This is a genomic window from Nocardia uniformis NBRC 13702 (assembly GCF_001613345.1).
GTDB classification, from domain to species: Bacteria; Actinomycetota; Actinomycetes; order Mycobacteriales; family Mycobacteriaceae; genus Nocardia; species Nocardia uniformis.
This window is the reverse complement of record NZ_BDCE01000036.1, coordinates 1-86,687: the sequence shown is the minus strand read 5'-3', so window position 1 is coordinate 86,687 and position 86,687 is coordinate 1. Positions and strand designations below refer to the sequence as shown.

Sequence of the window (86,687 nt, the reverse complement as noted above, 5' to 3'; positions counted from 1 at the left end):
ACGCCGGAATGACGACGGTCGCCAGTTGTCTGTGGGAGCGGGTGGCCTCCCCGGACTTGTTGGGCGCAGGCGTTATGCGGGCGGTCGGCGACCCCGGATCCTTTGGGCCGGGGCCGCTTCTCGTCGGCGTCCACTATTCAGCGCTGTTGCGGTATGTGTGCTGCGTCATAGCCGCCTCAGAAGATTGTGTGCAACTGTCGGTAACAGCTAGTCTTCCTCTACGGGTACACCGATCGGTCTAATGAGGAGGTGTCGGATGACGGTCTCAATGGCGAGCCGCAGGTCCGGAGAGGCATCGGGACTATCGCAGCGGGCGAAGATCGCGGCGTTGGTCGCGATCAGCCTGGCTGAGCTGCTGGTGGTGCTGGACAACACGCTGGTGAATGTGGCGCTGCCGTCGATGGCTGTGCAGTTGCAGGCGGATATGGCCGGGCTGCAGTGGATTGTGGACGCGTTCACCCTGGCGTTCGCCGGACTGCTGCTGGCGATGGGGCATCTGGGCGACCGGTACGGGCGCCGCCGATTCCTGCTGTGGGGTCTGGTCGGTGTGGCCGTCATGTCGGCGGCCGGAGCGCTGTCGAGCGGGCTCGGGCAGGTGATCGCGGCGCGTGCGGGTATGGGCATCTTCGCGGCCATGGTGTTCCCGGCGACGCTGGCGCTGCTGACCAATATCTTCACCACGGCGCGGGAGCGCGCCGCCGCCATCGCGGTGTGGACGGCCATGGCGGGCATAGCGATTGCCATCGGGCCGACGGTGGGTGGCTGGCTACTGGAGCACTTCTCCTGGCATTCGGTGTTCTGGATCAATGTGCCGGTGGCGTTGGTCGCCATTGTCGCCGTGTGGTGGACCGCTCCGGAATCGCGTGCTTCACATGTGAATCGGCTGGACCGCATCGGCATTGTGCTGTCGCTGCTCGGTGTGACCCTGCTGGTGTGGTCCATTATCGAAGCGCCGAAACACGGCTGGCTGTCCACGGAAAGCCTGCTGGGATACCTGATTTCGATTGTGGCGCTGGCCGCCTTCGTGGCCTGGGAGCTCCGCGTCGCGACGCCGGTATTGAATATGCGACTGTTCCGGATCCGTCGATTCGCGGTGCCCGCCATGGCGATTACCGTGTCCTACTTCTGTGCCTTCGGATTCCTGTTCCTGATCACCCAGTACTTCCAGGGTGTCAAGGAGTTGAGCCCGCTCGAATTCGGCATCCACTCACTGCCTTTCGCGCTGGCGGTGGGTATCGGAGCCCCGGCGGCGACGCTGCTGGCGCAGCGGGTCGGTGCGACTGCGGTAATTGTGAGCGGTGTGCTGATTCTGGCGGTCGCTATGTACATCGCCGGGCAGACGACGGTCGAAACCCCTTATCTGGGACCGGTAGTCATCTCCATGGTGCTCATGGGCATCGGCTTCGCGGTGGTGCAGGGTCCGGCGACGGAATCCATTATGGGATCGGTACCGCTGGAGGAGGCGGGCGCGGGTTCGGCGGTCAACGACACCACCCGCGAGGTCGGCGGCGCGCTCGGGGTGGCGCTGCTCGGCTCGATTATGAGCTCCATCTACAGCGATCGGGTGCGTGACAGGATCGCCGCCGTTCCGGACGCGATTATGAACGCGCGGCAGAAGGATCTGGCGGGCAATACGCCGATCAGCGTGCTGGAAATCATGAAGGCCCCGATCAATCCGATCCTGGAGCCGTCCCGCGACAGCCTGGTCCACGCCATGAAGGTCGCGGCCCTGGAGGGTTCCCACTCCGCGTCCATGGTTGCCGTCGGCACCCTGCTGGTGTGCGCGGTGGTGGTGGCTGTGGCCCTGCCGTGGCGGCCGGAACCCGGCCAGTCCCTACTACTCGGCTGGCGCAAGAGCGAGGATGAAAACGACTCCGACCAACCCTGATTCGGAGCTCAACCAGCTCCGGCGCCCGCGCAATAGCGGGCGCCGGAGTGCTCGTCATCATCGGCAATACGGGGCCCGTGTGTGGGGCCCTTACCCGCTGGGGCGTTCGGCCATTGCCTGCCCGAGCCCTACCTGCTCATGCCTCTGTGTGCGTGCCATGTCTGCCCAGGCGTCCGGTTGTGTCTCTCCGGGAGTTCGGCCGTTGCCTGCCGGTGTGGGCCCCTGCCTGCTCGCGCTGTGCGTGTCTGGCCGGCCCAGACGTCCGGTCGTTGCCTGCCCCGAGTCTGCGAGCCATGCTGGCTCAGGCATTCGGTCGTTGCCTGCCCGAACCGTGTGGGCTTTGCCATCTCGGGCACTCTGTCGTCGCCTGCCAGGTGCGGGCCCGTTGCTCGTGCCCGGGTGTGCGGGCCTCGTTGCTCGTGCGCGGGTGTGCGAGTCGTGTCTGCCCGGGCGTTCGGTCGTTGCCTGCCCGAACGTGTGGGCTTTGCCCGCTCGGGCGTTCGGTCGTCGTCTGCCCGGGCCCCGTTGCTCGTGTGGGAGTGTGCGAGCCGTGTCTACCCGGGCATTCGGCCATTGCCTGCCCGGGCGTGTGAGCCCCGCTACCCAGGGGTTTCAGGGGCGGAGCCCCTGAGAGTCCCGAGAGTTGGGCCCTCCCCTCAGAGGGGGGCTTCCTTCTCCGAATCCGCATCGGGCGGCAGTACGCCGGTGACGAGGAAGACGACCCGGCGGCCGATTTCGACGGCGTGGTCGGCGAACCGCTCGTAGTAGCGGCCCAGCAGCGCGACATCGACGGCGGACGGGACGCCGTAGTTCCAGTCCCGGTCCATGATCAGCGTGAACAGGTGCTTGCGCAGGTCGTCCATCGCTTCGTCGTCATCATTGAGCTTGGCGGCGCGCTCGGGATCGCGGGTCTCGAGCACCTCCTTGGCCGCCGCGCCCATCTTGACCGCGATACGGCCCATTTCGGCGAAGTAGGTGTTGACCGCCTCCGGCACCGCGTGGTTCGGGAAGCGCCGCCGGGTCATCCGGGCGACGTGCAACGCGAGCACACCCATCCGGTTGACGTCGGAGACGATCTGAATGGCGCTCACCACCTGCCGGAGATCACCGGCGACCGGCGCCTGCAGCGCGAGCAGCGCGAACGCCTTCTCCTCGGCCAGCGCGATCATCTCTGCGATTCGGTCGTATTCGGTGATCACCCGCTCCGCCAGCTCGAGGTCGGCGTCGAGCAGCGATTTGGTCGCCTGCTCCATCGCGTCGCCCGCGAGGCCGGCCATGCCACCGAGCAGGTCGGCCAGCTCGGCCATTTGTTCGTTGTAGATGACACGCATGAAACGCAACAGTAGTGGTCGCCGCTGACCAAGTCACCAACGGTTGGTGAACCGTCGGTGTTGGTCGGCCTCGCAGTGGTTGTCGCAGGTGGTGTGGGCCACTACTCGCAGGTGGCGTCCGCGGCGTTGATGTGTTCCAGGTCCGACGGAAGTGTGACCGGCGTCGCGGAAGCGGAGGTACTGACAGGGGCGTCGGGCAGCGTCTCACCGAAATCGGTCGGGGCCGTGACGGTACCGCTGAAGTTCGTGCCCAGGACGACCTCGACAATGCTGCCGAGACCGGAGGTCTCCTCGAGACTCGCGCCGGGGATGGCGCTGGCGACCGTGGCGGCGGCGGCTTCGTATCCGCTGGAGTAGCGGACTGTGGTGGCGGTCGAGGTGCCCTCGGAGAAATTGCCGGTGCTGTAGATCTGGAAGCCCTGGTACGACAGTTTGGTCGCGGCGCTCGCGGCGATGCCGGACATGCCGGAACCATTGGATACCTGTAGCGACACCATGTTCGGATCGACCGCGGTCAGCTTAGGTTTGGTCGGCGGGGCCTGTGTGGTGCTGGTGGGGTCATCGGTGGTCGGCTTTTTCTCACCGGGCAGCGGCTGATCGTCGATGACCGCCTGGAACAACGCCTTGATGTCGGATTGGCGCGGGATCTCATTGCCGTAGGAGGTGGTGCCCGCGGTGGGGATGGTCAGGAAGGTGATGGCGCCGGCATCCACCTTCTGAAGTGAGCGACCCAGCGTCAGCAGGTCTTTGGTGTTCACATTGTCCATGAAGGAGTGCTGTGCGAAGGCATTGATGAAGCCGTTGAGCTTGCCCAGGTCGAACAGCACCTTGTTGGACAGCGCGCCGCGGAGCAATGAGGCCAGGAAGCGCTGCTGCCGATTGATGCGGTCGTAGTCGCTGCGCAGGTCGCCGACCACATGGCGGGCGCGCACATAGTCCAGGGCCGTGGAGCCGTTGACCATCTGCTTACCCGACTCGGTGAGGATGGTGCCCAGGACTTCGTCCACGAGCGGTTTGGTGGTGCACACCTCAACGCCGCCAATGGTGTCCACCATGGTCTCGAATCCCGCGAAATCGATGCCGACGAAGTGATTGACCTTGAGGCCCGTCATCTTCTGAATCACCTTGGTCAGACACCTGGGCCCGCCGAGGGCGTACACGGCATTGAGCTTGTCGCCGATCGCGGACTGGAAGGTCCCGGCACTGTAGTCGGCCTTCTCGTTGTCCCAGCCTTCGCACACCGGTCGGGTCACATCGAGATCGCGGGGGAAGGAGACCGCGACGACTCGATCCCGGCTGGCGGGGATATTGACCAGCATGACGGTATCGGCACGCGCGCCCTCGGCATCCTCGGTGGTGCCCGCGCCGAGGTCGCCGTTCGCACCCGCACGGGTGTCGGTGCCGACAATGAGGAAGTTCTCGTCACCGTATTGGGCATTGGCGTCGATGATGTCGGTGGAGTTCGGGTCCAGCGCGGTTACCTGGTTGAAGCCATTGTCCTTGACCTTCAGGTAACTCCAGCCGACACCGGTGATGAGGAGCGCGATGACCGCGACGATGGTCGCGGTGCTGCGGCCCGCCATCCGTATTCGCTTGCTGCGGCGGCTGCGATTGGCGGCCAGGCGCGACAGGGGCTTGGCCCCAACGGATTTGGGCAGTGCCGTGGTCGGGTAGTCGGCCGGGGACGCGACGCCCGGAATGGCGCGGGGTTCCTCATCGAGATTGGGTTCGGCGACAGCGGGTGCGAGTACGGGCAGCTCTTCGGTGACCGGATCACCGCCCGGGCCGAACGGCGCGGCGCGGCGCCCGACGGCGGGTAATTCCGGGGCGCTATTGCGTTTGGCGCCCGGGGCGGGCCGTTGCGCCTTGGCTGTCGGGGGGACGGCGGGTACCGCCCGACGCGCACCTGTCGAATCCGCGGGGGCGGTGCGACCGGAGCCGGTGACCTCCGGTGCGGGCACGGCCTGGCGGGCGCCGGTGGTCTCCGGTGGTACTGCCCGGCGCGCACCGGTGGAGTCCGCGGGTACGGCGCGGCGAGCCCCCGTGGACTCGGCCCCGGGGGTTCGGTTGGTGGCCCCGGCTTCCGGCGGCGGGCGTCGAATCTGCCCGGACCCCATCGCATCCGGTGTCGGTGGCGGGGTACGGCGGGTGGCGGGGGGTTCGGGATCGCGGCGGACACGTCCGGAGGCGGTCGGTTCGTCGGGCTCGGGTTCGGCGCGACGGCGTCGACGGGTCTTGCGTTCGCTGTCGACGCGCTCGACGAGATCCTGCACCGAAATCGGCGCGGAACCCGGGGTGGCCTCGTCGGTGTGACGGGACCGCCGCGAGCGCGGCTCTGCCATCTCGTCCGCGGGGTAACGCTCCCACGGGGCGCGACCTCCGGGTCGTGGCGTACGCCCGTACCGATCGTCACCCACCAACGAACCTCACTTTGCTTTTCGATGCCGAGGCCATGATAACGATTTCGCCACAACGGACCACTTGAACGGAGAACCGCGAGGTCTCAGCGGTGCCGGTGTGCGGCCGCAGCCAGCACTGTGCACAACTCGCCGTCGCCGTTCCTGGATTCAGCCGCCGCTGTGCATGACATCCGCGGCGGTCGGGACCGCACAGTCGTCGGGATTGTCGAGCCAGCCGTGCGGTAGCGCGACCTTGCCGGGTGAGCCCTGTCTGCCGCGCGGTCCCTCGGCATCCTTGGGGTACGGCGCGGTCGGATCGAGTTGTCCGATGAGATCGGCCAATTCGGTGAGACTGCCCACGGTCGCGAACTTGCGGCGCAGCTCGGAGCCGACCGGGAAACCCATGAGGTACCAGGCCATATGCTTGCGCAGATCTCGCATGCCCTTGTCCTCGCCATCGTGATCGGCGAGCAGGCTGGCATGCCGGTACAGGATTTCGCCGACCTTGCCGAGATTGGGTCCGGCGGGGACGGGCTGGCCGCGCAGCGCGGCCTCCAGTTCGCCGAACAGCCAGGGGCGGCCGAGGCAGCCGCGGCCGATAACGACTCCGTCGCAACCGGTTTCGGCCATCATCTGGACACCGTCGGCGGCGCTGAAGATATCGCCGTTACCGAGCACGGGAATGGTGGTGACGGCTTCCTTGAGCCGCGCGATGGCGGTCCAGTCGGCCGCGCCGGAATACCGCTGCGCGGCGGTGCGAGCGTGCAGCGCGACAGCCGCGGCCCCTTCGGCCTCGGCGATGCGCCCGGTATCGAGATAGGTGATGAGGTCGTCGTCGATGCCGATGCGGAATTTCACCGTGATCGGCACCCCGGCCGGTTCGGCCCCGGCGACCATGGCGCGCACGATCTCCCGGAACAGTCCCCGCTTGTAGGGCAGTGCGGCACCGCCGCCGAGCCGGGTCACCTTGGGCACCGGGCAGCCGAGGTTGAGGTCGATATGGTCGGCCCAGCCCTCGCCGACAATGATGCGCACGGCCTCGCCGAGGGTCTTCGGGTCGACGCCGTAGAGCTGCATGGAGCGCGGGCTCTCGTCGGGCCCGAACGACATCATGTGCAGCGTCTTCTCATTGCGTTCCACCACCGCTCGGGCGGTGATCATCTCGCAGACGTAGATCGAGGTGGCGCTGCCGAACTCCCGGCACAGGGTGCGGAAGGCGACGTTGGTGATACCGGCCATCGGGGCCAACACGACCGGCGGATCGACCGGGCAGGGGCCGATCCGCAGGGTGGTTGCCGCGGTTTCCAGGGACGTCGTCACGAATTCAGTGTCTCATCAGGTGAGGGGTGGGCTCGGCCACACACCCGCGGGTGCGGTTGGCCGTGATCGTTTCGCGGCCGGGGTCGGGCACGAGATCGGCCCGGCGCGGTCAAGCCCCGGAGGAGGCAGCGGAGCGTAACCACGCAGGGGCTCCGCGCCGGGCCTCAATGGACACAGCCCCGGCCGAACGTGCGCGGCCGGGCCGGATCGTGCGGTTGTGGTTCAGCCGAGTCCGGCGCTCGCGAGTTCGGTGCGCTCCCGCTTGGCGGCTTCGCGGGCCAGCATGCGATCGCGCTGCTCCTCGAACTTCAGCACGTCCTTGCCCAGTCGCTCCAGGAACAGGCCCAGGCGTTCGCGGGTCTGCTCGCCACGTGCGGTGAAGTCGGTGCGCTCGAAGATCTTCCACTTCTTGAGCACCGGGTTCACCACCTCTTCGAGGTGCTGGCGCAGGTCGTAGATGCCGTGCTTGGCCATCAGTACGCCGTTGCGGCGGAAGTTGGGCATACCCGCGCCCGGCATCTGGAAGTTCTCCAGAATCAGGGTGATGGCGTCCAGGGCCTGATCGGGAGACAGATCGAGCGCCGCGCCGCACAGGTTGCGGTAGAAGATCATGTGCAGGTTCTCGTCGGCCGCGATGCGCTGCAGCATGCGATCGGCGATGGGGTCGTCGCAGACCCGGCCGGTATTGCGGTGTGAGACGCGGGTGGCCAGTTCCTGGAAGGTCACGTACGCGACCGAGTGCAGGAAGCCGGCGTCGGCCTCGGTGGGGGAGGCGAAGCCGTTCGTCATGTGGATCATGCGGGCTTCTTCGAGTGCGACCGGGTCGACGCCGCGGGTCACGACCAGGTAGTCGCGCATGGCGATACCGTGCCGGTTCTCCTCAGCGGTCCAACGGCCGACCCAGGTGCCCCAGGCGCCGTCCATCGAGAAGTTCTCGGCGATCTCGCGGTGGTAGGAGGGCAGGTTGTCCTCGGTCAGGAGGTTGGTGATCATGGCTGCCTTGGCGACCTCGCCCAACCTCGACTGCGACGGATCCCAGTCCTCGCCGCCGAGTGCGGCGAAATTGCGGCCCTCGTCCCACGGGACGTAGTCGTGCGGATTCCAGTCCTTGGCCAGGGAGAGGTGACGGTTGACGTTCTCCTCGGCAACCGGCTCCAACTCCGTCAGCAACTCGAGTTGAGTCAGATCCCTTGCCATGTAAGCGCCCTTCGTTTCGTGCGTGCGAACTTGCTAGTAGTTCCCTCGTAGGCCATGCCGCCGCGCCCATACCTTACGGCACCGTAGGGTGATGCGAAACGCATGCGCATGGCATTGCGGAAGCCGTGATGGATGTCATATGGATGCCATCGAGCTGTCATGCGGATGCCATCGAGCGGACGGCCCACGACATGAACTGCCTATCGCCGCAGGCCGTATTTCGTTAGCTGTACCCGTTTTTCACTTCTTGCCACCGAGCAGTCCACCCAGCACATTGCCGAGGACACCGCCCGCGTTCTTGCCGAGGGCGTCACCCAGTACACCGCCGAGCCCGCCGGCCGCATTGCCGCCCTGGGTCGCGCCACCGAGCAATCCCCCGAGGATATCGCCGAGTCCGCCGCCGGTGGCCTGCGTCGTCGCCCCGGCATCGGCCACGGCACCGCCACCCAGCATCTTCTTACCGATGTAGGCCAGCACGATCGGGGCCAGCATGGGCATCAGTTTGCCCATCAGGTCGTTACCTGCACCGCCGACATCGCCGAGTGCGCTGATTACGGTGCTCTTCTCGGTACCGAAGGTCTGATCGACGATCTGGTGGCCGCCGTCGACATCCACCTGCTCGATATCGACGCCGCCGTCGAGTAGGTCATCCGGCTGTTTGGCGATCTCACCCTCGATGGCGCCCGCGGCCTCGGGGTTGCTGGCTTTTGCCTGCAATCCGCCGAGCAGGACCGGGATAGCGGCGGCAATGGCGGTGTTCGCGGTCGCCTCGTCCACGCCGAGTTTGGTGGCGATCTGTGAGACGGGGACTTGGGAGAGCAGGTCATCGAAGGAAGTCATGAGCTCCGCCTGTTTTCTCGGGATTCCGGAAAATGCCCTATCAAGGTCAGGGTAGGCGAAAGCGGGATAGGTTGCCATGAATTCGCGGGCGTGGCGGCGGGCCCGGATGCCTGATCCGGGCCCGCCGACCGTGCGGTGCCCCCACCAGGGCTCGAACCTGGGACCTGCGGATTAAAAGTCCGTAGCTCTACCAACTGAGCTATAGGGGCGCGGGAGGACAGTTTAGTGTGCCGGACGCGGAAGTGTTAACCGAGTATCCGGTCGGTGGTTAGACACGGATGTTTGTGCTGGTCATCGTAGTTGGGGTGGGCTGGGCGGGTGGTCGTGTCGGGGTGTGGAGGGGATGAGGCGGCCGCAGGGGGCCGGTTCGGGTGTGGAGGGGTTCCGTACCGGATGGTTCGGGGCCGCCTCGGGGGTGGGCCGGTGGCGTACGGGGGCGGGCTGGGGTAGGGGCGGGGGTGAACCCGACTGTCGCGCGTTGGTTCCGCTGCGATGCCGAGGGGGAGTGATCGGGGTCCGTCCGGGAGATCCGGCACGTGGGCCCATTGTGGTCGGGGGTGGTGCGTAGCGTCGGGCTGCGGTGGAGTCGATCCGCCGCAATCGCGTTGACACCCAGTTTGTTTCAACGGGGCCTCGTGCGAATATCATCCAATCATGATGTGTGGCAAGCAAATTGGTGGAGGAAGTGAGAACTGGGTGGCGCGAAGCCGGATTGGGGGTGTCGGAGCGGCGGCAAAGCGGCTCGCGGGTGGGCGGCCGCGACGAAGTCCGCGGCGGGGGCGAACGCCCGTGGGATAAAGGTGAATTCGTCGATTCGGACCATTCACCCAGCCGTTTGCTGCAGAATTGCAGAATGAGATAGGGGACGTTCTGGCTAACTGACTTTCCGGTACACCTCACGCGGGGTGCGCTTTCCGGGTACGGTGACCGACTGGTGAATTCCCGCGGAACTGGGATTGCTCCGGCGGCAGGGGATTCGGCTTATCGTTGATGTGCCCGAACGTGTCGCGACCGGTCTGGCCGATCGCGGCTCCTGAAGAGAGGCTGCGGGAGGCGACCAGACGACGTGAAACGCCCGGGTGCGCACCCCCTGCGGCGCACCCGAGCGAGAAAAACTATACCAGTTGGTGTGTTTCAAGTTTTTCGCGCTTTTTCGTACCAAAAGTTTGGTAATTCGGGCAGAAGCCCGTTCAAAAGTATTTGGAAGACACGTAACTTTGCGCCGGACGACTCTTCTCATCGTGGAGAAGGGTGCTAAGGCGGTTAGCTAGCTTCGGAGGCGTTTCGAGCATGGCACGGCAGCAAGAGCGGGCCCGCCGGACACGCGCGGCGATCATAAGGTCCGCCGCCGTTGAGTTCGGGAAGAGCGGCTATGCCGCTGCATCGCTCAACCGCATATTGGAAGGGTCCCGCGCCACCAAGGGCGCAATGTACTTCCACTTCGACTCCAAGGAGGATCTCGCCCGCGCGGTCTTGGAAGCGGCCGTGGACCGCTACCGCGCATCCACTGAAAGATGGCTCACTCGAACCGATCTCGGACCCCTCGACATCCTGCACGGGATGGTCGACGAGATCGCGCTGCGCCTGGAGAACGACATCATCATCCAGGCGGAGTTCCGGCTCATTATCGAACCCGAGTTCTACCGCGACATCCAGGCGGGTGGTGGCCGCATTCTGGGCCGCGCCATCCGGCTGCTCGCGGTACGGGCCATCGAGCACAAGCAGTTGCGCGCCGATGCCGACGCGGACCGCTTCACGCGCACCCTGGCGGCCTCGCTGGCCGGCCAGCGGTACATCGTGGATGTGCTCGGCGGCCCCGCGGATCTGCGGGCTCGGTTCACCGAGGCCCTCGAGGTCATTATCGATTCGATGGCGACCACCGAGTGGTCCGAGGAGTACCGCCGCGTCGGCTGGCGCGTCACAGCCAGGCTGGAGGATCTTAATTTGGCAGTGTGACCAGCAGATTTGGGAATCACTCGGGTGCTGTCATAAGCTATCTCCGCTCCCAACGGAAGCCGTTGAGCATAACGGTCCAGAGAAATCTGGCGGGCCCCCTTCGTCTAGCGGCCTAGGACGCCGCCCTTTCAAGGCGGTAGCGCGGGTTCGAATCCCGTAGGGGGTACCAGCGGTGGAAACACCACTGGTAGGAGCAGAGCAAGGCCCTGTGGCGCAGTTGGTTAGCGCGCCGCCCTGTCACGGCGGAGGTCGCGGGTTCGAGTCCCGTCAGGGTCGCAAGACAAAGCTTGGCATTCGTACGGGTGCCTTTCGGCCAGGTAGCTCAGTTGGTACGAGCGTCCGCCTGAAAAGCGGAAGGTCGCCGGTTCAATCCCGGCTCTGGCCACGTAATCCCCTCGATCTTTCACCAGGTCGGGGGGATTTTTCGTGTCCATACCCAGTTGGGGGTATGTGCTGGGTTTGACCGTGGTTGACCGCGAAATGCCGGGCGTTGGGGCACGTGGGGGGCACGGCCGAAACTGTCGATTGGTGAGCCCTCACTTCATGGGGCGCGCTGCCTGCTTGCTGCCTCCGGACTGGCCGCGCCAGGTGTACATGGGTGACCATGCCCCGCCCGGCGGGGCTTCGCCCCCCGGGACCCCCGTTCTACCTGTCCTGGCTTGCCGTTGTGGATCTTTGGGGTGCTGCTGGTGCGCGCTCTTGTCGCCCGGTTCACTCTCGGGACCCTGGAATCGAGGGCTTCGCTGTGGACGTTCCGGTCGGCAGCGTCAAGCTTCGGCTGCAGGAAGCCGGGTGATGGTCGACCGGAAGAGGATTCATGAATCCGACCTGCTCGCCGCTGGTGAAGCTGTTGACCAGCCTGTTGGGCGCTCTCGGTACCGGATCGGCCCAGGGGGGCGGCGCGCCGAACACCTGAGTTCGCGGGACGCGCGGGTCGATTCGCCCAAGGATCGGCCCGTGTTTCCGCCGCGGTGGTGATCGTGGTGGGATGCTGGAGGTATGGCCGACGACTCGAATGATCAGTGGTACTACTGCCTCAAGCATCATCGCGCGGAACAGGGCAAACAGCACTGGGTGGGGGAGCGGCTGGGCCCTTACCCGGATCAGGCCACGGCGGAGCGGGCTCTGGAAATCGTGCGGCAGCGTAACCGGGCAGCGGACGAAGACGACAACTGATTTCGTGAGTGTCGGGGTAACTCGCCGGGTACGCCCAAAATCGGTTCGCTCGCAACCGCTGGCACGCGTGCACGAGTGTCAACGGCTCTCAGCCGCGCGCTGAAGTTTCGGGGAGGCGGGGGAGCACGCTGAAGTTTCGGGGAGGCGGGGGAGCGCGCGGAAGTTTCGGGGCGGTGGGGGAGTGCGCTTACGGCTCGGGGCGGCGGGGGAGTGTACGGTTTCTTGAGCAGAAATGACGAGGTGCCCGCCCGTGCAGAGTGCGCGAAGGGCCGGAATCGAGCGGGAGGGCGAGCCTTGAAGGTGACCGTGGTGGTGCCGACCTACAACGAGCGGGAGAACCTGCCGGTGGCGGTGGAGCGGCTGACTGCGCTCGGTATCCCTGACCTGCATGTGCTGGTGGTGGATGACAATTCGCCCGACGGGACCGGCGAGGTGGCCGACAAGCTGGCCGTGGACCTACCCAATGTGGTGGGTGTGCTGCACCGGACCGAGAAGGACGGGCTGGGGCGCGCGTACATCGCGGGAATCACCAAGGCGCTCGATGAGGGCGCCGATGTGGTGATCCAGATGGACGCCGATCTCTCGCATCCGGCGGAGGTGATTCCGGACATGCTGGCGAAGCTGACCGGTACCGACGCGGGTGTGGTGCTCGGATCCCGGTATGTGCCCGGCGGTTCCGTGGCGTCGGAGTGGAAGTGGTACCGCAAGGCGCTGTCGGCGTGGGCCAACTTCTACGTGAATATGATTCTGCGGCTCGGCGTCAAGGACGCGACCGCGGGATTCAAGGCGTGGAAGGCGGATACGCTGCGCGCCATCGACGTCGCCTCCATCAAGAGCAACGGGTACTCGTTCCAGGTGGAGATGAACTATCGGACGGTCAAGCAGGGCATCCAGATTGCCGAGGTGCCGATTCGCTTCGAGGAGCGCACCAAGGGTGCCTCGAAGATGAGCCTCAAGGTACAGCTGGAATCGGCGGCAATGCCGTGGAAGCTGCTGTTCGGAGGCAAGGTTTAAACTTCCCCGCCTCCCGGGGACTTCAGCGCGCGGCTGAGAGCCGTCGACTGTCGTGTACGCGTGCCGGCGGTTGGGCGCCGAGCCGATTTCGGGGTACCCGATGAGTTACCCCGACACTCACGAAATCAGTCGTCGCCCTGTGTGAAAACCCGGCCCCCACCCAGTTGGGGTTGCGGGGCGTATGGCCAGTCCAGCAGGGTCGCGATGAAGAGCTGACGCACCCGCTCCACATCGGCGTCCATATCGGTTGGGTTCCAGCCGCTGACGTCGATAGGCGGGAGTACAGCCACGTCTACGATTCCCTTGCGCACGATTGCTGAATTGCGCCAAGCGATTTCGCCCGCATTCCGGATGACGACCGGAATGATCGGTACGCCCGCCTGAATGGCGATATGAAACGCGCCTTTCTTGAACGGTCCGATCCGGGGTGTCAAAGAACGGGTGCCCTCGGGGGCGATGACAATGGACAATCCGGCACCCAGGGTTTCGACCACCGGTGTGAGCGCGGCTTTGGCGGCGACACTGTCGCCGCGGTCGATGAAGGTCACTTCGATGAACCGCATGAGCGGGCCGAAGATCGGATTGCGGGTGATCTCTTTCTTGGCGATGCCGGTAATTCCGCCGCCCAGTACTTCCGCCACCACCACCATGTCGAACTGACTCTGATGGTTGAACAGGAATACCGCGGGACGCGGTGCGCGGGCGTGCTCCGCCCCGACCACGCGAACCCGTACGCCGGTGCTGCGCAGGGTGGAATCGGCGGCGTGGTTCAGCAGTGAATCCGCCATCTGCCGGCGCTGTTTGGTGTGCGCCTTGGCGACCACGCCGAAGAGCGCACCACCGACCAGTGCGGTGAGTCCGGCCGCGGTGCGGGCGTAGTCGGTGATACGGGCGGTCGTCCGGGCGCGGAAATGCAGGATGGGCCAGTCTTTTTCGGTCGCCTCCAGCACGGTGCGCGGGTCCGGATTGACGGCCACCGGCCGCCCGGCGGTATTGAGCAGCGGTATATCGGCGGCGCTATCGGCGTAGATCCAGCTCTGCGCGAGATCGATGCCGTGTGCCATGGCGAAGCGGCGCACCGCGTCGGCCTTGCCATTGCGCCACAGCGGCTTCCCGTCGACGTGGCCGGTGAGCATGCCGTCCTGGGTGGACATGGCGGTGCACAGCACATTGGGGATGCCGAGTTCGTCCGCGGCGGGCCGCACCTGGAAGCGCGTCAGCGAACTGGTCAGCACCAGGGTGTGGCCCGCCGCCTCGTGTTCGCGTACCAGCCGCCAGGCCTCCGGATAGAGATGCCCGTACACGGTGCGCTGGAACAGCTTTGCGCCGAGCTCGTCGAGTTCGGTCTCCGGCAGTCCGGCCCAGGCGTGCATGGTGTGCTGGAGGAACCGTTCGTATTCGCCTTCGCTGCGTGCGCCCCGGATACTGCCGAGCAGTCCGGCGGCAATGGTGTTGCGCGTATTTCGGCGCCGCAGCGCCCGCCGGGTCAGCGAGGGCGGGTTGAATCCGTGCACCACGGTGCCACCGAAATCGAAGAAGGCGGCGATCCGAGGTCCGCGCGGTCCTGACCGAATGGCCTGCACCGCGTCGTCGAGAGTGATTGCCCGCGCGGGTTGTTCGGTGATTCCCGCGCCCGGGCGACGGCCGCGCGGACTCACCGCTCTTCCCGCCTGCGGAAGGGCAGTATCTTGGCCATCTGCTCCACTGCCGGTGGTTCCGGTTTCTTATCGAACTTCGACGGTGGGAGCTTGGGCAGGACAGCCGGGTCTATCTCGGCCATGACCTCCTCGAAGGTCGGCATCACGGGACGTTTGATCTTCGTGGGGAACTTGCGGACGACCGCATCGTGGGGCTGGTCACTCATAGCGTCTCCAGCCGGTTCGACGGGTCGAGGGTGGCGGCGCGGGAGATGCGCGAGCCGATGGCACGCAGTTCCCCGGCGAACCTGGTCCGGCGCGCGGCGAGTTCGGCCGGGTCGTCGGGGTCGGGCCGGAGCAGGCCGTGATTGTCGGCGAGTTTCAGTGCGCTGGTGAACAGTTCGGAGGAGACGGATTCGGGCGAGTGCAGGCGCTGTTGCAGCAGCATTTGGCGGCCCACATTGAGACAGTCGTCGATGAAGGTCTTCTGGTCGATCTCGGCGGTGGGATTGTGCGCCTCGAGCCGTTCGGCCACCACCAGTTGCGCATCGAAGAAGGAGCGCAGTACCCGGTGCGCCATCATGAAGCCGGATCCGGCGAGCTGGGCCAGTATTTCGGCCCCGACGGTCCCAGCGGCGGTGCGGCGGTGCCATTCCGGGTCCACCAGCAGCATTTCGGCAGTGAGCTGGGTGGTGAATTCGGTGCGCTCGGGGAAGAAGAACTCGAATTTGAGCAGATCCCGCAGCCGGTAGGCGGCCTCCCAGCCGACCCGCAGCTGATCGCCCTCGGGCGCTTCGACGGCGGTGAGGATGGCCAGTTCGAGTATGGCGCGATTGACGAACCAGTGCACGGCGCTGTTGCGGTAGAAGGCGGCCTCCAGGTGTGCACCCGCGCCGATGGAGTAAACAGGTTGCAGCCCACCGCGATACACGGTCACCACCTTGGCGATGGCGAGCTGCTCGAGCACGACCGCGAGCCCGTGATCGTCACGGAGGGTATCGAGTTCACCGCGCGGCAGCTCCTGTCGCTCGACATAGCCGAGCACCGGGATGATGGCGGCGCGCAATTCGTCACGGGTGAGGGCCCGTTCGTGCACGCCCAGCAGCACCAGCGTGGTGAGGGCATTGACGGTTATCGGGGTGACGGCATTGATACCCACGGCGATATCGAATGCCAGCCGCTGCACCGCCCGCCGCTCCTGCTCCGCCACAACGCTTTCCCGCTCCGCCACCGCATGATCTGTTATCTGCACCATATCGGCGTCGCCGCTCACCTTCCGGCTCGCATCGGCTGTGACATCCGGTCCGGTGTTCCCCGCCCCGCTCGCCGCTCCGTCGGACCGGCCCAGCGCCTTCGATGCGGAGTCGGTTGCGCCGCTGCCTGATTCGTGAGCCGGACCGGTGCCCCGCCCGCCGTGCGCGGCGGAGCCGGGCGGCGAGACCAGCGGATCGCCGTGCACCGTGAGGCGTTCGCGCGCCGAGATCGCCTCGCCGAAGCGCACATACACATGTCCGGCGGAGTGCTGTTGATTGCGGACGTAGCGGGCGAGCCAGGCGAGCCCCTCGGCCTTCTTCTTGCCGCCGGTCTGCTCGTCGGCGATCGCGCCGATCTCATTGAGCCGCTCATAGGTGATGGAGACGGGAACCAGGAGCACATCGTCCACGCGCGATGAGCGCAGTGCCGCCGCAAGGTAGTTGAGTAGTCCGTACTTCGGCGGACGGAGCTTGCCGGTACGGCTGCGCCCGCCCTCGAAGTACCACTCCAGGTTGAAGCGTTTGGCCAGCAGGTAGGCGAAATACTCCTCGACCACGGCCTTGTACACCTCGTCGTCACCGAAGCTGCGGCGAATGAAGACGGTTCCGGTGCGGCGGGCGATGGGACCCATGGGCCAGAACGAGAGGTTCGCCCCGCCGATTACGTGGTTGGGCGGGAAGTCGTTGCGTGCCAGTACGTCTCCGAGGACGAAGGCGTCGACGTAGGAGCGGTGCGAGGGCAGGAAGACGAGCGGGTAGCGGCGGTTGAGGGCGCGCAGTCGGTCGATTCCGGTGGCATCGCCGTCGACCTTCCAGGTGGAGGCGTGCACCGGCCGCATGGCCTGGGTGAACAGGTCGGAGACGAGTCTGCTCTGCGCGGCGACGAGTTCGCGCAGGGCCTTCTCGGCACGGCGGTGCACATCGCGCGGGGTGGTGTCGATCTGCTCGGCGATATCACCCAGTCGGCGCAGGAATTCGGGTGAGTCGAGAATCTCCTCGGCCACCAGCCGCGGCACCTTGTACCGGTCGCCGATAACGGCGCGTTCGGCGCGTTCCAGAGCGACGGTGCCCGCGCGCACGATGGCGCGGGCGAAGGCCTCGGGCGCCCCGACCGCCCCGGCATTATTGGCGCGCAATTCACTCAGTCGCGCGGGCTGCCCGGTGAGTACCAAATGCCGGTCGGGTGCCTTGTCGACCAGCCGCCGCTGCATCACCCGATTGGGTTTGCGCGGATTGGTCATGGTGACGAGGTCGGTGAAGGTGGTGCGCCGCACGCCATCTCGCTCCGGTGGCAGCCACAGCACGCGTACCGGTACCACCAGCGGATCGTCGCGGCGGTCGACCAGGCGTGTGGCGATGGCGTCCGGATCGAGGTCGATCTGGGTGACGGGAGCCTCGGTGCCGAACTCCTGCGTGATGCCACCCTCGGCGAGCCAATTGCCGATCAGTTCACGTTCGACGCGGGTGGTGGACTCGACTAGCGCCACCACGGAGCGCGGGGTGGTCGTGGCCGTGGGTACTCGGCTGTCGTGGTCGATCATGGGCGATCCCTCCCGCGGATGTTGGCGCCCTCCATTCAAGCGGAAACGGTGGCGTCCGGGCGGCGGGTCGGATGATTCGCCCAGCCGACTTGCGCGTTCGGGGCGAAAACCATGCTGCGGAAAGTGGTTGAGACAACATCCTGCAACCTATACAGGTAATGCTAACCTTACCTATTAAAGTTAGGTCAGCATAACCTTGGAGGCACGGTGTCGGCGACGGACGAGAGAGTACGGCTGGACTTTGTGAGTAGTCCAGCGGGAACGTCTCCGGGCCGGGTCACCGACCCGATCGCGGCAATGACGGCGCTGGCCGCAGCGGATCGATTCGGCGAGTACGTGGTGTACGAGAAGCCCGGCGAATGGGTATTCGCGGCCGACCCGGTCGGCGGTGTCGAGCTGGACGCACACGAGCTGCGGGTTACCTGGAACGGCGACACCAGCAATGGCTCCTGGGCGGGCAGCCCGGCGCAGGTGATCGATTCCGCTCTGGCAGGGCTGCCGCTGGCCGGACGGAACGCCTACGGCTGGATCGGATTCGAGTTCTGCGCCTGGTCGCTGGGTTCGACGGCGCATGTGCATCCGCGAGCCACCCTGGCCCACCTCATGATTCCGCGTATCGAGGTGCGGATCGACGCCACCGGCATTCGGGTCTCGGGCGCGACCACCGATGAGGCCGCCGATATTCTCGCGCTGATCTCGGCGGCGCAGGGCACCGCGCTGCCGCAGGCGCATCCGGTGGATGTCACCGTGGACCCGACCGACTATCAGGGCCGGGTGGCGACGGCGGTCGACGAAATCCGCGCCGGTCGCTATCAGAAGGTCATTCTGTCGCGGAAGGTGAACCTGCCCTTCGCCGTTGACGTCCCGTCGACCTACCGCCTGGGTCGGATGAACAACACCCCCGCCCGTTCCTTCGTGCTCCGCCTGGGCGGCTTGGAAGCCGCCGGATTCAGTCCGGAGCTGGTCGCGTCCGTCGACCACGACCGCGTGGTCACCACCGAACCGCTCGCCGGGACACGGGCTTTCGGCCGCGGCTCCGAGGTGGATATGGCCGCTCGCGCGGATCTGGTCCGCGATCCCAAAGAGATTGTCGAACACGCCATGTCGGTGCAGACCTCCTTCGCCGAAATCGCCACGGTCGCCGAAGTCGATAGCACCGCCGTCTCCGATTTCATGGCGGTGCGTGAACGCGGCAGCGTGCAGCACCTGGCCTCGACCGTGCGCGGCCGCCTGGCCGCCGACCGCAGCTCATGGGATGCGCTGGAGGTGCTGTTCCCCTCGGTGACGGCCTCCGGCATCCCCAAGGCGGGCGGTGTGGACGCGGTATTCCGTTTGGACCATGACCAGCGCGGCCTGTATTCGGGTGCGGTGGTGACGGTTTCGCCGACCGGGGCGATGGAGGCGACGCTGGTGCTGCGCGCCGTCTACCAGAACGGCGAGGGCGCGTGGCTGCGGGCGGGAGCCGGAGTCGTCGGACAGTCCCGGCCGGAGCGTGAATTCGAGGAGACCTGCGAGAAACTGGGCAGTGTCGCACCGTACGTGGTTCGGGCACAACAGCACTGAGCGCTGGCCCGAGGCCGGACACGGTGTATCACGGAGCCGGTGAGACGCGAGCCTGCAGGGCATCGAGGATATCGATATGACCGGGCGGCACGGTGATTCCCATCACCGTGCCGTCGGCGTCGAATTCGAAGGTGAAGAATTCACAGCACTCGGATTCCCGCTGTGCCAGATCCCGCGCGGCGGGCACGGCGTCGGCGGCGAGCCGCAATTCCAGCCGGGTGCGGTTCGGGCGGGTATGAGCGCGCACCGATTCGGATAGGAGCGCGTCGAACTCCGCGACCCGTGTCGGCTGTTGCGCGGTCGGCAGGGTGCAGGCGTCGGGAGCCCAGTTCTCGGGTATTTCGGCCGTCATGAGCCCACGGTAATCCTGTGAGTGGACTCCTGAGTCGAGGTTCGCCGAGCACCCAACCCCGCATCCCGGCATAGTCGGGTGCTCCCCGTCGTCCCGGGTCTACTGCTTCCCGTCATCCCGGCGCGCTTTTGGCCGGGATCCACTTACCCATGGGGGGTGGATTCCGGCCAAAAGCATGCCGGAATGACAGGGTGGGCTGGGGTAGCTCGGGGTCGGTTATCCGGGCTCAGGCTTCCGCGCGCAGGGCCTTCTTATCGATTTTGCCCACGGCGGTAATGGGTAGCGTGTCGGCTCGGCGCAGGATGTCCGGCAGCTTGTAGGTGGCGAGCCCGCGCTCGGCGAGGAAGCGTTTGATCTCCACCAGGCTCGGCATATCGCCGTCGACAACCAGGATGGCGCAGACTTTTTCGCCGAGCGCGGCATCGGGGATGCCGACGGCGGCGGCATGGCGGACGGCCGGATGGGCGAGCAGGTGCTCCTCGAGTTCATCGCAGGAGATGTTCTCGCCGCCGCGATTGATCACATCCTTGATCCGGCCGGAGACGATGAGGTGGCCGCTGGGCAGACGGCGGACCAGATCGCCGCTGCGGTAATAGCCGTCCGGGGTGAAAGAGCGCGAATTATGTTCGGGGGCACGGTAGTAGCCGCGCAGAGTGTACGGGCCGCGGGTGAGGAGTTCACCCTCCTCGCCCTCGGGGACGTCAGTGCCGTCGGCATCGACGATGCGTAGTTCGTCGTCCGGGGACAGCGGGCGGCCCTGCGTGGTGCAGATGATGTCGTCGGAGTCGTCCAGGCGGGTGTAATTGAGCAGGCCCTCGGCCATTCCGAATACCTGTTGGAGCGTGGTGCCCAGGGCGGGTGCGACCTCGCGGGCATTCACCTCCGCCAACCGCGCGCCGCCGACCTGGAGCAGCCGCAGTGAGGAGAGGTCGGCCTCCTCCCATTCGGTTGCCGCGCACCAGAGTTGGGCCAGCGGTGGCACCACGGCGGTGACGGTGACCCGATGTCGTTCGATGGCGGCGAAGGCGCTCTCCGGGCTGGGATCGGCGAGGAAGGCGACCGTGCCGCCGGTCGCGACCGTGCCGAGAATGCCCGGGCAGGCCAGCGGGAAGTTGTGTGCGGCAGGCAGGGTCGCGAGGTACACATCGTCGGGACCGAGCTCGCAGACCACGGCGCTGGCGGTGGCGTTGTAGGTGTAATCGTCATGGGTGCGGGCGATGAGTTTCGGCAGGCCGGTGGTGCCGCCGGAGACCAGCATCAGGGCGATATCGCTCGCATCGACCTCGGGGAGCGAATCACCCTCGGCGGATACGGAATTCAGGTCGGTGAAATGGCCCGGATCGCCCAGCACCAGTACGTGCCGCAGGGTGGGCACGGCTGCGGTGACCTCGGTGGCCAGTGCGCGGTAGTCGAAATCGCCGAGCCGGTCGGCAATGAGGTAGGCGACCGCGCCGGACAGCCGGGTGAGGTGTTCGATCTCGGCGCGGCGATGCGCGGGCAGGGTGAGGACCGGAATGATTCCGGCGCGCAGCAGGCCGAACAGGATTCGCATGAAATTGGGAACGTTGGGCAGCTGCACCACCACGCGATCGCCGGGACGCAGGCCCATGGCCAGGAACCCGTATGCGGTGCGGTCGGCGGCGGCATCGAGTTCGGCGTAGCTCAGGGCGGTGTCGCCGTCACCGAGCAGGGCCGGGCGGTCGGGCTGGGCGCGGGCGGCCTCGCGCAGGAGCTCGCCCAGGGGGCGGCCGGTCCAGTAGCCCGCGCGGCGGTAGCTCGCGGCGAGGTCGGCGGGAAAGGGGACGAAGCCGTCGCGGTGGTCCTCGGCGGTGGTTGGGGTAGTCACGTCTGGCCTCACGCTCACGCAGTAATCAGGGTCTCGTTACATAGGTTAGGCAACCCTATATTAATGGGTTAGGCTCGTTTCGGACGCATCCGGGCAGACCCGGATCGGTGGCTGCCCGGCGGCAGCCCGCAGTGAACAGCGCCCCGGCATCGCGGGTGGCGACCGCACGAGGAGTGACAACGGCAATGGAGTCAGCGCAGCGCACCGCAGGGGACGCGACCATCGACAGGACCGAGATCCGCGCCGCGGTGGCCACCCAACTCGGCCTCGATGCTACCGACATTGCCGACCACGATGACCTCATCCAGCTCGGCCTGGACTCCATCCGCACCATGAAGCTCGCGGGCGGCTGGCGCAAACGCGGCGTCGCGGTGAACTTCGCCCAGCTGGCCGCGGAACCGACCATTGCCGACTGGTACCGGCTGCTCGGCGGGACCGATCAGGATGAGTCGGTCGGGCGGGCCGCCGCTGATGCGGTCGAGGCCCATCCCGAGTCGGTGGACACGCGCGAATCCGCCGGTGTTGTGGGCACGGCGCGGATCGCAATGGCCGATGTGGATACCGAGGGTGTCGCCCCGCTGATCGGTGGCACCGGCGTACCCGCGGCTACCGCCGCCTCGGGGAGTGCGGAATCGTCCGCCGGTGGCGCGGTATCGGATGAGACCGCGTCGAGCGGTGCGACGGCGGAACTCGCTGGTGCGGAGTCGGCTTCGTCGGATCTAGACGATGGGTCGCCGTTCGGGCTCGCGCCCATGCAGCACGCGTATTGGATCGGCCGGGCCGACGGGCAGGAGCTCGGGGCGGTCGCGGCGCACCTGTATGTCGAATTCGATGGTGGCGAGGTGGATTCCGCCCGGTTGGAGCGCGCGGTGGCGGGGCTGGTGCGCCGGCATCCGATGCTGCGCACCCGATTCCTGCCGGATGGGACGCAGCAGACGCTCGACCAGCCGGGCCGACCGGTGTGGTGTGTGACCGATTTGCGCGATCGCAGCGCCGCCGAGGTCGATGTGGCGCTGGAGTCGCTGCGGGACAGTAAGACCCATCAGCTGATGGCGGTCGAGGACGGGCAGGCCATCGATATCGCGCTGACCCTGCTGCCCGGCGGCCGGACCCGCCTGCACCTGGATGTGGACATGCTCGCGGCCGATGCCATGAGCTACCGAATTCTCATCAGCGATCTGGCGCGGCTCTACCACGGCGAAGAACTGCCGCCGCAGACCTACACATTCCGGGAGTACCTGGCCGGACAGACCGCGCCCGGACCGGAACGCGAGGCCGACCGGCAGTGGTGGCAGCAGCGGCTGCCGGAACTGCCGGGCGCACCGGAACTACCGCGCGCACTGGAGGTTTCACGTCCTCAGGACACCCGCACCGCGACCAACGGCACAAATACCCGCGACGATTCGCACCGTTCCGCGACCTCATCCGTCGGCGAGGACGCGCTGCGCGCCGGGACCGCACCGGGCGGCGCGATCTCAGCTGACGGCGCCGACGCGCACGGTGGCGGGCGTGAGATGCGCACTGTTCGCTTCCACCGTTGGCTGTCGCCGGAAGCCAAGGCGCGCATGTTCGCCGCCGCACACGCGCGGGGTGTCACGCCCGCCATGGCCTTGGCGTCGGTATTCGCCGAGACCATTGGCGGTTGGTCGGCGCAGCGGCGCTTCCTGCTGAATCTGCCGCTGTTCCACCGCGAGCCGGTACATCCGCAGGTGGATGGCGTGGTCGGCGACTTCACCTCCTCGGTGCTGCTGGAGGTCGATGTGACCGAACCGGCCACCGTGACCGAGCGGGCGCAAACTCTCCAGCGTGAATTGCACGCCGCCGGTGCGCATTCCGCGTACACCGGCCTGGAGGTGCTGCGTGATCTGGGCCGTCTGCGCGGTGAGCCGGTACTCGCCCCGATCGTCTACACCAGCGCCATCAATTTGGGTGAGCTCTTCGCCGACCACGTCACCGACACCTTCGGTGACCCGGTCTGGATCATCTCCCAGGGCCCGCAGGTCCTGCTCGACGCACAGGTCACCGAGGTCCGCGGCGGCCTCCTGCTGAACTGGGACGTCCGCGCCGATGCCTTCCCGGCCGGGATGGTGGACGCCATGTTCGCCCGCTACATCGACGCCGTACTCCGGCTCGCCGGGATTACCGACAGCGCGGCGGCCACCGAGACGGTCGGCAACGCCTCTCACCTCCGCGCAACGACGGCGGCGACCCCGGAAACCGTTTCGGCCGGTACCGCTGCGGTACCGGATGTTTCGGGTAGTCCCCGCACCGTCGAGCGGGTCGGCCCCGACCGCGCCGCAGTCGCGGGTATGGCCTCGGCGACCAGCGCGGCGGCCGAAAGGTATGTCGGTCCCCCTCCGCCGGACGGCGGTTCCGACTTCGATGCGCAGCCTGTCCGCTCCGTCGATGTACCAGTCGAGTCCGATGGCCAGCCCTCCGGAATCGCAGGGGCGCACAGTGATTCGGCTGCGGAATCCACCGCGTCCGTCGGGGCTTTCGTCGACGCCGCGACAGCGGCTGTTCGAGATGCCTTCGCTGCCGCCGATGCCGCTCGCCTGACCGCGCACGAGGATTCGGGAGCGGGTTGGGATGCCGAGGCGGCGGTGCGGATTCCCCTGGAGCAGGCAGTGGTTCGGGCGCGGGTCAATGCGACCGATGGCGGCGTGAGCGGGCGGACGCTGCATGCCGGACTGTTCGCGCACGCGGCCGCGCATCCGGATGCGGCGGCGTTGATCTGGGAGATAGCCGGCGGCGAGGAGCGGGTGCTCAGCTACCGGCAGCTGGCCGGGGAGGCCCTCGCGGTGGCCGGGGCGCTGCGGGCCGCCGGGGTCGAGCCCGGCGATGCGGTGGCGGTGCAGCTTCCGAAGGGTTCGGAGCAGATTGTGGCCACGGTCGGCGTGCTCGCGGCGGGCGCCGTATATGTGCCGATCGGATTCGATCAGCCCGCGGCGCGGCGGGCGGAGATCATTCGCACCGGTGCGGTCGTGGCCGCCGTGACGGCCGGGGCCGAGGTGCCCCAGGTGCGCACGCTCGCGCTCTCGGACGCCCGGGTGTATCAGGAACCCCTGGAACTGCCGGTCTTCCCGGACCCGGAATCCATTGCCTACGTACTGTTCACCTCCGGGTCGACCGGGCAGCCGAAGGGTGTGGAGGTGCCGCATCGCGCGGCCATGAACACCATCGACGATGTGAACGAGCGGTTCGAGATCGGGAGCGCGGACCGGGCGCTGGCCCTGTCCGCCCTGGAGTTCGACCTCTCCGTATACGACATCTTCGGCCTGTTCAGCGTCGGCGGCGCTGTCGTCGCGCTGGATGAGGGGCAGCGCGGCGAGCCTGCTCGCTGGCTGGAACTGGCTCGACGGCACCGTATCTCGGTGCTCAACTGTGTGCCGAGCCTGCTGGATATGCTGCTGACGGCGGCGGCGGGGCAGCGCCTCGACAGCCTGCGCATGGTGATTCTCGGCGGCGACTGGGTCGATGTGGCGCTGCCGGGTCGGCTGCGGCAGGTGGCCCCGGACTGCCGATTCGCCGGACTGGGCGGTGCGACCGAAACCGCCATCCACTCCACCATTTGCGAGGTATTCGATGCCCGCGTACCCGTCGAGTGGTCCGCGGTGCCGTACGGCACGCCGCTGCGCAATGTGCGGTGCCGCGTGGTCGGTCCGGCCGGGCACGACTGCCCGGACTGGGTGACCGGTGAACTGTGGATCGGCGGCGAGGGCGTCGCGACCGGATACCGCAACGATCCGGACCGCACCGCCGACCGCTTCGTCACGCACGAGGGTCTGCGCTGGTACCGCACCGGTGACCTGGCGCGCTACCTTCCCGACGGCACCCTGGAGTTCCTGGGTCGCGCCGACCATCAGGTCAAGATCCGGGGCTACCGGGTGGAATTGGGTGAGGTGGAGAGCGCACTGCGCGCCCTGCCCGGCGTGCGATACGCCATTGCCGCCGTGATCGGTTCGGCCGCACCGAAACTCACGGCCGTGGTGGTCGGTGTCGATGGGGTGACCCTGAATGCGGACGCGCTGTTGGCGGCGGCTGCGGATCTACTGCCCGCCTACATGATTCCCACCCGTATCGAACTGCTGTCGGAGCTACCGTTCACCCCGAACGGCAAGCCCGACCGCAGGGCCATTGTCGCACTGCTGTCCGCCGGTGAGCAGGTGAGCGCATTCGTCTCGCCGCGAACCGATCTGGAACGCGCACTGGTGGATATCGTTGCCGCCGTACTGGAACGCGAGCAGGTGGGCGTAACCGACGATTTCTTCGCTCTCGGCGGTGATTCGGTGCTCGCCACCGCGGTGGTCGCCCGCGTTCGCGACTGGCTGGATTCCCCGAACACCGTGGTCGCCGATTTCTTCGCCGCACGCTCGGTCGCCGGCTTGGCGCGGCGACTGCTCGATCGCGAACAGCGCACCGGAACCCAGGGGCGTCTCGACGCGGTGGCGCGGATGTACCTGGAGATCTCGTCCATGACCGACGACGAGGTGCTCGCGCAGCACTGAGGGCGACCGCCCCGCCGGAATGACGGCGGGGCGAGTGGCATCCCGATCCAGCCCGGCCGCTACTCGATTACCGGGCACTCGCCGTCGATAATGCCCAGATCGTGGAACAGCTGGTAGCACGTCGGATTGTTGGGCAGGTACCAGTGGAACCCCGCCAGGCAGAACACCGCCACCAGATTGATGACAATGACGAGCCCGAGGAACCACAGCGCCAATGTGCCGATCAGCTGGTGCGCTCCGCCGGTCGGAATCCGGGCTGTCGCGGTCTCGTCCGCGAAGGCCAGCACCACGCCGATGGTCGCGATGGCGGCGACGAAGAGCACCAGTGCCCAGACGTAGAGGTGCAGTCCGAGCACCGTCCCGCCATAGCCCGGGTCGCCCGGCAGGATATGCAGCATGGTCTGCCGCCACGCGGCGAACCCACCGCCGACGCAGCCGACAATGCACAGACCCCAGCCGGTCATGTAGTGCCGTCGGGAAATGGTGCCGGTCAAGGCTTTTCGTACGATGTACGCGCCGCCGAGTGCCGCCAGGATCATGAAGTTGCGCTGCACCATACACAGCGGGCACGGATAGTCCCAGGTGCCGAACTGCACGCCGAGACCGCCGCAGACGACGCCGGTCCAGCCGATGACGAAGATGACCGCGAGCCAGTACTGCACCTGTCCGAGCGCGCCGCCGCGCCCCGCGGTGGTGGGTGCGTCGGTGGTCGTGCGGATCGCCATGTCAGCCCCAATCCCAGGCCGCTGGTGATGTGGTGTTTCAGCAGCAGGGCACTCGCGATGAACATGACCCACCAGGCCGCCAGGACGATGCGGCGGGATCGTTGTCTATAGAGCAACACCAATACGGCCAGCAAACCCGCCCATATGATCGTGTCCATAGTGTCGGACGCTACCGCTTTACCAGGTGGGCAGCGTTGGATCGCTATAGGACACGCCGTGTCACCGATTGTCGATTCATTCCCTGGCTAATATTTGGCATGACATGGTTCCCGCTGCGATATCGAGCGGCTCTCGCCGAGACCCGACGCCGCCGCGTCCCCGCACCTAGACTGTGCGCGTGAGTGGTTGGGACATAGCCGATATCCCCGATCTGGCCGGGCGCACCTATATCGTGACGGGCGCGAACGGCGGCCTGGGCGCCGTCGCCACGCGCGCGCTGGTCGATGCGGGGGCACGGGTGATCATGGCCTGTCGCAATGAGGTGAAGGCGCATGCCGTCGCCAATCGGATGGGGGAGCGGGCGCAGGTACGCCGACTCGATCTCGCCGACCTGGCTTCGGTGCGCGAATTCGCCGATTCCATCGATTCCGTCGATGTGCTGATCAACAATGCCGGGGTCATGGCGGTGCCGCAGCGCCGTACCGCCGACGGTTTCGAAATGCAGATCGGCACAAACCATCTCGGCCACTTCGCGCTGACCGGACTGCTGCTGGACAAGGTACGCGAGCGCGTGGTCACCGTATCCAGCGGTGCGCACTCGATCGGAAAAATCGATCTCGCCGACCTGAACTGGGAGCGCCGCCGCTATCAGCGCTGGGCCGCCTACGGTCAGGCCAAGCTCGCCAATCTCATGTTCGCCTACGAATTGCAGCGCCGTCTCACCGCCGCCGGTTCGTCGAAGCTGTCGGTGGCGGCCCATCCCGGCTATGCCGCAACGGATTTGCAGTCGCATACCGAGTCGGCGATGGACTTCCTCATGTCCATCGGTAATCGCCTGTTCGCTCAGAGTGCCGAGATGGGCGCGCTGCCAACGCTCTTCGCGGCCACCGCCGAGGTGCAGCCGGGTGCGTACTACGGTCCGACCGGATTGCGCGGCCTGCGGGGACATCCCGGCCGCAGCGGTTGTTCCTCCGCCTCCCGGGACGAGATGACGGCCCGCCGCCTGTGGGAACTGTCGGAGCAGCTGACCAAGGTCAGTTTTCCGTTCGCGCGGAAGTAGGGCGAATATTCGGCACGCACCGGAGGTGAGTGATCAGCGTCACTCGTCGGTGCGTGTCACAGCCGAGCTGCCTGCCTCGTCGACTCTATGAACGCGACAAACGCGATGAGTTCCTAGAGGCAGGAAGCACAATGACATTCAACGATCTGCGCCAGTCCGTCCGCGGCCGAGTGCTGCTCCCCGGTGACGCCGAGTTCGAGCAGGCCGCCCAGCCCTGGAATCTGGCAATCACCCAGCGGGTCGGCGCGGTGGTGGAAGCCGCCGCCGTCGACGATGTGGCTGCCGTGCTCACTCGGGCCCGCAAGGCCGGGGTGCCGGTGGTGACCCAGCCGACCGGACACGGCGCGACCGGTGATATCGACGGCGCGATCCTGCTGCGCACCCATCGTTTCGATGGTGTCGAGATCGACGCCGCGGCACGTATCGCCCGGGTCGGATCCGGTGTCGCTTGGGGGCAGATCCAGAAAGCCGCTGCGCCGCACGGCCTTACCGGCCTCGCGGGCAGTAACCCGGTGGTCGGTGTGACCGGCTACACCCTCGGCGGCGGCGCCGGTTGGTTCACCCGCAAATACGGCTGGGCCTCGGATGCGGTGCGCGCCTTCGACATTGTCGATGCCGATGGCCGCCCGGCCCGGGTCACCGCCGAGAACGACCCGGAGCTGTTCTGGGCGCTGCGCGGCGGCGGCGGCGACTTCGCTATCGTGACCGGCCTCGAATTCGACCTGTTCCCGGTGCCTTCCGTCTACGGCGGCCGGGTCATGTTCCCGGGCGCTCGTGCCGCCGAGGTGTGGGAGACCTTCCGGGAGCTCACCACCGACGCACCCGTCGAGCTGTCGGCATGGTTCCAGCGCTTCCAGTTCCCGAACGCGCCGGAAATGGTGGCCCTCGACGTCGCCTACCTCGGCGCCGCCGAGGCGGGTCGTGATGCGACGGCGGCCATCGACCGGCTCGGCGGACTCATGAGCGATAAGCGCGGTGCGCTGACCCCGGCGCAGATCGGTGCCATTACCGCCGAACCCACCGACCCGAGTCCGTCACTGTCGCGCGGTGATCTGCTCACCGATCTCGGTGACGAGGTGACGAAGATCCTGGTCGACGACGCGGTCGCGCCGCTGATGAATATCCAGGTCCGCGGGCTCGGCGGCGCGTTCGCCACCGCCCGTCCCGACGGTGGAGCCCGTGGTCCGGTCGCCGAGCCGTACCTGCTCTACCTGCTGGGCCTGGGTATCCCGCAGGTGCGCGACGCCGTCGCCGCCAAGCGGCAGGCCGTGGTGGACGCCCTCGGTGACCACATCAGCGGCGGCAAGCCCTACACCTTCCTCAGCCCGGGCGAGACCGCCGCGGCGGCCTTCGGCGACCTCACCCTGGCGCGGCTGCGCGATCTCAAGCGAAACCGCGACCAGCACAACGTGATCCGCGCCAACTTTCCGGTGCGGTAGTCCGCGCGGCCCGGTTCACGCAACCGGATGTCACACCCCGGCGACCCACGTCGTCGTCCTGGTAGAGCCCATGAAAACAAGAGCAAAGGACCTGATCATGGAACCGCGTTTCAGCCTCTTCGCCAATGACATCGCCAGCAAGTTCGTCAAGCGACTCATAACCGCGGGCCGCGTCGCCGAGGATTCCGAACTGCCCAAGGCCACCCAGGAGCTGGTGAAGATTCTCGCCTCCCAGATCAACGGCTGCGGACTGTGCCTCGATATGCACACCAAGGACGCCGCGCACGCCGGTGAGACCCCGGTGCGGCTGGCCATGGTCGCAGCCTGGCGCGAATCCACGGTATTCACCGAGGCCGAGCGGGCCGCGCTGGCGCTCACCGAGGAGGGCACCCGCCTCTCCGATCCGCACAATCGCGTGACCGACGAAACCTGGGCGCTGGTGCGCAAGCACTACGACGAGAACCAGATCGGCGCGCTGATCTCCCTCATCGCGAATATCAACGCCTGGAACCGGCTCAACGTGCTGGCGGGCAATGTCGGCGGGGACTACATGCCCGGCCAGTGGAGCTGACGATCAGCCGAAGCCCGGTACGGAACCGTTCCGCACCGGGCTCCGGTCTTGGGCGCACCCGGTGAGCGCGATGTCGCCCGGTCATCCTCGCGATGACGGGCTGTTCTGATCAGATGGCTACAACCTCGACAAACCAGTTGTCACTTCGCATATCCCGAGGCGCGAAAGCTCATCCCATACTATGAGACGCGCACTGTGGTAGCCAACACACGCATTTTCTGTCTCTTCTGGTACTGTCGCCGCCATGCAGCGCGTGTATTTCTGGTTTAGCCAGCCGGCCCCGGGTGGGCCGAGCGGCGTGACCGCGCGCTGACCTCCTCCACCCCGAGCCGGAAGATACAGACCGGCTCCGAGGATTTTCCGCGAATCTCCCGTGGGTCGGCCTGAGAAAAGGAACCCACGATCATGACCCTCGCCGCCGCCATCGATTCCAGGCATGCCGATCTGGACGATCAGCGCACCCTCAGCGTGAGCCCGCTGCGCTCGCCCGCCGAGGTCCGTCGCGCCCACCCCATTGACGATGCGCTCGCCGATACCGTGCGCGCGGGCCGCAAGGCCACCGTCGACGTCCTCAATGGTGCCGACGACCGTCTCATGGTGATTGTCGGCCCGTGTTCGGTGCACGACACCGGGGCCGCGCTCGACTACGCCCGCCGGTTGGCGGCCAAGGCCGATGAACTCGGGGACCGGCTGCATATCGTGATGCGGGTCTACTTCGAGAAGCCGCGCACCACGCTGGGTTGGAAGGGCCTCATCAACGACCCGCACCTGGATGGCAGCTTCGATATCAATACCGGCCTGGATCTGGGACGGCAGTTGCTGGTGGATATCACCGCCCTGGGTCTGCCGGTGGCCTGTGAATTCCTCGACCCCATTACCCCGCAGTACATCGCGGACCTGGTGTCCTACGGTGCGATCGGCGCGCGGACCGCCGCCAGCCAGGTACACCGCCAGCTGTCCAGCGCGCTGTCCATGCCGGTCGGCATCAAGAACGGCACCGACGGTGATGTGCAGGTCGCCGTGGACGGTGTGCGCGCCGCCGCCGCCAGCCACGTCTTCCCCGGCACCGATCTCGAGGGCCGCTCCGCGCTGATTCGCACCGCGGGCAACCCGGACTGCCACGTCATTCTGCGCGGCGGCACCAATGGCACCAACTTCGACGCCGCCTCCGTCGCCGAAGCCTGCCTGCGCCTGGAAAAGGCTTCGCTGCCGGAGCGAATCGTGGTCGACGCCAGCCACGGCAATAGCAAGAAGGACCACAACAAGCAGGTCGATGTCGTCACCGATATCGCCGAGCGCATCGCGGGCGGCGAGACCCACACTGTCGGTCTCATGATGGAGAGCTTCATTGTCGCGGGCCGCCAGGACCTGACCCTCGGGCGGTCCGACGACCTGGCGTACGGGCAGTCCATCACCGATGCCTGCCTCGACTGGGATACCACCGCCGTACAGCTGGAGCGCCTGGCGGCGGCGGTTGCCGAGCGCCGTACCTGCGCCTGAGACCGGTACTCGCACAAGCGGTCCCGCGTGATTCATGCACACCTGTGCACAGCTGTGGATGAATTCGCCGATCGACTTCGCGCACGTTTCCACTCCGCTCGTCGCATGATGCGGTGGGGGAACGTGCGCGAAGTCGTCTGCGGGGTCGAGCAACGCCGGAGTCAGGCGGGGGTGGCCGTAATGCAGAGAAGGTCGCCGCAGGAGCGGGTTTCGGTATCGAAGCCGGACTCCCGCAGATATTCGGCGAGCTTGCCCGGCAAGGGTTTCGGGCTGGCCGAGGTGTGGTCGGCGGGGTCGCCGTAGCCGTAGACCAGGTACAGGGTTCCGGTCGGGGCGAGTACGTCGCGGATGCGGGCGAGTTCGGTGGTGGGGCGGCGGGTCCAGAAGAGATTCACATTGACCGCGAGGATTTTGTCGAAGCGCCGACCGTCGTCGAGCACATCCTCCGGAAGGACCTGCTCCAATGCGGCCTCCACCAATCGCACCCGGCCCGAATCGATCAGCGCGGCATGCTTTTCGGTCGATCGCGCGATGGCTGTTGCCGAGCGATCGATGGCAATCACATGGCCGCTTTCCAGCGGGGCGGCCAGATATCGCACCGACGGACTGGACCCCGGCCCGATCTCCAGTATCCGGTCCCCACTCCGAATGTCCATGGTCTCGACGATCCAGTCGAAGCGCGCCTCAGTCGCCATATTCGAAATCTACGCCCGAGGCTCTTCGAACAGCGTTGGTTCGGCACTCAGCGCCCGGTCATAATTCCTGAGCGGTGACTCTCCTCGCCGGGATGACGGGGTGGATCGGTCACGAGACGTACGGCAACTCCGGCCACCCGCTCAGCCCGCTGCCCCAGGGCGGAGTCTCGATCTCCGGACGCGGCGCGCTTTCAGGTTGGTCGGCGGTGCCTCTCGTCGCCATGGTGCGCAGCTCTCCCGCCATCCCCGACCGACGGGGTGGCGGCATGGTGACGGTGGATGCCATGGGGCGGCTGTGGATGGTTGTGCATCCGGGTCAGCTGTGGATGGTTGTGGATAGCTGGGATCAGCTGGGGGAGAGCCGGGTTCGGACCTTCTCGGCCCAGCGTTCGACGTGGTCGAGGTGGCGTTGGGCCTTGGTGAGGGCTTCGTTGGCGGTGCGGTTGGCGGCGACGGTGAAGCGGCGTTCGGTCTCGGCGTGCGAGAGGTCCTCACGGAGGGCGGAGATGCGCGCCTCGATGGTGGCCAGGTCAGAGGTGGTTCGGTCGTGTTCGGAGCGGGCGGAATCGCGGGCCGCGCGGGCTGATTGCAGAGCTTCGAGGGCCTCGGTCAGCTCCTGCCGGGTCTGCGCCTGTGGGTCGGGCCGGTCAGCGGATTCGCTTGTCCGCGACCGCGATTTCGTGGTTCGGGCGTCACGACGCGCGGACCGGCTGGTGGAAGTCGGCGCGGCGGCGTCGGATTCGTCGGCCGCCGCGTCGGCACCCACCGCAGTCGTATCCGCTCCGGCGGCGGTGGCGTGCGCGGAGGCCCTATCGCGTGCGCTGGACTTGCCCCGGGTGGCGGGTCGGTCCGGGACGGACATCAGGCTGGCGGGGCCGAAGCCCTCGTAGGTGGTGGCGCTGGTGAGCGTTCCGGCACGGACCTGGTTGGCCACTTCGGGGTCGGCGAGGGCGGCATGCAGGGTTTGACCGACCTCGCGCAGCACCGTTTCGCTGAGTGGCTGTCCGTGGTCGGGTGCCAACTCCCCGGCTTTCCGGGTCAGCGCATTCACCACCTGCTGTCGCTGGGTAGTCAGGGTCCGCAACCGATCCCCGGACAGTCGCCGCTGCGCGTCGCGTAGCGCATCCCCCAGCTCCAGCAGCGCGCCCACCTCCTCGTGGGCCTGCCTGACCAGCAGATTCACCGCCCACGCCGCCACGGTCGGCCGCCGCAACTTCCCGATCGCCGCCGCCAGCTCCCGATCCCCATCCGCCCGCGCCCGCCGCACCCACTCGTCGCGCGCCGCGACGAACCCGGCCGGAGCGACGCCATACAGCTCGCCCGCGATCTCCTCGAGCGTCATATCCCCAAGCCTACGAGTGCGGGACCGACAATTCGGCTACACGCGACCGGTCGGTTGGGTTGCGTTGACGTTCCGGGACTGGACGTCCTGTCACCCCGGACGCGTTTCTCGGCCGGGATCCACACGGTGTAGCGAGGCTTCTCGGGCGTGGATTCCGGCCACAAACACGCCGGAATGACGAGGAGACGCATCACGTGCGGCTTTCGGTCAGCCGCATTGAGTCGGATCGGCACACCGCTGCCGGGCGGCGGTGTGAAGCACCGGCAACTTCGCTCAGGGCGACGAAGGCCTCCGGAAACCGCCACTGCCAGCGCACCGCGTACGAGGACCGGTCAGGGGAATTCCGCGGGCCAGTCGGTTGCCGGACCGGGCGGGTCGGTGGGGAGCCGGGAGGCGACCCAGGTGTCGTGGCGGACGCCGCGCTGAATCATGCCGCCGCGCAGCAGGCCCTCGTAGTGGAAACCAGCGCGACTGGCTACGGCGGCGGAGGCGAGGTTGCCGACGATCGCGCGCCATTCGATGCGGCCGAAACCGAAGGCGTCGGGGGCGAATCCGGTGGTGCAGACGAGGTCGACGGCCTGGGTCATGAGGCCGCGACCACGGGCGGCCGGGCTGAGCCAGAAGCCGATTTCGGCGCCTTCGTCGGCGGGGCCGCGGTACGGATTCAGGCCGATCATGCCGATGACCGGTCCATCGGCGCTGGGGCGTAGGGCCCAGGTCGGTCTGTGGGCGGCCCAGCCCGGGATGACGATATCGGTAATGAACGCTTCCGCGTGTTCGCGGTGATACGGGACGGGCATGGTTGTCCAGCGGCCGAGGGAAGGTTCCTGGCAGCAGGCGGTAATGGTGTCGATATCGTGCACCGTCGGTGGCGACAGCCAGACCGTTCCGTTCGACAGGGTGCTCGGGTCCATCGGGTCATGCTGGCACGGATTCGGGAATACGCGAGTGGATATCCGTTGTGGGTAGGGTCGCGGCGGGCGGGTCGCGGCAGCTCCGTAGCATCTTCCTGATGGTTGCCGCTCTTCTCGCCGACTTGTTCGAATCTCATCGGCCGCATCTGCTCTCGGTGGCCTACCGGTTGACGGGCAGTGTCAGCGACGCCGAGGACGCGGTGCAGGAGAGCTGGTTACGCCTGGCTACCGCACCGCAATACGAGATCGAGGATCTGCGCGCCTGGCTCACCACCGTGGTCGGCCGGATCTGCCTGGACCGGTTGCGCAGTGCCGCCGCACGGCGGGAAACCTATGTGGGGCAGTGGCTTCCGGAACCCGTGGTGACCGGGCCGACTCCGTCGAGCACCCCGGATCCGCTGGCGGCGGTGGTCCGCAAACAGGATGCGCGCTTCGCGGCCATGATCGTGCTGGACACCCTCACCCCACCGCAGCGGGTGGCCTTCGTGCTGCACGACGGATTCAGCGTCCCTTTCGATGAGATCGGCGCGATCCTCGGCATTTCCACCGATGCGGCCCGGCAGCTGGCGACACGGGCGCGAAAAACCTTGGCCCGCAGTCCGGAACCGGTGGCCGACCCGGTGCACGCGGTCGCGGTACAGCACCTCATCGAGGCGCTCTACTCCGGTGATCTGAACCGGGTGGTGGCGGCACTGCATCCGGACGCGCGCACCGTCGGCGATGCGGGCGGCACCACCGCCACCGCCATCAATGTGGTGGCGGGCCGGGGCAAGGTGGCCCGGTTCTTCCTGGGGCTGCGACGCAAGTTCGGCTTCGGCGATCCCGCCAGTATGCAGGCGGGTGTTTTCGAACCCGTACTGGTCAATGGGCAATTGGGGATTCTCGTGCACGGGCGGGAACCGGGCGATGATCATTCGGGGAATCCGCGCCGGGTGTACGGCTTCACCGTGCGGGACGGGAAGGTCTGGGGGATCTACGATCTGGCGAATCCGGCCAAGCTGACCGGTATCCGGTTGACGCACTGAGGTTTTCGAACGGGCTCTACCCGTCGCGCGAACGGCGCGGCCACGAAGATCGCGACCGCGCCGAGTGCGCATCCCTCATGGTGGGCGGCATACCCCCGACAGTTCCTGCCGCACACCGGATGTCATCAGTTGGGTGGCGTGCTCACCCCGGAACCGGACTCGCATTCCATACCGCCGGAGAGGCTGACCGATCCGGTCGGCGTGCAATTGCCGATTCCGGAACCGGTGCCGGAACCGGAATTGCCGCCGCCCGAACCCGATGGCGGGAAGCTGGAACCGGCACTGACGTCCGGGGTCGTGGATCCGGTGCCCCAGCCGATCAGCTGGTTCGCGATCTGATCCGCGAAGTCGACGACCGCTATCGGGTGTAGGAGCAGGTCGATGAAGGAGGCCATGGTGCGCCCTCTTTCGATAGTCCACCAGGGGTGGATGTGAAGTGGAACACGGGGAGGCTAGCGGCCTTTGGGTCATTGCACAATCGCGCTGGTAGGCAAGGTAATTCAAAAGTGAAACATAGGTGTTCGCTATTGAATCGCAACCATTTGTCCCGGTGGGCTACCCTCCGGACATGCCGTTGACACCCACCGTCGAACGCCTGCGCCCCTTCGCGTCGACGATCTTCGCCGAGATGACCGAACTCGCCGTCCAGCACGGCGCTGTCAATCTCGGACAGGGCTTCCCGGACAGCGACGGGCCCGCGGGCATGCTGGAGGTGGCCCGGCAGGCCATTGCGGACGGTTTCAACCAGTACCCGCCCGGCCGCGGCGTCCCGGCGCTGCGCCAGGCCATCGCCGCCGATCGCGTTCGCCGCTACGGCACCGCCTATGACCCGGACAGCCAGGTCCTGGTCACCGTCGGAGCCACCGAAGCCATTGCCGCGACCATTCTCGGCCTGGTCGAACCCGGGCAGGAGGTGGCGCTCATCGAGCCGTACTACGACTCCTATGCCGCCGCCGTCGCGCTCGCGGGGGCGCGTCGGCGCACCGCCCGGCTGGTACCCGACGGCGACGGTTTCGCGCTCGATCTGGACAGTCTGCGCGCCGCCATCACCCCCGATACCCGCATGCTGCTGGTGAATTCACCGCACAACCCCACCGGCACGGTGCTGGACCGCGACGACCTCACCGCCATTGCCGAACTCGCCATCGAACACGACCTCATTGTGATGGCGGACGAGGCGTACGAGCATCTCGCCTTCGACGGGCACGAGCACATCAGCCTGTCCACCCTGCCCGGCATGTTCGAGCGGACCGTCGTAATCTCCAGCGCCGCCAAGACTTTCAGCGTTACCGGCTGGAAGATCGGCTGGGCCTGCGCCCCCGCGCCGCTGCTCGACGCGGTGCTGGCCGCCAAACAGTTCCTCACCTTCGTCGGCGGCGGGCCCTTCCAGCCCGCCGTCGCGCACGCCATCCGGCACGAGCAGCAGTGGGTGGCGGCATTGCGAGACACCCTCGCGGATAAGCGACTCCGGCTCTCCGCGGCTCTGGCCGAGGCGGGCTTCGGTGTGAAGCGCAGTGACGGAACCTATTTCGTCTGCGCCGATATCACCCCGCTCGGTGTGACCGACGGTCTGGCCTTCTGCCGGGAACTTCCGGCGCGCCTTGGCGTCGCGGCCGTCCCGGTGAGCGTCTTCGCCGATGACAAGGCGTCCTGGAATCACCTGGTGCGCTTCGCCTTCTGCAAGCGCGACGAGACCATGGCGGAGGGTATCCGGCGGTTGCGCGCGGGGGTCAATGTGGGCTGAGGCCCGCCCGCACCCTGATCAGGCCGCCGGGACCGGGCGGGCGCGATCGGTGGCGACCAAGGCCGCTATCGCGCCCAGCATGGTTCCGGTAACCCAGCGCTGCGCCCGCAACCACAGCGGCCGCCCGGCGAGGAAGCCGGCGACCGCGCCCGCACCCAGGACGATCAGCCCGTTCACGCTCAACGCGACCGCGATCTGTACCGCGCCGAGGCCCAGGCTCTGCAACCACACCCGCCCCTGCTCCGGCGCCACGAACTGCGGAATGAGCGCCATGTACATAATGGCGATCTTCGGATTGAGTAGATTCGTCACCAGGCCCATGGTGAACAGTCGCCGCGCCGGGTCGGCGGGCAGATCCTGCGGCGCGAATGCCGATATCCCGCCGGGCCGAAGAACTTTCCACGCCAGCCAGGCGAGGTACCCCGCCCCCGCGAGCTTCAACGCCATATACAAGCCCGGCACCACGGCGAATACGGCGGTGATTCCCGCGGTCGCGGCCGCCAAATAACACCCGAACCCGAGCGCCACCCCCGCCAGCGACACGAATCCGGCCCGCCGCCCCTGCGATACCGTCCGCGACACCAGATACATCATGTTCGGCCCCGGCGTCAGCACCATCCCCAACGCCGCGGCCGCCACACCCAGCACCGCCGTCACTTCGATCATGAATCCGATGCTGCGCGATCACCGGCCTGCTGTCGCGGGCCAGTCGGCAACCGCTGGACCGCCGCGGTACCTCCGGCCACCTGCTCGCCAGGTCCCACGACCGTCCCGCACGGTTGTCGAAACCTCTGCGCCAGAGCTATCCGGTGCCCTCGCCGCTCCGGACGTTTGTGTGTGACGGGCTGGTGCTGTTGGTGTCCGGTGGCGTGTGTGTGGCGGGCTGGTGCCCTTGCTCTCCGGCGGCGTGTGCGCGGCGGGTGTCGGGAGCCGCTTCCCACTTCCCTGTTCGTGCCAGTCGCGCACCGCGCGGCCGACACGAGAGTCGAGCGGGCATTCAGGAGCGGAGCGACCCCGGGTAGAGGAATTCCTCGGCCGGGGGTTCTTCGCGGTCGAGCCAGGCTTCGAGGAAGCCGGTCAGGTCATTCGGCGATTTGGACTGTATGAACTCACGGAACTCCCGCATCGAGGCATTGCCGTAGGTGTGGGCGGAGACGAAATCGCGGATGGCGGGGAAGAACACGTCATCGCCGAGGGTGCGGCGCAGGGCGTGCAGGAAGAGCGGGCCGCGGTAGTAGACGGAGGTGAATTCATTTCCTACGCCGGGGTCGTGGAGGGTGATGCGCCAGAACTTGGGGTTGTCGTAGAACTTCGTGACCGTCTCGCGGTACTGGGTGTCGACATCCTTGCCCTCCTTGCGTTCCGGCCACAGGTAGTCGGCGGTGTAGCTGGCGAAGCATTCGTTCAGGCAGATATCGGACCACTGTTTGACCGACATGGAGTCACCCCACCACTGGTGGGCTATCTCGTGCACCACCGTCTGCAGATCCGTCCACGGCGCGTAGATGGGGCGGGTCTGGGTCTCCAGCGAGAATTCCAATTCGGTGTCGACGTAGATACCGCCCGCCGCGTCGAACGGGTAGGGGCCGTACAGCTCCTCGTTGAAGTCGAGGATCTCCGGCAGCCGCAGCTCGTTCTCCTTGGCCGCCAACGCATCCGGAGCGAAGGCGCTCAGCAGGGGCGTGCCATCGGCGCGGCGCTGCTCCAGGAATTCGAACTTCTCGATGGCCATGGTGGTCAGGTAGCCGATGACCGGTTGCCGCGATTCCCAGCGCACGGTGCGTTGGCCATCGGTCACGGTGTCCTGGGTCCTCAGGCCATTGGACATGACCTGCCACTCCTGCGGCACCGTCGCGTTCAGCGTGAATGTCGCTTTATCCAAAGGCGTGTCGTTGAGCGGGTACCAGGTGGTTGCCGAATGTGGTTCGCCCGCAACGAAAGCGCCGCCGCTGGGGGAGGTGAACCAGCCGGTGTCCTCGCCCTCGGGAACCGGGCCCGCGTATTCGACCTGCACCGACAACGGCAGACCGGGCAGCAGCGGCAGCAGGGGAGTGATCACCAGCTCGTGCTCATCGGTGCGATCGAACCAGGCGGGCAGGTTGTTCACCGACACCTTCGTCAGCTCCGGACCGTCGTAGTCCAGATTGAAGGTGCGCAGGGCCTGGGTGGCGATCGCGTCGATCCGCACCGAACCGGTGAGGTGCCGGGTGGGCGGATCGTAGGAGACGGTGACCTCGTAATGGGTGGCGTCGTAGCCGCCATTGCCGTCGAGCGGATAGTAGGGATCACCGAGCCCGGGTGCGCCGGACAGCGGATCCGACGGTTGCGCCTGCGCGGGCGCCGCCACCGCGGCGACCAGCGCCACTCCGGCCAGCGAGTACCGCCACCGCCTGTACTTTGTCACCCGAGCCGCCCCTTCCCGGCAACCCTTGCCGGCCAGCCCGATATTAGTCGTCGGCTCCGCTAGTGGCTGGTACCCGACACCGCCACACTCGCCCCCAGACCGAAGATCATTACCCCACCCGCACCGCCGACCGCCTCGAGCCGCTTCGGCGACCGCGCGAACCAGTTGCGCGCGGACCCGGCCAGCAATGCCCACGCGCTATCGGAAACCAGTGCGATCACGAGGAATACGAGGCCGAGCACCAACATCTGCCCGGCCACCGCCCCGCTGGCCGGATCCACGAACTGTGGCAGCACCGCGGAGAAGAAGATGATGGCCTTCGGATTGCTGATGCCGACCAGGAATGCCTGCCGCAGCATGCGCCCCCGCTGCGCCGGTTCGACCTCGGCCCGCAGGGCTGCCCGCAGCGACTTCCGATCACGAATCGCCTGCACGCCGAGGTACATCAGGTACAGCGCGCCGACGATCTTCACCACCGTCAGGGCGATCGCCGACGCCGCCACCACGGCACCCAGTCCGGCCGCCACGAAGACGAGCACCACCAGCACCCCCAGCGAATGGCCGAGGACGGACTGCAGTGCGGCTTTACGTCCATCGGTGAGCGCCCGTCCGATGACGAAAAGCACACCGGGACCAGGGATTACGATCAAAACAGTTGCCGCGACAAAGAACGCCAGCAGATTCGCTGCGGGGACCATCGGCCCAGTCTACGGAGATCGTCCCACCGCCGACACCCGATTTCCGGTCGCCCCGACCCCGTCATTCCCGGCGGCCCGTATCCGTCATTCCGGCGTGCTTTGGCCGGAATCCACTCCTGAGCAAAGGTGGATCCCGCCCAAAAGCACGCCGGGATGACGTGGGGCGGCACGCCGAAATGAGGCGGGTGGCCTGCTGGGATGAGGTGAGGTGCTCTCGTCCGGCGTCAGCCCTGCGCGCCGCGCAATTCTTCTGGGAGCTGCTGCGGGTCGATCAGCAGACGCTTGGAGTCGACCCGGCGGACTTTGGCGGCGAGGTCGAGATTATCGGTGAGCAGCTGCCATTCGACGTCGAGAATGGCGGTGCGGGCGCGCTCGATGACATTCAGATCCCTGGTGCCCCAGGCAATGGGCATCATGGTCACCGAATGCCAGAGCTCACCGACGGAGGCGGGTGCGCGGTCGATGCGCACAGTGACCGCCGGGACCCGCTCTCCGGCCCGGGGGCGGTGTCCGGGTAGGGATTTCACGGTGCGGGTCACCAGCGCGTACCGGGGGCCGTCGGCATTCGGCTTCGCCAGATTCACCAGTGCCAGCAGGGTGGTGCCCCTGGCGGTGCTCTCCGACACCACGGTCGGGACCAGGGTGCCGGTCGTGTACAGCTTGTCGACGCGGGCGCGGTGCGGGGTCCAGAGGCCGACGAACAACGCGGTCGCCGCCCCGAGCGCGAATGCCACGGCCAGCAGGTACGACCACGGATGGTTCAACCAGATGAGGAATCCGGTGCCCACGCCCAGCACAATGGCGGCCGCGATCGCGAGCGCACGCAACCGCCGCAGATAGGCCCCGACCTCATTGACCGCCCGGGCATGCTCGCGGTCCACCGCGAATTCGAAGCGCCGTCGCACTTGCGTCTCTCCCGCCTTCTGGAGGCTCATCCTCCAGTTATCCTATCGTCGGTCCCAGCAGATCGTCCGCATCGGTGATGCGATAGGCGTACCCCTGCTCCGCCAGGAAACGCTGCCGGTGCGCGGCGTATTCGGCGTCCAGGGTGTCACGGGCGACGACCGAATAGAAATGAGCCTGGCCGCCATCGTGTTTCGGCCGCAACAGCCGTCCCAGCCGCTGTGCCTCCTCCTGCCGCGATCCGAAGGTGCCCGAAACCTGTACGGCGACAGATGCTTCTGGCAGGTCGATGGAGAAGTTAGCGACCTTGCTCACCACAAGCACGGGAATTTCGCCCTGCCGGAAGGCCTCGAACAATGCCTCGCGCTCCTTGGTGCGGGTGGAGCCCTGGATGATGGGTGCGTTCAAATGCTCGCCCAACTCGTCGAGCTGATCCAGATATGCCCCGATGACCAGCGTCGGCGCGCCCTGGTGTTGCGCCAGAATCGATTCCACCACCGGCAGTTTGGTGCGCGCGGTGGAGCACAGCTTGTAGCGCTCCTCGGGTTCGGCGGTGGCATAGGCCATCCGCTCGGCATCGGTGAGCGTCACCCGCACCTCGACGCAGTCGGCGGGCGCGATCCAGCCCTGTGCCTCGATATCCTTCCACGGGGCGTCATAGCGCTTCGGGCCGATCAGTGAGAACACATCGCCCTCGCGGCCGTCCTCGCGCACCAGGGTCGCGGTCAGCCCCAGTCGTCGCCGTGACTGCAGATCGGCGGTCATGCGGAAGACCGGCGCGGGCAGCAGATGTACCTCGTCGTAGATGACCAGCCCCCAGTCCCGGCTGTCGAAAAGCTCGAGATGCCGGTACTCGCCCTTGGTCTTGCGGGTGACGACCTGGTAGGTGGCAATGGTGACCGGCCGGATCTCCTTGCGTTCGCCGGAGTATTCGCCGATCTCGTCCTCGGTCAGCGAGGTGCGCGCCAATAGTTCACGCCGCCATTGCCGCCCCGCCACAGTATTGGTGACCAGGATCAGCGTGGTCGCGTTCGCCTTCGCCATGGCCGCGGCGCCCACCATGGTCTTACCCGCGCCACACGGCAGCACCACCACGCCGGACCCGCCCGCCCAGAACGAGTCGACCGCCATTTCCTGGTAGTCGCGCAGATGCCATTCCTTGGAGGTGAAGTCCAGGTCGATCTCGTGCGCCTCACCGTCCACATATCCGGCGAGATCCTCGGCGGGCCAGCCGATCTTCAACAGCATCTGCTTGATGCGCCCGCGTTCGGAGGGATGCACGACAACGGTGTCGTCGTCGATGCGCGCGCCGAGCATGGGCGCGATCTTCTTGTGCCGCAATACTTCCTCGAGCACCGCGCGATCGAGCGATATCAGTGTCAGCCCATGCGTCGGATGTTTCACCAGCTGTAGCCGCCCGTACCGGGCCATAGTGTCGACAATGTCCACCAGCAGCGGCTGCGGCACCGCGTAGCGGGAGTAGGTGACGAGCGCGTCCACCACCTGTTCGGCGTCGTGCCCGGCGGCGCGGGCATTCCACAGCGCCAGTGGCGTCACCCGATAGGTGTGCACATGCTCCGGCGCCCGCTCCAATTCCGCGAACGGCGCGATCGCCTGACGCGCCGCACCGGCCGACTCGTGGTCGACCTCCAGCAGCAGCGTCTTGTCACTCTGAACGATCAATGGACCGTCGGTCACGGCACCTCCTGAGATAGGGTCCGCCCGCCCGGACCGTGGTCCATTCTCCCTGAAGCCACCGACAGGGGCGCGCGACCTGCGCACTCGTTCGCTACCGGCGCAGATCACACCGTCAGAGCCCGATTTTTTCGTTCGCCCCTGTAACGACCTGCCGACAGGTCACGACACAGTGCGCAGGGCCACACCTGGACGTGTGCCCAGATCTTCTATTGCGAACAGAGGGAACGATATGACCTACCTGAGCCTGCAGATGCTCAATAACTTCCTGCCGATGATCCTCAACCTGTCGCTGATGGGAATGCGCGGCACCGGTATGTACTACTACTGAGGTGTCGACCGGACTGATGCGGCCGTCGGTGGGGTGCGGGTACGCTCACGCCGTTCACGGCAGCCGTGAACGGTTCGGTGGGAAAGGGTTTCGCAGGTGAAGTTCGCAGGAACGAGGCCGATCGCGCGCCTCGGACTGGCACTCGTGGCGGTTGCCGCGCTGGCCGGATGTTCGATGTTCGATGATTCCAGCAAGTCCGATACCGCCAAGGCGGCCGTCGGCGACTGCATCAGTGTCCTCGAGGGGTCCACGGTCGATTCCGAGACCGAGCCGGTCGACTGCTCGTCGGAGCAGGCTGTGTACCAGGTCATGCAGGTCCACGACAGCAAGACCGAGTGCAAGGAGGAGTACACCTCCTACGAGGAGACACGCAGCGGCGAGACCACCGCTTTCCTGTGCCTGGCGCCCAACTTCAAGGAAGGCGCCTGCTACAACGAGAGCACGGTCACCGGTTACAAGAGCGTGGCGTGCACCGCTCCGGAGGCGTCGTTCAAGGTGACCAAGCGTATCGACGGCGAGGCCGATGAGTTCGCGTGCGATACCGCGGCCATCGGTTTCCGAATCGTGCCGGATCCGAAGATCACCTTCTGCCTGGGCAGCCCGCAGGCTTGAGGCAGCTCAGGGCCTGAGGCGGTTCAGTCGACCAGGGCGACCGACGCGATCCGGTGCAGTGTGAAATGCCGGACCGCGCCGGTCACCGGGTCGAGGGCGTCGAGTTGGCCGCCGCCCACCTGCAACGGTTCCACCACCCGCTGCGAGGCGACGCCCTGGGCATCCACGTAGCCGATATGTACCGGTCGCCGCACTCGCGCCGCGAGTTGTAGCAGTGCGAGGGTGGCGGCGGTACTGGTGCGGGTGCCGTCGGAGCGCACGGCCTGGCCCGAATGTGTCTGTGCGGCGCGCTCTCCCGCGCGCAGTTCCCCCACGAGCGATTGCAGCTGCTCGAGGCTCGGCGGATTCGGTCGATAGGTCGGCCGGGTATTCGGCCGCGGTGCGATGCGAATCCCGCGCGAACGCAGATCGACTATGACGCCCGAGGAGTTCTCACCGGCCGGACTGAAACCCGCCGCGCGCAATTGCGCCAGCACCTCCCCCAGTGGCACATGTGAGATGGCCACGGTGGGAGCGACGGCCCGCAGCGCCAGCTGCCCGGCGACCGGCGCGGCCAGCACCTCGGCCAGGAGTGCCGGATCCTCGCTGCGCACAAACGATTGCGCCATTCCGACCCGCAATCGACCGTGCCTGCGGGCCACATCGTCGATGAGATAGCTCAGCGACTGCGGCACCGGTGTGCGGGACCGGGTGGTGAACAGGTTGTGCAGTTCGGTGGCGGTGGCGCCCGCGTCCAGGGCGCGGCGTACGGAGGTCTCGCTGATTCGGTACACCGTTGCGGCACCGGTGGATTCGACATCGGCGACCAGTGCGATGCGGTCCTGTAGTTCCGGTATCAGTGGACCGGGTGCGATTACCGTCAGATCCGCCTGTACGAGCACATGATCCACGGGTTCGGGCAGGGCCGATGCCATGGCCGCCTCGGCATCGGCCGGACCGGATTCGTTGCCGTGCAGCAGTGCCCGTCCCGCCGAGGTGAGCGCGCCGCGCGCGACGAGGCCCAGCGTTTCCGCTTCCGCCAGTGTGCGTTCCACCGCGTCCACGCGGAAGTGCCGCCGCCAGCGCGGCTGTCGCCAGGCCAGGATCCGGCTCAGCTCGGTCGCGGAAAGTGCGGTGGCGGAGGGGTATTCGCCGAGCAGCTCGAGCATCGCGCGGCGGTCGCGTACGGCGTGCATATTTCGCAGTTCGGGCGAAAGTGCCACCAGCGGTTTGTCATTGGCGTCGCGCAGGCCGATCATCCACGGAAAGCGATCCAGCTCCAGCCAGGCGCGCGCGAGCACCACCCAGCGTTTGGCTGGCACGGCGGCGTCCCAGGCGTCCGCGGTGGTGGTGGGGGCCCAGTAGTCGTCGGCCTCGGTGTCCGGGGCCGGTTCGGGAATGCCCTTGTCCAGCAGGCGGGCCGCCGCCAAGACCTCGGCCAGCAGTCCGATCCGGGCCTCCTCGATACCGGTCTGCTTGGCCAGGCGGCGCATCTCGCGCACACCGAGCCCACCCGAGCGCAGTACCGGTGCCGGAACCTGTCCCAGTGTTTCCAGAATCGCCGCGCTGTGCCGAAGCAGTTCGCCGACCTCACCGGCGGCGGCCGCATTCACATCGGCGACAGTGAGTTTCGTCGTCTGCGGTTGCGGGGGAGTGAGGGCGTGCGGATCGGTAATGGCTTCGCCGCGCAGCACCTGGCCTACCATGGGCGGCAGCTCCACCGTCTCCGCGTCGATCCAATTCAGCAGTCGTCGGGCCAGCAGCCGCTGCACCGGACGATCGGCCGGAGTCTCGGGCGCGGCGTCACGGGTGCGCCCGCGCGGTCCCGTGGTCGCGAGTTTGTCCAGTAATGCCCGTTCCTGCGAGGTGAGCTCCGCCAGTGCGGAACCGATTTCGGGTGCGGCGAGCGCGTCGGGAATCTCGGTGGTGCTGCCCAGTGGCCACGGCAACGCCTCCTGGGCGGCGGGCGTGAGGCGCAGCTCGGTATCGAGCCCCCACACCAGGGCGCGGGAACGCAATCGGTCCACGGCCGCATTGATGGCCGTCTTCGCCACGCGATCGGAGAGCAGCTCGTGCAGGCGCTTGCGCGGCACCGGACGCCGATCGCGGGTATCGGCCGCGCCGTGCACGGCCAGTGTCTCGATCACGGCGAAATCGAGGGTGTCCAGCTCATCGGTCGCCCGCAGCACAGAGGCCCGCTGCTCGGTGCGCGCCGCCAGCACCGCCATGGAGGCGGGCAGCGGCACCGCCAGATCGGGCCGCACCTGCAGCAGCGCCACCAGATCCTCGTCGCTGCGCGACGCCAGCCATTCGGCCACGGATGTCGGCACCTTGGCGGGTGTTTTGGCGCGTGTTTTCGCCGTACCCGCCCTGGCCCTTGTTTTCGCGGGCGCGCTATCGGCCGACTCGACGGCAGACATCTCCGAACCGCCGTTGACGCTATCCGTCACGGCAAACCCGGTAAGCGCGACCCATGAAGCCTCCGACCCGTAGAGCTCCGACCCCCGTTGCTTCGCGGCGCGTCTCGGTGCCGGACCGAGTGGAGCCGGGCAGCCGTGTGAGGCAGCGGAGGGAGGGCGGAACCGAGATCCTCAACGCCGCGAATGAAACAGCGTCCTCAGCGGTTGATAACCGTGTGCGGGTGCACGTAGGGCAGCTGATCGACCGGAAGCGGGAACTCGGTTTCCTCACCGTACGGGGAGAGGCTGCCGGAGCGAGTCGACGACAGTTCGGTGACGGCATGGTCACCGTTCGCCACCTGAGGCCAGCCATTGTCGACGTAGGGTTTCTTCGATTTGTTCACCACTCGCTCATTCTGGCATGAGCCTCATTCCGGCGCGCTCTCCGGCTCCCCGGATCTCGCGACACCGCACCGCTTTCCACCAGCAACCGCCCGGGGCACAGTCGCCCGAGACGCTGTGCCCAATGCAAGAACTCCCCGCATCGCCATTGATGCGGGGAGTTGTTGTGCTGCGAACGGGCGGGTTACTGCGGCAGCAGACCCTTGTTCGCCTGATAGAAGTTCACGATCGCGGGGTCGAGAGCAACCCCGCCGCTCTTGGCAGCCTCGACGAAGTTGCGGGCTTCCTGCGGGATATTGATGCCCTGCTGCTGCGCGACCTCGAAGGCGCGGTCGACAGCGGAGAACACTTCCTGGCTGGGGTCTGCCGCCTGCACCTGCGGGGTGGAGGGATTCCAGCGCGGGGTTTCCGGCGCGGGGGCCGAGCGCGGGGTCGGGCCGCTGCTCAGGCCGAGCTTGGAGGAGCAGGAGGGCCATGCGCCCCAGCCCTGGGTGGCGAGCACCTTCTCGGCGACGGCGATCTGCTGTTCGCGGCTGGCCTGGTTGGCGGCGGGGGCGTATTCGCCGCCGCCGTGGGCCTTCCAGGTGCTCGGGGAGAACTGCAGCCCGCCCTGGTAACCGTTGCCGGTATTGATGCCCCAGTTGCCGCCTGCTTCACACTGTGCGAGGCGATCCCAGTCGGAGTCGGGTGCCGCGCTGGCGTTACCGGCCAGTGCTACTCCGGCGCCGCCGATCATGGCGCCGGTGACGGCGACCTTGGCGACAGTGCGGCCGGTGTTGCTCGGCTTGCGATGGCGTCCACTCATATTCGGGTCGTTTCCTCTCGTCCGCGCCTGCGAGGCCGGCTACCGGGAGTGAACTGAGAGGTCGTCCAACCCGGCGCGCTGGTGCGCGCTGTCCCTCGTCCTCACCCCTTGTTCCGTGTGGGGGTCCGTACCCGCGGGGTGAGGTTCGGTGCGGCGGGCCGGTGGCGTCGGGCTGACCCGACTGCGAGAGACACTACGACGCTCGCCGCGAAAAATCACCATTTGGTAACCGGCGGGTCTGTGTGGGTCGCGATCCGGCGCAACGGGTTCCGAATATCCGTCTGTGCAGGTGGTCACGGCGAGTCCGCGCCGATAGGCTCCTGTGACGGCGCTGTTATCGTCTCGTTATGTGATGAAGATCACATGTGTAGCGCGGTAACGAAGTGGGCAATATGCGGTGTCGCGCAATCATCTGGCACGGCGACCGGACCACAGCGCGAATATCACTCCGAACAGAAATCCGAGCGGTGCGCACATGGCGACGAGATAGAGCCACAGCGCCGGTTCGGAGTCGCTGAGAATTGCCCAGCCGAAGATGCCGATGATCGCCAGCAACCCAATGGCGAACAGGCCGATCGCAATTCGGAGCAGCCAGGTCCCGGACCTGCGAGACGTCGAGTGAGCAGAGGTATCGGACACCCGATGACCGTAAAACTGATGTGCTCGGGCTATTCACACCGGGGTAGACTCGAAACATTCGCGTCCCTCATCGCTGTGTGGGGCGCGTTCTTTCGCAAATGGCTAGGTTGCGGACGATTGGTCCGACAACCCTGTGCCCGGTATGCCGGGCATCGAACGACGAACGGGTGAGCGCAGTGCCGACCGGCAAGGTGAAGTGGTACGACGTCGAAAAGGGCTTCGGCTTCCTGTCCCAGGATGAGGGCGAGGACGTCTACGTTCGGTCGTCCGCGCTGCCCGAGGGCGTCGAGGCGCTCAAGCCCGGACAGCGCGTCGAATTCGGCATGGCCGCCGGACGCCGTGGCCCGCAGGCTCTGAGCCTCAAGCTGCTCGAGACCCCGACGGTGCGCAATCAGTCCGAACACGGCGGGCGGCGCGCGTCCGAACCGGCAACGCCGCGAAGGAGTCCCGACGAATTGCACGGACTCGTCGAGGACATGATCAAGCTGCTGGAAATGAAGGTGCAGCCGGATCTGCAGCGCGGTCGATACCCCGATCGCAAGATGTCGCAGCGCATCGCCGAGGCGTTGCGCGGTGTGGCGCGCGAGCTCGACGCCTGAGAAGTCCTCGCGTAAACGCGAAATGGGCCCCGGTGAGTGGAAACTCACCGGGGCCCATCGCTATTCGACGTCAGGCGTCAGTCGGCCGTGCGGACCGACCACGCGGCGTGCGGGAGGTAACCCTCTTCGCCGGTCGTCATATCGCGGGCCAGGATCGGGAGCTGCATCTCGACACCGAGCAGGGGCAGCTCGGCCGCGGACGGAATGGTGATCGCGGCCGTGCCCTCGTCGAAGTCGCGGTGCGAAAGGCGTTGCGGCATCACATTGCCGTCCGGCATGCCGTAGTACGCCACGGCCACCCAGGGGCTGTTCACAATCGACTTCGGCAGCGACAGCTGTAGCGGATAGCCCGCGGGCACATCCAGTTCGGAGGATTGGCCGATCCGGCAGTCCTTGCCCTCGGGACAGGAGAGTTCGATGGGCAGCTGCGCCTCATCGTCCTTGGGCAGCACCTGGCAGTCCTGCATCTGCACATTGCAGTACATGAACGGCTCGATGGTGATCGCTTTGCCGTGCGCGTACGCGGTGATGGCCGGTTCCGGCTTATCGGCACCCCGTACGGCGAACCCCACGACGGTCGCGACGGCGGCCACGAAGACGAGCAGGGCCGCTCCGACCAGGGCGACGATCGTGCGGGCGTTCGGTTTGCTCACCGGGTTGGCTTCCTGTCCGTCATGAGGCGGGTTCCCCGGCCCCGTGGCCGTGGATCTCCTGTTTCGCGTGCTGAGGTCGATTGCCGCCCAATCCGGGCAGCAGCGAATGTCCACGGTAGCTGACCACGGTTTGCACCAGGCCGAGCGCCATGGCCGCCGCGACCACCGCGAAACCCTTCCAGTATTCGGTCGGCAGCAGCACGCCCGCCGATCCGCCCAGCACCCACGCCAGTTGCAGCACCGTCTCCGAGCGGCCGAAACCGGAGGCGATGGACTCCGGTGGCAGGTCGTCCTGGATGGAGGCGTCGAGGGAGACCTTCGCCAGCGCGCTCGCACCCGAGGCGACCAGCGCGGCCAGCACCGCCCCGAGCAGGGTGCCCAGAATCGCCGCGACGGCCGCCGCCGCCACACAGGCGATGGTGCAGCTGAGCACGATGAGTGACGGGCGGCCCAGCTTCATGCGCGCGCCGGTGGCATTACCGGCGAAATTGCCGATGGCCGCGGCCGCACCCACCATGCCGAGCATGGCGGCCTGCTGCACCGGGCGATGTTCGGTGGCCTTGGAGACGAAGGCGACGTAGAAGGTGAGGAAGCCGGTCAGGATGCGGATGGTGCCATTGCCCCACAGCCCGGTCACCACGGCTCGGCCCAGTGGTTGGCGGCGCTTGCGCGGTGGGATCTTGTCCGCCTGGCTGGGGTCGAGGACCTCGGTGCGCGCATCGTCGCCGTGATAGCCGAGGGTGGCCGGGACTTCGCCCTCGGTGACCTCCACCCAGGACGGAATGCGCAGGCTGAGATAGGCGCCCGCACCCGCCAGGACGGCCGCGAAGATGAGCGCGCCCGGGGTGTGGAAGACCGACGCGATCACACCGGCTACGGCACCCGCGCCCAGCGTGCCACCCACCAGGCCGAAGACGGTGAGTCGAGAGTTGGTGCGCACCAGGTCGATTCCCGGTGGCAGCACCCTCGGTGTGACGGCGCTCTTCAGTACCGAGAACGATTTGCTGAGGATCATCATGCACAGGGCCAGCGGATACAGCGCCCAGTTGTCGTAGTTGAAGATCAACAGCACCGCCACCCCGACGCGCACGGCGAACGAACCGGCCAGCGCCAGCCGGCGACCGCGCTGCAGGCGGTCCAGCATGGGGCCGATCAGCGGCGCGATCAGTGCGAACGGGGCGATGGTGATGAGCAGGTAGAGCGCCACCTTGGATTTGGATTCGGCGGTGGCGCTGGCGAAGAACAGGGTGTTGGCCAGCGATACCGCGATCGCGGCGTCGGTGGCGAAATTGGCCATGGTGGCGTAGACGAGCGCGGTGAGGCCTGATTCCTCCGCGCCATCGGCCTTGGCGGCGCGCTGGAAGGTGGCGATACCGCGATTGGTGAGTTCGATACTGCGCCGCGCCGCTACCCGGGTCACGGTCAGCTTGCGCGGGGGTCGTTGCAGCCCGGGATTGGTGATCGCGCGGGTGTCCTGCGGTTGTGCTTGCTCGGTTTCCGGAGCGGAGTCGTGCCCCGGGTCCACGGCGGCGAACTTCGCGGTCGTCGGCGGTTCTGTGTCGCCTGGAAGGGCGGACGGCGGTGCGCCGTGCTGGGGCGAGCCCGGCGGCACGGGGGGTTGCGATCCACGCGGCCGAGGCGGGATCGGCTGCGATCCGCGCAGGCGCTTGAATCCACGAGTCGATCCGGCCGGAGGTGGGGGCGGCTGCGTGCCGCGTGCTCGCGGTGCCGGTGGTGTCGCACGCGGTTCTCGGCCCCGGCGCGCCAGGAACTCCGGAAGCTCCGCGCCCTCATCATGGGGCCGTGGCGCGGGGGTTTTGGGCGGGGGGTACCGGTCGTACCCCGGATGCCGTTCGATGAGCGGGTACTCCTCGTCACCCCACCGACCGGATTCGGCATCAGGGTCACGGGGAGTTGTCACGCCCCAATTCTTGCAGTGTCGACCGGCCACGTCGCGGTCCGGCCGCACGGCGTCCGCGTGCCCGACCTCAAATGGGCCGCACCGGACCATGATTCGGCAGCTCGTCGGCACCCGGACGAGATGGATGTCACCGGTTGCGACGGAGGGGTATCGCCGTTGAGCTGCGGTTGGTCACCGATCACTGCGTGGATTGCCGGAATTCGATCGGCCCGAACGAACTCGGCGCCCGGGTTGATCGGGTCGACGCAGCCCGCGCGTGTCGCCCGGTGGTTCGCGCGGGCTGCGACCGGTCTGCCGCCCAGGAACAGGTACGTCCCGGCATTCGAGCGATATCCGGGCGGCCGGTGGGTTCGTCGGTCCCGCGCCCCGGCAGCAGCGGTGTGGTCGCGACCGTTCCCGCTGCTGGAGCGATCGGCTGCCACGCGCGGCGACTATCGAGACGACCACCGATATCGAAGGCGCGGTGACGGCATCGCCCCCGTCATCCCGGCATGCTTCTGGCCGGGATCCACTACTTCGGGGTGTGGATTCCGGCCACAAACACGCCGGAATGACGAAGGCGGACATGGGCACGTCGCGACCTCGACCTCGGCGGGTGGTCGGCGACCGGCGCTGCTCAGGCGGGGACGGAGCGGACCTCGTAGGAACACGCCGGAATGACGAAGGCGGACATGGGCGCGTCGCGACTTCGATCTCGGTGGGTGGTCAGCGACCGGCGCTGCTCGGGCGGGTGAACGCGGTCCCCGGGCCGCACTCAGTCCGGAACGAAGCGGACCTCGTAGGACGTGGGCCAGTTCTTGCCGGTGAGGAGGAAGCGGTCGGTGCCGGGGAGGTGGGCTATGCCGTTGAGGACGTCGGTCGCGGGGGTGCGGGCGGTGCGGGGGAGGAGGCCGGAGGCGTCGATGACGGCCAGGACCGTGCCGGTATCCGGATCTATGCGCAGGATCTTCTCGGTGGGCCAGGCATTGGCGTAGACGGAACCGTCGGGGGCGCAGTCGAGTTCGTTGAGGCGGGTATCGGTGCGGGTGGTGAGGGTGATTTCGCCGGTGGGTTGGAAGGTTCGCGGGTCGCGGAAGGTGAGGGTGGCGCTGCCATTGCTCATGAGCAGACGGTCGCCGCGGGTGCACAGACCCCAGCCCTCGCCGTCGTAGCGGGCGCGGTGCAGTTCGGTGAGGGTGTTCGCGTCCCGGGCGATGGCGATGTGGTCCTTGTAGGTGAGCTGCCAGAGAACGTCGCCGGTGCGGGTGATGCCCTCGCCGAAGAGTGGGGCGGGCAGGTCGGCGCGCGCGAGCTCCGCGCCGGTGGCCAGATCGGTGGCCCGGACGAGCGACTCGCCCGACAGCCCGGTGCTCTCGTACAGGACCCCGTCGTGGATCTCCAGCCCCTGGGTGAAGAAGCCCGGGTCATGGGGTCGGGTGGCCACCACTTCGGCGCGTAGCCGGGGTGTGCTGTCGGGTTCGTCGGTGCCGCACGCCGTCGCCGAAATGCCGAGCGCCGTCGCCGCCAGGAACACGACAATGGACGGTCCGAACTGGCGAGTCGCTACCGATGCACGGGGTTTGCGCTCCATACGGCAAAATGTAGGGGGTGAGCGCTGTTCCTGTTTCGGAGTCCGGTGTGCGGCCGATCCTTGCGGAGGCGGTCGAACAGGCCCGCCGTGCGCTCCTGGACCTGGAGCCCGCCGGAGTCGGCCCCCATCTCGGCGTCACCGCCGAGGATGAAGCATCGGCCACCCACCACTTCGAGGCGACCCTGCCCGGGTATCGCGGTTGGCAGTGGGCGGTCGTGGTGGCGGCCCCGCCCGAGGCCGATCATGTGACCATCAGCGAGTCCGCGCTGCTGCCCGGACCCGACGCCCTGGTGGCCCCCGAGTTCATTCCCTGGGATCAGCGGGTCCGCCCCGGCGATCTGGCCCCCGGCGATCTGCTGGCCCCCCGCCCCGACGACCCGCGCCTGGTGCCCGGCTACCTGGCGACCGGAGATCCGGCCGTCGACGAGGTGGCCCTCGAACTCGGCCTCGGCCGCCCCCAGGTCCTCTCCCGCGAGGGCCGTATCGAGGCCGCCGACCGCTGGTTCGCCGAATTCGGCCCCGAGACCGAGATGGCTCGCGCCGCCCCGTCCACCTGTGGCCTCTGCGGTTTCTTCGTGCCCCTCGCGGGCGCGCTCCGCTCCGCCTTCGGCGTCTGCGCCAACGCCATGGGCGCAGACGGCCGCGTCGTCCACACCGAATACGGCTGCGGCGCACATTCCGACACGGTCCTCCCGACCGGCGGCGGCTCCCCGATCTACGAGGCCTACGACGACGCCGCGATCGACCTGATCCCGGCCTCCGAATACCGCCGGATCGAAGACAGCGCCAACGCACCTGCCGCCGAAGCGGACTCGGCCGGCACCGAGGCGGATTCGGCTCCGGCGGCGGATACGACCGCGGGAGCCGATTCGGCGATCGCGGCGGAATCCTCCGCCGACACGGTGGAAACCGCCACCGCGACGAGCACCCCGCCTACCGGTGAGACCGCGGCGGTCGACACCGAGATCCGGTCCGCGACTGATTCGCCCGCCGAGGTGGATTCAGCTCCTGCGGATGACACGACGGCGGAAGCGGATTCGAGGACCACCGAAACCACGGTGGCACCTGCGGACTCGAACCCCGGGATCGAGGCGTCCGCGCAGGCCGCTCCGGCCGCCGAGCCGGTCGGGGCCACCGCGAATCCCGCCGAGGCCGGTACGACGGTCACGCCGAGTGCGAACGAGTCCCCGGCCGCCGTCACCGAGCCCCAGCCCGCGACCGGTCCGGCCGCCGATGCGGATTCGGCTTCGGTGGCGGAATCGTCCGCCGCGACGGTGGAAACCGCTACCCCGGAAGCGGATTCAGCGGCCGTCGAAGCAACGGCGACAGCGGCGGAGCCGAATGCCGAAGCATCCGACCGGCTTGCTCCCGCTGTCGAGCCCACCGCCGCCACTGGAACAGCCGAGCCGACTGCGAATCCCGGTGCGGCCGAGGCGAGTACGACGGCTACCGACGAGACCACCTCCGCTACTGAGGAAACCTCGTCGGCTACCGGCGAGACCGAGTCGGCCCACACCGAGACTCGGCCCGCGACCGGTGCACCCACTGCGGCTACGCCGGTCGCCGAGCCCGTGACCAACCCCGCTGACGCTCATGCGAAGTCCACATCGCCCGCCGAGGAGACCCGCGAAATCACACTGTTCGACGTAGACCCTGACGCCGGGTCCTACGACGACGCCTGGGGTGTCGCTTCGGTGCGGGTTGAACGCCAGCCCGGCGACCCCGGTACGTCGGAGTTGAACTGAGCCGTCCCGCTGTGGTCGCGGACCCCACCGCAGCGGACCGGAGTGCTCGGAAGCACCCGCGCCCACTGGTCACCGAGTCCGGTGAGTCGTCCTCATACCGCGGATTCGCGCGTCAGCGCGTCGCTATCGAGGTCGGCCGCTGGTCAGCGCCGGATACTTCTCGCGTGATAGCCGGAAGAGCCGGCCACGTTCAGGTTTCGGTCCATGACGGGGCGGCGGGTTCGTGGCTTCGGTGGGTGGTCGGATACGGCCCGAGCGCTCGGGAGGGCGCGCAATCTTGGAAGAGGTGTGTCGGTTGACGGACGGTAGTGGGGTGGCGGATCCGTTCGGGACGCGGGCACTGCGGGACGGGGTGTTGGCGGCTTGGCGGGGGTCGCCTACCCGGTTGCGCGAGGATGCGGCCACCGAGGCCGATCTGGTGCGGGCGGGGTATCGGGATCGGGTGTTGACCGAGCTCGCACAGAATGCGGCTGATGCGGCGGCCAAGGCGGGGGTGGCCGGGCGGATTGCCGTATGGGGCGACGGCGGAATGCTGCACGTGGCCAATACGGGTGTGGCGCTCGATGTTTCGGGGGTGCACGCACTGACGGCGCTGCGGGCGTCGTCGAAGGTGGCCGCGACCTCGGTGGGACGGTTCGGGGTGGGGTTCACAGCGGTGCTGAGTGTGGCGGAGGAGATCGAATTCCGGTCCACGCGTGGGTCGGTGCGGTTTTCGCGGGCGGCGACCTGGGAGGCGTTGCGGGAGAGCGGGATTACCGTTCCGGAAACCGAGCATCCGTTCACCCCGCCCGCGCTGCGACTGGCCTGGCCGGTCGAGGACGGACCGGTGGCGGGGTTCGACAGCGAGATCGTGCTGCGGCTGCGCGACGGGGTCGATGGCGCGGCACTGCTGGCGGGTATGCGGGCCGAGGTTTCGGATCTGCTGCTGGAATTGCCCGCACTGCGGAGTATTCGGATCGAGGACGACGAGATCGTCAGTGCGGTCCGCGATCTCGCCGACGGTCTGCAGGAGGTGCGGATCTCGGGACCACGCGGACAGGAGCGCCGCTGGTGGCAATACCGCACCGCCCGCGCCCGCTGGCTGCTGCCGCTGCGCGACGGCGACCCGGTCGCCGCCGCACCGGATGTGCTGCGCGCTCCCACCCGCTCCGATGAGGAGCTCTCGCTCCCCGCCCTCCTCATCGCCGACATCCCCATGCAGCCGGACCGCCGCCGACTGCTTCCGGGCGTGCGCATTGCCGACTTGGCCGCCGGCTACGCGGATTTCGCCCGCGCCCTGCCGCCCCGCGCCCGTCTGACCCTCGTCCCCACGCCGGGATTCCCGCGCAGCGAGGCCGACGCCCAACTGCGTGCGGCATTGGTCGCCGAACTGCGCGAACACACCTGGTTGCCGGTGCTGCGTACCGACGACGACAGCCTGCCCGCCGCCGACCCGTTCGGCGTGGACGATGAACTCGATGGCGCCGCGCCCGGAGGCGAGGCCCTACGGCGTTTCGACACCGGACACGGCGTGTGGCGCGAGGGCGACACCGCGCTGAACATCGATGCCACGGAACGGATTCACCCGACGCTGGATGCTCGAGCCGCGTCGACTGTGGGTCAGGCGCCTGGCCTCGATCCCGAGACCATTACGTCGCGTCGTGACGATTCGGAAGTCGGCGCCCTCGCCCCGCTCGATGAGCTGGCGCACCCGCCACACCGCGGCGCGCGTGACGTCGCCGTGGAGCGGCCCGCGCGCGCCAGCGTCTTCATCGGCGTAACCGACGAATTGGCGCAGCTGCTCGCGGAAATCGTGGGGCCGCTGGTTATTCCGGATCTGTCCGGCCGCTCCACCGCCGACGCGCTCGGTGTACTGGATGTGCATCGGCTGGGCCTGGCTCGCATCGCCGAGCTGTCCGGCAGCCTGGAACGCCCCGCGCAGTGGTGGTATTCGTACTACGACGCCCTGGAACCCTTTGTCACGGACCCGTTGGCGGTCGAGGAATTGGGCGCATTGGCGGTCCCACTCGCCGATGGCCGCCTGGTCACCGGACCGCGCACCGTGGTCCTCGACGACCACCTCGAGTCGGCGGTACCGGTGCACTGGGCGCGGCTGGTGCACCCGGAGGCGGTCCATCCGCTGCTGGAGCGACTGGGCGCACGGCAGGCGGGCGCGGCCGAACTGCTCAATGATTCGGCGCTGCGTGATCAACTCGAGCACGATCCGGGCGATCCCGACACCGTCGAGGCGGTGCTGAGCCTGGCCGCGCATCTGCACCCCGACTCGGGGTACGACCACGCCAACCGCGCGACCGCGCCGGGCACACTGCCGACCTGGCTGGGGCTCATCGAATTGCCCGATGACACCGGCGAATCCGTACCCGCCGACGAACTGCTGCTGCCGGGCGCACCACTGGGTAGCGTGCTGGTCGAGGATTCACCGTTCAGCACGGTGGCCGCCGATGTGGTGGAACGCTACGGCCCCGGTGCGCTGCGTGCGGTCGGCGTCGGCTGGGGGTTCACCATTGTGGCGGAATCGGATCCGACCGGACCCGATCATCACCTCGACGACGAGGACACCTGGTGGGAGGGCTTGGCGGAGGATCCGCCGGAGCTGCTCGCCGTCCGCGATCTCGACCTGGTGGACGAGGCGACCTGGCCGGAAGCGTTGCGGCTCTTACTGTCCGATCCGGGCACCCGCCCGCTGCTCGCCGACCGGGACGGGTACACCGCCTGGTGGTTGCGACGGCACGCGCATATCGACGGCACCCCGCTGGGCCTGTTCCGGCATCCGGTCGATCCGATATTCGACGGCCTGCTCCCGCAGCTGCCCGGTATTGTCGGCCCCGACCTGGATGCCCTGCGCGCGGTCCTCGCCGATCCGGAGGTAATCACCACCGATCTGGCCGCCGAACTGCTCGCCGCCCTCGCCGATTCGTCGAAAACCCCCACTCCCGAGGCGATTTCGCGGACGCACCGCCGGCTCGCCGAGGCCACCGCCACCGGTCGTCTGGACCTGGAGGATCTGGTACTGCCCGAACGGGTACGCGCGCTGTCCGGCACGGTCATCGACGCCGCGGACGCACTCGTCCTGGATCGCCCCTGGTACGGCTCGGCACTCCCGACGGACCGCCTGGTGGTCGGCGATATCGATTCCGCCCCCGCTCTGGCATCGCTACTGGACCTGCCCCTGGCCTCCCAGGCCGTCACCGCCGAGGTGCTCGGTCCGGGCCGTCGCACCAGCTGGTCGGCGGAACCGCTGGGCGTCCTGTGGCTTATGCAGACCGGGCTGGCCACGCCCGCAGGCGATCTCGTGGTGCATGAGGAGCTCCGGGTGCGCCTGTCCGGCTCGTATGAGGCAACCGTCGCAGTCCCCTGGTGGCGAGACGGCGACGATACGCACATCGCGCAGCATCCGGCCGACTCCTACCGAGAGTGAATTCGCGATATCGCCTCGCCGCCTTCGCCGTTCCGGCGCGCGCGGCCCTCGTCATTCCGGCGCGCGCGGCCCTCGTCATTCCGGCGTGTTTGCGGCCGGGATCCACACCTCGCGGTAGCGGATCCCGGCCACAGAGCACGCCGTGATGATGGGGGAGTACCGGCATCGGCCGGATGCGGTCAGGCGCTGTACTGCGTGACCATCTGTGCGAGTACATCCAATTGCTCACGGACGGCGGCACTATCGTTGTCGACCAGCCAGCGCAGCACGATGCCGTCGATGGCCGCGAGCATGAAGCGGCTGACGACGGTGACGGGGACCGTCCACTGGCTGTCGGTGGCTTCGCGGGCGTGTTCGACGATATCGCCGATGGTGGAGTCGTTGAATGCGTACTGTTCCCGGGCAATTGCGAGTTTTGCGGGGGTTTGTTCGCTTTCACGTAGTGCGTAGGTGGTGGTTTCGTAGGTGAGTAGTTGACGTTCCGGTGTGGCTTCGACTCCTTGCCACATCAACTCGAGTCCGGCACGTATCAATTTTTGAAGTGCTTCTTTTCCGCTTCCGACGTCTTGCCACACCGTTTCGTTGGCATCGACGGAATCTCGCAATTCCATCGCCAGCGCTTTGACCAGTTCGGTCATCAGCGCGTCCTTGTTTTCGAAACAGTAATGCACCACACCGAGCGAAACACCGGCTGCCTGTGCCACATCGCGCGTGGTAACTCCTGCCACGCCCTTTTTTTCGGCAAGGCCGATGGCTGCCTCGATAAGGTGGGCCCGTCGTTCTTCGACGCTCAATCGGGAGGACACTCCAGGGAGTTAAGCCTTCAATGGCCGTGCAGTCAATTCGCACGAAGTTAATGTCTGCACTGGACGGGCGTCCAGTTCTGTGGTTCGCTGCGTATCGGTACGAAGGGAGACACGAATGGCGGTGTCGCGCAGGACTGTTCTGGCGGGGGCGGCGGCGGGCTCCGCCGCGCTCGCTGCCGTGTCGACGCTGGCGGTCCCGGGCGGCTCGGCACATGCCGACTCCGGCGACTATCTGATCGGAATCGGCATATCCGACATCACCGGCCCGGCGGCCGAATGCGGCATGATGGGCTACTCGCAATTCGGACAGGACACGGCCGGAATCCACCTGCGCCCCAGGGCTCGTGCGTACCTCATTGCCGGTGGTTCCCAACGGATCGTCTACGTGGTCGCCGATAACGGCATGATCTTCCAGTCCGTTCACCGTGGTGTCATGGAGGAGTTGGCGCGGCGTTTCGGCGACCGCTACACCGAGCGGAACGTGCTGCTCACCTCCACGCACTCGCACGCCACCTGTGGCGGTTCGGCCCACGATTACGCGTACAACCTGTCGATTCTCGGTTTCCAGCAGCAGGTGTACGACGCCGAGGTGAACGGCATCGTGGAGGCCATTGTCGCCGCGGATGCCGACCTCGCACCCGGCACGCTCGAAATCGGTCGCGGTGAACTGCACGATGCCAGCGTCAATCGCTCGCGAATCGCCTTCGACCGCAACCCCGAAGCCGATAAAGCGCACTTCCCGAATGCCATCGACCCGACCGTCACCGTGCTGTCGCTGCGCAAGGGCGGACGTCGGGTCGGCGCCATCACCTGGTTCGCCACCCACAACACCTCGATGAGCAATACCAACCGGCTCATCAGTGGTGACAACAAGGGTTACGCCTCCTTCGCCTTCGAACACGATGATCAGGGCGTCCGATACCTGGATGGCGCAGTCGATTTCGTCGCCGCCTTCCCACAGACCAATTCGGGCGATATCTCGCCCAACCTGAACCTGCGGCCCACCTCCGGACCCACCGACGACGAGTTCGAGAACACCCGGATCATCGGCGATCGCCAATACCGGGCCGGGAAGGCCGCTCTCGCCGCCGCGAGCGCTGTCCGCGGGCCGGTGGACGCGCTGCTCTGCTATATCGACCTGGCCGATATCGAGGTGGACGGACAGTTCACTCCGAACGGCCAGCCGCGTCACACCGCGCCCGCCTGTGCCGGTGTCTCACTCATCGCGGGCAGCATCGAAGACGGACCCGGACTGCCCGGCGTGCCGATCCCGGAGGGCGTGCGCAATCCCTTCGTGGACGCGCTGGGCGGGGCGAATATGCCGGTGCCCGACTGGCTCGCGGACGCGCAGGCGCCCAAGGTGATTGTCGCGCCGTTGGGCCTGCTGCCGCCCGCGGCCTGGGTGCCGAATGTGGTGCCCATTCAGCTCGTTCGCATCGGGGAGCTGTATCTGGCCTGTGGCGGAGCGGAATTCACCGTCGTCGCCGGTCTGCGCATTCGCCGCACCGTGGCCGCCGCCCTGGGGGTGCCGCTCGAGCAGGTGCTCATGCAGGGCTATGCGAACGCCTACCACCAATACGTCGTTACCCCGGAGGAATACGACGCGCAGCAGTACGAGGGCGGCTCGACGCTGTTCGGTCGCTATACGCTGCCCGCCTACCAGCAGGAATTCCACCGCCTGGCAACAGCTTTCGCCAATCGGCAAACCGTGTCCCGCGGCCCGGCACCCCGCGATATCTCCTCGGTGCAGCCCAGTTTCGTCGTCGCCCCCGGGCCGGATGCCACGCCCGCCGGGCTGGATTTCGGTGCGGCACTGCTACAACCGGCCGCGTCCTATGCCCGAGGTGAGCAGGCCGCGGTCGAATTCGTCTCCGCCCACCCGAAGCACAACACCCGCCGCAACGGCACCTTCCTGGAGGTGCAGCGCGAGACGTCCGGCGGTTGGACCCGGGTCGCCAATGAGGGCGAATGGGCGGTGAAGTACTTCTGGTCCCGCCGTGGAACCGATATTTCGGTTGCCCGCTTCACCTGGGATATCCCCGGCGACACCCCTCCCGGCCGTTATCGGTTCCAGCACTTCGCCGACCAGCTCGGCGCAGACGGCGGCCTGCATCCGTTCACCGGCTACAGCAATGACTTCGAGGTTCGCTGATCCGCTGCGGATTCGACCCGTGGCGGCGTAGCGGAGCCAGCCATCCCGTCATACCGGCATGCTTTTGGCCGGAATCCACCGGGTGTGATCGGACTGCCACAGTGTGGATCCCGGCCAAAAGCACGCCGGGATGACGGGGTGTGTGTTCGTCGTGGAGTGACGGGTGTGTTCGCTGCCGGGGTGATGGGTGTGTTCGCTGCCGGGGTGATGGGTGTGTTCGCCGTCGGGACGACGGGATGCGGCGCCCCACCCACTACAGTGTCAGCCGGGCTTCGCGGAGTTACCCCGTTACCTCAGCTACAGCCCGACCTGGGCACCCTTGTCGCCGCGGCGAGCGCCTCGACGCTGGATGGCGAAGATGGTGTAGCCGAGCACCCCTACCGCCATGCCCATGAGGCAGATGGGGCGGGCTTCGTGCCAGCGGTCGCCGCTGGCGTAGACCACGATGGTGGCGATCAGGAAGGCCAGCGTGCCGATCGCCAGGACCGGCCGCGGGTCGGTGAAGCGCGGCGGAATCTGCGGGACGGGGTTGGTCACGGCTCCTACAGTAGAGCTTGACTGGGCCGGACGGCGGTCAGCCGGGTTTGACCCGGCGAACCGCCGTCCCAGGCGCAGCCGTTCCCGTATCGTTTGCCTCTGTGACAACGCCTTCCGATATCCGAGCGCTTGCTGGTGATCTCTCGCTGGCGGTGGTGCGTTTGACGCGTCATCTGCGGGGTAGGCGCGCCGATGCCCAGATTTCGCTGACCCAGCTGTCCGCGCTCGCGACACTCAACCGTGACGGCGCCATGACCCCGGGTGCGCTCGCCGCCAAGGAGCGGGTGCAGCCGCCATCCATGACCCGGGTGATCGCATCGCTCACCGAAATGGATCTGGTCGAGCGCAAGCCGCATCCGACCGATGGGCGGCAGATCATCGTATCGCTGTCCGAGGCCGGGCGGGCCCTGATCGCCGATGAGACCCATGCCCGTGAGGCGTGGATGACCGAGCAGTTGGCCGGACTCGACCCCGAACAGTTGAAGGTGCTCGACGAGGCCGTCGGGATCATGAAGCAGATCGTCGATCAATCCGAGTAGACCGCGGTCCCGGAAGCTGTATCCCGCATTCTCAGCGATAGGCGGGCTGGGATCCGAAAGCCCGGTCGCTGGAGACGATTTCGCGTCCCAGCGGGAACAGCGAGACCGGGATCAGCTTGAGGTTCGCCCAGGCGAACGGCAGCCCGATAATGGTGATCGCCATCGCGATACTGGTGAATACATGCCCCAGCGCCAGCCACCAGCCCGCGACTATGAACCAGATGATATTGCCGATCAGCGACGGCACACCCGCGCCCGGCTTCTCCACGGCCTCCCGCCCGAACGGCCACAATACGAATGTGGCGATCCGGAACGACGCGATACCCCACGGAATGGTGATGATCAGGATGCAGCAGATCAGCCCGGCGATGATGTAGCCGACCGCCATCCAGAACCCGACCAGCACCAGCCACAGCACGTTCAACACCAACTGGATCGGTTTCACCCCTTCAGCATGCCAGTCACCCGACACCCCCGCCACCGCCGTGCGAGGCCGAACTCTCGGGGCTCTCAGGGCATCGCCCCGAACCTTCTCTCAGCCGCCGGTTCAGGCATCCCGTCATACCGGCCTGCTCCTGGCCGGGATCCACTACTGCGGACGTGTGGATTCCGGCCACAAACACGCCGGAATGACGAGGGCGGCCAGGCGATCTCGCGATATCGAGCTGGGCGGTTCCTGGTGAGCGCTTGCCCAGCCGTGGATCAGAAGAACCACCCGAGGCAGGCCTCTCGGTCAGAGGTGAAGGCCTGGTCGAAGTCGCGCAGGGCGGTGCGGTCTTTGACCTGGATTCGGTTGGCGGCGGCGAAGTTTCGGGCGCGGTAGGTGCCGAAGTAGAGGCTGCCGAGGACGTCTATCCCCAATTCCAGGTCGGCGGGGCGGGTGGTGGGTTCGCATTCGGCGATACCGTCGCGGATACGGAGGGCGAAGGTGCCGCCCGCATTGCGGAAGGGATCGTCCACGGCGAGAACGATATCCAGGTCGCGCTGGTAGGTGCGGGCGGTGAGCGCGGCGGGGACGTCCATGATTCGGGCCCACAGGGAGTCGTAGCGGCCGGTGACCTTGACCGTGCGGGGGTCGGCCAGCAGGTAGGGGAGGGGGTCGTCGTCGGCGATATCGGCTTCGACCTTCTTGACCAGATCGAGGCTCAGCAGCACCCGCCACAGCGCGGTGTGTGCTTCGCTGGTGACAGCCCGCAATTCGACCAGCAGGGCGACGGATTCGTGCTCGCGCCATTGGCGGCGGTAGAGCGCGTAGCCGTCGGCATGGAGCAGGGCGAACAGGGTGGACGCGCCGTCGCGGTAGCGCTCGGGCTCGCCGAACCAGATATTCCAATTGGCGTCGGGGCGGGCCTGCGCGCCGGGGACCAGTCGCCGCCAGCGGTCGTATACCGCCTTGATACGCGAGGTCGCCTCGGCCACCGGAGCGATGGTGACACCACCGGGATCGGGTGTGGTGGAACGGAATTCGATGGCTGCGTGTTTGTCGATCTCGATCTCGTTCGCCGCGATCGTTGGCCCGTAGCCGAACCGGCCGTAAATGGTGCCCTCGCTGACGGTGAATATGGTCAGCGGCAGACCGTCGGACTCGGTCCGTGCGTGCTGTTCGGTATAGAGCGCCCGCAGCAGGCCGCGTCGCCGGTGGGTCGGCGCGACCGCCACACCGGAGACGCCGCACGCCCCGACGGTGCGCTCCCCGGGCACGGTGACGGTCATTGTCCGGTCCACGGTATGCCCGACAATCTGGTCACCGTCGACCGCGACGAAGGCGCGCTCGGCCGGGAACAGGTCCGGAATATTGTCGAGTTCGGGCTGGTCGTAGCGGGTGCCGAAGCAGGTTTCCAGCAACTGAACGATCCCCGGCCAGTCAGCACTGGTCGCCGGGCGCACGGTAATGCCATTCGTCGATGCCATATTCGGACGATCCCACGGCGTACCCGCTCCACGCACCCGATTTTCCGGCGCGTCGCGCGTCCTCAGCTCCACAGCCCTCTGAGCCGAAGTGTCACCTGCCGCCCCCGCCGCGGCAGGTGACACTTCGTTCCCCGACTCCTGTGCGGCGCTTTCCGTCGCACAGGAACCAGACTGCCGGACGGCGCTCTAGAGGTTCTTAACAAGAACTTGTCGCCGGGAGTGGCAGTGCGCCATCGCCGCGGAAACGACGAAACCCGCCCCGGGAAGGGGCGGGTTTCGTGGGAAGCCGATAATCAGCGGCCGGTGATGTCCTTGTAGTCACGCTCGCCGTAGCCGGTGTAGATCTGGCGCGGGCGACCGATCTTCAAAGGCTCGCTGTGCATTTCGCGCCAGTGGGCGATCCAGCCGGGGAGGCGGCCCATGGCGAAGAGCACGGTGAACATGCGGGTCGGGAAGCCCATGGCCCGGTAGATGACGCCGGTGTAGAAGTCGACGTTCGGGTACAGGCGACGTTCGATGAAGTACTCGTCGGTGAGAGCCGCTTCCTCGAGCGCCTTGGCGATATCGAGGAGCTGGTCGTCGCCGCCGATCTTGCTGAGGATGGTGTCGGCGACCTGCTTGACCAGGGCCGCGCGTGGGTCGTAGTTGCGGTAGACGCGGTGCCCGAAGCCCATGAGCTTCACGCCGTCTTCCTTGTTCTTGACCTTGCGCACGAACTCCTTGACGTCACCGCCGTTCGCCTTGATCTCGTCCAGCATCTCCAGCACGGCCTGGTTGGCGCCGCCGTGCAGCGGACCCCAGAGCGCGTTGATGCCGCCGGAGACTGAGGTGAAGAGGTTGGCGTCGGAGGAGCCGACCAGGCGCACGGTCGAGGTGGAGCAGTTCTGCTCGTGGTCGGCGTGCAGGATGAGCAGCATGTCCAGCGCGGCGGCGATCTCGGGATCGACCTCGTACGGCTCGGCCGGGAAGCCGAAGGTCATGCGCAGGAAGTTCTCGACGAGCGACAGCGAGTTGTCCGGGTACAGGAACGGCTGACCGACCGACTTCTTGTAGGCGTAGGCCGCGATGGTCGGCAGCTTGGCCAGTAGTCGAGTGGTGGACAGTTCGACCTGTTCGGGGTCGCGGGGATCCAGCGAGTCCTGGTAGTACGCCGACAGCGCGTTCACCGCGGACGACAGCACCGGCATCGGGTGCGCGTTGCGCGGGAAGCCGTCGAAGAACCGCTTCAGGTCCTCGTGCAGCAGGGTGTGGCGACGGATGCGGTCGGTGAAATCGTCCAACTGCGCCTGGGTCGGCAGCTCACCGTAGATGAGCAGGTAGCTGACCTCGATGAAGGTGGACTTCCCGGCCAGCTGCTCGATCGGGATGCCGCGGTAGCGGAGGATGCCCGCCTCACCGTCGATATAGGTGATGGCCGACTTGGTCGACGCCGTGTTCATGAAACCCGGGTCGTAAGTCGTATACCCGGTACTGGCAAGCAGCTTGCCCAGGTCGATTCCGTCATTGCCCTCGACAGCCTTGGCGACGGTCATCGGGTAATCGCCACCCGGGTAGGTCAGCACCGGCTTGGCGTCGTCGTCGACGTTGATGATGTTCTCAGCGGGCACGGAAGGATCCCTCTCAGGCTTGTAACCATAGGCATCGGCGCGGTGGCGCACGGTGCGCTTACCTCAACGCTAGCCGCTGTCCAGTGGGCCCGACCAATGAGGGTCACCCTTTGCTACCTCACAGTCACCCCGCCGTGAGGTGAGGTGCGGCGCGGTCATGTGATATTGGCATGAACCGCCACCGCACCGCCTCCGGTCAGCTATTGCAAATCGACTCGACAATGCGGGAATCGGAGTACTTGCGCGCTTTCTTCTCGGCCTGAGTGCGAGTAGCGGCGGCGCCTCCGGTGTAGACCTTCGCGCTGCGGGAGTAGGCGACGGCCCCGCATGAGGTGAAGGTGACCTGTACGGCGCAGCCCCCGCGGCATTTGTTGAGCGCCGCTGTCACGGCGGCCGCCTTGGTTTTGTGGTTATAGGCGGCGTTCGTGGTCATCTTCGCCGGGTTCACCGTGATCGCGCCCCACCTCGTATCGGCGTGCGCCGCTGGTGAGAGGAGTACGGAGAGGCAGAGAAGGGCCGCTGTTAATAGGCCGATGAGAAGTTTTCGCATGGTGTTCCCCCTTGTAGATCCGGTCGTTCGATCGGGCACCAATGACGTTATGGGGCAGCGATTTCGAAGATCATGCGAAATTCTTGTGACAGCTGACGGGGTCCGGACGCCGTCGACTCAGGCCGGAGTTTCGGCGCGCGCCCGGCCGACTCGGTAGCGAATGAAGGTCGGGAACGCGATCGCCGCGATGATCATGCCGATCACCACGAGCGCGCCGCCGCCCGCCGCCGCTGCCGCGGTACCCACCGCCACCGCCGCGAAACCGTGCGCAACATCACCGATGCGCGGGCCGCCCGCGACCACCACGATGAAGACGCCCTGCAACCGTCCGCGCATTTCGTCGGTGGCGACCTGCTGCAGCATGGTGGTGCGCAGGGCGGCGGAGAACATATCGACCGCGCCGCCGAAGGCCAGGCAGGTCACCGCGATCCAGAGGCCCAGCGTTATGCCCAGGCCGTGTCCGGTGTAGCCGACGGCCAGGCCGAAACCGACCATGGCCAGACCCCACAGCACGATCAGCCAGATCACTGCCAGGCCCTGGCGGCGAATGCGGGTCAGCCAGCCGGAGAAGACGCCACCGAGCACCGCGCCCACCGACATGGCGGCGAAGAGCAGGCCCAAAGCTGTTCCGCTGGTGGCGGTATCGCCGAAGCTGTCCTGTGCCATCTCCGGGAACAGGGCGCGCGGCATGCCGAAGACCATGGCGATGATATCGACGGCGAAGGAGGCGAGCAGTACCTTCTGGGCGGCGAGATAGGCGAAACCGGCCAACACCTCCCGGATTCCGGCCCGACGGGATTCACCGATGGGGTGGATCGGTGGCAGTTTCCAGACGGCCCAGACCGTGGCCAGCAGCGCGATGGAATCCAGGAGATAGAGGGTGGCCAATCCGGTGATCGGGATGAGCATGCCCGCCGATACCGGTCCGGCAATGGCTCCGAATTGCATGACCGTCATGCTCAGCGAATTCGCCGCCGGGAGTTGATCATTCGGCAGCAGGCGCGGGTAGATGGCGCTGCGGGTGGGTTGATTCACCGCGAAGAACGCCTGCTGTAGGGCGAAAAGGCCCAGGATCAACCAGGGGTTGGTGTTTCCGGCGGCGGCCTGCGCCCAGAAGCCGAGTGCGGTGAGTCCGGTACCGGCGCTGGTGATGAGCAGCAGTTTGCGGCGGTCCATGGCATCGGCGAGGGCACCGCCCCAGAGGCCGAAGACAATGAGCGGCACCAGTCCGAACAGTCCGGCCAGACCGACATAGGACGAGCTGTGCGTAATGTCGTAGAGCTGCTTCGGTACCGCGACGACGGACAGCTGCGCCCCGATAACCGTGACGACGCCGGTGGTCCAGAGGCGCCGAAAGTCGGGGTTCTTCAGCGGCGTGACATCCGCGAGCAGCTTCACTGCGGAGAGATTAATGGGATGAATTGCGCTGTGGCTAGCAGATTTCGGTGATTCATCCCACGATTTTGGCTATTGTGAGCCCCGCTCAGGGCTGTAGACGCTCCACCTTCATCGCGGCCACATCGGTATTTCCCGGTTCCAGAAGCACGCGGAGCCGATTGTGCATACGACTGCGTCGCCCCTGCCAGAACTCCACCGTCTCGGGCTGGATCAAGAATCCGCCCCAGTGCGGCGGTACCGGAATTTCGTCAACCCCGGTGAACCGTTCTGTCATTTCCAGCATCTGGCGGTCCAGTTCCGCCCGCGACGCCACCGGCCGGGACTGGTTCGACGCCCACGCACCCAACTGCGAACCGCGCGGTCGCGACCGCCAGTACACCTCGGTCACCTCCGGCGCGACCCGGCGAACGGGACCGCGCACCGTCACCTGCCGACCCAGCACGGGCCACACCAGCGTGGCCGAGGCATAGGGCGTGACGGTCAGCGCGCGCCCCTTGAACGACTCGAAATTCGTGTAGAAGGTCACACCCTCCGGCGACAGCCCTTTGCACAGCACCGTTCGAGTGGCGGGCTTCGGACCGCTGTCGGTCTGCTCCACCGTGGCCAGCACCATGGCATTGGGATCGGCGACCAGGGCGCTGGTGGCCTGCTCGATCCAGGTGCGCAGCAACGGTTCCCAGCCGTCGGCCAACCAGGTCTCGTCCAGATCGGTTTCCGGACCCGGATGATTCTCGCCCGCGTCCACGCCGTACTCCACGCGCATCGCCGCGATATCGAGGGCGGGGACAACCGAATTTTCCAGGTCGCGCATGGGCCAGACGTTACTCCGCGGTAATGGGCGAGTTAAGGTGCAGGATGATCGGCGTGGCTGCCCCGGATCGGGTAGCCCGGTTTGCAAGGAGAGTCACAACATGACTGCCAGCGCTGCGGTTCCTGCAGTTCCGTCCGACTTCGTGAGCGGTCTCGAGGGCGTCGTGGCCTTCACCACCGATATCGCTGAACCCGACAAAGACGGGGGCGCGCTCCGATACCGCGGCGTGGATATCGACGACCTGGTTACCAATCGTGTCACCTTCGGTGATGTGTGGGCGCTGCTGGTCGACGGAGAATTCGGCCGCGGCCTGCCGCCCGCGGAACCCTTCCCCCTTCCCATTCACACCGGCGACGTACGCGTCGATGTGCAGGCCGGTCTGGCCATGCTCGCCCCGATCTGGGGCTACCAGCCGCTCCTGGATATCGACGACGAGGAAGCGCGCGAGAATCTGGCGCGCGCCTCGGTCATGGCGCTGTCGTATGTGGCGCAGTCCGCGCGCGGTATCTACCAGCCCGCGGTGCCGCAGAAGAAGATCGACGAATGCACCACCGTCACCGAGCGGTTCATGACCCGCTGGAAGGGTGACCCGGACCCGAAGCACACCGAGGCGATCGACGCCTACTGGGTCTCCGCGGCCGAGCACGGTATGAACGCCTCCACCTTCACCGCGCGGGTGATCGCCTCGACCGGCGCGGATGTCGCGGCGTCGCTCTCGGGTGCCATCGGCGCCATGTCCGGGCCGCTGCACGGCGGCGCCCCGGCCCGCGTGCTGCCCATGATCGAAGAGGTCGAGAAGGCCGGCGACGCACGGGCTCTGGTCAAGGGCATCCTCGACCGCAAGGAAAAGCTGATGGGCTTCGGACACCGGGTGTACCGGGCCGAGGATCCCCGCGCCCGCGTACTGCGGGCCACTGCCCAGCGCCTCGACGCCCCGCGCTACGAGGTGGCCGCCGCGCTGGAGCAGGCGGCACTGGCCGAACTGCGTGAGCGTCGCCCGGATCGCGCCATCGAGACCAATGTGGAGTTCTGGGCCGCGGTAATCCTGGACTTCGCCGAGGTTCCGGCGCACATGATGCCCGCCATGTTCACCTGCGGTCGCACCGCCGGTTGGTGTGCGCACATCATCGAGCAGAAGCAACTGGGCAAGCTGGTGCGCCCGGCCGCCATCTACACCGGCCCCGCGCCGCGTAAGCCGGAGAGTGTGGCCGGTTGGGAGAATGTGGTCCGAAGCTAGTCCCAAACTCCGGACCCGACACCGAAAGCGGCTCGCAGCGAAGACTTCTCGCTGCGAGCCGCTGCCGTGTCCGGGCGGATCCCCCGGCCGACCGGATCAGGCCTTGACGACGATGCTGCCGACAATCTTGTCGGCGAAGGTCTGCTTCTTGGCATCCCAGAGCGGCCACAGGAAGCCCACGTAGCAGGGGAGGGCATCCGCGATATGCGCGAGCTTGCGCCCGAACGCGGTGCCGAAACCGAGTAGCTGACCGTCGGATTCGCGAATGGTGCGAATGCCGAGAATCTTCTTACCGGGCGTCTGGCCGGTAGTGCCCTCGCGGTGGGCGAGGAAGGCCATGCCGCCGATGCCGGCCACGAAGGCGAGCAGCAGCAGGAACATTCCCAGGCCGCTGTAACCGCCACCGGTACACCGGACGGTGGTACTGGTGGTGCAGACGACCTTCTCCGTGCCGATACTGCCCGCCAGCACCTGGAGGATCACCGCGGGCAGGGCGAACATCAAGGCATCGATGAGGTAGGCGCCCGCGCGATGACCCCAATCGGCATACGCGGGCATGGGTGCGCCGTACCCGGGCTGGCCGCCATAGGGCGGCTGAGGTGCGCCGTAGCCGGATTGTGGTGCGCCATAGGGCTGTTGGGGTGCGCCATAGGGCTGTTGGGGTGCGCCATAGCCGGGCTGCGGCGCACCGTAGGCGGGTTGGGGTGCACCGTAGGCGGGTTGGGGTGCCCCCTGGCCCGGCGCGGGCTGCGGTTGGTAGCCGTATCCGGGTTGCTGGGGCTGCTGCGGCTGTTGGCCGTACGGGTTGTTCGGGTAGGACATTCGCTTCCTTGCTGAGTCGAAATTGGGTCGGCTCAGCCATGAGTCCAGCGTCTCGACCGTGTGGGCCGGTTGACTACAGGCCCACGGCGACGAGCCAGTTACAGTCTGGTGCACTCCGGCCCGAGCTGCGCGTCGAAAAATATCGAACACAGACCGCATCCGCCGGGGTGCGAGTTCACGGAGTTCGTGAACGGTGACGGATTGTGCCTTGCGGTAGGAGGTTCGGGCAATGGCTTTGCAAATGCGTACGATCTGCGAGCGGTGCGACGCGGTGGAACTGCCCGCCGACGGCAGGGCATGGATCTGCTCGTTCGAGTGCACCTTCTGCGAAAGCTGTAGCACCGCAATGGACCACAACTGCCCGAACTGCGGCGGGGAGCTGGTGGTTCGACCGCGACGGCGCGTTGCAGTCTGAAATCGCCTCTGTAGCGCGAGGTTGAGCTCGACGGAGAAGGGGCGCGGCAGTCAGCGCTCGCGCGAAGCTGCCCAGTCCACCGCTACCGATTCGCCATGGTCAACGGTGAAGAAGGCGACGTCCAGACGGCGGCCCAGGTCGACCAGCTCGATGGCGGCCAGCGGGACCGGCTGGACCACGCGGACCAGCCAGGGGGTGGGTTCATCCCAGGCACGCAGTTCCAGGTCGAGGCGTAGCACCGGGTCGTTGCGGCCGGTGTAGTCGGCGGCAATGGGGGCGGCGGCCAGCACGGTGGCGCGCGCCCGGCGGCCGTCGGCGAGGATCTTGGCGATATTGGTGCGCGACGCCTCGTCGGGGGCCGGGACATAGAGGACGACGCGATCGTGGTCGCCGGGGTCGACCCGGCAGGCGATGATACCGCCCGGATTCATCCAGTCCAGATCGGCGGCGCCGACGCGTTGGCGCACCCGGGTTTCGTACGGGTGTTGGTCCGCGAGTTGTACGCGCACCCAGAATTCATGGCCGGGTTCGGAGCGTCGGGCACGCCGGCCGAGCACGGTGGCGGTGCCGGAGACACCGTGCATGAGCAGTTCGCGACGACCCGCGTCGGTCATCTCCGGGCCGCGGCGAGTGAGGCCGCGGGAGCCGAATTGGGAGGACAGCCGGGTGAACAGGCTCGGTCGCCGCCCCGCCCGGCCGGAATCGGCCATGGCATCGACGCCTCCCCGGGCATCGGGACGACCGGCCCCGCGCGACTCGGGAAGACCAGCGCGGTCGGCGGTGCCCGGTCTGTCGCGCGCGGCCATGTTCATAGCGGTGAACCATAACCGCAGTGTGTGCCGGACCACACTGATACCCGCTGGTTGTCCGGTGGTGGTAGCTGAGTGGTGTCGCAGCGCCTACCCAGTCGCTGATGCGGCCTCCGTCACGCTCTACCCTGGTCGCCATGACCACTGCGTTCCCGAGCATCCCCGACGAACTCAAGCCCGCCGATGGACGTTTCGGCTGTGGCCCTTCGAAGGTGCGTCCCGAACAGCTGCAGTCCCTGGTGGACGTCGGCGCCTCGGTATTCGGCACCTCGCACCGGCAGAAGCCGGTCAAGGACGTGGTGGCGCGGGTGCGCTCCGGTCTGCGCGAATTGTTCGCGCTGCCCGACGGTTACGAGGTCGTCCTCGGCAACGGTGGCACCACCGCGTTCTGGGATGCCGCCGCCTTCGGTCTGATCCGCGAGAAGTCGCTGCACCTGACCAATGGCGAGTTCTCCTCGAAGTTCGCCTCGGTCGCCAAGGGCAACCCCTTCATCGGTGACCCGATCGTGGTGAAGGCCGAGCCGGGTAGCGCTCCCGAGCCGGTCTCCGATCCGTCCGTCGACCTCATCGGCTGGGCGCAGAACGAGACCTCCACCGGTGTGGCTATTCCGGTTTCGCGTCCCGCGGGGTCCGAGAACGCCCTGATCGCCATCGACGCCACCTCCGGTGCGGGCGGTCTGCCGGTGAATATGGCCGATGCCGATGTCTACTACTTCGCTCCGCAGAAGTGCTTCGCCGCTGATGGCGGTCTGTGGATCGCATTGATGAGCCCCGCCGCGCTGGCGCGCGTCGAGGAAATCAAGAACTCGGGTCGCTGGACTCCGGATTTCCTGTCGCTGCCCATCGCCATCGACAACAGCACCAAAGATCAGACTTACAACACGCCCGCGCTCGCCACGCTGTTGCTGTTCGCGAATCAGATCGAATGGCTGAACGGTAACGGCGGTCTGGATTGGGCCGTGAAGCGCACACTGGATTCTTCCTCGCGGTTGTACTCGTGGGCCGAGTCCAGCGAATACGCCACGCCGTTCGTGGTCGACCCGGCGCACCGTTCGCAGGTCGTCGGCACCATCGACTTCAATGATTCGGTGGATGCCGCCCAGGTCGCGAAGGTGCTGCGTGCCAATGGAATCGTCGACACCGAGCCGTACCGGAAGCTGGGCCGTAACCAGTTGCGTGTCGGTATGTTCCCGGCCATCGACCCCGAAGATGTGTCGCAGCTGACCCGCAGCATCGACTGGGTTGTCCAAAAACTCGCCTGAACAGTAATAATGGAGTCCATTCGCGAGAGCTGAATCCGCGAACCGAACTTCGACGCTGTGGCAGAATCGATCACAGTAATGCGGCGCGGAAGTCTGTGAGCAGATTTCCGCGCCGCGTGTCTTGCCCCAAGATGCTCAGAAGTGCACTACTGTTCCATAACGTGGGCGGTGTCGCGAGCCTGGCTGTAGCTGTGATCGACGCAGCGATAAGGAGGTAACGGTGCGTGAACTTCGAGTAATCGGATTGACGCCCGATTCCACACACATCGTGTGCATCGATACCGAAACCGGTCAAAAGTACCGGCTGGCCGCTGATGACAAACTGCGTGCGGCTGCGCGCGGAGACCTTGCCCGATTCGGCCAAATCGAGATCGAAACGGAAGCCACGATGCGTCCTCGCGATATCCAGGCCCGTATCCGTGCCGGCGCTTCGGTCGATCAGGTCACCGAAGAATCCGGTATGCCCGCCAGCCGGGTCGAGCGCTTCGCCTATCCGGTGCTGCTGGAGCGCCAGCGTGCCGCCGAACTGGCGCAGAAGGCGCATCCGGTGCGCAATGACGGCCCGTCCGTCGAAACTCTCATCGAGATCGTGGCCGCCGCCTTCGCTGAGCGCGGTCACAATATCGAGGTTGCCGAATGGGATGCCTGGAAGGACGAGAAGGGCTACTGGGTCGCCCAATTGCAGTGGCAGGCGGGTCGTTCCGTCATTGCCGCGCATTGGCGCTACCAGCCCGACGCGCACGGCGGCTCCGTCGTACCGCTCGATGATCCGGCCTCCGATCTGATCGATCCGGATTTCGGTCGGGCGCTGCGCGGTCTGGCCAGCATCCTGCCGGATCAGAACGCTCCCATCGCCGAGCCGGTGTCGGCGCCCGCGCCCGCCCCGCTCGACCGGGGCGAGTACGAGGCCGCGTCGAGCCGGGTATCGGATGAGCAGACGCTCGACAACTTCTACGAGCAGCGTGCCGCTGTCGGCGCGGATACCGTGCCGGTGCCCCCGCCCGCCGCTCCCGCGCCGTCGGCTCCGGCCGCTCCCGCCGCGCCGAAAGAACAGCCCGCTCAGACGCATTCGACTCCGGAACCGGCCACCCCGGCGCCCGCGGCCCCGGCTGCTTCGGCTCCCGCCGCTTCGGCTCCCGCCGCCGAATCCGATCCGGCCGAACCGGCTGCTCCCGCGCAGCCCGCCCCCAAGCCGAACGCGCAGAAGTCGAACCGCAGCAAGCGCGGTGGTAAAGCGCCGATGCCGTCCTGGGAAGACGTACTCCTGGGCGTCCGCAGCTCCGGTAACTGAGCCGCGGCTCGGCCCGCGCGGCCTCGTCACCCCGGGGTTCGGCCGCCTGCATCGTCCCGGGTGAGCCACCCGTCGTCGTCCTGGAACTCGAGTTATCCGTCGTCGTCCCGGGACTCGAGCCGTCATTCGTCATCCGGGCGTGCTTTTGGCCGGGATCCACGGTGACCCAGTCGAAACCGGTGTGGATTCCGGCCAAAAGCATGCCGGAATGACGGGGGATGACGGGGATGTGCGGGGGATATGCAGGGGGCATGCGGGGTATGCGCGGAGAATGTGCGAAAAGTTTGCTGAGGGCTGTTCCTGTCGTGCGCCGGTTGTCGACGCGGGAGCGGCGTTTCGCGCTCGCCGTGTCAAGATCAGTGTGACTGCCTGCTATTTCGCAGTTTCCCTACGCGTGTGCGCATCCTCGATCGATTCTCCGTTCGCTGCCAATCGCCGACGTGTCCGCCGCGCCGGGAACGTCCTTGCGTAACAGCGCCATTTCGCGCCCCACAGGCGTAGATTTTAATGGAATGGTGGTGATTGCCGAGCGGATCGCGCACCGACTGGGCATTCGACCATCTAATGTTGCTCAAGAATAGCCAATCTTGGGTCGCAATGAACTCGGGAGGTGCCGCGCAGTGCCGTCCACAGTTTCTTCGCTCTGGTACGTCGACGCTCCCGATCCGGTCGCGGTCTTGCGCGGGCACCCCGGGCCCGATCCCGATGCCGCTTTCGCGCTCGCCAAACAGCTCAATCCGGACCGCGATGTGGTGCCCGCGGCGTCCGGGACCATGAAGGTGTGGGCGGGGCCGGATCCCGAATGCGTCTATATCGGTTGCTATCCCGGCGTCACCGTCGTGTGTTCCACCCAGGCCGCGCGACCGCGGCCGACCACTCTGCCCGAATTGCTGGTGCGCCCGCTGGCCTCCGAACAGACCTATCTCATCGCCTATGACCTCGCGCAGGGCTGGGGTGCGTTCGCCCATTGGGAGCGTGGCGAATTCCGGCGATCCTTCAGTTCCACCCGCGTGAGTATCCTCGAGGACGAGGGGCTGCCGCGGGTGTGGGAGCGGCCGTACTGGGCCGGGGACCATCCCGTTCGATTGCGGGCGGGGGAGATGGCCGATCCGCAGCTGTTGCCTTTCGATCCACCGGATTTCGCCGATGCGGCCAATGCCGAATGGCTCGGATTCCGGTACCGGCCCGCGGCGGTGACTGCGCTCGGCACCGCCGCGGCGGATATCCCCCCGCCGGAGCAGCTGCCGTTGGCGCCGGAAGAGATAGCGGTGTGCGGGTTTTCGCTGTTCCCCAAGGGATACGCACCCAAGCCGCCGCGATTCGCCGAGCCCGAACCCGAGCACAATGGGAAGCGCGGACTGCTCCGCTGGCTGCGCGGCCGCGACCGCGTGTCCTGACTATCGGCTTCGGTCAGGAGGCGAGGCCGACCGCCAGCAGTGCGAGCCAACCGAGCACGACACCCGCCGCGAGTCCGGCGATCACCCAGCGGGTAACCGGTGCGAATCGCCATCGCCATGCGGTCGGCGTGGCGCCACCCACGGCGATCAGATTCACCACCACCGCGAGAATCGGATGCACCTCGGCCAGTGCCGCGCCGAATGCGTAGACACCGCAGGCCGTGAGTGCGGCGACGATGACCGCGACGGTGATTCCGGCGGCCCAGGGGGTCGGCTCCGAATATCCGTAGCCGTACGGCCCGTCGGGGGGATAGGTCACCGTGCCGGTCCTGTGGTCACTATTGCCGCCTGTGCTCAGCGAGTCTGTCTGGTGCCCATAGTGTCCGCTAAATGTCACTGTGTGCGCACTCTTTCGTAGAAGGCCATGGCGGCGGCGGTGGCGACGTTGAGTGAATCGGTGCCGGGGGTCATTGGGATGCGGGCGCGAATATCGCTGGCCCGCATGGTGTCCTCGGTCAGGCCGGGGCCTTCGGCACCGAGTAGCAGGGCGACCTTCTCGCCGGTCATGGCCTTGGCGAGATTGTCGGCCGCCGGGTCGGGGGTGAGCGCGATGATCTGGAAGCCACTGTCGCGCAGGATATCCAAACTCCCCGGTAGTTCCGGCATTGTCGCGAACGGCACGCGCAGCACATGCCCCATGGAGACTCGCACCGAACGCCGATACAGCGGATCGGAGCAGCGGTCGCCGAAGAGCACACCATCCGCGCCGAGACCGGCGGCATTACGAAAGACCGACCCGATGTTCTCGTGATCGTTCACGCCCTCCAGCACCGCCACCGTGCGCGCGCCGTCCAGCACCTCGGCGACAGTGAGTTCGGGCGGGCGATTCGCGGCGGCCAACACACCCCGATTGAGGTGGAACCCGACGATTTCCGCCATGACCTCGGCCGTGGCCCGGTAGTACGGCACCTCCACCCCGGCCAGATCGTCGGCGAGTTGCTCATATCGCCGCCCCACCCCGAGCAGCGCGGACGGCGCGAAACGCGAGGTCAGCATGCGCTGCACCACGACAACGCCCTCCGCGACGACGAGGCCCTTCCCACCCGGCAGGTCGGGCCGCCGGTCGGCATTGTTGAGGTCGCGGAAGTCGGCGACCCGAGGATCACCGGGGTCAGCGATATCGATAACTTCGGCCACGGGGCTCAATCCTGCCGCCTCCGCTGTTCACGGCCCGGTTCGGGTCCGGACTAGGCGGAGGCGGGGGACAACCCATGCGTTCCGGGGCCGCGAACAGCGAGTCCGTGAAACACGGCCCGGGTCCGGTCTCGACCAGCCGATCGTCATAAGGTGATTACCGACCTGTAGCCACAGCTATCGAAGAGGACAGCCAATGAGCACTAAGCCGGAAGTCGAGTTCCAGGACGGCCCCGCCCCCGCCACACTGGTGATCAAGGATCTCATCGAGGGCGATGGCACCGAGGCGCAGCCGGGCGATACCGTCAATGTGCACTACCTGGGCGTCGAATACGACACCGGCGAGGAGTTCGACTCGTCCTGGAACCGTGGCGAGTCCATCACTTTCCCACTGCGCAACCTGATTCAGGGCTGGCAGGAAGGTATTCCGGGCATGAAGGTCGGCGGCCGCCGACAGCTCACCATCCCGCCGGAGCTGGCCTACGGCCCGGCCGGTGCGGGCCATGGACTTTCCGGCAAGACCCTGGTCTTCATTATCGATCTGATCGACGTGGTGAACTGACCGACGTACCAACACTTGTGCCCGCCGTGCCATAGCGCGGCGGGCACAGTTGTCCGTGGGGCTATACGACCGCGTTCATAATGGTGCCCGCGCTGGTGGCCGTGGCGCCGCCGAGCATGGCATTGGCGATCATCTTGGGCGATTGCAGGCCGCCGCCGCCCCATTTCTCCCAGGCGAAGCGGCCGCCACCGTAGGTAATGGCGACGATGCCCGACATCTGGGCGAACCAGGTGAAATAGCGGAACATCTTCATGAGTTTGTCGGCCGCCGGTGGGGTTTCGGCGGTGGGATTGCCCATCTGCTGAGCCAAAACGGTCAGGTCGTGTGCGGCGGCGAGAATACTGCTCACGATCGTGTTCCTCTCCGATACCGAACGGTGTTGGGGATGGAGCGCCGTTAAACAGGTCGATCAGAGCAAATCGGACTAATCCTAAACCGGCAGATGTGGTTATTTGCGGACGATAACGACAGGGTCCGCGAGGGTGATAGCAACTTGTGATGACTGGGTGCCACTGCGCTGCGGAAGGGTGGCCAGTGCCGAATTGGCCTGGTTGTTCAGGGTGGTGGTAATGGACTGGAGTTGATCCACCCCGGCGGTGAGCGCATCCACGGCGGCGAGCAGCTGGGCCGCGCCCTCGTCGGCGATCTGCGGGATGCTCTCGGCGAGTTGTGCGCCCTGGCTCAGCTGCGCACTGGCATCGCCGAGGCGGGCCGCGGCATCGCGGAGCAGGGTGCCGATCCGGGTATCGGGGGTGACCTCGGTGCCGACGATCTCGCCGAATCCGCTCAGCTGCCCACCCGCCTGATCGGCAATGTTCTGCAAACCCTGCAATTGGGTGATGATATCGGCCAGCTGCGGGTCACCCGCGAACGGAAGCGCCCGCAGCAGCGGCAGGATGGAGTCGAGTCCGCTGCTCAGTGCCGTCGAGGTCTGTTGTACCTGACCGACCGTGACGCCGGTCGTATCCAGTGCGGTCGCAAGTTGATTCGCCTGTGTGGTGGCCGCCGAGACCGTCGAATTCAGAACCGCGATAGCCGAGGTCAACTGCCCGGCACCGGATTTCGCGGACTCCAGGAAGCCGAGCATCTGGTCGGTCCCACCGGAGAACTGTCCCGCGGCATCGGCGGCCGCGCCCACGCCCGCACCGAGCAGCGACGCCGTGAACGCCACCTGCGATACCTGGCCGCGTGCGGCGCTCGTGGCCGCGAACATGGCATCCATCCCGGCCGCGCTGATCTGTCGCGTCACCTCATTGACCGCGTCATTGACCAGATAGGGATCGGCATTGTCATGGGTGGTCGCCGTAACCTGTGCCCGCTGTGGTTTATCGGTGACCAGTGACGCGACGGAGGTCGTCAGATCGGTGGGCAGCGTGACGATAACCGCGTAGTCGGCGGTACTGGCCTCGTCGACCACATCCCACTCGTGCGTCCCGCTGTTCTGCAAGGATTTGGTAATGCGCTCACCGAGCGGTCCGGCATCGGTATTGATGAGCGCCACCGCTGTGGGCGATGCCGACCAGCGCAGGTAGCCGACCACACCGGCGGCGAGTGCCCCCGCCAGCACGAGTGCGAGCAACGCGAACCCGAGCCTGCGACGGCTCGTGGATTCCGTGCGATGCGAGGACGTTGAATTCGGGTTGCGTTTTTCGGGCACGTTCACAAACCGTACTGGTACGAATTGTCCGCGGCCCTGGCGTTTGTGTGAGGTTTCGGTAAGGGATGGGGCTGGTCAGTCCGGAACCGAACCGGGAAGTGGCAGATCCAATACGAGTCGCGCGCCGCCGAGCATGCCGTCTTCGAAGTAGGCACGACCGCCGTGTAATTGGGCTTGCTGAGCGACCAGGGCGAGCCCCAGGCCGGAGCCGCCCTTGGTGGCTTGGCTGCCACGGAAGAAGCGTTCGAAGACCGCATCGCGCTCGGCCTCGGGGATGCCGCGACCGTTATCGTCGACCGAAATCACGATATGCCCGTCGGGGGCTCGGTGCGCCGACAGCAGCGCCTCGCTGGCGCGGCCGTGCCGGACGGAATTGGTGAGCGCGTTGTCGATGGCCAGCCGCAGTCCGGTCGGCAACCCTCGGGTCACCAGTTCGGCATCGGTATCGACGTGCACCTTCAGCTCCGGGAAGTGCCGCATGGCGTCGTGGGCGGCGGCATCGCACAGCTCGGCCACATCGGTCTCCACATGGTCGCGCTGATGGGTGAGGTCACCGGCCGCGAGTCGTTCCAGTGCACCCAGGGTGGCCTCCACCCGATCCTGGCTGCGCTGCAGGTCGGTAAGGATTTCGGTGCGCTGCGCCTCGTCCAGGTCGAGGGTGCGCAGCACTTCCAGATCGGTGCGCATGGCGGTGAGCGGGGTGCGCAGCTCATGGGCGGAGACGGCGGCGAAATCGCGGGCGGTCTCCAGGGCGGCGGCGGTTTCGGTCTGCGCCCGATCCACCCGCTCCAGCATGGTGTTCACCGCTTCGGCCAGTTTCTCGGCCTCGGCCACCCCGGATCCGTCCACCGGCAGCGGCGCGCCGGAACCTCCGGTGGGTCGGCGACGGTCGACCTGCTTGGTGAGATCTTCGATGGGCCGCACCGCCCGCCCCCCGAAGAGCCAGCCCAGTCCGGCCGCCGCCACCGCCGCCACCACCGCCGCGATCAGCACCCAGCGGCGCTGATCCGCGGTGGCCTGCGCGGTCTGGGCAGTCGGAATACCCAGGGAGACAATGCGTCCCGGCGGCTGATTCGTATCGGTGGTGAGTATCCGGTAGGAGAGTCCGTTCACCTCGACAGTTTCCGAACCCAGTGGCAGTGACGGCAGCTGGACCGCGGTGCTGGCAATCTGGCCCTGGTCATTGCGGACGGTTATCGCCAAATTCTTGTTGGCTCCGAGGAATTCGAGTACACCCACCGACAGCACCGGTTCGATCAATACGATCTGCGAGGCCAATTCCAACTGCTGATCGGCCTGCTCCATATTGTTCTTCTCGATGGCGTAAATGGTGATCCAGCTCAGCGCCGCGACGATAATCGTCGCGCCCAGGGCGGCGGCCGCCGCCACTCGCGTACGCAAGGAATACGAACGGCGATGGCGGCGGGGATTGCCCGCGATCCGGCGCGAGCGCAGAAAGTGTTGCGACAGTGTGTCGTTCACTTCGGCGCTCGCAGCACGAATCCGACGCCCCGGATCGTGTGCAGCAGTCGGGGCGTGTTGTCGATCTCGAGCTTGCGTCGCAGATAACCGACAAAGACATCCACGACATTGGTGTCGGCGGCGAAGTCGTAGCCCCACACCAGTTCCAGCAGCCGTTCCCGGCTCAGCACCACCCCGGCACTGCGGGCCAGTGTGGAGAGCAGCTCGAATTCGCGTTTGGTGAGCTCGATTTCATTGCCGTGCAGCAGCGCCCGATACCCGGCCACATCCACCTCGAGCGGTCCGACGGTAATCCCGCCGGGTGTCGATGCGGCCGGGGTGTCACTGCGACGGCGCAGCAGCGCCCGAATACGCGCCACCAGTTCGGCCAGGACGAAGGGTTTCACCAAATAGTCGTCGGCCCCGGATTCCAGCCCGGAAATGCGGTCGTCGACGGAGCTGCGGGCCGAGAGCACACAGATGGGCACCTCATTGCCCATCGCCCGCAGCGCCGTCACCACACCGGCGCCGTCCAGGACCGGCATATTCATATCCAGCACGATCGCGTCGGGTGCGTGCTCGTTCACGCACCGCAGGGCCTGGGCCCCGTCCCGGGCGATCACCACCCGGAAGCCGGAGAGCCGCAGCCCGCGTTCGACGGATGCCAGGACGTCCTCGTCGTCGTCGACTACCAGGACGGTCGGGGTTTCTCCGCGTTCGGCCACGGCTTCCATCTTCGCGCAGGCGAGGTCAGTAGTTGTGGCAGGAATCGGCGACAGCCTGAATAGATGCGGCGATTCCACCCGCACGCGGGTCATTGGCGGCCTGCTCCGCGGCCTCCGGATTATCGCGCAGGTACGCGTCGACCTCGGCCTGCCGCTGTTCGATGGGCTGGTCGAACTTCGCCTGCAATTCGGCCTTGGTGCCGGGATTCTGGTCCAGGAACTGGGCCAGTGCGGGGGCCTTATCGTGCAGAGCGGCGTCGACCTGGGCGAACGAGCAGGTCGAGGTCAGCAGCGGCGCGACCATATCGACGGGTCCGGCGGAGGCGGTGGCGGGGTAGAGCCAGACCGAGACGGCGGCGAGGGTACCGAGGGTTCCGGCGGCGAAAGCCGACCGGCGCGGACGAATACGGAGGGATGACATGCATCGACCTTTCCGATTGAGCGACACGCGAATCCAGCCGATCCGCGTCCGCCCGACGTTATGGCATCGACTTGGGCGCGGGATGAACCGTGTCTGAGAGAACAGTGAGGGAAACACCGACGCCCCGGTTTGCGCCGATGCGCCCCTCCCGCATGCGCCGACGCGCTCCCTCCCGGCGTGCGCCGCATCTCGTCATCCCGGCATGCTTTTGGCCGGGATCCACCGCTCTCGACCAGAAGGTGTGGATTCCGGCCAAGAGCACGCCGGAATGACGGGGCGGACGGGACGCCGCGACGGTGTCAGCCGGTGATGGCCGGGTCGTCGGCGGGCGCGTCGGGTTTCGGGATCGCCGGGAACGGCATGGTCCGATCCCCGCTGCGCATCAGCGCGGCGGCATCGCCCACCTGTTGCTCCAGCAGGCCGAGCATGCTCGCGTCCTCGATGGTGGGTGGGATCTCGTACTCCTCGCCGGAGGCGATCTGGCGGATGGTGCGGCGCAGGATCTTGCCGGAGCGGGTCTTGGGCAGCGCACTCACGACGACCACGTCGTAGAGGCTGGCAATGGCTCCGACCCGGTCCCGCACCCGCTCGGTCACCTCCCCGCGCAGCTGTTCGAGATCGAGATCGACACCCTGTTTGAGCACCACGTACCCGATGGGCCGCTGCCCCTTCAGCTCATCCGGGATACCGATGACCGCGGTTTCGGCGACCGCCGGATGTCCGGAGATGGCGGCCTCGATACCGCCCGCGGACAAGCGGTGTCCGGCCATATTGATCACATCGTCGGTGCGGCCGAGGATGAACAGGTATCCGTCCTCGTCGAAATATCCGGCGTCCCCGGTCAGGTAGTGGCCCGGATACGCCGACAGGTAGCTGCGCTCGAAGCGCGCGTCATCACGCCAGAGGGTGGTGAGGGTTCCCGGCGGCAGCGGCAGCCCGATCACAATGGTGCCCTCGGTATTGGGCGGCACCGCATTACCTTCGGAGTCCAGCACCCGCAGCCGGTATCCGGGCACCGGCACCGAGGCCGAGCCGGGTTTGATCGGGAGCTGTTGTAATCCGAGCGGATTGGCGCAGATCGGCCACCCGGTCTCGGTCTGCCACCAGTGATCGATGACCGGGCAGTCCGGATGGTCGGCGAGCAGGGTGTTGGTGGCCCATTCGAAGGTGGCGGGATCGAGCCGCTCCCCGGCGCAGAACAGCGCGCGCAGCCGGGACAGGTCATAGCGCTTGGCGGCGGCGGCCTCCGGATCGGCGCGGCGGATGGCCCGCAGCGCGGTGGGTGCGGTGAACATCACGTCCACCTGGTATTCGTCGACCAGCCGCCAGAAGGTGCCCGCGTCCGGTGTCCCGATGGGTTTGCCCTCGTACAGAACGGTGGTCGCGCCCACCAGCAGTGGTGCGTAGACGATGTAGGAGTGCCCGACCACCCAGCCGATATCGGAGGTGGTCAGCATGACCTCGCCGGGGCCGACACCGTAGATATTGCGCATCGACCAGGCCAAAGCCGCCGCGTGGCCGCCGTTATCGCGCACCACGCCCTTCGGTTTTCCGGTGGTCCCGGAGGTGTAGAGGATGTAGAGCGGGTCGGTCGCGGCCAGGGCTACCGGTTCGGCCGGTTCGGCGTCGCGGACCGCGTCGTCCCAATCGAGCCAGCGGGCGGCCACGGTTTCCGCCGAGTCGGGCAGGATTCCGGTGGCGGCCAGCGGCGCCGGGAATCGGATGGTCGGAAAACCGTCGCGCTGTTTCACCAGCACCAGTCGCGGTGCGGTGGACTCGGCGATATCCAGGGCCTGTAGGACGATGGGCGGATATTCGATGCGGCGGCCGGGTTCCAGCCCGCCGGAGGCCGTGATTATGAGCACAGGTTCGGCGTCGTCGATGCGGGCCGCGAGTTCCGGTGCCGCGAATCCGCCGAATACCACGGAGTGGACAGCTCCGATGCGTGCGCAGGCGAGCATGGCGATCACCGATTCGGGGATCATCGGCATATATATGACGACTCGATCGCCGGTCTTAACCCCAAGTCGCAGCAGGGATCCGGCAAATCGGGCAACTTCGTCGAGTAATTCCTTATATGTGAAGACACGCCTGGCGCCCGTCATAGCGGAGTCGTATATTAAGGCGGGCTGATTAGCGCGACCCCCCTCCTGTCCACTGTTGGAGTCACCTGGGGATGTGATGTCGCGCACATGGCGGTCCAGCGCGTTGTAGGAGGTGTTGAGGCGAGCATCGGGAAACCACCGGGCCGTCGGCCGAGTCGTCGGGTCCAGAATTTGGGTGGGAGGTACCTCCCAGCTGATGAATTCGGCCGCGGCGAGCCAGAACTCCGCGGGATCGACCAGGCTCGTCTGGTAGGCCGGTCGGTACTCCTGCTTAGCGTTCAACCCCGTGACTCCCTAGCTCCCCGTCGATGCCCGCCTCGATAGATCTGCCTGATTGTGGCAGACTTCACGCGACGTCCGGGCGGACGCCGCGACCTTTGATTTTGTCTGGAACGGGCAGGTCAGCGACCGGTGGTTGCCAACAGGTCACACAAGAAGTTATTGATCCGTTAGAATCGCATGTCACATATTTTCGGCCGTCTTAGACGCAATTTCTCGGCCAGCCGCAGTTCTCGGCCAGCTCTGCCTGTCGAGCCCAGCGTGCGATCGCCGCGGCTCGTCGATAGCGCGTGGCTGGGGCCAGTTTGGAAAGTGAGTGGAGATGCGTGACGCCGCTAGTTCCGGCCGCAAGCGCTTGGCGCTGAGCAACTGGGACCTGCGCTGGAAGGTGACGGCTGTCCTAGCCGTCCCGCTGCTGGTCGCGGTGGTGCTCGGTGCATCCAGGATCTCGGCGGAGTTCGCCGAGTCCAGCCGACTTACGACCGCGGTCGACAATGTCGCTGTCATTCCGGCGATCACCGGTCTGAGTGGTGCCGCCGCCACGGTCGCGGCTGGCCAGATGACCATGGTCAACGGTCAGTCGATGACGAGTGATCCCGAGCTCGCCCAGCTGGACACCGCGATTCAATTCGCTGAGTTGGCCGTGCCGCGATTGAGCGATATTCCTAGCGCCCGGTCCGCGCTCGACAACATGATCGTCGGTGCGAAGGCCGTTCGAGCCAACGGGCTCACCCCCTCGCCGTCCGTGTCCAATTCCCTGGTTCAGGTCGAAGACATTCGCGGCCACAGCGTCCGCACCGTGGAGAACATCGTGTCCTCGGTCTCCGACCGGTTCGCGGATGCGGCGAAGCTGCGCCTGGTCGATTCACTGAACGCCCGTGCCGCGATGGTCGGCGAGATCGCCGGCGCGGCCGAGGCCCTACGTGGCAACGTGAAGGACGGCCTGCAAGATTTCACTATCGCGGCCAATACCGAACGACAGCTGCTCGGAATCCTCGCGAGTCGCTTCCCAGACGGCGATCCGATCATTTCCGAGCTGCAGCGCTTGGTCGACACCCGCATTCAGCTGGTGTCGAGTCCAGAGGTGGCCGCAGGTGTGCTGCCCGTCGTCGAGATCAAGGATCTGCTGGCGAGCAGTCTCGCGCAGTACCAGACGATCGTTAACAACGCGACCAAGGATGTCGTCTCCCGAGTCGACAACCTCGCCAGCACCGCCCGCACCGACGCCATCCGCTACGCGGTAATCGTTATCGCGACCATCCTGGGCGCGCTCGCGCTGGCCGTCCTCATGGCCCGCGCGATGATCGTGCCGCTGCGCCGACTCCGTCTGGCCGCGCTCCGCGTCGCCGAACACGACCTGGCACAGGAAGTTTCCGCGCTCCGTGAGGGCGCCGATCCCGAAGACGTACCGCTCGAGCCGATGCCGGTGGAGACCGACGAGGAGATCGGCCAGCTGGCCCGTGCTGTCGACGACATCCACGGGCAGGCGCTGCGGCTGGCCGCCGATCAGGCCGCCATGCGTACCCAGGTCAACGATATGTTCGAGACCCTGGCGCGACGTTCCAAGTCCCTGGTCGACCATCAGCTCTCGCTCATCGAGGCGATGGAGTACGACGAGAAGGACCCGCGCCTGCTCGAAAACCTCTTCCGCCTGGACCATCTCGCCGCGCGTATGCGTCGTAACGGCGACAACCTGCTGATTCTCGCGGGTACCAAGCAGCGTCGGACCAAGTCCGCGCCGGTCGAGATCGCCGACGTCCTGCGTGCCGCCATCTCCGAGGTGGAGGACTACGAGCGGGTGAAGCTGGGTGCGACGCCGCGCGGCGCGCTCACCGAACCGGCCGCCTCCGATATGGCGCACCTGTTCGCCGAGCTGCTCGATAACGCACTGCGTGCCTCCCCGCCGGAGACCGACGTGAAGTTCACCTTCGCGCAGGCACCCGACACCGGACTGCTGATCGAGGTCTCCGACCGCGGTATCGGTATGCCGCCCGCCGAGATGGCCGAGATCAACCGCCGCCTGGAGACCACCGCCGAGGTCGGCCCGGATACCGCCCGCCATATGGGTCTGTTCGTGGTCGGTCGCCTCGCCGAGCGGCACGGGCTGACCGTGCGGCTGCGGCCCACCTTCGATGTCGCCCGTGATCCCGGCGTGACCGTGACCGTGCACGTGCCGAACGCGCTCATCGTGACCGCCGCCGGTGCCGGTCTGTCGGTCCCGCCTCAGCCGGGTGGCCAGCAGCAGCCCGCGCCGATGCAGCCGGGTTCGCAGCAGGCTCCCTCGTCCATGCAGATGCGTGCGGTTACCCGCACCGCCACCGGCAATGTCATGGTCACCGTGGATCCCGGTGGGAGCGGTCCGATTCCGGCCGGTGCTCCCCAACCGGGTGCCCCGGCTCCCGCCGCCGCGAGCGCGTCCGGTGGGCTGCCACAGCGTGCACCGGGTGACGCGGGTGCGTCGGTCGGTCTGCCGCAGCGTGATCCCGGTGCCGCGGGTGCGTCCGTCGGTCTGCCCCAGCGGCAGCCGGGGACCAGCGGTCCGACCGTGCGCCATACGGTTTCCGCCCCGGGCGGTGGCGCCCCCGGTGGGCTGCCGCAGCGCGAGCCGGGTGTCAATAGTCCAGTGGCCCCGCAGTCGCAGGCGGGCGCGAATCTGCAATCACGCCAGGGCGATGCTCCGGCACAGCCGCGAGCTCAGCTGGCCGCCAATATGATGCGGCGTCAGCCGGGTCCGGGTGGGCCCGGCGGTATGCCGCCGCGTCCGGGTTCGACCGGTGCGATGCCGCAGCGTCCGGGTCCCGGTGCGCCGCAGGGTCCGGGCGGGCCGCCGCCGCAGCGCGGTGACGCGTCCGGCGGACTGCCGCCGCGCGATCCGTCCGCGGGCGGGCTGCCACAGCGCGCGCCGGGTACGAATGGCGCACCGCCGCGTGAGCCGGGTACGGGTGGTCTGCCGCAGCGTGATCCGTCCGTC

Annotated in this window: 70 protein-coding genes, 4 tRNA genes and 4 pseudogenes; 30 read left to right on the top strand and 48 right to left on the bottom strand. The window is 67.0% G+C overall.

The features are described from left to right. Positions 1-256 precede the first annotated feature (256 nt). Positions 257-1,888, top strand: a complete 1,632-nt coding sequence (locus NU1_RS10480) for an MFS transporter (protein WP_067519782.1) — start codon at positions 257-259, stop codon at positions 1,886-1,888. 656 nt (positions 1,889-2,544) lie between these two features. Here NU1_RS10480 and phoU read toward each other — a convergent pair. From phoU to NU1_RS10450, 6 genes are all read right to left on the bottom strand, one after another. Beyond that, positions 2,545-3,219 (bottom strand): phosphate signaling complex protein PhoU, encoded by a 675-nt coding sequence (gene phoU, locus NU1_RS10475; protein WP_067519804.1) that lies wholly within the window; start codon positions 3,217-3,219, stop codon positions 2,545-2,547. Between the two features lie 101 nt (positions 3,220-3,320). Continuing rightward, positions 3,321-5,561 (bottom strand): LCP family protein, encoded by a 2,241-nt coding sequence (locus tag NU1_RS10470; RefSeq protein ID WP_084521159.1) that lies wholly within the window; start codon positions 5,559-5,561, stop codon positions 3,321-3,323. 225 nt (positions 5,562-5,786) lie between these two features. Next, entirely contained in the window at positions 5,787-6,938 is a 1,152-nt protein-coding gene (dusB, locus tag NU1_RS10465; RefSeq protein ID WP_067519778.1) for a tRNA dihydrouridine synthase DusB, read from the bottom strand. 222 nt (positions 6,939-7,160) lie between these two features. Further along, a complete protein-coding gene (locus NU1_RS10460) occupies positions 7,161-8,135 on the bottom strand; it encodes an acyl-ACP desaturase (RefSeq protein WP_067519776.1) in 975 nt (324 codons plus the stop codon). 240 nt (positions 8,136-8,375) lie between these two features. Next, positions 8,376-8,975 (bottom strand): DUF937 domain-containing protein, encoded by a 600-nt coding sequence (locus tag NU1_RS10455; protein ID WP_067519774.1) that lies wholly within the window; start codon positions 8,973-8,975, stop codon positions 8,376-8,378. A gap of 136 nt (positions 8,976-9,111) precedes the next feature. Then, a tRNA-Lys gene (locus NU1_RS10450) sits at positions 9,112-9,184 on the bottom strand. Between the two features lie 1,081 nt (positions 9,185-10,265). Between NU1_RS10450 and NU1_RS10445 the strand changes: the two genes are divergently transcribed. From NU1_RS10445 to NU1_RS10425, 6 genes are all read left to right on the top strand, one after another. Beyond that, positions 10,266-10,931, top strand: coding sequence for a TetR family transcriptional regulator (locus tag NU1_RS10445; protein ID WP_067519773.1), 666 nt, complete (start codon positions 10,266-10,268; stop codon positions 10,929-10,931). 93 nt (positions 10,932-11,024) lie between these two features. Then, positions 11,025-11,100, top strand: a tRNA-Glu gene (locus NU1_RS10440). 33 nt (positions 11,101-11,133) lie between these two features. Beyond that, a tRNA-Asp gene (locus NU1_RS10435) sits at positions 11,134-11,207 on the top strand. A gap of 35 nt (positions 11,208-11,242) precedes the next feature. Next, positions 11,243-11,316: transfer RNA gene (locus NU1_RS10430), tRNA-Phe, on the top strand. A 614-nt stretch (positions 11,317-11,930) separates the two neighbouring features. Then, a complete protein-coding gene (locus tag NU1_RS42175) occupies positions 11,931-12,107 on the top strand; it encodes a hypothetical protein (RefSeq protein ID WP_169815033.1) in 177 nt (58 codons plus the stop codon). Between the two features lie 312 nt (positions 12,108-12,419). Beyond that, positions 12,420-13,121, top strand: coding sequence for a polyprenol monophosphomannose synthase (locus tag NU1_RS10425; RefSeq protein ID WP_067519803.1), 702 nt, complete (start codon positions 12,420-12,422; stop codon positions 13,119-13,121). A 125-nt stretch (positions 13,122-13,246) separates the two neighbouring features. Here the strand turns inward: NU1_RS10425 and NU1_RS10420 are convergent, their stop codons facing one another. Genes NU1_RS10420 through NU1_RS40210 form a run of 3 tightly spaced genes read right to left on the bottom strand, consistent with a single transcriptional unit; the run spans position 13,247 to position 17,552 of the window. Further along, positions 13,247-14,779 carry an HAD-IB family hydrolase gene (locus NU1_RS10420; protein ID WP_245720047.1) on the bottom strand — a complete coding sequence of 511 codons (1,533 nt, stop codon included), beginning with the start codon at positions 14,777-14,779 and terminating at the stop codon, positions 13,247-13,249. Further along, positions 14,776-14,985 (bottom strand): hypothetical protein, encoded by a 210-nt coding sequence (locus tag NU1_RS10415; protein WP_067519771.1) that lies wholly within the window; start codon positions 14,983-14,985, stop codon positions 14,776-14,778. Before NU1_RS10415 ends, NU1_RS10420 begins: the two co-directional genes overlap by 4 nt. Continuing rightward, positions 14,982-17,552: a glycerol-3-phosphate 1-O-acyltransferase gene (locus NU1_RS40210; RefSeq protein ID WP_084521155.1), complete on the bottom strand. Its 2,571-nt coding sequence runs from the start codon at positions 17,550-17,552 to the stop codon at positions 14,982-14,984. The genes NU1_RS10415 and NU1_RS40210 overlap by 4 nt, the downstream gene beginning before the upstream one ends. 207 nt (positions 17,553-17,759) lie before the next feature. Here NU1_RS40210 and NU1_RS10400 point away from each other — a divergent pair, with 207 nt between their 5' ends. Continuing rightward, on the top strand, positions 17,760-19,115 hold the full coding sequence (locus NU1_RS10400; RefSeq protein ID WP_067519769.1) for a salicylate synthase: 1,356 nt from the start codon (positions 17,760-17,762) through the stop codon (positions 19,113-19,115). A 28-nt stretch (positions 19,116-19,143) separates the two neighbouring features. On the opposite strand, the gene NU1_RS10395 is transcribed toward NU1_RS10400, so the two are convergent. Both NU1_RS10395 and NU1_RS10390 read right to left on the bottom strand, forming a co-directional pair. Then, complete coding sequence (locus NU1_RS10395; RefSeq protein WP_067519768.1) at positions 19,144-19,467, bottom strand: hypothetical protein; 324 nt, start codon at positions 19,465-19,467, stop codon at positions 19,144-19,146. 226 nt (positions 19,468-19,693) lie between these two features. Then, positions 19,694-21,313: a (2,3-dihydroxybenzoyl)adenylate synthase gene (locus NU1_RS10390; RefSeq protein ID WP_067519766.1), complete on the bottom strand. Its 1,620-nt coding sequence runs from the start codon at positions 21,311-21,313 to the stop codon at positions 19,694-19,696. Positions 21,314-21,498: 185 nt separating this feature from the next. Between NU1_RS10390 and NU1_RS44190 the strand changes: the two are divergent. The 3 pseudogenes from NU1_RS44190 to NU1_RS43995 form a co-directional block, all read left to right on the top strand. Next, positions 21,499-21,756, top strand: a pseudogene (locus NU1_RS44190) (phosphopantetheine-binding protein); the annotation flags it as partial. Positions 21,757-21,891: 135 nt separating this feature from the next. Then, positions 21,892-23,538 (top strand): annotated as a pseudogene (locus tag NU1_RS44185) (condensation domain-containing protein); the annotation flags it as partial. Positions 23,539-23,805: 267 nt separating this feature from the next. Further along, a pseudogene (locus NU1_RS43995) lies at positions 23,806-25,821 on the top strand (non-ribosomal peptide synthetase); the annotation flags it as partial. A gap of 59 nt (positions 25,822-25,880) precedes the next feature. Here NU1_RS43995 and NU1_RS10380 read toward each other — a convergent pair. Both NU1_RS10380 and NU1_RS44180 read right to left on the bottom strand, forming a co-directional pair. After that, entirely contained in the window at positions 25,881-26,546 is a 666-nt protein-coding gene (locus tag NU1_RS10380; protein ID WP_067519764.1) for a disulfide bond formation protein B, read from the bottom strand. A gap of 14 nt (positions 26,547-26,560) precedes the next feature. Continuing rightward, positions 26,561-26,704 (bottom strand): annotated as a pseudogene (locus NU1_RS44180) (DUF5993 family protein); the annotation flags it as partial. A 179-nt stretch (positions 26,705-26,883) separates the two neighbouring features. Between NU1_RS44180 and NU1_RS10375 the strand changes: the two are divergent. The 4 genes from NU1_RS10375 to NU1_RS10360 all read left to right on the top strand — a co-directional run bounded on the left by NU1_RS10375 (position 26,884) and on the right by NU1_RS10360 (position 31,275). Further along, positions 26,884-27,765 carry an oxidoreductase gene (locus tag NU1_RS10375; protein WP_067519762.1) on the top strand — a complete coding sequence of 294 codons (882 nt, stop codon included), beginning with the start codon at positions 26,884-26,886 and terminating at the stop codon, positions 27,763-27,765. Positions 27,766-27,896: 131 nt separating this feature from the next. Continuing rightward, a complete protein-coding gene (locus NU1_RS10370) occupies positions 27,897-29,204 on the top strand; it encodes an FAD-binding oxidoreductase (RefSeq protein WP_067519760.1) in 1,308 nt (435 codons plus the stop codon). 97 nt (positions 29,205-29,301) lie between these two features. Next, positions 29,302-29,775 carry a carboxymuconolactone decarboxylase family protein gene (locus NU1_RS10365; protein ID WP_067519759.1) on the top strand — a complete coding sequence of 158 codons (474 nt, stop codon included), beginning with the start codon at positions 29,302-29,304 and terminating at the stop codon, positions 29,773-29,775. A 405-nt stretch (positions 29,776-30,180) separates the two neighbouring features. Further along, on the top strand, positions 30,181-31,275 hold the full coding sequence (locus NU1_RS10360) for a 3-deoxy-7-phosphoheptulonate synthase (protein WP_067519757.1): 1,095 nt from the start codon (positions 30,181-30,183) through the stop codon (positions 31,273-31,275). Positions 31,276-31,436: 161 nt separating this feature from the next. Here the strand turns inward: NU1_RS10360 and NU1_RS10355 are convergent, their stop codons facing one another. From NU1_RS10355 to NU1_RS10345, 4 genes are all read right to left on the bottom strand, one after another. After that, the gene (locus NU1_RS10355) at positions 31,437-31,970 is read right to left on the bottom strand and encodes a class I SAM-dependent methyltransferase (protein ID WP_067519756.1); all 534 of its coding nucleotides are present in this window, start codon (positions 31,968-31,970) and stop codon (positions 31,437-31,439) included. Between the two features lie 109 nt (positions 31,971-32,079). Then, the gene (locus tag NU1_RS41275) at positions 32,080-32,256 is read right to left on the bottom strand and encodes a hypothetical protein (protein ID WP_157552085.1); all 177 of its coding nucleotides are present in this window, start codon (positions 32,254-32,256) and stop codon (positions 32,080-32,082) included. 60 nt (positions 32,257-32,316) lie between these two features. Next, a complete protein-coding gene (locus NU1_RS10350) occupies positions 32,317-33,312 on the bottom strand; it encodes a hypothetical protein (protein ID WP_067519754.1) in 996 nt (331 codons plus the stop codon). 332 nt (positions 33,313-33,644) lie between these two features. Further along, entirely contained in the window at positions 33,645-34,226 is a 582-nt protein-coding gene (locus tag NU1_RS10345; protein ID WP_067519752.1) for a GNAT family N-acetyltransferase, read from the bottom strand. Between the two features lie 98 nt (positions 34,227-34,324). Here NU1_RS10345 and NU1_RS10340 point away from each other — a divergent pair, with 98 nt between their 5' ends. After that, positions 34,325-35,251 (top strand): sigma-70 family RNA polymerase sigma factor, encoded by a 927-nt coding sequence (locus tag NU1_RS10340; RefSeq protein WP_067519750.1) that lies wholly within the window; start codon positions 34,325-34,327, stop codon positions 35,249-35,251. Positions 35,252-35,376: 125 nt separating this feature from the next. Here NU1_RS10340 and NU1_RS10335 read toward each other — a convergent pair whose 3' ends face one another. Further along, positions 35,377-35,646 (bottom strand): hypothetical protein, encoded by a 270-nt coding sequence (locus NU1_RS10335; protein ID WP_067519748.1) that lies wholly within the window; start codon positions 35,644-35,646, stop codon positions 35,377-35,379. A gap of 173 nt (positions 35,647-35,819) precedes the next feature. On the opposite strand from NU1_RS10335, the gene NU1_RS10330 reads away from it, so the two are divergent. Next, positions 35,820-36,995, top strand: coding sequence for a pyridoxal phosphate-dependent aminotransferase (locus NU1_RS10330; RefSeq protein ID WP_067519746.1), 1,176 nt, complete (start codon positions 35,820-35,822; stop codon positions 36,993-36,995). A gap of 18 nt (positions 36,996-37,013) precedes the next feature. Here NU1_RS10330 and NU1_RS10325 read toward each other — a convergent pair whose 3' ends face one another. The 5 genes from NU1_RS10325 to NU1_RS10305 form a co-directional block, all read right to left on the bottom strand. Beyond that, complete coding sequence (locus tag NU1_RS10325; protein WP_067519744.1) at positions 37,014-37,661, bottom strand: LysE family translocator; 648 nt, start codon at positions 37,659-37,661, stop codon at positions 37,014-37,016. A gap of 331 nt (positions 37,662-37,992) precedes the next feature. After that, on the bottom strand, positions 37,993-39,399 hold the full coding sequence (locus NU1_RS10320) for a M1 family metallopeptidase (protein WP_067519742.1): 1,407 nt from the start codon (positions 39,397-39,399) through the stop codon (positions 37,993-37,995). Between the two features lie 59 nt (positions 39,400-39,458). Beyond that, positions 39,459-40,097, bottom strand: coding sequence for a LysE family translocator (locus tag NU1_RS10315; protein WP_067519740.1), 639 nt, complete (start codon positions 40,095-40,097; stop codon positions 39,459-39,461). Positions 40,098-40,321: 224 nt separating this feature from the next. Further along, positions 40,322-41,032, bottom strand: a complete 711-nt coding sequence (locus NU1_RS10310; RefSeq protein ID WP_067519738.1) for a DUF3239 domain-containing protein — start codon at positions 41,030-41,032, stop codon at positions 40,322-40,324. 7 nt (positions 41,033-41,039) lie between these two features. Then, positions 41,040-42,698, bottom strand: coding sequence for a DNA repair helicase XPB (locus NU1_RS10305; protein ID WP_067519736.1), 1,659 nt, complete (start codon positions 42,696-42,698; stop codon positions 41,040-41,042). 424 nt (positions 42,699-43,122) lie between these two features. On the opposite strand from NU1_RS10305, the gene NU1_RS10300 reads away from it, so the two are divergent. Beyond that, positions 43,123-43,638: an LppU/SCO3897 family protein gene (locus NU1_RS10300; RefSeq protein WP_067519734.1), complete on the top strand. Its 516-nt coding sequence runs from the start codon at positions 43,123-43,125 to the stop codon at positions 43,636-43,638. Positions 43,639-43,661: 23 nt separating this feature from the next. Here NU1_RS10300 and NU1_RS10295 read toward each other — a convergent pair whose 3' ends face one another. From NU1_RS10295 to NU1_RS10280, 4 genes are all read right to left on the bottom strand, one after another. Beyond that, positions 43,662-46,037: a helicase-associated domain-containing protein gene (locus tag NU1_RS10295; RefSeq protein ID WP_084521156.1), complete on the bottom strand. Its 2,376-nt coding sequence runs from the start codon at positions 46,035-46,037 to the stop codon at positions 43,662-43,664. A gap of 197 nt (positions 46,038-46,234) precedes the next feature. Continuing rightward, positions 46,235-46,423, bottom strand: coding sequence for a hypothetical protein (locus tag NU1_RS10290; RefSeq protein WP_067519732.1), 189 nt, complete (start codon positions 46,421-46,423; stop codon positions 46,235-46,237). A gap of 179 nt (positions 46,424-46,602) precedes the next feature. After that, positions 46,603-47,223, bottom strand: a complete 621-nt coding sequence (locus NU1_RS10285) for a resuscitation-promoting factor Rpf1 domain-containing protein (RefSeq protein ID WP_067519730.1) — start codon at positions 47,221-47,223, stop codon at positions 46,603-46,605. Between the two features lie 408 nt (positions 47,224-47,631). Then, complete coding sequence (locus NU1_RS10280; protein ID WP_067519728.1) at positions 47,632-47,862, bottom strand: hypothetical protein; 231 nt, start codon at positions 47,860-47,862, stop codon at positions 47,632-47,634. Between the two features lie 176 nt (positions 47,863-48,038). Between NU1_RS10280 and NU1_RS10275 the strand changes: the two genes are divergently transcribed. Beyond that, positions 48,039-48,461 (top strand): cold-shock protein, encoded by a 423-nt coding sequence (locus tag NU1_RS10275; protein WP_170264253.1) that lies wholly within the window; start codon positions 48,039-48,041, stop codon positions 48,459-48,461. 77 nt (positions 48,462-48,538) lie between these two features. Here the strand turns inward: NU1_RS10275 and NU1_RS10270 are convergent, their stop codons facing one another. The 3 genes from NU1_RS10270 to NU1_RS10260 all read right to left on the bottom strand — a co-directional run bounded on the left by NU1_RS10270 (position 48,539) and on the right by NU1_RS10260 (position 52,605). Then, positions 48,539-49,114 (bottom strand): DUF2771 domain-containing protein, encoded by a 576-nt coding sequence (locus NU1_RS10270; protein WP_067519725.1) that lies wholly within the window; start codon positions 49,112-49,114, stop codon positions 48,539-48,541. 19 nt (positions 49,115-49,133) lie between these two features. Then, on the bottom strand, positions 49,134-50,759 hold the full coding sequence (locus NU1_RS10265; protein WP_371859785.1) for an MFS transporter: 1,626 nt from the start codon (positions 50,757-50,759) through the stop codon (positions 49,134-49,136). A gap of 1,030 nt (positions 50,760-51,789) precedes the next feature. Next, entirely contained in the window at positions 51,790-52,605 is an 816-nt protein-coding gene (locus NU1_RS10260) for a glutaminyl-peptide cyclotransferase (protein ID WP_067519724.1), read from the bottom strand. A gap of 17 nt (positions 52,606-52,622) precedes the next feature. Between NU1_RS10260 and NU1_RS10255 the strand changes: the two genes are divergently transcribed. After that, positions 52,623-54,350, top strand: a complete 1,728-nt coding sequence (locus NU1_RS10255) for a DUF3027 domain-containing protein (RefSeq protein WP_245720044.1) — start codon at positions 52,623-52,625, stop codon at positions 54,348-54,350. A gap of 295 nt (positions 54,351-54,645) precedes the next feature. Next, positions 54,646-57,768: a sacsin N-terminal ATP-binding-like domain-containing protein gene (locus NU1_RS43145; RefSeq protein WP_245720043.1), complete on the top strand. Its 3,123-nt coding sequence runs from the start codon at positions 54,646-54,648 to the stop codon at positions 57,766-57,768. A gap of 179 nt (positions 57,769-57,947) precedes the next feature. Here the strand turns inward: NU1_RS43145 and NU1_RS10245 are convergent, their stop codons facing one another. After that, positions 57,948-58,562, bottom strand: coding sequence for a TetR/AcrR family transcriptional regulator (locus NU1_RS10245; RefSeq protein ID WP_212761651.1), 615 nt, complete (start codon positions 58,560-58,562; stop codon positions 57,948-57,950). A gap of 127 nt (positions 58,563-58,689) precedes the next feature. Between NU1_RS10245 and NU1_RS10240 the strand changes: the two genes are divergently transcribed. Then, on the top strand, positions 58,690-60,726 hold the full coding sequence (locus tag NU1_RS10240) for a neutral/alkaline ceramidase (protein WP_067519718.1): 2,037 nt from the start codon (positions 58,690-58,692) through the stop codon (positions 60,724-60,726). A gap of 297 nt (positions 60,727-61,023) precedes the next feature. Here NU1_RS10240 and NU1_RS10235 read toward each other — a convergent pair whose 3' ends face one another. Beyond that, on the bottom strand, positions 61,024-61,263 hold the full coding sequence (locus NU1_RS10235) for a DUF2530 domain-containing protein (protein ID WP_067519716.1): 240 nt from the start codon (positions 61,261-61,263) through the stop codon (positions 61,024-61,026). Between the two features lie 101 nt (positions 61,264-61,364). Here NU1_RS10235 and NU1_RS10230 point away from each other — a divergent pair, with 101 nt between their 5' ends. Further along, positions 61,365-61,802 (top strand): Rv0880 family HTH-type transcriptional regulator, encoded by a 438-nt coding sequence (locus NU1_RS10230; protein ID WP_067519715.1) that lies wholly within the window; start codon positions 61,365-61,367, stop codon positions 61,800-61,802. Between the two features lie 31 nt (positions 61,803-61,833). Here NU1_RS10230 and NU1_RS10225 read toward each other — a convergent pair whose 3' ends face one another. The 6 genes from NU1_RS10225 to pdxH all read right to left on the bottom strand — a co-directional run bounded on the left by NU1_RS10225 (position 61,834) and on the right by pdxH (position 68,079). After that, the gene (locus tag NU1_RS10225; protein WP_218027820.1) at positions 61,834-62,238 is read right to left on the bottom strand and encodes a YccF domain-containing protein; all 405 of its coding nucleotides are present in this window, start codon (positions 62,236-62,238) and stop codon (positions 61,834-61,836) included. 266 nt (positions 62,239-62,504) lie between these two features. Beyond that, positions 62,505-63,713 (bottom strand): GNAT family N-acetyltransferase, encoded by a 1,209-nt coding sequence (locus tag NU1_RS10220; RefSeq protein ID WP_067519713.1) that lies wholly within the window; start codon positions 63,711-63,713, stop codon positions 62,505-62,507. Positions 63,714-64,006: 293 nt separating this feature from the next. Continuing rightward, complete coding sequence (locus tag NU1_RS10215; RefSeq protein ID WP_084521153.1) at positions 64,007-65,320, bottom strand: citrate synthase; 1,314 nt, start codon at positions 65,318-65,320, stop codon at positions 64,007-64,009. A 196-nt stretch (positions 65,321-65,516) separates the two neighbouring features. Then, positions 65,517-65,870 carry a DUF4189 domain-containing protein gene (locus NU1_RS10210; protein ID WP_067519711.1) on the bottom strand — a complete coding sequence of 118 codons (354 nt, stop codon included), beginning with the start codon at positions 65,868-65,870 and terminating at the stop codon, positions 65,517-65,519. Positions 65,871-65,987: 117 nt separating this feature from the next. Beyond that, positions 65,988-67,268 (bottom strand): MFS transporter, encoded by a 1,281-nt coding sequence (locus tag NU1_RS10205; protein WP_084521152.1) that lies wholly within the window; start codon positions 67,266-67,268, stop codon positions 65,988-65,990. Positions 67,269-67,353: 85 nt separating this feature from the next. Continuing rightward, positions 67,354-68,079 carry a pyridoxamine 5'-phosphate oxidase gene (gene pdxH / locus NU1_RS10200; RefSeq protein WP_067519707.1) on the bottom strand — a complete coding sequence of 242 codons (726 nt, stop codon included), beginning with the start codon at positions 68,077-68,079 and terminating at the stop codon, positions 67,354-67,356. A 100-nt stretch (positions 68,080-68,179) separates the two neighbouring features. On the opposite strand from pdxH, the gene NU1_RS10195 reads away from it, so the two are divergent. Then, complete coding sequence (locus NU1_RS10195; protein ID WP_067519706.1) at positions 68,180-69,316, top strand: citrate synthase 2; 1,137 nt, start codon at positions 68,180-68,182, stop codon at positions 69,314-69,316. Between the two features lie 96 nt (positions 69,317-69,412). Here NU1_RS10195 and NU1_RS10190 read toward each other — a convergent pair whose 3' ends face one another. Continuing rightward, the gene (locus NU1_RS10190; protein ID WP_067519704.1) at positions 69,413-70,138 is read right to left on the bottom strand and encodes an RDD family protein; all 726 of its coding nucleotides are present in this window, start codon (positions 70,136-70,138) and stop codon (positions 69,413-69,415) included. A gap of 229 nt (positions 70,139-70,367) precedes the next feature. Here NU1_RS10190 and NU1_RS40200 point away from each other — a divergent pair, with 229 nt between their 5' ends. Next, on the top strand, positions 70,368-70,553 hold the full coding sequence (locus tag NU1_RS40200; protein WP_084521151.1) for a DUF1272 domain-containing protein: 186 nt from the start codon (positions 70,368-70,370) through the stop codon (positions 70,551-70,553). Between the two features lie 50 nt (positions 70,554-70,603). Here NU1_RS40200 and NU1_RS10185 read toward each other — a convergent pair whose 3' ends face one another. Beyond that, entirely contained in the window at positions 70,604-71,365 is a 762-nt protein-coding gene (locus NU1_RS10185) for a hypothetical protein (RefSeq protein ID WP_157552084.1), read from the bottom strand. Positions 71,366-71,499: 134 nt separating this feature from the next. On the opposite strand from NU1_RS10185, the gene serC reads away from it, so the two are divergent. The 3 genes from serC to NU1_RS10170 all read left to right on the top strand — a co-directional run bounded on the left by serC (position 71,500) and on the right by NU1_RS10170 (position 75,312). After that, positions 71,500-72,624, top strand: coding sequence for a phosphoserine transaminase (gene serC / locus NU1_RS10180; protein WP_067519702.1), 1,125 nt, complete (start codon positions 71,500-71,502; stop codon positions 72,622-72,624). Between the two features lie 220 nt (positions 72,625-72,844). Further along, positions 72,845-73,915, top strand: a complete 1,071-nt coding sequence (gene sepH / locus NU1_RS10175; protein WP_067519700.1) for a septation protein SepH — start codon at positions 72,845-72,847, stop codon at positions 73,913-73,915. Positions 73,916-74,535: 620 nt separating this feature from the next. Continuing rightward, positions 74,536-75,312, top strand: a complete 777-nt coding sequence (locus NU1_RS10170; protein ID WP_067519699.1) for a DUF6928 family protein — start codon at positions 74,536-74,538, stop codon at positions 75,310-75,312. A 13-nt stretch (positions 75,313-75,325) separates the two neighbouring features. Here NU1_RS10170 and NU1_RS10165 read toward each other — a convergent pair whose 3' ends face one another. Beyond that, a complete protein-coding gene (locus tag NU1_RS10165; RefSeq protein ID WP_067519697.1) occupies positions 75,326-75,631 on the bottom strand; it encodes a DUF2537 domain-containing protein in 306 nt (101 codons plus the stop codon). A gap of 74 nt (positions 75,632-75,705) precedes the next feature. Beyond that, the gene (locus NU1_RS10160; RefSeq protein ID WP_067519695.1) at positions 75,706-76,509 is read right to left on the bottom strand and encodes a TrmH family RNA methyltransferase; all 804 of its coding nucleotides are present in this window, start codon (positions 76,507-76,509) and stop codon (positions 75,706-75,708) included. 193 nt (positions 76,510-76,702) lie between these two features. Here NU1_RS10160 and NU1_RS10155 point away from each other — a divergent pair, with 193 nt between their 5' ends. After that, complete coding sequence (locus NU1_RS10155; protein ID WP_067519694.1) at positions 76,703-77,068, top strand: FKBP-type peptidyl-prolyl cis-trans isomerase; 366 nt, start codon at positions 76,703-76,705, stop codon at positions 77,066-77,068. A 61-nt stretch (positions 77,069-77,129) separates the two neighbouring features. On the opposite strand, the gene NU1_RS10150 is transcribed toward NU1_RS10155, so the two are convergent. From NU1_RS10150 to NU1_RS10125, 6 genes are all read right to left on the bottom strand, one after another. Then, the gene (locus tag NU1_RS10150; protein WP_067519692.1) at positions 77,130-77,417 is read right to left on the bottom strand and encodes a hypothetical protein; all 288 of its coding nucleotides are present in this window, start codon (positions 77,415-77,417) and stop codon (positions 77,130-77,132) included. A gap of 99 nt (positions 77,418-77,516) precedes the next feature. Next, on the bottom strand, positions 77,517-78,725 hold the full coding sequence (locus NU1_RS10145; RefSeq protein WP_245720042.1) for a hypothetical protein: 1,209 nt from the start codon (positions 78,723-78,725) through the stop codon (positions 77,517-77,519). A gap of 75 nt (positions 78,726-78,800) precedes the next feature. After that, positions 78,801-80,207 (bottom strand): sensor histidine kinase, encoded by a 1,407-nt coding sequence (locus NU1_RS10140; protein ID WP_245720041.1) that lies wholly within the window; start codon positions 80,205-80,207, stop codon positions 78,801-78,803. After that, positions 80,204-80,911, bottom strand: coding sequence for a response regulator transcription factor (locus tag NU1_RS10135; protein WP_245720040.1), 708 nt, complete (start codon positions 80,909-80,911; stop codon positions 80,204-80,206). Before NU1_RS10135 ends, NU1_RS10140 begins: the two co-directional genes overlap by 4 nt. Positions 80,912-80,936: 25 nt before the next feature. Then, on the bottom strand, positions 80,937-81,332 hold the full coding sequence (locus NU1_RS10130) for a hemophore-related protein (protein WP_067519689.1): 396 nt from the start codon (positions 81,330-81,332) through the stop codon (positions 80,937-80,939). Between the two features lie 299 nt (positions 81,333-81,631). Further along, positions 81,632-83,719, bottom strand: coding sequence for an AMP-binding protein (locus NU1_RS10125; RefSeq protein ID WP_084521150.1), 2,088 nt, complete (start codon positions 83,717-83,719; stop codon positions 81,632-81,634). 319 nt (positions 83,720-84,038) lie between these two features. On the opposite strand from NU1_RS10125, the gene NU1_RS10120 reads away from it, so the two are divergent. Beyond that, positions 84,039-86,687, top strand: a 2,649-nt coding sequence (locus tag NU1_RS10120; protein WP_157552083.1) for an ATP-binding protein, incomplete at its 3' end; no start/stop codon positions are given.

Bases quoted from the DNA above. Each gene is read 5' to 3' on its own strand.
- NU1_RS10480 (WP_067519782.1), top strand. From the start codon at position 257: ATGACGGTCTCAATGGCGAGCCGCAGGTCCGGAGAGGCATCGGGACTA.
- phoU (WP_067519804.1), bottom strand. From the start codon at position 3,219: ATGCGTGTCATCTACAACGAACAAATGGCCGAGCTGGCCGACCTGCTC.
- NU1_RS10470 (WP_084521159.1), bottom strand. From the start codon at position 5,561: ATGGCAGAGCCGCGCTCGCGGCGGTCCCGTCACACCGACGAGGCCACC.
- NU1_RS10460 (WP_067519776.1), bottom strand. From the start codon at position 8,135: ATGGCAAGGGATCTGACTCAACTCGAGTTGCTGACGGAGTTGGAGCCG.
- NU1_RS10455 (WP_067519774.1), bottom strand. From the start codon at position 8,975: ATGACTTCCTTCGATGACCTGCTCTCCCAAGTCCCCGTCTCACAGATC.
- NU1_RS10445 (WP_067519773.1), top strand. From the start codon at position 10,266: ATGGCACGGCAGCAAGAGCGGGCCCGCCGGACACGCGCGGCGATCATA.
- NU1_RS42175 (WP_169815033.1), top strand. From the start codon at position 11,931: ATGGCCGACGACTCGAATGATCAGTGGTACTACTGCCTCAAGCATCAT.
- NU1_RS10415 (WP_067519771.1), bottom strand. From the start codon at position 14,985: ATGAGTGACCAGCCCCACGATGCGGTCGTCCGCAAGTTCCCCACGAAG.
- NU1_RS40210 (WP_084521155.1), bottom strand. From the start codon at position 17,552: ATGATCGACCACGACAGCCGAGTACCCACGGCCACGACCACCCCGCGC.
- NU1_RS10395 (WP_067519768.1), bottom strand. From the start codon at position 19,467: ATGACGGCCGAAATACCCGAGAACTGGGCTCCCGACGCCTGCACCCTG.
- NU1_RS10380 (WP_067519764.1), bottom strand. From the start codon at position 26,546: ATGGCGATCCGCACGACCACCGACGCACCCACCACCGCGGGGCGCGGC.
- NU1_RS10370 (WP_067519760.1), top strand. From the start codon at position 27,897: ATGACATTCAACGATCTGCGCCAGTCCGTCCGCGGCCGAGTGCTGCTC.
- NU1_RS10365 (WP_067519759.1), top strand. From the start codon at position 29,302: ATGGAACCGCGTTTCAGCCTCTTCGCCAATGACATCGCCAGCAAGTTC.
- NU1_RS10360 (WP_067519757.1), top strand. From the start codon at position 30,181: ATGACCCTCGCCGCCGCCATCGATTCCAGGCATGCCGATCTGGACGAT.
- NU1_RS10355 (WP_067519756.1), bottom strand. From the start codon at position 31,970: ATGGCGACTGAGGCGCGCTTCGACTGGATCGTCGAGACCATGGACATT.
- NU1_RS41275 (WP_157552085.1), bottom strand. From the start codon at position 32,256: ATGGCATCCACCGTCACCATGCCGCCACCCCGTCGGTCGGGGATGGCG.
- NU1_RS10350 (WP_067519754.1), bottom strand. From the start codon at position 33,312: ATGACGCTCGAGGAGATCGCGGGCGAGCTGTATGGCGTCGCTCCGGCC.
- NU1_RS10345 (WP_067519752.1), bottom strand. From the start codon at position 34,226: ATGGACCCGAGCACCCTGTCGAACGGAACGGTCTGGCTGTCGCCACCG.
- NU1_RS10340 (WP_067519750.1), top strand. From the start codon at position 34,325: ATGGTTGCCGCTCTTCTCGCCGACTTGTTCGAATCTCATCGGCCGCAT.
- NU1_RS10335 (WP_067519748.1), bottom strand. From the start codon at position 35,646: ATGGCCTCCTTCATCGACCTGCTCCTACACCCGATAGCGGTCGTCGAC.
- NU1_RS10330 (WP_067519746.1), top strand. From the start codon at position 35,820: ATGCCGTTGACACCCACCGTCGAACGCCTGCGCCCCTTCGCGTCGACG.
- NU1_RS10325 (WP_067519744.1), bottom strand. From the start codon at position 37,661: ATGATCGAAGTGACGGCGGTGCTGGGTGTGGCGGCCGCGGCGTTGGGG.
- NU1_RS10315 (WP_067519740.1), bottom strand. From the start codon at position 40,097: ATGGTCCCCGCAGCGAATCTGCTGGCGTTCTTTGTCGCGGCAACTGTT.
- NU1_RS10310 (WP_067519738.1), bottom strand. From the start codon at position 41,032: ATGAGCCTCCAGAAGGCGGGAGAGACGCAAGTGCGACGGCGCTTCGAA.
- NU1_RS10295 (WP_084521156.1), bottom strand. From the start codon at position 46,037: ATGTCTGCCGTCGAGTCGGCCGATAGCGCGCCCGCGAAAACAAGGGCC.
- NU1_RS10285 (WP_067519730.1), bottom strand. From the start codon at position 47,223: ATGAGTGGACGCCATCGCAAGCCGAGCAACACCGGCCGCACTGTCGCC.
- NU1_RS10260 (WP_067519724.1), bottom strand. From the start codon at position 52,605: ATGGAGCGCAAACCCCGTGCATCGGTAGCGACTCGCCAGTTCGGACCG.
- NU1_RS10240 (WP_067519718.1), top strand. From the start codon at position 58,690: ATGGCGGTGTCGCGCAGGACTGTTCTGGCGGGGGCGGCGGCGGGCTCC.
- NU1_RS10220 (WP_067519713.1), bottom strand. From the start codon at position 63,713: ATGGCATCGACGAATGGCATTACCGTGCGCCCGGCGACCAGTGCTGAC.
- NU1_RS10210 (WP_067519711.1), bottom strand. From the start codon at position 65,870: ATGCGAAAACTTCTCATCGGCCTATTAACAGCGGCCCTTCTCTGCCTC.
- pdxH (WP_067519707.1), bottom strand. From the start codon at position 68,079: ATGCGCGACCTGGAAAATTCGGTTGTCCCCGCCCTCGATATCGCGGCG.
- NU1_RS10195 (WP_067519706.1), top strand. From the start codon at position 68,180: ATGACTGCCAGCGCTGCGGTTCCTGCAGTTCCGTCCGACTTCGTGAGC.
- NU1_RS10190 (WP_067519704.1), bottom strand. From the start codon at position 70,138: ATGTCCTACCCGAACAACCCGTACGGCCAACAGCCGCAGCAGCCCCAG.
- NU1_RS40200 (WP_084521151.1), top strand. From the start codon at position 70,368: ATGGCTTTGCAAATGCGTACGATCTGCGAGCGGTGCGACGCGGTGGAA.
- NU1_RS10185 (WP_157552084.1), bottom strand. From the start codon at position 71,365: ATGAACATGGCCGCGCGCGACAGACCGGGCACCGCCGACCGCGCTGGT.
- serC (WP_067519702.1), top strand. From the start codon at position 71,500: ATGACCACTGCGTTCCCGAGCATCCCCGACGAACTCAAGCCCGCCGAT.
- NU1_RS10155 (WP_067519694.1), top strand. From the start codon at position 76,703: ATGAGCACTAAGCCGGAAGTCGAGTTCCAGGACGGCCCCGCCCCCGCC.
- NU1_RS10130 (WP_067519689.1), bottom strand. From the start codon at position 81,332: ATGTCATCCCTCCGTATTCGTCCGCGCCGGTCGGCTTTCGCCGCCGGA.